Annotated in this window: 104 protein-coding genes and 1 tRNA gene (2 of these 105 running past the window's edge); 59 read left to right on the top strand and 46 right to left on the bottom strand. The window is 65.8% G+C overall.

The features are described from left to right. Positions 1-41: the end of an SDR family NAD(P)-dependent oxidoreductase gene (locus tag O9281_RS11880; protein ID WP_298186068.1), read on the top strand. 754 nt of this gene lie to the left of the window's left edge; only the last 41 of its 795 coding nucleotides appear in the window; its start codon lies off the left edge, out of view; its stop codon occupies positions 39-41. Positions 42-55: 14 nt separating this feature from the next. Continuing rightward, the gene (locus O9281_RS11875; RefSeq protein WP_298186066.1) at positions 56-826 is read left to right on the top strand and encodes an enoyl-CoA hydratase; all 771 of its coding nucleotides are present in this window, start codon (positions 56-58) and stop codon (positions 824-826) included. Between the two features lie 115 nt (positions 827-941). Here O9281_RS11875 and O9281_RS11870 read toward each other — a convergent pair whose 3' ends face one another. From O9281_RS11870 to O9281_RS11860, 3 genes are all read right to left on the bottom strand, one after another. Continuing rightward, positions 942-1451, bottom strand: coding sequence for a transmembrane anchor protein (locus O9281_RS11870; RefSeq protein WP_298186063.1), 510 nt, complete (start codon positions 1449-1451; stop codon positions 942-944). 120 nt (positions 1452-1571) lie between these two features. Then, positions 1572-2213, bottom strand: a complete 642-nt coding sequence (locus O9281_RS11865) for a HupE/UreJ family protein (RefSeq protein ID WP_298186121.1) — start codon at positions 2211-2213, stop codon at positions 1572-1574. Between the two features lie 179 nt (positions 2214-2392). Continuing rightward, entirely contained in the window at positions 2393-4132 is a 1740-nt protein-coding gene (locus O9281_RS11860; protein WP_298186060.1) for a bifunctional metallophosphatase/5'-nucleotidase, read from the bottom strand. A gap of 157 nt (positions 4133-4289) precedes the next feature. Between O9281_RS11860 and O9281_RS11855 the strand changes: the two genes are divergently transcribed. Continuing rightward, positions 4290-4925 (top strand): TetR/AcrR family transcriptional regulator, encoded by a 636-nt coding sequence (locus O9281_RS11855; RefSeq protein WP_298186057.1) that lies wholly within the window; start codon positions 4290-4292, stop codon positions 4923-4925. A 3-nt stretch (positions 4926-4928) separates the two neighbouring features. Here the strand turns inward: O9281_RS11855 and O9281_RS11850 are convergent, their stop codons facing one another. Beyond that, positions 4929-6338, bottom strand: coding sequence for a tetratricopeptide repeat protein (locus tag O9281_RS11850; RefSeq protein WP_298186055.1), 1410 nt, complete (start codon positions 6336-6338; stop codon positions 4929-4931). 182 nt (positions 6339-6520) lie between these two features. Here O9281_RS11850 and O9281_RS11845 point away from each other — a divergent pair, with 182 nt between their 5' ends. Then, positions 6521-6889, top strand: a complete 369-nt coding sequence (locus O9281_RS11845; protein ID WP_298186053.1) for a hypothetical protein — start codon at positions 6521-6523, stop codon at positions 6887-6889. A gap of 3 nt (positions 6890-6892) precedes the next feature. Here the strand turns inward: O9281_RS11845 and gyrB are convergent, their stop codons facing one another. Then, positions 6893-9430: a DNA topoisomerase (ATP-hydrolyzing) subunit B gene (gene gyrB, locus O9281_RS11840; RefSeq protein WP_298186050.1), complete on the bottom strand. Its 2538-nt coding sequence runs from the start codon at positions 9428-9430 to the stop codon at positions 6893-6895. Between the two features lie 118 nt (positions 9431-9548). On the opposite strand from gyrB, the gene O9281_RS11835 reads away from it, so the two are divergent. The 5 genes from O9281_RS11835 (at position 9549) to O9281_RS11815 (ending at position 16103) form a co-directional block, all read left to right on the top strand. Beyond that, positions 9549-10982, top strand: a complete 1434-nt coding sequence (locus O9281_RS11835) for a M20/M25/M40 family metallo-hydrolase (protein ID WP_298186048.1) — start codon at positions 9549-9551, stop codon at positions 10980-10982. A gap of 85 nt (positions 10983-11067) precedes the next feature. After that, positions 11068-12186 (top strand): hypothetical protein, encoded by a 1119-nt coding sequence (locus O9281_RS11830; RefSeq protein WP_298186046.1) that lies wholly within the window; start codon positions 11068-11070, stop codon positions 12184-12186. Next, positions 12183-12626: a MarR family transcriptional regulator gene (locus O9281_RS11825; RefSeq protein WP_298186043.1), complete on the top strand. Its 444-nt coding sequence runs from the start codon at positions 12183-12185 to the stop codon at positions 12624-12626. The genes O9281_RS11830 and O9281_RS11825 overlap by 4 nt, the downstream gene beginning before the upstream one ends. A 59-nt stretch (positions 12627-12685) precedes the next feature. After that, positions 12686-14134 carry a M20/M25/M40 family metallo-hydrolase gene (locus O9281_RS11820; RefSeq protein ID WP_298186041.1) on the top strand — a complete coding sequence of 483 codons (1449 nt, stop codon included), beginning with the start codon at positions 12686-12688 and terminating at the stop codon, positions 14132-14134. Between the two features lie 409 nt (positions 14135-14543). Beyond that, positions 14544-16103, top strand: coding sequence for a class I adenylate-forming enzyme family protein (locus O9281_RS11815; protein WP_298186039.1), 1560 nt, complete (start codon positions 14544-14546; stop codon positions 16101-16103). On the opposite strand, the gene O9281_RS11810 is transcribed toward O9281_RS11815, so the two are convergent. Both O9281_RS11810 and O9281_RS11805 read right to left on the bottom strand, forming a co-directional pair. Beyond that, on the bottom strand, positions 16100-17341 hold the full coding sequence (locus O9281_RS11810; RefSeq protein WP_298186036.1) for an MFS transporter: 1242 nt from the start codon (positions 17339-17341) through the stop codon (positions 16100-16102). The genes O9281_RS11815 and O9281_RS11810 overlap by 4 nt on opposite strands. A 59-nt stretch (positions 17342-17400) precedes the next feature. Further along, positions 17401-18186 (bottom strand): DUF2189 domain-containing protein, encoded by a 786-nt coding sequence (locus O9281_RS11805; RefSeq protein WP_298186033.1) that lies wholly within the window; start codon positions 18184-18186, stop codon positions 17401-17403. Positions 18187-18306: 120 nt separating this feature from the next. On the opposite strand from O9281_RS11805, the gene guaA reads away from it, so the two are divergent. The 3 genes from guaA (at position 18307) to O9281_RS11790 (ending at position 21040) form a co-directional block, all read left to right on the top strand. Further along, positions 18307-19866, top strand: a complete 1560-nt coding sequence (gene guaA, locus O9281_RS11800; protein ID WP_298186031.1) for a glutamine-hydrolyzing GMP synthase — start codon at positions 18307-18309, stop codon at positions 19864-19866. Between the two features lie 68 nt (positions 19867-19934). Further along, positions 19935-20315, top strand: a complete 381-nt coding sequence (locus tag O9281_RS11795) for a VOC family protein (RefSeq protein WP_298186028.1) — start codon at positions 19935-19937, stop codon at positions 20313-20315. A 20-nt stretch (positions 20316-20335) separates the two neighbouring features. After that, positions 20336-21040 carry a glutathione S-transferase family protein gene (locus tag O9281_RS11790; protein ID WP_298186027.1) on the top strand — a complete coding sequence of 235 codons (705 nt, stop codon included), beginning with the start codon at positions 20336-20338 and terminating at the stop codon, positions 21038-21040. On the opposite strand, the gene O9281_RS11785 is transcribed toward O9281_RS11790, so the two are convergent. Further along, complete coding sequence (locus tag O9281_RS11785) at positions 21031-21522, bottom strand: asparaginase domain-containing protein (RefSeq protein ID WP_298186025.1); 492 nt, start codon at positions 21520-21522, stop codon at positions 21031-21033. The genes O9281_RS11790 and O9281_RS11785 overlap by 10 nt on opposite strands. A 135-nt stretch (positions 21523-21657) precedes the next feature. Between O9281_RS11785 and O9281_RS11780 the strand changes: the two genes are divergently transcribed. Next, positions 21658-22143, top strand: coding sequence for a GFA family protein (locus O9281_RS11780; RefSeq protein ID WP_298186023.1), 486 nt, complete (start codon positions 21658-21660; stop codon positions 22141-22143). Here O9281_RS11780 and O9281_RS11775 read toward each other — a convergent pair. The 7 genes from O9281_RS11775 to O9281_RS11745 all read right to left on the bottom strand — a co-directional run bounded on the left by O9281_RS11775 (position 22140) and on the right by O9281_RS11745 (position 27361). Next, entirely contained in the window at positions 22140-22781 is a 642-nt protein-coding gene (locus O9281_RS11775; RefSeq protein WP_298186020.1) for a TetR/AcrR family transcriptional regulator, read from the bottom strand. The genes O9281_RS11780 and O9281_RS11775 overlap by 4 nt on opposite strands. Then, positions 22781-24022: a cytochrome P450 gene (locus tag O9281_RS11770; protein WP_298186018.1), complete on the bottom strand. Its 1242-nt coding sequence runs from the start codon at positions 24020-24022 to the stop codon at positions 22781-22783. The genes O9281_RS11775 and O9281_RS11770 overlap by 1 nt, the downstream gene beginning before the upstream one ends. A gap of 69 nt (positions 24023-24091) precedes the next feature. Next, entirely contained in the window at positions 24092-24646 is a 555-nt protein-coding gene (locus tag O9281_RS11765; RefSeq protein ID WP_298186016.1) for a DUF924 family protein, read from the bottom strand. 6 nt (positions 24647-24652) lie between these two features. Then, on the bottom strand, positions 24653-25069 hold the full coding sequence (locus O9281_RS11760; protein WP_298186014.1) for a hypothetical protein: 417 nt from the start codon (positions 25067-25069) through the stop codon (positions 24653-24655). Between the two features lie 75 nt (positions 25070-25144). Then, positions 25145-26578, bottom strand: a complete 1434-nt coding sequence (gene tldD, locus O9281_RS11755; RefSeq protein ID WP_298186011.1) for a metalloprotease TldD — start codon at positions 26576-26578, stop codon at positions 25145-25147. 49 nt (positions 26579-26627) lie between these two features. Further along, positions 26628-26825, bottom strand: a complete 198-nt coding sequence (locus O9281_RS11750) for a zinc-finger domain-containing protein (RefSeq protein ID WP_298186010.1) — start codon at positions 26823-26825, stop codon at positions 26628-26630. Positions 26826-26863: 38 nt separating this feature from the next. Further along, positions 26864-27361 carry a DUF4402 domain-containing protein gene (locus O9281_RS11745; protein WP_298186008.1) on the bottom strand — a complete coding sequence of 166 codons (498 nt, stop codon included), beginning with the start codon at positions 27359-27361 and terminating at the stop codon, positions 26864-26866. 199 nt (positions 27362-27560) lie between these two features. Here O9281_RS11745 and O9281_RS11740 point away from each other — a divergent pair, with 199 nt between their 5' ends. From O9281_RS11740 to O9281_RS11725, 4 genes are all read left to right on the top strand, one after another. Continuing rightward, the gene (locus O9281_RS11740; protein ID WP_298186006.1) at positions 27561-28505 is read left to right on the top strand and encodes an ABC transporter ATP-binding protein; all 945 of its coding nucleotides are present in this window, start codon (positions 27561-27563) and stop codon (positions 28503-28505) included. Between the two features lie 357 nt (positions 28506-28862). Next, on the top strand, positions 28863-30464 hold the full coding sequence (gene nadB / locus O9281_RS11735; RefSeq protein WP_298186003.1) for an L-aspartate oxidase: 1602 nt from the start codon (positions 28863-28865) through the stop codon (positions 30462-30464). 32 nt (positions 30465-30496) lie between these two features. After that, positions 30497-31438, top strand: a complete 942-nt coding sequence (locus O9281_RS11730) for a TraB/GumN family protein (protein ID WP_298186001.1) — start codon at positions 30497-30499, stop codon at positions 31436-31438. A gap of 107 nt (positions 31439-31545) precedes the next feature. After that, positions 31546-32427, top strand: a complete 882-nt coding sequence (locus O9281_RS11725) for an alpha/beta hydrolase (protein WP_298185998.1) — start codon at positions 31546-31548, stop codon at positions 32425-32427. Here the strand turns inward: O9281_RS11725 and O9281_RS11720 are convergent. Further along, positions 32424-32684 (bottom strand): GlsB/YeaQ/YmgE family stress response membrane protein, encoded by a 261-nt coding sequence (locus tag O9281_RS11720; protein WP_298185997.1) that lies wholly within the window; start codon positions 32682-32684, stop codon positions 32424-32426. The two genes, O9281_RS11725 and O9281_RS11720, sit on opposite strands and share 4 nt — an antisense overlap. Before the next feature lie 603 nt (positions 32685-33287). Here O9281_RS11720 and O9281_RS11715 point away from each other — a divergent pair. The 6 genes from O9281_RS11715 (at position 33288) to O9281_RS11690 (ending at position 37992) form a co-directional block, all read left to right on the top strand. Beyond that, complete coding sequence (locus O9281_RS11715) at positions 33288-35258, top strand: ribonucleoside-diphosphate reductase subunit alpha (RefSeq protein WP_298186119.1); 1971 nt, start codon at positions 33288-33290, stop codon at positions 35256-35258. Between the two features lie 14 nt (positions 35259-35272). Then, positions 35273-35476, top strand: coding sequence for a hypothetical protein (locus tag O9281_RS11710; protein ID WP_298185994.1), 204 nt, complete (start codon positions 35273-35275; stop codon positions 35474-35476). Between the two features lie 54 nt (positions 35477-35530). Beyond that, on the top strand, positions 35531-36583 hold the full coding sequence (locus O9281_RS11705; protein WP_298185992.1) for a ribonucleotide-diphosphate reductase subunit beta: 1053 nt from the start codon (positions 35531-35533) through the stop codon (positions 36581-36583). A 455-nt stretch (positions 36584-37038) separates the two neighbouring features. Continuing rightward, positions 37039-37326: a DUF1330 domain-containing protein gene (locus O9281_RS11700; RefSeq protein ID WP_298185989.1), complete on the top strand. Its 288-nt coding sequence runs from the start codon at positions 37039-37041 to the stop codon at positions 37324-37326. 8 nt (positions 37327-37334) lie between these two features. Continuing rightward, positions 37335-37679, top strand: a complete 345-nt coding sequence (locus O9281_RS11695; RefSeq protein WP_298185986.1) for a DUF952 domain-containing protein — start codon at positions 37335-37337, stop codon at positions 37677-37679. A 70-nt stretch (positions 37680-37749) separates the two neighbouring features. Further along, positions 37750-37992, top strand: a complete 243-nt coding sequence (locus O9281_RS11690; protein ID WP_298185984.1) for a hypothetical protein — start codon at positions 37750-37752, stop codon at positions 37990-37992. A gap of 9 nt (positions 37993-38001) precedes the next feature. Here O9281_RS11690 and O9281_RS11685 read toward each other — a convergent pair whose 3' ends face one another. Then, complete coding sequence (locus O9281_RS11685; RefSeq protein ID WP_298185982.1) at positions 38002-38391, bottom strand: hypothetical protein; 390 nt, start codon at positions 38389-38391, stop codon at positions 38002-38004. 95 nt (positions 38392-38486) lie between these two features. On the opposite strand from O9281_RS11685, the gene O9281_RS11680 reads away from it, so the two are divergent. Next, positions 38487-38702 carry a hypothetical protein gene (locus O9281_RS11680; protein ID WP_298185980.1) on the top strand — a complete coding sequence of 72 codons (216 nt, stop codon included), beginning with the start codon at positions 38487-38489 and terminating at the stop codon, positions 38700-38702. Positions 38703-38708: 6 nt separating this feature from the next. On the opposite strand, the gene O9281_RS11675 is transcribed toward O9281_RS11680, so the two are convergent. Genes O9281_RS11675 through wecB form a run of 3 tightly spaced genes read right to left on the bottom strand, consistent with a single transcriptional unit; the run spans position 38709 to position 41772 of the window. Next, on the bottom strand, positions 38709-39308 hold the full coding sequence (locus O9281_RS11675) for a hypothetical protein (RefSeq protein WP_298185978.1): 600 nt from the start codon (positions 39306-39308) through the stop codon (positions 38709-38711). 45 nt (positions 39309-39353) lie between these two features. After that, on the bottom strand, positions 39354-40655 hold the full coding sequence (gene wecC, locus O9281_RS11670) for a UDP-N-acetyl-D-mannosamine dehydrogenase (RefSeq protein ID WP_298185975.1): 1302 nt from the start codon (positions 40653-40655) through the stop codon (positions 39354-39356). Next, positions 40639-41772 (bottom strand): non-hydrolyzing UDP-N-acetylglucosamine 2-epimerase, encoded by a 1134-nt coding sequence (wecB, locus tag O9281_RS11665; protein WP_298185972.1) that lies wholly within the window; start codon positions 41770-41772, stop codon positions 40639-40641. Before wecB ends, wecC begins: the two co-directional genes overlap by 17 nt. A gap of 61 nt (positions 41773-41833) precedes the next feature. Between wecB and O9281_RS11660 the strand changes: the two genes are divergently transcribed. The 6 genes from O9281_RS11660 (at position 41834) to O9281_RS11635 (ending at position 47602) form a co-directional block, all read left to right on the top strand. Further along, positions 41834-42832 carry an NAD-dependent epimerase/dehydratase family protein gene (locus tag O9281_RS11660; protein WP_298185970.1) on the top strand — a complete coding sequence of 333 codons (999 nt, stop codon included), beginning with the start codon at positions 41834-41836 and terminating at the stop codon, positions 42830-42832. Positions 42833-42870: 38 nt separating this feature from the next. Next, entirely contained in the window at positions 42871-43425 is a 555-nt protein-coding gene (dcd, locus tag O9281_RS11655; protein ID WP_298185968.1) for a dCTP deaminase, read from the top strand. Between the two features lie 13 nt (positions 43426-43438). Continuing rightward, positions 43439-44611 (top strand): acyl-CoA dehydrogenase family protein, encoded by a 1173-nt coding sequence (locus tag O9281_RS11650; protein WP_298185965.1) that lies wholly within the window; start codon positions 43439-43441, stop codon positions 44609-44611. Positions 44612-44697: 86 nt separating this feature from the next. Beyond that, positions 44698-45075: a DoxX family protein gene (locus O9281_RS11645; RefSeq protein WP_298185963.1), complete on the top strand. Its 378-nt coding sequence runs from the start codon at positions 44698-44700 to the stop codon at positions 45073-45075. 110 nt (positions 45076-45185) lie between these two features. Beyond that, the gene (locus O9281_RS11640; protein ID WP_298185961.1) at positions 45186-46364 is read left to right on the top strand and encodes a saccharopine dehydrogenase NADP-binding domain-containing protein; all 1179 of its coding nucleotides are present in this window, start codon (positions 45186-45188) and stop codon (positions 46362-46364) included. Further along, the gene (locus O9281_RS11635) at positions 46361-47602 is read left to right on the top strand and encodes an MFS transporter (protein WP_298185959.1); all 1242 of its coding nucleotides are present in this window, start codon (positions 46361-46363) and stop codon (positions 47600-47602) included. Before O9281_RS11640 ends, O9281_RS11635 begins: the two co-directional genes overlap by 4 nt. On the opposite strand, the gene O9281_RS11630 is transcribed toward O9281_RS11635, so the two are convergent. Beyond that, the gene (locus O9281_RS11630; RefSeq protein WP_298185956.1) at positions 47567-48202 is read right to left on the bottom strand and encodes a TetR/AcrR family transcriptional regulator; all 636 of its coding nucleotides are present in this window, start codon (positions 48200-48202) and stop codon (positions 47567-47569) included. The two genes, O9281_RS11635 and O9281_RS11630, sit on opposite strands and share 36 nt — an antisense overlap. 99 nt (positions 48203-48301) lie before the next feature. Here O9281_RS11630 and O9281_RS11625 point away from each other — a divergent pair, with 99 nt between their 5' ends. From O9281_RS11625 to O9281_RS11605, 5 genes are read left to right on the top strand one after another with little or no spacing between them, the layout of a single operon-like run. Further along, positions 48302-49321, top strand: coding sequence for a VOC family protein (locus O9281_RS11625; protein WP_298185952.1), 1020 nt, complete (start codon positions 48302-48304; stop codon positions 49319-49321). Beyond that, a complete protein-coding gene (locus tag O9281_RS11620; RefSeq protein ID WP_298185950.1) occupies positions 49318-50157 on the top strand; it encodes a fumarylacetoacetate hydrolase family protein in 840 nt (279 codons plus the stop codon). The genes O9281_RS11625 and O9281_RS11620 overlap by 4 nt, the downstream gene beginning before the upstream one ends. Positions 50158-50160: 3 nt before the next feature. Then, positions 50161-50907, top strand: coding sequence for an NAD(P)-dependent oxidoreductase (locus tag O9281_RS11615; protein WP_298185947.1), 747 nt, complete (start codon positions 50161-50163; stop codon positions 50905-50907). Between the two features lie 2 nt (positions 50908-50909). Further along, the gene (locus O9281_RS11610) at positions 50910-52346 is read left to right on the top strand and encodes a bifunctional 3-(3-hydroxy-phenyl)propionate/3-hydroxycinnamic acid hydroxylase (RefSeq protein WP_298185944.1); all 1437 of its coding nucleotides are present in this window, start codon (positions 50910-50912) and stop codon (positions 52344-52346) included. After that, entirely contained in the window at positions 52343-53686 is a 1344-nt protein-coding gene (locus O9281_RS11605; RefSeq protein ID WP_298185943.1) for a sulfatase-like hydrolase/transferase, read from the top strand. Before O9281_RS11610 ends, O9281_RS11605 begins: the two co-directional genes overlap by 4 nt. A gap of 22 nt (positions 53687-53708) precedes the next feature. On the opposite strand, the gene O9281_RS11600 is transcribed toward O9281_RS11605, so the two are convergent. Next, a tRNA-Gly gene (locus tag O9281_RS11600) sits at positions 53709-53782 on the bottom strand. A gap of 100 nt (positions 53783-53882) precedes the next feature. Between O9281_RS11600 and O9281_RS11595 the strand changes: the two genes are divergently transcribed. Further along, positions 53883-54680: an enoyl-CoA hydratase/isomerase family protein gene (locus tag O9281_RS11595; RefSeq protein WP_298185940.1), complete on the top strand. Its 798-nt coding sequence runs from the start codon at positions 53883-53885 to the stop codon at positions 54678-54680. On the opposite strand, the gene O9281_RS11590 is transcribed toward O9281_RS11595, so the two are convergent. The 9 genes from O9281_RS11590 to lgt form a co-directional block, all read right to left on the bottom strand. Beyond that, complete coding sequence (locus O9281_RS11590; RefSeq protein WP_298185938.1) at positions 54677-55471, bottom strand: DUF1295 domain-containing protein; 795 nt, start codon at positions 55469-55471, stop codon at positions 54677-54679. The two genes, O9281_RS11595 and O9281_RS11590, sit on opposite strands and share 4 nt — an antisense overlap. Continuing rightward, positions 55468-56106, bottom strand: a complete 639-nt coding sequence (locus O9281_RS11585) for a 1-acyl-sn-glycerol-3-phosphate acyltransferase (protein ID WP_298185936.1) — start codon at positions 56104-56106, stop codon at positions 55468-55470. The genes O9281_RS11590 and O9281_RS11585 overlap by 4 nt, the downstream gene beginning before the upstream one ends. 101 nt (positions 56107-56207) lie before the next feature. Then, positions 56208-57809 carry a carboxyl transferase domain-containing protein gene (locus O9281_RS11580; RefSeq protein ID WP_298185934.1) on the bottom strand — a complete coding sequence of 534 codons (1602 nt, stop codon included), beginning with the start codon at positions 57807-57809 and terminating at the stop codon, positions 56208-56210. Then, positions 57806-58156 carry a hypothetical protein gene (locus O9281_RS11575; RefSeq protein ID WP_298185932.1) on the bottom strand — a complete coding sequence of 117 codons (351 nt, stop codon included), beginning with the start codon at positions 58154-58156 and terminating at the stop codon, positions 57806-57808. The genes O9281_RS11580 and O9281_RS11575 overlap by 4 nt, the downstream gene beginning before the upstream one ends. Continuing rightward, entirely contained in the window at positions 58153-59754 is a 1602-nt protein-coding gene (locus O9281_RS11570) for an AbgT family transporter (protein WP_298185929.1), read from the bottom strand. Before O9281_RS11570 ends, O9281_RS11575 begins: the two co-directional genes overlap by 4 nt. A 102-nt stretch (positions 59755-59856) precedes the next feature. Then, positions 59857-60339 (bottom strand): HIRAN domain-containing protein, encoded by a 483-nt coding sequence (locus O9281_RS14650; protein WP_363321462.1) that lies wholly within the window; start codon positions 60337-60339, stop codon positions 59857-59859. Next, complete coding sequence (locus O9281_RS11565; RefSeq protein WP_298185927.1) at positions 60336-61505, bottom strand: acyl-CoA dehydrogenase family protein; 1170 nt, start codon at positions 61503-61505, stop codon at positions 60336-60338. The genes O9281_RS14650 and O9281_RS11565 overlap by 4 nt, the downstream gene beginning before the upstream one ends. A 65-nt stretch (positions 61506-61570) precedes the next feature. Further along, positions 61571-62632: an SAM-dependent methyltransferase gene (locus O9281_RS11560; RefSeq protein WP_298185923.1), complete on the bottom strand. Its 1062-nt coding sequence runs from the start codon at positions 62630-62632 to the stop codon at positions 61571-61573. Positions 62633-62639: 7 nt separating this feature from the next. Continuing rightward, complete coding sequence (lgt, locus tag O9281_RS11555) at positions 62640-63503, bottom strand: prolipoprotein diacylglyceryl transferase (protein WP_298185920.1); 864 nt, start codon at positions 63501-63503, stop codon at positions 62640-62642. Between the two features lie 145 nt (positions 63504-63648). Here lgt and O9281_RS11550 point away from each other — a divergent pair, with 145 nt between their 5' ends. Further along, a complete protein-coding gene (locus tag O9281_RS11550; protein WP_298185918.1) occupies positions 63649-65361 on the top strand; it encodes a class I adenylate-forming enzyme family protein in 1713 nt (570 codons plus the stop codon). Further along, positions 65358-68102: a [protein-PII] uridylyltransferase gene (locus tag O9281_RS11545; protein ID WP_298185915.1), complete on the top strand. Its 2745-nt coding sequence runs from the start codon at positions 65358-65360 to the stop codon at positions 68100-68102. The genes O9281_RS11550 and O9281_RS11545 overlap by 4 nt, the downstream gene beginning before the upstream one ends. On the opposite strand, the gene gltX is transcribed toward O9281_RS11545, so the two are convergent. Further along, positions 68099-69427 carry a glutamate--tRNA ligase gene (gene gltX, locus O9281_RS11540; protein ID WP_298185913.1) on the bottom strand — a complete coding sequence of 443 codons (1329 nt, stop codon included), beginning with the start codon at positions 69425-69427 and terminating at the stop codon, positions 68099-68101. The genes O9281_RS11545 and gltX overlap by 4 nt on opposite strands. Positions 69428-69520: 93 nt before the next feature. Here gltX and O9281_RS11535 point away from each other — a divergent pair, with 93 nt between their 5' ends. The 3 genes from O9281_RS11535 (at position 69521) to O9281_RS11525 (ending at position 72682) form a co-directional block, all read left to right on the top strand. Then, positions 69521-70654 (top strand): serine hydrolase, encoded by a 1134-nt coding sequence (locus O9281_RS11535; RefSeq protein ID WP_298185910.1) that lies wholly within the window; start codon positions 69521-69523, stop codon positions 70652-70654. A 66-nt stretch (positions 70655-70720) separates the two neighbouring features. Continuing rightward, on the top strand, positions 70721-71887 hold the full coding sequence (locus O9281_RS11530) for a serine hydrolase (RefSeq protein ID WP_298185908.1): 1167 nt from the start codon (positions 70721-70723) through the stop codon (positions 71885-71887). 108 nt (positions 71888-71995) lie between these two features. Next, the gene (locus O9281_RS11525) at positions 71996-72682 is read left to right on the top strand and encodes a hypothetical protein (RefSeq protein ID WP_298185906.1); all 687 of its coding nucleotides are present in this window, start codon (positions 71996-71998) and stop codon (positions 72680-72682) included. An 86-nt stretch (positions 72683-72768) separates the two neighbouring features. On the opposite strand, the gene rpoC is transcribed toward O9281_RS11525, so the two are convergent. Both rpoC and rpoB read right to left on the bottom strand, forming a co-directional pair. After that, positions 72769-77058, bottom strand: coding sequence for a DNA-directed RNA polymerase subunit beta' (rpoC, locus tag O9281_RS11520; RefSeq protein WP_298185903.1), 4290 nt, complete (start codon positions 77056-77058; stop codon positions 72769-72771). Between the two features lie 74 nt (positions 77059-77132). Then, complete coding sequence (gene rpoB / locus O9281_RS11515) at positions 77133-81299, bottom strand: DNA-directed RNA polymerase subunit beta (RefSeq protein ID WP_298185901.1); 4167 nt, start codon at positions 81297-81299, stop codon at positions 77133-77135. A gap of 390 nt (positions 81300-81689) precedes the next feature. Between rpoB and O9281_RS11510 the strand changes: the two genes are divergently transcribed. The 3 genes from O9281_RS11510 to O9281_RS11500 are packed head-to-tail and all read left to right on the top strand — an operon-like array spanning position 81690 to position 82646. Then, positions 81690-81821, top strand: a complete 132-nt coding sequence (locus tag O9281_RS11510; RefSeq protein WP_298185900.1) for a hypothetical protein — start codon at positions 81690-81692, stop codon at positions 81819-81821. A gap of 37 nt (positions 81822-81858) precedes the next feature. Then, on the top strand, positions 81859-82407 hold the full coding sequence (locus O9281_RS11505) for a DUF2975 domain-containing protein (protein WP_298185897.1): 549 nt from the start codon (positions 81859-81861) through the stop codon (positions 82405-82407). Continuing rightward, positions 82407-82646, top strand: a complete 240-nt coding sequence (locus tag O9281_RS11500) for a helix-turn-helix transcriptional regulator (protein ID WP_298185895.1) — start codon at positions 82407-82409, stop codon at positions 82644-82646. The genes O9281_RS11505 and O9281_RS11500 overlap by 1 nt, the downstream gene beginning before the upstream one ends. Before the next feature lie 97 nt (positions 82647-82743). Here the strand turns inward: O9281_RS11500 and O9281_RS11495 are convergent, their stop codons facing one another. Continuing rightward, on the bottom strand, positions 82744-83391 hold the full coding sequence (locus O9281_RS11495; RefSeq protein ID WP_298185892.1) for a methyltransferase: 648 nt from the start codon (positions 83389-83391) through the stop codon (positions 82744-82746). A 92-nt stretch (positions 83392-83483) separates the two neighbouring features. After that, entirely contained in the window at positions 83484-84305 is an 822-nt protein-coding gene (locus tag O9281_RS11490) for a hypothetical protein (protein WP_298185890.1), read from the bottom strand. A gap of 389 nt (positions 84306-84694) precedes the next feature. Here O9281_RS11490 and rplJ point away from each other — a divergent pair, with 389 nt between their 5' ends. Both rplJ and rplL read left to right on the top strand, forming a co-directional pair. Beyond that, a complete protein-coding gene (gene rplJ / locus O9281_RS11485; protein ID WP_298185888.1) occupies positions 84695-85207 on the top strand; it encodes a 50S ribosomal protein L10 in 513 nt (170 codons plus the stop codon). A 78-nt stretch (positions 85208-85285) separates the two neighbouring features. Beyond that, positions 85286-85657, top strand: a complete 372-nt coding sequence (gene rplL / locus O9281_RS11480) for a 50S ribosomal protein L7/L12 (RefSeq protein WP_298185886.1) — start codon at positions 85286-85288, stop codon at positions 85655-85657. Between the two features lie 65 nt (positions 85658-85722). Here the strand turns inward: rplL and O9281_RS11475 are convergent, their stop codons facing one another. After that, the gene (locus tag O9281_RS11475) at positions 85723-86193 is read right to left on the bottom strand and encodes an ester cyclase (RefSeq protein ID WP_298185883.1); all 471 of its coding nucleotides are present in this window, start codon (positions 86191-86193) and stop codon (positions 85723-85725) included. Further along, a complete protein-coding gene (locus tag O9281_RS11470; protein ID WP_298185880.1) occupies positions 86190-86801 on the bottom strand; it encodes a DUF2239 family protein in 612 nt (203 codons plus the stop codon). Before O9281_RS11470 ends, O9281_RS11475 begins: the two co-directional genes overlap by 4 nt. Positions 86802-86904: 103 nt before the next feature. Here O9281_RS11470 and O9281_RS11465 point away from each other — a divergent pair, with 103 nt between their 5' ends. Further along, the gene (locus O9281_RS11465) at positions 86905-87240 is read left to right on the top strand and encodes a GIY-YIG nuclease family protein (protein WP_298185877.1); all 336 of its coding nucleotides are present in this window, start codon (positions 86905-86907) and stop codon (positions 87238-87240) included. A 26-nt stretch (positions 87241-87266) separates the two neighbouring features. On the opposite strand, the gene O9281_RS11460 is transcribed toward O9281_RS11465, so the two are convergent. Next, positions 87267-87725, bottom strand: coding sequence for a c-type cytochrome (locus O9281_RS11460; RefSeq protein WP_298185874.1), 459 nt, complete (start codon positions 87723-87725; stop codon positions 87267-87269). Between the two features lie 213 nt (positions 87726-87938). Here O9281_RS11460 and O9281_RS11455 point away from each other — a divergent pair, with 213 nt between their 5' ends. The 3 genes from O9281_RS11455 (at position 87939) to groL (ending at position 91443) form a co-directional block, all read left to right on the top strand. Further along, the gene (locus O9281_RS11455) at positions 87939-89318 is read left to right on the top strand and encodes an MATE family efflux transporter (protein ID WP_298185871.1); all 1380 of its coding nucleotides are present in this window, start codon (positions 87939-87941) and stop codon (positions 89316-89318) included. Positions 89319-89442: 124 nt separating this feature from the next. Beyond that, entirely contained in the window at positions 89443-89730 is a 288-nt protein-coding gene (gene groES, locus O9281_RS11450) for a co-chaperone GroES (RefSeq protein ID WP_298185869.1), read from the top strand. Positions 89731-89805: 75 nt separating this feature from the next. Beyond that, entirely contained in the window at positions 89806-91443 is a 1638-nt protein-coding gene (gene groL / locus O9281_RS11445; RefSeq protein WP_298185866.1) for a chaperonin GroEL, read from the top strand. 60 nt (positions 91444-91503) lie between these two features. Here groL and O9281_RS11440 read toward each other — a convergent pair whose 3' ends face one another. Continuing rightward, complete coding sequence (locus O9281_RS11440) at positions 91504-92376, bottom strand: LysR substrate-binding domain-containing protein (RefSeq protein ID WP_298185863.1); 873 nt, start codon at positions 92374-92376, stop codon at positions 91504-91506. 97 nt (positions 92377-92473) lie between these two features. Here O9281_RS11440 and O9281_RS11435 point away from each other — a divergent pair, with 97 nt between their 5' ends. Together O9281_RS11435 and bla are read left to right on the top strand one after the other, a co-directional pair. Next, a complete protein-coding gene (locus O9281_RS11435; RefSeq protein WP_298185861.1) occupies positions 92474-93967 on the top strand; it encodes an NADP-dependent isocitrate dehydrogenase in 1494 nt (497 codons plus the stop codon). 134 nt (positions 93968-94101) lie between these two features. Continuing rightward, positions 94102-95157 (top strand): class A beta-lactamase, encoded by a 1056-nt coding sequence (gene bla / locus O9281_RS11430; RefSeq protein ID WP_298185859.1) that lies wholly within the window; start codon positions 94102-94104, stop codon positions 95155-95157. Positions 95158-95271: 114 nt separating this feature from the next. On the opposite strand, the gene O9281_RS11425 is transcribed toward bla, so the two are convergent. From O9281_RS11425 to O9281_RS11410, 4 genes are all read right to left on the bottom strand, one after another. Further along, positions 95272-98022: a TonB-dependent siderophore receptor gene (locus O9281_RS11425; protein ID WP_298185856.1), complete on the bottom strand. Its 2751-nt coding sequence runs from the start codon at positions 98020-98022 to the stop codon at positions 95272-95274. Between the two features lie 146 nt (positions 98023-98168). Beyond that, on the bottom strand, positions 98169-99458 hold the full coding sequence (locus O9281_RS11420; RefSeq protein WP_298185853.1) for an acyl-CoA dehydrogenase family protein: 1290 nt from the start codon (positions 99456-99458) through the stop codon (positions 98169-98171). Further along, positions 99458-100810: a phosphotransferase gene (locus O9281_RS11415; protein ID WP_298185850.1), complete on the bottom strand. Its 1353-nt coding sequence runs from the start codon at positions 100808-100810 to the stop codon at positions 99458-99460. The genes O9281_RS11420 and O9281_RS11415 overlap by 1 nt, the downstream gene beginning before the upstream one ends. A 156-nt stretch (positions 100811-100966) precedes the next feature. Then, positions 100967-101209 carry a lipoprotein gene (locus O9281_RS11410; protein WP_298185848.1) on the bottom strand — a complete coding sequence of 81 codons (243 nt, stop codon included), beginning with the start codon at positions 101207-101209 and terminating at the stop codon, positions 100967-100969. A gap of 285 nt (positions 101210-101494) precedes the next feature. Between O9281_RS11410 and polA the strand changes: the two genes are divergently transcribed. Next, complete coding sequence (polA, locus tag O9281_RS11405) at positions 101495-104329, top strand: DNA polymerase I (protein WP_298185846.1); 2835 nt, start codon at positions 101495-101497, stop codon at positions 104327-104329. Continuing rightward, positions 104326-105372 (top strand): mechanosensitive ion channel domain-containing protein, encoded by a 1047-nt coding sequence (locus tag O9281_RS11400; RefSeq protein ID WP_298185844.1) that lies wholly within the window; start codon positions 104326-104328, stop codon positions 105370-105372. The genes polA and O9281_RS11400 overlap by 4 nt, the downstream gene beginning before the upstream one ends. A 27-nt stretch (positions 105373-105399) precedes the next feature. Here O9281_RS11400 and O9281_RS11395 read toward each other — a convergent pair whose 3' ends face one another. Together O9281_RS11395 and O9281_RS11390 are read right to left on the bottom strand one after the other, a co-directional pair. Next, positions 105400-107712 (bottom strand): CDC48 family AAA ATPase, encoded by a 2313-nt coding sequence (locus O9281_RS11395; protein ID WP_298185841.1) that lies wholly within the window; start codon positions 107710-107712, stop codon positions 105400-105402. A 394-nt stretch (positions 107713-108106) separates the two neighbouring features. After that, a complete protein-coding gene (locus O9281_RS11390) occupies positions 108107-108892 on the bottom strand; it encodes a universal stress protein (RefSeq protein ID WP_298185838.1) in 786 nt (261 codons plus the stop codon). 135 nt (positions 108893-109027) lie between these two features. Between O9281_RS11390 and O9281_RS11385 the strand changes: the two genes are divergently transcribed. The 5 genes from O9281_RS11385 to O9281_RS11365 all read left to right on the top strand — a co-directional run. Continuing rightward, entirely contained in the window at positions 109028-109684 is a 657-nt protein-coding gene (locus tag O9281_RS11385) for an HAD-IA family hydrolase (protein WP_298185833.1), read from the top strand. A gap of 125 nt (positions 109685-109809) precedes the next feature. Beyond that, positions 109810-110511 (top strand): CoA transferase subunit A, encoded by a 702-nt coding sequence (locus O9281_RS11380; RefSeq protein WP_298185831.1) that lies wholly within the window; start codon positions 109810-109812, stop codon positions 110509-110511. Further along, a complete protein-coding gene (locus O9281_RS11375; RefSeq protein ID WP_298185829.1) occupies positions 110511-111161 on the top strand; it encodes a CoA transferase subunit B in 651 nt (216 codons plus the stop codon). Before O9281_RS11380 ends, O9281_RS11375 begins: the two co-directional genes overlap by 1 nt. A 70-nt stretch (positions 111162-111231) precedes the next feature. Next, complete coding sequence (locus tag O9281_RS11370; protein WP_298185827.1) at positions 111232-112365, top strand: nitronate monooxygenase; 1134 nt, start codon at positions 111232-111234, stop codon at positions 112363-112365. Beyond that, a protein-coding gene (locus O9281_RS11365; protein WP_298185824.1) for a ferritin-like domain-containing protein crosses the window boundary here: on the top strand, positions 112366-112568 show its 5' portion. Its footprint extends 475 nt past the window's final position; only the first 203 of its 678 coding nucleotides appear in the window; the start codon lies at positions 112366-112368; its stop codon lies off the right edge, out of view.

Raw genomic sequence — 112568 nt, 5'->3', positions numbered from 1 at the left:
TTGACGACGGCCAGAGCTCGGCCGTGCGGCTGCGCAAGTAGGGGGAGCGCCCGCCATGTTGGTAACCGTGGAACGCGATGGGCCGATTGCGGTCGTCACCCTCAACCGGCCCGAGGCGATGAATGCCCTGTCGCGCGGCCTGCGCGCGGAGCTCGCCACGGTGATGCGCGCGCTCGACGGTGACGATGGCGTACGCGCCGTGGTGCTGACCGGGGCGGGCACCCGCGCCTTCACCGCCGGGCTCGACCTCAAGGAACTGGGCGTCGACGGGCTGGGTGCGGCCAATGCGACCGAGGCGGAGGCCAACCCGGTCAAAGCCATCGAACAGTGCCGCAAGCCGGTGATCGGCGCGATCAACGGCGTCGCTATCACCGGCGGGTTCGAAGTCGCGCTGGCCTGCGACATCCTGATCGCATCCGAGAATGCCCGCTTTGCCGATACCCATGCCCGCGTCGGGATCATGCCCGGCTGGGGCCTGTCGCAGAAGCTGTCGCGGATGATCGGGATCAGCCGCGCCAAGGAACTGTCGCTGACCGGCAATTTCCTCGACGCGCAGACCGCCTGCGCCTGGGGGCTGGTCAATCGCGTGGTTCCAGCCGACGAACTGCTGCCCGCCGCGCGCGCCCTCGCCACCGACATCGCCTCGATCGATCCCGACAAGGTGCAGACCTACAAGCGGCTGATCGATGATGGCTATGCCCTGCCCTTTGGCGAGGCGATGGCGCTCGAGCAGCGCGAATCAACCGCCGCCAATTCCCGCGTCAGCGGGGCCGAGGTCGAAGCCCGCCGCCGCGCGGTGATGGAACGCGGCCGCAGCCAGGCCTAGGTTCGAATTTCAAGTTCGAGCAAGCCCCGCAGGCTCACTGGCCGAGCACCTGTTGCGGTTTTCGCCCTTGCAGCCGCAGAGAATTCCTGTGGCCGCTGATCAACCTCATGGCGGGCTACGACACGCGCTTCAATCCGGAGTACTGGCCGCGCAGGCGCAAGGTGATCGTGGCGGGAACTTCGCTGCGATTGCGCCAGAACCAGCCATGATCCCCTTCGAATTCGGCAATCAGGTCTCCTTGATCGGAACTTTCGGCGCGGCCCTTGCGATAACTGCGGGCCTCGCCTGCAAGCCCATTGCCATGAAGGTCAGAGTTGAGATGTCCCTGATCGACAGTCCATTCATAGGACACCCTGGCTCCGCGCTTCAGTGACACTTTCACTTCGGCTCCCTGGCCGGGAGCCAGTGTGACAACGAAGCTGTCACTTGATGCCGGTGCTTCCGGGTCCAGCTTGGCGCCCGCAACCGGGGCCATGGCGGATGCACCATCGGCCAAGTTGCCAGGCACCGAGGCCGCATCAAGCTCTGCCTCTTGCTGCAACTGCTGCTTTATCAAACCCATTTCCTGCAACCCGAGCACCGCGCCAATGCCGGTCGGATCGACAGCATATTCGGCCGGGAGCACGACCGTCACCAGCAGGATGCCAGCCGCACCAGCCGCAATGGCAGTGGAACGGATGAGCTGTCCCACGGTCGGCAGGTCAGCGCGCGTTGGCAGATCGCTGTTGTACATCTGACTATCCTCTCAGGAAACAAGATAACCAACGAGTTGATAACCGAACAGCAGGAAGCCAGCGAACATCATCACGATGTTGGCGGTATAGGCATGCCGGATGAAGCCAGGTGTAAGCCGCCAGAAGCCCATCAGGATAAGAATGGCGGCCAGGGCAAGCACCTGTCCGATTTCAACACCGATGTTGAAAGCGATCAGGTTGGTCAGCAGGCCATCCGGCGATATCTCGTAATCCTGTATCTTCGATGCCAGGCCAAATCCGTGACATAATCCGAACAACAGCGTGGCGGCTTTTGTGTCTGGTTGAAATCCGAACCAGACCTGGAATGCGCCAATGTTATCCAAAGCCTTGTACACGATCGAAAGAGCAATGATCGCATCAATAACGTAGGCATTTATGCCGATATTCAGATAGACGCCCAATAGCATTGTCAAGGAATGGCCTGCCGCAAACAGGCTGACGTAAATGATCACTTCCTTGATCTTGTAGAGAAAGAATACGACGCCTAGCAAAAACAGGATATGATCATATCCGGTCACCATATGTTTGGCACCGAGATAGATGAAGGCGATTATATTGGGTCCGGTTATCTCCTGTATGTAACCCTTGTCACCCTCAGCCACGGCATGCGCAAGGGCTGAACCCGAAGACATGATGGAGGCCAGGATCAGGGCGACTGCGGCCAAACCGTACTTCATCGCAAGCGGTGACCGGATCATGCTGCCCCGAACAGAAGAATGAGAGGTGCAGGCTTATCGCCTCGCAGGACGTTCTTCTACCCGGATTGTGCAAAGGCCAGTCGGCAGCGAGTGAACCCGTCCGGTGCGGAACATCAGGGCTTCGGCGTCAGGTCGCTGGTCCGCTGTTCCTGCGGCACCGGCCGCGCGGGGATCGCCTGGAGCCAGGCTTCAAGCGCGGCGATGTCGGACATGCCGATCACCCGGTCGCGCCCCTTGAGCAGGACCGAATAGGTATCACCACCGCTGGCCAGGAAGTCGCTGGTCGTTACCCGATAGCTCGCCGCCGGGTCGATCGGCTGGCCATCGAGCGTGACCGACACGATCCGGCTGCCGACCGGGCGCGACAGGTCATAGGCATAGGCGAACCCGCGCGACGGGCTGAGCACCTGGTTGGGACCCTGGCCATCGAAGTTCTGTTCCAGCAGTTCGCGCAGCTGCGCGCCCGTCAGCGTCTGGGTTACCAGCGTGTTGTTGAAGGGCTGGACCCGGTAAAGTTCGCCAAAGGTAAGTTGCCCATCCGGCCCCGGCGCCAGCCGCCATGGCGAGCGGATGCCGAAGGGGTTCATGAAAGCGATCTGCGCGCCCGCCCCGGCAGTGGCCGCCAGTTGGGCGTCAGCGATCAGCAGGCCCAGCGTGCCGCCGGTATTGTCGGCATCGCCGCCCCGGCGCGCTTCGCCCCCGATCCGCCCGGCCGGGCGCGAGGCGAATTCCTTCGCCGCCTCGGCATACTTGGCGACATGGGCCGCCACGTCGGGCCGGGCCGCAAAGCGCGGAAACCGGTCGGTATTGGCCGAAAAGCGTCCCGGCGAGGGGGCATAGCCCTCGCTCTGCACGATCACGTTGCGCGCGCTGCGGCCCACGACGCGACTGGCGCGCGGGTCGATTTCCAGGCTGATGTCGGTCACCAGCGTGCCTTGCGAACCGGCGCTGGCCAGCAGGATCGGCCGGGCGGCATCGCGGCCCGGCCATTCGCAGACATAGGCCCAGTGAGTGTGGCCCGAGGCGACGACATCGACATCGACCGTCAGGCGCTGGAGGATGCCGGCCAGATCGCCGCTGGCCTGTTCGCAACCCTGCGGGTTGGGTATGCCCTGGGTCCGCACCCCTTCGTGGATCACCACCACGATGGCATCGGCCCCGGCAGCGCGCAGCCGGGGCACGGCGGCATTGATCGTCTCGGCCTCGTCGGCAAAGGTCAGGCCCTTGATGCCCTCGGGCGAGACGAGCTGGTTGGTCCCTTCCAGCGTCAGGCCGATCAGCCCTACGTCAACCTTGTCGCGCCCGGAGCCGAAGCTGCGGATGGCGGTGCCGGGGAACAGGGTCGAGCCATCCGGCTTCAGCGTATTGGCGGCCAGGAACCGGAAGTTCGCACCCTTGAACGGCTCTACCTGGCAGGGCTTGCGCGTGGTGTGCTGCTGGCAGCCACCGGCCTGCATCCGCAGCAGCTCGTCCTGGCCGCGATCGAATTCGTGATTGCCCGCCGCATTGAAATCGAGCCCGATGCGGTTCATCGCCTCAATCGTCGGCTCATCGAGGAACAGCGAGGAGACCAGCTGCGAAGCGCCAATCAGGTCGCCAGCGCTGACCACCAGGTGGTTGGGGTTCTGCGCCCGCAGGCTGTCGATTGCACTGGCGAGGTAAGCCGCGCCCCCGGCCGGCACCGGCATGGCGCCGCCCTGGCCATCGGGCACGAAGACCGACTGGCGCGGCATTTCCAGCGCGCCGTGGAAATCGTTGATCGCCAGGATGCTGACCTTGACTGGCGCAGTGGCCGATCCACCCTGCGGGGTGGCACAGGCCGCCAGCAGCGGAAGGACGGCCAGCGGGACCATGCGGAGAATCGACGATCTGGAGAATAGTGACATGGAGCCTTCCTAGCGCCTCGCCGGGTCGCGGCAAGCCGTGCGTATTATGCAATTAAGACAGTTTCTTGAAAGATTGTCGGATGCATTCTATATTACGGGCCTAATCCTTGGGGAGAAATGCGCGATGGCGCGGCCGCAGACGGACATCGAAGCCGGACGGGAACAACTGATCGACATCGTGATCGCGATGATCGAGGAGCGCGGCAATGTCGGCTTCACCGTCACCGAACTGGCGGCGCGCGCGGGCATGTCTCCGGCCAGCCTCTATCGCTATTTCGACAGCAAGGAAGCGGTGATCGAGGCCGTGGCCGAGCGCTGGTTCCGGCCCAAGGTGGAAATGATGGAGGAGATCGCCGCCAGCGATCTGCCCCCGCGCCGCAAGATGTACGAATTCTACGCCCGCCACTTCAGCCACGTGCGGGCCATGTGGGAACGCGATCCGGTGGCCTTCGCAACCTATTGCGAGCTGGGCGACGAGCACTTTGAACTGGTGCGCGGATTCATTGACCTGGGCGATCACTACCTGGGCGAGATCATTGCCGAAGCCATGGCCGAAGGGCACTTCGCCGGGCTCGACGTGGACGAGGCGATCAGCCTGATCAACCAGATGACCAGCGTCTACACCAACATCGGCGTGATGCAGTACCTGATGCCCAAGCTGTCGGAAGCCAAACTGGCACGGATCATCGATGCCGTGTTCGACGGGCTTTCGGCGGTCGATCGCGGGGCGGCGGCGGTCACCGGACTGCGCGCGGCTTGAGCTTCAGCGCCGGTCGGGCTTGCTGGCCAGCTGACCTGCTTCAACCTTGCGGCTCTCGTAAGCTTCCTGCACCGTCTTCACCAGGTTGTTGCCCGGATCGATTGCCGTGCCCAGTGCCAGCCAGCGGCGGGCCATGTCCTGCCCGGCGAGCGGATGCCCCTTGAGCAGGTTGAGCGTGGCGAGATAGGCTCCGGCACAGCTTGAGGCCGAGCGCAGGCGGCACCCTTCGCCGAACCAGGCAATCGCCGTTTCGGCATTGGTCTTGACCCGGTAACCCGACCAGTAAACCAGTCCCAGGTTATAGCAGCCATCGCCAAAGCCGCTCTTGCAGCTGCGCGCGTAGAACCGATTGGCCGCCAGGTTGCCGCCAGGCAGGCCGATCCGGTCATGCGCCATGTTGCCCAGCACCCGGCAAGCCGAACCATCCTTGCCATCACAGGCCTTGGTCAGGGCGGCGACCGCTTCGGCATAGCTATCGGTCGGCTTGTCAAACTCGCGGATCAGCTGGCCCAGCGAGGTGCATGAGGTCAGGTAATTGCGGTTGCAGCCCTGCCGCAGCAGGTTGCGGGCCAACGCCAACCGGTCTGGCACCTTGCTCTGTTCGGCATAGAACACCGCCAGGTTGTGGCATCCCGCCAGTGACCCGGCCCGACAGGCTAGCCGATAGTACCGCAGGGCCGCGTCGTAATCGCGCGCCACGCCGCGGCCGCGCTCGGCCATCAGGCCTATGTTGAAGCAGCTGTTGGGGCGATTGGCGGCATCGCAGGCCTGCCGGTAAAGCGCGGCGGCCCGGGCGAAATCCTGCGCCACCCCCTCGCCCTGGTAGAGCAGGTCGGCCTGTTCCTCGCAGCCCTCGGGCTCGCCCCGGCGACAGGCGGCCTCGAACAACGGCAGGGCCCGCGCCGGGTCCGGCGTGCCCCACCGGGGGTCGATCAGCAGCAACCCGGTGGCCACGCAGCCGCGTTCAAAGCGCAGGGCACAGGCGGTCTGATAGGCGCGGAGCGCGGCAGCGCGTAACTGGACCGCCGCACCGGGCTTGGTGGTCCGCGTTTCCAGGTCCAGCCCGGTGTTGAAGCAGCTGCGCGCCTCGTCAAACCGGCAGGCCTGTTCGAACAATCGGTTGGCCAGTTCCGGCGCGCCGCCGGCAAGCGCATCGTGGGCCTGCTGGTACAGCTCCTGCCCATGCGCGCGGTTGATCGGGGCGGGCACTGAAAGCGGGGGCGGCGGCGGGATATCGACCGGCAGCGGATCGCGGCGCGCCTCGCTGGTCGTGGCCACCGGTGTCGGCGCCTGGGCCAGGGCGGGCGGCGGCACCAGCGCCGTCCAGACGAGCATGAGCAGCACGGCCAGCATCAGCGAGCGCCAGCACGGCACGGTCCCCCTTTCGATCGTCGCAACCCGCTGGCCAGCCATGGCAATCTCCGTGTCTCGCCCCGCGACCGGCTCTATGGCCCTGGCCGTCCGGCCTCAATCGCGCCGGGGCACCGGTACGCCGCGCCGGTTTTCCGCGCGGCCCGGCGCGGGCTAGGCTGCGGATAGCGGGAGACCAGCGCGTGATGTCAGGCCGATGCCTTGCCCCCTTGCTACTGCTCGGATTGCCAGCCTGGTCAGCCAGCCCCGCCCTGGCCGGGGCGCCGGAGTTTACCGACCCGGTCTTCAAGGGCATGCCCTTTCCGTTCGATCGCGCCGCCATTCCGGCCGAATATCATGGCACCTGGGCACGCAGCCCGGCCAACTGTCGCCTGGCGAACAAGCGCCTGCGCATCACCGGCACCACGCTGAACGATCGGCGGATTGCGGAGGTAAACGGTTATAGCGATCACCCCGCGATCTTCGTGCGATTGCGCCATGCCCGCAATCGCGGACTGGGGATCGGGCTGGATATCTCGCTCGACGGACAGTGGCTGCGCCGCAGCGAAGGGTTCGGGAGCGAACCCGTGCTGTTGCAGCGCTGCCCGCGCTGACGATCAGACGTCGAGGTTGGCGACGTTGAGCGCGTTTTCCTGGATGAAGTCGCGGCGCGGCTCGACCACGTCACCCATCAGGCGGGTGAAGATCTCGTCGGTCACGTCGGCGTCCTCAACCTTGACCTGGAGCAGGCTGCGGTTGTCGGGATCGAGCGTGGTTTCCCACAGCTGCTCGGCGTTCATTTCGCCCAGCCCCTTGTAGCGCGCGATCGACAGGCCCTTGCGCCCGGTCGCCAGCACGGCGTCGAGCAGCTGGCTCGGCCTGGTAATCCCGCCATCGCCAGCAATTGCCCGCACCGGAGCGGCTTCGGCTTCGTCGCCTTCGGCCTCGGCTTCGGGTTCGACCTCGACCTCGACCGTGCTGGCGCGGACCAGCCGAGCAACGCCGGTGTAAACGTCAGCCTGTTCGGCGGCGAGCCGGGCCAGCTTGCGCGCTTCGGCACTGGTCAGGAAGGCAGCCTCGACCGGATAGGCATCGGTCACCCCGCGCCAGATCCGCTCGACCAGCACCGATCCATCGTCGCGCAGGCTCGCGCTCCACCGCGCCTCGCGGTCGCCCCGGCCGAGCCGGTCGGCCACACGAACGAGGGCGGCGCGCCGGCCGGCGGGATCGAGTTCCGGCTCCAGCGCGCCATCGAGCGCCAGCGCCTCGATCACGGCGGGATCATAGCGGCGCGGCACGAAGCCCATCAGACTGCGCAGCCGCAGGGCATGTTCGACCAGCGCCTCAAGCTCGGCACCTGCGCGTGCGCCGCCCGGCGTTTCGAGCACGCGGCCGGCAATGCCCGCCTCGACCAGGTAACGATCAAGCGCGGCCGCATCCTTGAGGTAAACCTCCGAGCGGCCCTTGTTGACCTTGTACAACGGCGGCTGAGCGATGAAGAGGTGCCCGTTGCGGATGATTTCCGGCATCTGCCGGTGGAAGAAGGTGAGCAGCAGCGTGCGGATATGCGCGCCGTCGACGTCGGCGTCGGTCATGATCACGATCTTGTGATAGCGCAGCTTGTCGAGATTGAACTCGTCGCGGATGCCGGTGCCCATGGCCTGGATCAGCGTGCCGACTTCCTTCGACGAGATGATCCGGTCAAACCGCGCGCGCTCGACGTTGAGGATCTTGCCTTTCAGCGGCAGGATCGCCTGGTAATGCCGGTCACGCCCCTGCTTGGCCGAACCACCGGCCGAGTCACCCTCGACCAGGAACAGTTCGCACTTGCTGGGATCGCGTTCCTGGCAATCGGCCAGCTTGCCGGGCAGGCTGGCGATGTCCATCGCCCCCTTGCGCCGGGTCAGTTCGCGGGCGCGGCGGGCGGCTTCGCGCGCGGCGGCGGCATCGATGATCTTCTGGACCACCGCCTTGGCATATGCCGGGTTTTCCTCGAGCCACTCGGTCATCTTGTCGCCCATCAGGCTTTCAAGCGGCTGGCGCACTTCGGAGGAGACCAGCTTGTCCTTGGTCTGGCTGGAGAACTTCGGGTCCGGCAGCTTGACCGAGACGATCGCGGTCAGCCCTTCGCGCATGTCATCGCCGGTCAGGCTGACCTTTTCCTTTTTCAGAAGGCCGGTCTTTTCGGCATAATTGTTGAGCGTGCGGGTCAGCGCCGCGCGGAACGCGGCCAGGTGCGTACCGCCATCGCGCTGGGGGATGTTGTTGGTAAAGCACAGGACGTTTTCGTAATACGAATCGTTCCATTCCAGCGCGACATCGATCCCGATCCCGTCGCGGTTGGCGGAAATGGCGATCGGATCGGGCAGCAGCGCCTGCTTGTTGCGATCCAGCCACTTCACGAAGGCCGCGATGCCGCCCTCGTAGAACAGGTCGTGCTCCTTCACCTCTTCCCCGCGCTTGTCGCGCAGCAGGATCCGCACGCCGGAATTGAGGAAGGCCAGTTCGCGATAGCGGTGTTCCAGCTTGTCGAAATCATAGACGGTGACGTTCTTAAAGGTCTCATCACTGGCGAGGAAGGTAACGCGGGTGCCCTTCTTGGGCTGGCCCTTGCGCGAACCTTCGGTGGCGATCGGGGCATCGCCCGTCACCTTGAGCGGCGCCACGGCATCGCCGTGGGCGAACTTCATCCAGTGTTCCTTGCCATCGCGCCAGACGGTCAGCTCCAGCCATTCGGACAGGGCATTGACCACCGAGACGCCCACGCCGTGGAGGCCGCCCGAAACCTTGTAGGCGTTGTCATCACTGGTGTTCTCGAACTTCCCGCCCGCGTGGAGCTGGGTCATGATGACCTCGGCCGCCGAAACGCCTTCTTCGGCGTGGATATCGGTCGGAATGCCGCGACCATTGTCTTCCACCGAGACCGAGCCATCGGGGTTGAGCTCGATCAGGACGAGGTCGCAATGCCCGGCCAGCGCCTCGTCAATCGCGTTGTCCGAAACCTCAAACACCATGTGGTGCAGGCCCGATCCGTCGTCGGTATCGCCGATGTACATGCCGGGCCGCTTGCGAACGGCGTCGAGCCCCTTGAGGACCTTGATCGAATCGGCGCCATAGGCGTTGGCGTTGGGGGTGTTTTCGGGTGCTTCGGACATGGTCGAGCATATAGGCACTCGATGCGCCCGGGGGAAGCGAACCGGTGCATATGCCCCCCTTCCTTCCACAGCCTATTCCCGGCAAACGGGCCATTCTGGATTTCGGGGAGGACAATCGATGCTGCGAGCCGCCATGACCCTCGCCGAGGCTGCCCTGGTTACCTTTTCCGCGCCCGCACTGGCGCAGCAGACCCAGTTGCGGCCCGACCAGCTGGCCTTCCGCGAGCTTTACCAGGAACTGGTCGAAACCAATACCACCCTGTCCGAGGGCGACTGCACACTAGCGGCGCAGCGGATGGCCGCCCGGCTCAAGGCGGCGGGGATGCAGGACAGCCAGCTGACCGTGTTCTTCCCGCCCGACAAGCCGCGCGAAGGCGGGCTGGTGGCAGTCTGGCCCGGCACCTCCAAGACGCTGAAACCGCTGCTGCTGCTGGCCCATATCGACGTGGTCGAGGCCAAGCGGTCGGACTGGACCCGCGATCCGTTCAAGCTGGTCGAGGAGGACGGCTATTTCTTCGCGCGCGGGGTGTCCGACAACAAGGCCCAGGCCGCGATCTGGACCGATATCCTGGTCCGCATGGCCAAGGCCGGTGAGCGACCCAAGCGGACGATCAAGGTGGCGCTGACCTGCGGCGAGGAGACCGTGGGCGCCTTCAACGGGGCCGAATGGCTGACCAAGGAACGCCGCGAACTCATCGATGCCGAATTCGCCTTCAACGAAGGTGGCGGCGGGCGCACCAGCGGCACGGCGCTGGCCAAGGGGGGCAAGCTGGTCAGCCAGTCGATCCAGATCGGTGAAAAGGCCTATCAGGACTTCATCCTGACCGCGACCAACCCCGGCGGGCATAGTTCCCAGCCGGTGCGGGAGAATGCGATCTACGCAATGTCCGATGCCCTGGCGCGGCTGCGCGACTATACCTTCCCGACCGAGTTCAGCGACGTGACCCGGCTGTTCCTCGCCCGCTCCGGCCCGATGTATGGCGGGGACCTCGGCGCGGCGATGGTCGCGCTGGCCAACAACCCCAATGATGCCGCCGCCGAAGCCGTGGTACGGCGCGACCGGATGCTCAATTCATTGCTGGGCACGACCTGCGTTGCCACGCTGATCGAAGGTGGCCATGCCCCCAATGCCCTGCCGCAGACGGTCAAGGCCAACGTCAATTGCCGGATGTATCCGGGCCGCACCGCCGAGGAGACGCGGGCGCAGATCGTGGCGGCGATCGCCAATCCGGCGATCAAGGTGGAGCGGCGCGACGAAGGTCGGCCGATCGCCAAGCAGCCGCCGCTCGATCCGCGCATCATGGGCCCGGCGGAACGGCTGGTGGCCAAACACTTCCCCGGCGTGCCGCTGCTCCCCGCCATGGCGACCGGCGCGACCGATGCGGTCCACACCGGCGCGGCCGGGATCCCGACCTATGGCGTCCCCGGCCTGTGGCGCGATACCGACAACAACAACACCCACGGCCTCAACGAGCGGCTCGAGGTGCTGGCGCTCTATCGCGGGCGCGATTTCCTGACCGACCTGGTCCGCGCGGTAGCGAACGAAAACTAGGCCGAAAACCAGGCCGAACCACCCCGCCTTGACTCTAATTCGATATCAAACTATCTAGTTCGATATCGAATTAGAGGAGGGAAGCATGGCATCGCGGCGGCAGGTGATTCTTGGGCTGGGCGGCGCGCTGGTGGCCGGGACAGCAGCGGGCACATGGCGGGTGATGCGCCAACCGGACAATGCGATCGCGCCCTGGCAGGCCCTGTCCCAGCCGGTGGCCGACCCCCGGCTTGATGCCTTGCGCCATGCGATCCTGGCCCCCAACCCGCACAACCGCCAGCCCTGGCTGATCCGGCTGGACGGCAGCGACAGCGCCGTGCTGACCTGCGACCTGGCCAAGCGCCTGCCCGAAACCGACCCCTTCGACCGCCAGATCACGATCGGGTTCGGCACCTTCATCGAACTGGCCGCGATTGCTGCCAGCCAGCGCGGGTACCGGCTGGAGGTGGAGCCCTTCCCCGAGGGTGAGCCGCAACCTCGGCTTGACCACCGCCCTGTCGCCCGGCTGCGCTGGGTGGCCGATCCCGCCCTGCCCCGCGATCCGCTGGCCGCCGCGATTGCCCTGCGCCGCACCAACCGGCAGGTCTACGCATCCTTGCCGCCGGGCCGGCTGGCGGCGCTGGCCGAACCCGGTGTCACCCTGAGCGACGATGCGGAATTGCTGGCCCGGCTCGCCCGGATTACCGTCGCGGCAATCACCGGGGAGATGGAAACCCCGGCGGCGCACATGGAAAGCGTCAACCTGATGCGGATCGGCGCGGCCGAAATCGATGCCATGCCCGATGGCATCGCCCTCTCCGGGCCAATGATCGAGGCGACCAGCCTTGTGGGCCTCACCACGCGCGCCGCGCTCGCCGATCCGGCCAGCACGGCGTACCGGCTGGGCCTGGAAGACCTGCAGCGCACCTATGGCTCGATCCCGGCGGCGCTGTGGATCACCACGCCGGATAACAGCCGCGCCAGCCAGATCGCTGCCGGACGCGCCTATGCCCGCGCCACCCTGCGCGCCGCGCGGGCCGGGGTGGCGGTCCATCCGCTCAGCCAGTCGTTGCAGGAATATCCCGCCATGGCCGCCCACTTTGCGCAGGTTCACAGCCTGCTTGCCCCGGACGGCGGACAGGTGCAGATGCTGGCCCGGGCCGGGCTGGCGGCGCCGGTCCGCCCCGCTGCCCGCTATCCGCTGGAGGCTCACCTGCTGACATGACCGAGGATCCCAAGGCCTTCCAGCTGTTTACCGAGATCGGGATCATCGACCAGCTGGCCGGCAACGCCTTTGAGCGCGCCTTGCCGGCGGGCATGACCCGGGCGCAGTTCACCGTGCTGCACCACCTGCATCGCCGCGCCGCGCCCAGCCAGTCACCGGCGGCGCTGGCCGATGCCATCCAGGTGAGCCGCGCCACCATGACCAGCACCCTCGGCCGACTGGCCGCGCGCGGGCTGGTGGCGATCGATCCCGACCCGGCCGACGGGCGCGGCAAGCAGGTGCGGCTGACGGCGGCGGGCGAGGCCATGCGGCGGGACTGCATCGCCGCCGTTGCCCCGCTGCTGCCATTGGTCGGGACGGCCTTGGCACCGACCGAGCTGGACCAGGCCCTCGCGCTGCTGCGCGCCTTGCGCACGGCGCTGGATGCCGCGCGCGATTAGCACTTAAAAAAGCCGGTCGATCATGCTCTAGTCCCTCTTCGATCGATGGGGGACGGACAATGCCAAAGTCGCGTGGCGTAATCCTTGCCAGGGGTATCCTGGCCATCCTTGCCGCCGGCCTTTCGGCGACGGCTGCCACGGCCCAGCCTGCACCGCTCGCCCCGGACAAGGCCGAGTTCCGGGCGCTTTACAAGGAGCTGGTGGAAACCGACACCTCGCTCACCACCGGCTCTTGCACCTTGGCGGCGGAACGGATGGCGATCCGGCTCAAGGCGGCGGGGTTCAGTGACGAGCAGTTATACCTGTTTGCCATTCCCGAAAACCGTTCGGAAGGCGGGTTGGTGGCGGTCTGGCCGGGCACGTCAAAGTCCCTCAAGCCGCTGCTGCTGATCGCCCACATCGACGTGGTGGCGGCCCGGCGCGAGGACTGGGTGCGCGATCCTTATACCCTGATCGAGGAGGACGGCTATTTCTATGGCCGGGGCACGGTCGATGCCAAGGCGCTGGCTTCGGTCTGGACCGACCTGCTGGTTCGCCATGCCAAGGCCGGCAAACGCCTGAAGCGCACGATCAAGCTGGCGCTGACCTGCGGCGAGGAAACCAATGGCGCCTTCAACGGGATCGAATGGCTGGCCGCCAACAAGCGTGATCTGATCGATGCCGAGTTCGCCCTCAACGAAGGCGGTGGCGGGCAGAGCAATGGCACCCCGATCGCCAAGGGCGGCAAGGTCGTCGGCCAGTCGATGCAGGTGGGGGAAAAGACCTTTGCCAATTACGAGCTGGAAACGCGCAACCCCGGCGGGCACAGCTCCGTCCCCCGGCCCGACAATGCGATCTATCAGTTGAACGCCGCGTTGCAGAAGCTGGCGGCGCACCGCTTCCCGGTCGAATTCACCGACACCACGCGCACCTATTTCCAGGTTGCGGGGGCCGGACGCAATGATGCGATCGGCCGGGCGATGGTGGCACTGGCGGCCAACCCGGCCGACAAGGAGGCCGAGGCGGTGGTCAACACCCTGCCCTTCCTCCATTCCAACCTGCGCACGACCTGCGTCGTGACCATGCTGGATGCCGGCCACGCGAAGAACGCGCTGCCTCAGCGGGCGCGGGCTAACGTCAATTGCCGGATCTTCCCCGGCCATTCGGTCGAGGCGATCCGGCAGGAACTGGCGCGGATCATCGCCGATCCGGGAGTGACTGTCACCGCGCTGGCACCGCTGCGCCCTTCCCCGCCCAATCCGCCGCTCGATCCCAAGGTCATGGACCCGGCGCGCAAACTGGTGGCCAAGTACTTCCCCGGTGTGCCGCTCGTACCGATGATGCAGAACGGCTATACCGATGCCACCTTCCTGGGCGCGGTCGGCATCCCGACTTATGGCGTGCCGGGCATGTGGCTCGATCCCGATGGCAACGGGGTTCACGGCCTCAACGAGCGGATCGAGGTGGCCTCGCTCTACACCGGCCGCGATTTCCTGACCGAACTGGTCGAGGCTTACGCGAACAAGTGATCCGGCCCTGAGGACCAGCTCTGACAAGCGAAAGGCCGCCGCGCCGTGATGGGCGCGGCGGCCTTCGGTGGGATTGTGCTGTCCCGCCGGTTCCAGCGCCCTTAGGCGATGGTGGCGGAGAGCATCAGACCGCTGAGACTGGCAGCGGCGATGATCGGCAGCACAACGCTGGTGAACTTGCGCATTGTGTGCTCCTTGGGTTTGTCACGAACGGTTCATTCCGTTCGCAGATGCAACATAAGCATTTTGGTAGAGATTACCAGTGCAAAGGCCGGAACAGCTGTTGCAAACTATGCAACAGGGTATTGCGCGGCACAATTCAGGCAGAGGAACACTCCGGGCTTGCATGGCGCGCCGCCACTTGCTTCCTTGGGGCAAAGCAAAAGAAACCAGAGAGGACCCTGCCCCAATGCCCGCCCAGTCAATTGCCGATCCCGCCACTCAGCTTGACCAGCCGTTCGGTTCGTTCCCCGGCCTGATCGCTGCGTGGGGCGACTATCGCGGTGATGCCCCGGCGCTTTACGACGGCACGGTGACCCTGTCGTGGCGCGAGGTGGCGGACCGGGTCGAGCGGATTGCCGCCCGGCTCCAGGCCGATGGGTTGCAGCGTGGCCAGGCCGTCTCGATCCTGGGAACCACCACGGTCAACTATGCCCTGATCTACCTCGCCGCGATCCGCGCCGGGGGCTGCGCCGCGCCGCTGACCACCAGCGCCAGCCCCGAGCAACTGGCCGGGATGGCCAAGGATTCGGGCGCGCTGCACCTGTTCATCGACCGGGCCAAGCTGACCGAACTGGGCGAGTTCAAGCTGCCGGTGGAGCGCCAGATTGTCCTCGACGAGGAGCTGGAAGCCTTCATGGCGCCAGCCGGGACCAAGGCCGCGCCGTTCGAGCCGGAAGATGCCGATCCGCTCAACATCATCTACTCCTCGGGCACCACCGGCATTCCCAAGGGGATCGTCCACAGCCACGGGATGCGCTGGCGGCAGATGACGTTCCGGGCTTCGCTCAATTACGGCAAGGACAGCCGCACGCTGACCTCGACCCCGCTCTATTCGAACACCACCATGGCGGTGTTCCTGCCCACGCTCTATTCGGGCGGCTATGTCTCGCTGATGGGCAAGTTCGATGTCGAGAAGTGGCTGGAACGGGCCCAGGCCGAGCGGATCACCCACACCATGCTGGTACCGGTGCAGTACCGCCGCCTGATGCAGTTCGAACGCTTCGACGATTATGACCTGTCGTCGATGAAGATGAAGTACTGCACCAGCGCGCCATTCCCGGCCGACCTGAAGGGCGAAGTGCTGCGGCGCATGCCGGGCGGGCTGATCGAGATCTATGGCATGACCGAAGGCGGCGTCGCCTGCATCTTCCCGGTCCACGAACACCCGGACAAGCTCCACACCGTGGGCAAGCCCGCGCCCGGCCACTTCCTGAAAGTGCTGGACGAGCACGGCAACGAAGTGCCGCCGGGCACGCCGGGCGAGCTGGTCGGCAAATCGCCCACCATGATGCTGGGTTACAAGAACCAGCCCGAAAAGACCCGCGAAGGTTACTGGATCGATCCCGAGGACGGCTCGGTCTGGCAGCGGATGGGCGATGTCGGCCGGGTCGATGCCGATGGCTTCGTCGAACTGGTCGGGCGGACCAAGGACGTGATCATCTCGGGCGGGTTCAACATCTTCCCGATCGATCTGGAAGCCGAACTGGCCAAGGATGACCGCGTCGTTGAAGCCGCAGTGGTCGGCGTCCAGTCCGAAAAGTGGGGCGAAACCCCGGTTGGCTTCGTCGTGCTGAAGCCGGGCGTGGGCGAGGAGGCGCTGGAGGACATCCGCAATGTCGCCAACAGCCGCCTCGGCAAGACCCAGCGGGTGGCCGAGCTTTACGCGATCGGCGAAATGCCGCGCAGCCACATCGGCAAGCTGCTCAAGACGGACCTGCGCGAACTGGTGCCGGTCAAGCCGCGCTAGGCGGACTGGCTGGCCATGCGGGCCTGGCCCTGGAGAAACAGGGCCAGCGCCACCAATGCGAGCGCCCCGGCGACCAGCAGCGGCATGGTGGGCAATTGCACCACCGCGCCCGGCCCGCTGAACCGGGCCAGCACGCCGGAATAGAGCGGCGGGCCGATGATCATGGCAATGGCCCCCACGCTCTGCACGGCGCCTTGCAATTCGCCCTGGCTGGCATGATCGACCGCCCGGCTGTTGATCGCGCTGATCGAGGGCTGGATGAAGCCCTGGAGCGAGCCGACCACGATGGTCAGGTAAATCCACGCCAGCGACACGCCCATGCCGTACATCACCGCCGAGACAACGAAAGACAGCACGCCGATGATCACGGCCAGCCGCTCACCCAGTCGCGGCGCAATGAAGCGCAGGCCCAGGCCCTGGACCAGCGCGCTGCACAGCCCTACCACGGCCAGGGTCAGGCCCACTTCGGCCTGGTCCAGCCCCCAGGCGGCAATCGCCACGAAGGCCCAGACCGCCGGATAGACCACATGGGCCAGCTGCCACATACCCAGCGCCGCGACGAACCAGGACACGGCCCCGCTTTGCAGCCGCAGGGCCGCCAGAGCGCCAAGGGCATTGGCGCGGGCCCATTCGAATGGGCGACGATGCTCTGTCGGCAGGCTTTCACGCAGGATGACCCAGCCGACCGCAACGTTGACGAGCGCCAGCCCGCCCGCAGCCACAAAGGGCAGGCGCAGGTCGATACTGCCCAGCAGGCCGCCCATGGCCGGGCCGACGATGAAACCAAAGCCGAAGGCCATGCCCATCAGCCCGAAAGCGGGGCCACGCTTTTCCGGCGGGCTGACATCGGCGACATAGGCATAGGCCGCGCTCCAGCTGGCCCCGGTGATGCCGGAAATCACGCGGGCCAGCACCAGCCACCACAGCGTTGGTGCCAGCGCCATGATCGCATAGTTGATGCTGTAACCCAGCAGCGAACCCAGCAGCACCGGGCGACGGCCAAACCGGTCGGACAGGCTGCCCAGGATCGGCGCGAAGACGAACTGCATCACGGCATAGCAGGCCCCCAGCCATCCGGCCCAGACCGCAGCCGCCTCCACCCGCATCTGGCCCAGTTCCATGATCAGGTGGGGCAGCACAGGCATGACCAGGCCGAAGCCCAGCATGTCGATCAGCAAGATGACGAACACGACGCCCAGCGAGGCTTTGTCTGGCCCCGGCGGGGTGTGATTGGGCATGGCATGGAATTCCTGGCGACTGATCCGCCTGCCCTAGCCGTTTGGCGTACGCGCGCAACCTAGCCTTGTGGGGTCTCGCTCACCGTCCGGCGGTAAAGGTGCCAGGTGGCGTGGCCCAGCACGGGCAGCGCCACCAGCAGGCCGAGGAACACCGGGATCATCGCCGCGAACAGGATCACGGCGATCAGCCCGGCCCAGGCCAGCAGCATGGCGCGGTTGGCCTGGACCGCGCGCAGGCTGGTGATGATCGCGGTCAGGAAATCGACATCCTTGTCGACCAGCATCGGCAGGCTCATCACCGTGACGGCATAGAACACGAAGGCGACCAAGGCCCCCACCGCACTGCCGACCGCTAGCATGGCAAGGCCCGTCGGCGTCTTGAGCATCGCCAGCGATTCCCCGCCCGCGCCGAGTTGCGCGGCGAAGATCGCGAAGATGCCGTGGGCCAGGATGATCCAGAAAGTGAAGCCCACGAAGATGAAGCCGCCCATCAGCAGCAGCTGGTCATCGCCGCGCCCGCGCAAGGCGCCCAGCACCCCGCCCCACGATTGCGGCAGGCCCGCCTCGCGGCGGCGGCTGACCTCGTAAAGGCCGACAGCGGTGAACGGCGCGATCAGCGGGAAGCCGGCGGCCAGCGGGATCAGCCAAGCGCTCGCCCCCTTGGTCACTAGCGCGTACCAGGCGCCCAGCCCGCCCGCGACATAGATCGCCGCGAAGAACAGGCCGTAAAGCGGATGGGTCAGGAAATCCCGCGCGCCCGCCGCCAGGGCCGCGCCCAGATCGCCAATTCCGAGATCACGCGCCACGGGAAAGCGCGGATAGGGTACCTGCGGTGGTTCTGTCATCGGTTCCTCTCCCACCAAGCAGGATGCCAGCAATGCTGGCGCGAACATTGATGCGCATCAAGTGTTGGCAGGCGGCGGCGCGCGCTTGCCAGCGTGGCACGGCTTCCTTATCGGCCAGCCATGAGCATCCAGCCTTCAGATTCGATCCTGATCGTCGACTTCGGCTCGCAAGTGACCCAGCTGATCGCCCGCCGCGTGCGCGAAGCCGGGGTCTATTCCGAAATCGCCCCGTTCAGCCACGCCGCCGCCGCATTCCAGCGGATGCAGCCCAAGGGGATCATCCTGTCGGGCGGCCCGGCCTCGGTGCTCGACGAGAACGGCCCACGCATCCCGGACGAGATCCTCGCCAGCGGCCTGCCGATGCTGGGGATCTGCTATGGCCAGCAGGCGCTGATGCACCAGCTGGGCGGCGAGGTCCTCCAGGGGGACAGCGGCGAGTTCGGCCGCGCCTTCATCGAGATTTCCGACAGCTGCGTGTTGTTCGATGGCCTCTGGGCCGAAGGCGAAACCCACCAGGTCTGGATGAGCCACGGCGACAAGGTGACGGCGCTGGCCCCCGGTTTCCGTTCGGTCGCGGCCAGCCCCGGCGCGCCCTATGCCGTGATCGCCAATGACCAGGCGCGCATCTATGCGATGCAGTTCCACCCCGAAGTGGTTCATACGCCCGATGGCGCCAGGCTGCTCAAGAACTTCGTCCGCCACGTCTGCGGCCTCGCCGGTGACTGGACCATGGCCGAGTTCCGCAAGACCAAGATCGAGGAAATCCGCCAGCAGGTTGGCACGGGCAAGGTGATCTGCGGCCTCTCGGGCGGGGTCGATTCCGCCGTGGCCGCCGTGCTGATCCACGAGGCGATCGGCGACCAGCTGACCTGCGTCTTCGTCGACCACGGCCTGATGCGGCTGGGCGAGGCGGAACAGGTCGTCTCGCTGTTCAAGGGGCACTACAACATCCCGCTGGTGCACAAGGATGTCTCCGCGCTGTTCCTCAATGGCCTGGCCGGCGTCACCGATCCCGAGGCCAAGCGCAAGTTCATCGGCAAGACCTTCATCGACGTGTTCGAGGAAGAGGCCAAGCAGGTCGGCGGCGCCGATTTCCTGGCCCAGGGCACGCTTTACCCGGACGTGATCGAGTCTGTCTCCTTCACTGGCGGTCCTTCTGTGACCATCAAGAGCCACCACAATGTCGGCGGCCTGCCCGAGCGCATGAACATGAGCCTGGTCGAGCCGCTGCGCGAACTGTTCAAGGACGAAGTGCGCGAGCTGGGCCGCGAACTGGGCCTGCCCGAAGTGTTTGTCGGCCGCCATCCCTTCCCGGGGCCGGGCCTTGCGATCCGCATCCCCGGCGAAGTGACCCGCGAGCGCTGCGACGTGCTGCGCAAGGCCGACGCGATCTATCTCGAGGAAATCCGCAACGCCGGGCTTTACGATGCGATCTGGCAGGCCTTCGCGGTACTGCTGCCGGTCAAGACCGTGGGCGTGATGGGCGATGGCCGGACCTATGACAATGTCTGCGCGCTGCGCGCCGTGACCAGCACCGATGGCATGACGGCCGACATCTATCCTTTCGACGCCGCCTTCCTGTCCCGCGTCGCGACCCGGATCATAAACGAGGTCAAGGGCATCAACCGCGTGGTCTATGACTATACGTCAAAGCCGCCCGGCACGATCGAGTGGGAATGACCATAACGGCTTGACGATAGGGCATGTTCTATTATTGTTCTCCCGACTGCAAGGCGGGAGAAGCGGGCATGTCCATCGAGTACGTGATGATCGGCACCAATGATCTGGATCGGGCGCGCCGGTTCTACGATGCGGTCTTTCCGGCGATCGGTGGCGTGCTCGATGCCGACTATCCGGGCATGACCTTCGGCTACAAGTTCCGTAACGGAACGCGCGCCTGGATTGCCCGCCCGCATGACCAGCAGGAAGCACGCCCCGCCAACGGCTCGATGCCCGGTTTCGGCTGCGCCTCTCCGGCCGAGGTCGATGCCGCCCATGCCGCGGCACTGGCGCAGGGTGGCACTTGCGAAGGCGCACCGGGCCCGCGTCCGCTCTATGGGCCAAACGTCTATGCGGCCTATGCCCGCGATCTGGATGGCAACAAGATGAGCTTCATCTACGACGCCTGACCAATCGAAAGGGGGGCAGCATGAGCGAGCTGACAGCCTATCACCTGCCGGGGCGCTGGGGGCTGGCTTCGGTCAGCCCGTTCTGCCTCAAGCTTGATGCCTTCTTGCGGATGGCGGGCATCCCGCACCGCTCGGTCACCGCCGCCACGCCCTTTGCCGGCCCCAAGAAGAAGGCGCCCTGGATCGAGCATGACGGGCGCACGATCGGCGATTCGGCCTTCATCATCGCCTATCTAATCGAGCGGTTCGGCGTGGATCCCGATGCCGCACTGACCCCGGCCCAGCGCGGCCAGGCGGTGGCGATCCAGCGGCTGGTGGAGGAAAACCTCTACTGGGCGATGGTCTACGACCGCTGGGTGCGGGACGAGAACTGGCCGATCCTGAAAGGCTCGGTGCTGGGCGAAATTGCCGCACCGGTCCGTGGCCTGATTGCGCCCTTGGCCCGGCGCGGGGTGAAGAAACAGCTCGCCGGGCACGGCATGGGGCTGCATTCCGATGCCGATATCCAGGCGATTGCCCGGCGGGATCTCTCCGCGCTGTCCGCCATGCTCGGCGATCAGGACTGGTTCTTCGGTAGCGAACCAACGCTGGCCGACGCGACCGTGTTCAGCCTTCTCGCCAATATCCGCTACCCCGCATTCACCAGCCCGATGCAGGCGATGATCGAGGAATATGCAAACCTCGCCCGCCATACCGACCGGTTCCGGGCGCGGTTCTATCCCTGAACCGCCACGAACTTCCCCGCCGCGCGATCCTTCTTCACCTTGAGCGCGTCGAACACCTGCCCGCTCATCGCAATGTAGACCCCCGGCGGCGCGACCTGCACCGTGGCGATGGCCATGCCGAGGTTGAAGTTCGCGTCGGTCTCCGCAAAGCGCGCCGGGCTGAGCGCGCCGGTCAGGCAAATGGTCTTGCCGCGGACTGCGGCGGCCAGCACTTTCGCCGTCTCGGTCATCGTATCGGTGCCGTGAGTCACGACGATCTGGGTTTCCGGCGCCTCGCGCGCGGTGCTGGCGATCAGCGCGCGGTCCGCCTCGGTCAGTTCCAGGCTGTCCTTGCGCATCAGTTCGACCACCCGCAGCGGCAAGGCCACGCGGGCTTCGCGCAGCAGGTCCGGGATGCCGCTATCGACGATCTGGTATTCGCTCAGCGCGTCGAAATAGGCCTTGTCGATCGTACCGCCGGTAGTGAGGACGAGGATGCTCATCCCTGCCCCTTAGCCCAGCAGGCCGGTCAGGGCAAAGCAGCCAGGCCAGGCCGCATCGCAACATACGAATACCCCGTTTGCCATCGCACCAGCTCGCGTTAGGCCTGTGCCACGAGGACCAGGAAGGAAAGTCTGATGCAGCGGATCGAACGGACCATCACCGGCGGATGCCAGTGCGGCGCGGTACGGTATCGGGCCAGCGCAGTGCTGGACAATGCCCACCTGTGCCATTGCCGGATGTGCCAGAAGGCGGTCGGCGGGCTGTTCGCCGCGCTGGTTTCCGCCCCGCGCGATGCCCTGGTCTGGACGCGGGGGCAGGCGGCCCGCTGGCGGTCATCCGCCCAGGTTGACCGGGGGTTTTGCGCCGCCTGCGGCACCCCGCTGCTTTATGAGAACCTGGCGGGCGATCACATCTCGGTGACGCTGGGTTCGCTGGACGATCCGGTCCTGTTCCGGCCAATCAGCCACGATGGCACCGAAGGCCGGATGCCCTGGTTCTTTGACCTGGCCGCTGTTCCGGATCATGGCGAGACCGAACAGCCGAGCCAAGCCGACTGGGCCGCAGCGATCAAGGCCAGCAATCGCCAGCATCCCGATCACGATACGGCGGTCTGGCCCTAGGCCGCCAGCGGTTCTTCCGCCTCGATCCGCTCGATCTCGGCCTTGAGTTGTCGGGCGGCGGCGGGATCGAGTGCATGTTCGAACAGGGTCAAGTGCCGCAGCAGGATGCGGCGTACCGCGCCGGTGCCGCTGGCGGTGGGCGTGCCCATCTCGCGCTCATGCTCCAGGCCAAAGCGCAGCAGGATCGTGGCGTTGATCGCCAGATCCGCCAGCCGTTCGCGCGGCCAGTCGAGCAGCCCGGCCTCGACCAGTGCGGCCAGGTGGGCCTCGATCTGGGCAAAGCTGCGCCGGGTCCAGCCGCTGGCTCCGGCCGCAATCACTTCGGCATGGTCGCCATAGGCGGACTGATCGCGATAGAGGAAGCGGAAGTCGCGGAATTCGGTCATCATCGCCCGCAGCAGCCGGGCATAGTCGCCCAGCGGATCGCCCTGGGGAACCAGTGCCAGCCGCGCCTCGATCGCGGTGGCGAAGCGTTCGCCGATCGCATCGAGCAAGGCCCGCTTGGTCTTGAAGTGATACCACAGGTTGCCTTCGGCAATGCCCAGCCGTTCGGCCAGCAGGGCGGTGGTCACCGCGCCATAGCCGACCTCGTTGAACAGGCTTTGCGCGGTGACCAGGATGCGATCGCGGGTTTTCATCAGTAGCGCGATAGCTCGACCGTGAGCGATTTGTAACCGTGCACGAAGCAGGCCGGCACGCGGGTCGGCTCGCCAATCACGTTCGCCCGCAGCCGCCGCTTGGCCATCTCTTCCAGCAGGGTGAGCAGTTGCAGTTCGGCTACGCGGGCACCAACGCAGCGATGGATGCCATAGCCGAACGACAGGTGCCGCCGGGCATTCTCGCGGTCGACGCGGATGTGCTCGCCATCGGTGAACACGCTTTCGTCGCGGTTGGCGGAAATGTACCACATCACCACCGCATCGCCGGCCTTGATCTTGTGTCCCTCAAGCTCGGTATCTTCGGTGGCCGTGCGGCGCATGTGCGACAGCGGGGTCTGCCAGCGGATCAGTTCCTGCACCGCATTGGGGATCAGCCCCGGATCGGCTTCCAGCTTGGCCCGCTCTTCGGGATACTTGTTGAGGCCATAGGCATAGGCCGACATCGAATTGCGGGTCGTGTCATTGCCGCCGACGATCAGCAGGATCAGGTTGCCGATGAATTCCTCCGGCGCCATTTCCTTCATCGCGTCGGACCGCAACATGACCGAGATCAGGTCCTTGCCGCCGGGATTGGCCATGCGGTCCTGCCACAGCGCGGCAAAGGCCATGCCCATTTCCTGCATCTTGGCGAGGCGCAGCTCAATCGTGGCCGGGTTCTTGATCAGCTCGACATCGCCGCCGAAGTCCGACCATTCGGTCAGATGGTGGCGCTGCTCCCAGGGATAGCCGAACAGCTTGGCCAGCATGCCCGTGGTCAGCTCGATCGAGACGCGCTGCACCCAGTCGAAGGGCTGGCCGACCGGCAGGCTGTCCAGCACCTCGCCGGTCCGCGCGGCGCATTCGGCCTTCATCGCCGCCACTTCGGACGGGCCGAAGCTGGGGGCCACGGTACGACGCTGGGCCGTATGCTGCGGCGGGTCCATCGCGATGAACATCGGCTCACGCATGTTGTATTCTTCGGCCAGCTTTGGATTGCCTGAGATTGCGATCCCGCCGCGCTCCCAGCTTGACGAAAAGATCTTCGGCAGGGCCTCGACATAGACGATCGGCTTGTAGGTGCTGATCGACCAGTAGGGACCGAAGCCCGAATCGCTGACGTAATGGATTGGCGCCTCGGCCCGGTGGCGGCGGAACACCTCTTCAAAGGTATCCTCGGCATAGAGTTCCGGGCGCGAGACGTCGAACGGATCGGCGGCGCGATCGATTGCAGCAGTAGCCATGGCTTTCCCCTCTCCCCGTTTTTAGGGTATGAACCCTAAATGCCCGAGTGCGAGGATCGAGTCAAGCCGCTACCAGGCGTGTCCCGCCGCCACGGCCCTCTCCTCGGCCGGGGTGGAGCGACGGCCGAGCACGGCGTTGCGGTGCGGGAAGCGGCCGAACCGCGCGATCATCCGGTAATGGCTGGCTGCAAAGCCGCGCCGCCCGGCATCGCCATTGGCGGCAAAGCGGCGCAGCGACAGGCGCTGGTCGGCAATCGCCTCGCTGTGCATTAGCGGCAGCAGCAGGAACTGGCGCTGGGCGCGGCTCAGCCGCCAGTCCCAGCCGCGGGCCAGGGCACCGCGCGCGATGGCCGCAGCCAGCCGGTCGGTCGCGAAGGCACGCGGACTGTCACGGAAGCTGTTGCGGGGCACCTGGTCGAACAGCAGGATCGCGGCGCGGGCGGTGAGGGGATCGCACAGGAATTCACACGCCGGTCGCCGGGCCAAACCGGTCAGCAGGTGGGCGAAGCGGCGGCGCAACAGCGCATCGACGGCATCGTCGCGCATGAACCACTGCGGCGGGCGAAGCCGGTGGAACCAGACGTGAAGCAGGTCCGCCGCCCAGCGGCGCGGGACCAGCGCCACGATGCCTTACTTGTCCGCTGGCTTGACCTTGCGATAGGGGACGAAATCACCCAGGTTGATGAACCCGGTGATGAAATAGCTGGTGCGATCGACGGTGTGGACCATGTCGAGCCGGCACAGCTGGCTGCCCGAGGGGCGGGTCACCAGGATATCGTCCGAATCGAGATCCTTCGGGTTCTGCGGACGGTTGACATAAAGCGTCGATCCCGAGCGATAGACCAGCGCGACGCCATCGAGGATCTCCAGATCGCGGCTGTCGGCCAGCGAGATGCAGCTGGTCGGCTTGCCCGCCTCGCGCCCTTCAAGCAGCTTTTCGAGCCGCTGTTCCGGGGTCAGCCGGGGCTTTGCTTCCAGCGCAGCACCACCGGCGACCAGCGCTGTGGCGGCAAGGGCAATGGCAAGCTTGGGGGCGTGGGCACGCATGGGAATCTCCGTTCTGAACGCGGGCGCAAGCTTAGCACAAAATCCTGAACCGCGCCTGACAGACCTGACCGCAGCCTAGGCCGTGCCGCCCACGGTCAGCCCATCGATCAGCAAGGTGGGCTGGCCTACCCCGGCGGGGACCGACTGGCCGCCCTTGCCGCAGACGCCCACGCCTTCGTCGAGCGCCAGGTCGTTGCCGATGCCGCTGACCCTGGTGAGCACGGTCGGCCCGTCGCCGATCAGCGTGGCGCCCTTGATCGGCGCACCCAGCTTGCCGTTCTCGACCAGGTAGGCTTCGGTGCAGGAGAACACGAACTTGCCCGAGACGATATCGACCTGCCCGCCGCCAAAGCTCTTGGCGAAGATGCCCTTCTTGACCCGGCTCAGCAGTTCGGCCGGATCGTCGTTCCCGCCGCGCATGAAGGTGTTGGTCATCCGCGGCATCGGCGCATGGGCATAGCTCTCGCGCCGCCCGTTGCCGGTGGGGGCCACGCCCATCAGCCGGGCATTGAGCCGGTCCTGCATGTAGCCCTTCAGGATCCCGTCCTCGATCAGCACGGTCTCGCTGGTCGGGGTACCCTCGTCATCGATCGAGAGCGAGCCACGCCGGCCCTGGCCGTTCACGCCCAGCATGGTGCCATCGTCGACCACGGTCACGCCGGGGGCAGCCACCCGCTGGCCGATCCGGCCGGAAAAGGCACTGGTGCCCTTGCGGTTGAAATCGCCCTCAAGGCCATGCCCGACCGCCTCGTGCAGCAGCACGCCAGGCCAGCCGGGGCCGAGCAGCACGGTCATCTCGCCCGCCGGGGCCGCCACGCTTTCAAGGTTGGTGAGGGCCTGGGCCAGCGCGCTGTCGATCGCGCGGCTCCAGGTTTCGGGGGCGACGAGATCGTCATAGAGCCGCCGCCCACCGATCCCGAAGCTGCCGGTTTCGCGCCGCCCGTTGCTTTCGGCGACGATCCCGACATTGAGCCGCACCAGCGGGCGCACGTCAGTGGCGACAAAGCCATCGGGGCGGACGATTTCCACCACCGACCAGCTGGCCGCCAGGCTGGCGGACACCTGTACCACGCGCGGATCGCGGGCGCGGGCGGCGGCATCGATCGTTTCGAGCAGCTTCACCTTCTCGGCAAAGGGGATCAGGTCAAGCGGCGAGGCATCGGTATAGAGCCGGACATTGCTGGCGCGCGGCGGAGCGGCGATCGGCCCGGCGGCCGGATCGAGCAGTTCCAGCGTCTGCGCGGCGCGGCGGATGGCCGCCTCGCTGATCTCGTTGGCATGGGCAAAGCCGGTCATCTCGCCCGAAACGCCGCGCAGGCCGAAGCCGGCATCGCGCGAATAGTCCGCCGTCTTGAGCCGGCCATCGTCGAACCCGAACATCTCGCTGGCGGTAAATTGCAGGTAAAGCTCGCCATCGTCGCAGCGGCTGAGCGCCTGGCGGGTGAGCTCCGCGGCGCGGGCGGGATCGAGCTGGCGGTACAGGAGCGAGCGGGGGTCGGCAGTGGTCATGCCGCAGATATAGGCGCTCTGATCCCAAGCGCCATAGGCTGAAACGCGATCAGGCCGCCTGCTGGTCGGCCGGGCCACCCTTCAGCACGAAGCGCTTGTCGCAATAGCCGCAATCGACATAGCCCTTCTCGTCGATTTCCAGCCAGACGCGCGGATGGCCCAGCGCCGCGCCGCCCGGAATATCCGAGGCGCCGTCGCAGGAAACGCGGGTGGTGGTGACGAAGGCGGTTTCGGGCTGCTGGCTCATGCGCCGCCCCCTAGCAGGGCAGCGCGGCGATTTCCAGACTACTGATACTGCACCGTGACAACGAAGGTGCCGTCGTAGGTTCCCCCCGCCTGGTTCGCGCCGACATTGAGGGTGCCGCCGACGCGGAAGTCGAAGATGCCGTTGTTCGGCTGGATTTCCCAGCGGCGGCTGTTGCCATTGCCAATGGGGACCAGGTCCGGCGTGGGATCCAGCGCAAGGTTGTTCACCGTCATCGTTCCGCCCCCGCCGACGCGGGTCAGGGTGATCGTGGTGGGCAGGGTGATCCGTACACGCATCCGCCGCACCCCCATGCCGGAAAACTCTGCCGGTCGGCAGGTTCCCACGCGCACAATGGTGCCGGTGGTGGTGCAGGCATTGGTATCGGGATTGAGCACCACCGTGCCGCCCGCCGGAGTGGGGGCGATCCGGCCGAAGTTCATGGTCTGATTCGCTACCAGCGACAGCGGCGCGACGATGATCGCCTGAGCCGTGGCAGTGGTCGTGGCCGTGTCGGCGCGGGCCGGAGTGGCTGCCATCAAGGCGCAAGCCAGCGCCGCGCAACATGCGCGCACTGTCCGGCTCACCGGCTTGTTGGCAAGGTCCCCCCAAGTCATCGCAATGGCCCTAGCGTGCAGCCCATGAAGCCATGCATAGCGAGGATGGTTAACGGACCGGTAAACAACCGCGGCCCGGCGGGGCTTTACCTTGGGCCAATCCTGCCGCAAGAGCGCGGACATGAGCCAGCCCGCCGCCATCCGTATCCGCGATCTCGTCAAGCGTTATGCCCCCGCTGGTCCCAGGGAAAACGGGGGTGAGGGTAAACTGGCCCTCAAGGGCGTGTCCTTCGACGTGCCCCAGGGCGAGATCTTCGGCCTGCTCGGCCCCAATGGCGCGGGCAAGTCGACCCTTATCAACATCCTGGCCGGGCTGGTGATGAAGACCAGCGGGACGGCGGAAATCTGGGGTTTCGATATCGATTCCGACCCCCGCAACGCCAAGCGGGCGATCGGCATCGTGCCGCAGGAAATCGTCTTCGACCCCTTCTTCACGCCCGTGGAGGTGCTGGATATCCAGGCCGGGCTCTATGGCGTGCCCAAGGCCGCGCGGCGCAGCCTGGAACTGCTGGGGCAAGTGCACCTGAGCGACAAGGCCAATGCCTATGCCCGCACCCTGTCGGGGGGCATGAAGCGCCGCCTGCTGATCGCGAAGGCGCTGGTCCACCAGCCGCCGGTAATCGTGCTGGATGAACCGACCGCCGGGGTCGATGTGGAGCTGCGCCGCCAGCTGTGGGAACTGGTCAGCGAACTCAACGCGCAAGGCGTCACCGTGGTGCTGACCACCCACTACCTCGAAGAGGCCGAGCAGCTCTGCCAGCGCATCGCCATCATCAACCACGGCGAACTGATCGCCAACAAGCCGACCCGCGAGCTGGTGGAAATGGCGCGGGAAAAGGTGGTGGTGGTGACCGTCGACAAGACGATCGAAACCTGCCCCAGCCACGCAGCCTTCCTGAAATGCGAGCAGGCCGGCGAGCTCACGCTGGAGATCACGTACGACAAGGACAAGACCAACGCAGGCGAAGTGCTTTCGCTGGTCCAGTCGATGGGCTTTGCGATCGTCGATGTCTCCACCCGCGAGGCCGACCTCGAGGACGTGTTCGTCAGTCTGACAAGTTCGTAGGCTCGGTGCCGATACGGCGCCACAGGCGGCGGCGCTGGCGGATGATATCGGTTCCGCAGTGGCGGCAAGTGCCGACATAGCCGCGTCCGTCCCAGGCGACCGTACCATGCTTCGGGCGGTGACGATTGAACAGGCACAGGGGTATCGACAGGGCCATCGAACAGCTCACGAAGTAGAAACGCGCAAGGACTGCGCACCACAGGCCAATCGGCAGCGCCCTATCCGATTCGCCTAATCACGCATACATACGTATAAATAATGACAGGACAATGAAAGTCCTGACGCCGGGCCTTAATCCCGTAGCGGCCAGCGGGCTTTGCCCTTGTCGGTGCCGCACCGCGCGGGCAAAGGGAGGCGATGTCGCATAGCCCCGCCCAGCCGCTGTCGCCTCACGACGTGATCATCGTCGGCTCCGGCGCGGCCGGGCTGACCGCGGCGCTGGCCCTGGCCGATCGGCTGAAAGTGCTGGTCCTGGCCAAGGGCAGCCTGACCGGCGGCTCCACTGCCTGGGCCCAGGGCGGGATCGCCGCCGTGCTCGACGCAGGCGATACCTTCGAGGACCATATCCGCGACACCATGGTCGCGGGCGCGGGCCTCAACCGGATCGAAACGGTCGAATTCGTGGTCGAACGCGCACCCCATGCGATCGACCGGCTGATCGACCTGGGCGTGCCGTTCAACACCGATGGGCCCAACCTGCACCTCACGCGCGAAGGCGGGCACAGCCACCGCCGCATCGTCCACGTGGCCGATGCCACCGGCTGGGCGGTGCAGTCCGCGCTGGTCAAGGCGGCGGAGGATCATCCCAACATCACCCTGTTGTCCGGCCGCGCGGCGATCGACCTGATCACCGGCCGGCACGAGGAACGCTATTCCGGCTCGGGCCGGGTCTGGGGCGTCTATGCCCTGAATGAGGCGACCGGCCAGGTTGAGGCCCATACCGCCCGCGCCACGATCCTCGCCACCGGTGGGGCGGGCCGCGTCTACCAGTTCAGCACCGCCCCGCGCGGCGCGACCGGCGATGGCATTGCCATGGCCTGGCGCGCGGGCTGCCGCGTCGGCAACATGGAAATGATGCAGTTCCACCCGACCTGCCTCTACAACCTCTCGATCAAGAACTTCCTGATCACCGAGGCGGTGCGCGGCGAAGGGGGCCGCCTGCTCAATCCCAGGACCGGCCACCGCTACATGCCCGACTATGACGCGCGCGCCGAACTGGCCCCGCGCGATATCGTGGCGCGGGCCAACGACAGCGAGATCAAGCGCGACGGGCTGGACTATGTCCACCTCGACATCAGCCATCAGCCGCCCGAATTCGTGCGCGAGCATTTCCCCAACATTCACGAGAAGCTACTGGGGCTGGGCATCGACATGACGAAGGAACCGATCCCGGTCGTGCCCGCACAGCACTATACCTGCGGCGGGATCGTGATCGACCTCAACGGCCGGACCGACCTGCCGGGGCTCTATGCCGCGGGCGAATGCACCGAAAGCGGCCTGCACGGCGCCAATCGCCTGGCCTCCAATTCCCTGCTCGAATGCTTCGTCTTCGGCGAGGCGGCGGCGGCCGATATCCTGGCCCGCTGGGATGAATTCGCCGCACCCCCGCCGGTCCGCGCCTGGGACGAAAGCCGGGTGACCGACAGCGACGAGGAAGTGGTGATCCAGCAGAACTGGACCGAGATCCGCCGCTTCATGTGGAACTATGTCGGCATCGTGCGCACCACTAAACGGCTTGAGCGTGCAGCTCATCGGATCGCGCTGTTGATGGAGGAAGTGGACGATTACTACGGCCACTTCCGCGTCTCCACCGATCTGATTGAGTTGAGGAACCTGCTGCAATGCGCACAATTGATCGTCCGCTCGGCCCTTGCCCGCAAGGAAAGCCGCGGGCTGCACTTCATCCTCGACTACCCCGAACTGCTGCCCGAGGCCCGCGATACGGTGCTGATGCCATAAGGTCTGCGCGCGCCATACTGGCAGCCTGCGCCTTGGCCTGTACTGCTCCGGCCTGGGCCAGTGGCGATGCGGCAACGAACGAGATCGTGGTTACCGCGCAGCGATCCGGCGCGCCGATGTGGACCATCGAGACAGCGCGCGGAACAATCGTGCTGGTCGGCGAGATCCAGGCCGTGCCCAAGGCGACGCCATGGTTTCCCGACCAGCTTGAAGAAGCCACGGCCGCATCCGATCGCGTGATCCTGGGAGTCAAGGCCAAGTTTTCGCCTGGCGACCTGTTCCGCATCATCTTTGCCGGCGGCAAGATCACCAGGCTGCCCAAGGACACCCTGGCCAGGGACTATCTCGACGAAACCCGCCAGCGCCGCCTTGGCGCGCTCGAGCAAAAGTACGAGAAGGACTATTCCCGCTCCAGCTTCCTGATGACTTCGTTCGACTTGCTGGCGCGCCGGCTCGGCTTCACCCGCGATACCGGCAAGGATGCCTCCGATGTCGTGGAGAAGGCCGCACGCAAGGCGAAAGTCCCGACCGAGCCGGTCGGGACCATGCGCGGCGAGGACATGCTCGACAGCCTGGCCGAAGCAGCACCCACCACGCACCTGACCTGTCTCGATGCGGCGATGACCGCGACCGAAATCGGCCCGGAGCTGATTGCCCGGCGCGGCGCGGACTGGCGCGCCTATGACGTGCCGGCAGTCATGGCCAACCCGCTGGAGCAGGCGCTGGGGCAGTGCTGGCCCTGGGCCGACCAGTCGGTCGGCGGCGAACTGCGCGGCCAGTGGATCACGGCGATCAATCGCGCCGCGCAGCTGGATGGGGTTACCCTGGCGGTTGCTCCGCTGCGGGTCCTGGCTGAGCCAGACGGAGTTCTGGACCGGCTCGAGACCCAGGGTCTGGTCATCAGCGGCCCCGAATGGCGCTTGGCAGGATCGCCTTCGCTACCCACGGCACCGGACAAGCCAGCTATCCAGTAAGGTTCGGCACTGCTGGCTTGATCTGGCGGAACAATTCAGCTTGGTTTGCGATGAAGCCCCGGGTTCCCGCATTGCCGGGCATGATGGGGGTTGGGGAGAAGAAACAGATGCCGCAGATCGCCGCCAACGGAATCAACCTTGAATACGAAGCCTATGGCGATCCCGCCCATCCGCCGCTGCTGCTGGTCATGGGGCTGGGCGCCCAGCTGACGCTCTGGCCGATCGAGCTGGTCGAGGCGCTGGTGGCACGCGGCTATCATGTGATCCGCTATGACAACCGCGATATCGGGCTGTCGACCAAGTTCACCGACGATGGTGTGCCCAATATCCGCAAGGTGGCGCTGATGCGGCTGTTCGGCCTGCGCCCGAAGCTGCCCTACCGGCTGACCGACATGGCCGCCGATGCCGTGGGTCTGCTCGATGCGCTGGAGATCGAGCGCGCCCATGTGGTCGGCGCCTCGATGGGCGGGATGATCGCGCAACTTGTGGCGGCAACCTGGCCGGAGCGGATCCTGTCGCTGACTTCGATCATGTCGACCACCGGCAACCGCCGCGTGCCGCCCGCCCGGCCCGAGGCCTTCAAGGCGCTGACCACCCCGCCGCCCGCCAATGCCACGCTGGACGAGATTGTCCCCCATGTGACCCGCATTGCCCGCGCGATCGGCAGCCCGGCTTATCCCGCGCCCGAAGACCGGCTGGTCGAACGGATCACCCGCGATTTCCACCGCAGCTTCCACCCCACCGGCTCGACCCGCCAGCTCGCTGCGATCATCGACGATGGCTGCCGACGCGAGCGGCTGAAGCGGGTCAAGGCACCGGCCCTGGTGATCCACGGCGTCGACGATCCGCTGGTCCGGGTCGAAGGCGGGCGCGACACCGCCGCGCACATCCCCGGCGCTCGCCTGCACGAGATTCCCGGCATGGGCCACGACCTGCCGCTCGAGCTGGTCGACGAAGTGGCCGACGCAATCGCCGGAGTGGCGCGCTAAAACCCCCAGCCCAGCTGACGGCCGATGTAGATCAGCAGCATCGCCCCCAGCAGCGAGGAAAAGCAGCCAGCGCGGTTGAACCCGTCGCGCAGGGGGCGGCCGCTGGTCAGGTTGGCGATCAGGCCCACCACCAGCGCCCCGCCCACGCCCAGCAGCACGGTCATCCCGAACCCGAGGTCAACCGCGCCGGGATAGAAGTACCGGGCGAGCACGCCGACGAACAGGCCCGAGGCGATGATTCCGATCAGGTTGACCATGTTGGTTGCGCTCCTTCTAAGGGGAAGTGCAAACTAGCCCTTGCAGTCGACCGCGCAAGATCGTTGCCGGGTGCGATTCTATCCTTAGTCAAGGCGCCGGACCCCCTCTCCCCGGACAAAAATTTTTTCACAGATTCACTTTGACTCTTGCGCCGCGCACCAGTGCCCAGTTTCCCGCGCGTCGCTGCAATGCGAAAGGTGCCGGATCGGCCGAAACCACCCCTGAACAAGATGAACGCCAGATTTACCCTCTTGCGCCGGATTCGCGATTGGGCACTATTGATAGTGGTCCGGCACTTGGGGGGACCTCTAGACCTAGATTCATTCCCTGGCCCGCGGATAGCGCGGACGGGAGCGGATTCGGTCCGGTAGCAACCCCCTGAAGGGCAGGTCTGGGGAACGATTGGGGATAAGTTTTTCGCCGTTTGTTCGCCCGGTTTGGTAGGATGGTGGCTTGGCTGCCGATTCGAACGAATGTGGAACATCACAGACCGGCGGAAACGCGCGGAACTGACAACAGGAAGACGGGGGCAGCAAGTGGAATTCAGGTCCGGGGACGAGCCGACAATGGGCGAATTGGATGCAATGATGGCGGCAGGCGGGATGGCGGCAGATGCCCCGGTCAAGACGAAGAAGAAGGAGGCGGGCAGCAGCCCGGCGGTGAGCATGACGGACAAGGCGGATCTCGGTTCGGAAGCACTGGTGGCCCAGGCGGCGGCGGATGCCCTGGCCAAGGCCGTGGCGGCACCGAAGCTCGATGATTCCAAGTCGGTCCAGCCGCGCCGCTTCCAGATCGAGGTCGATCACGCCCGCGATGCCCTGCTGACCGATTTCGGCAAGGAAACGCTGGACGACCGCTACCTGCTGCCCGGTGAGCGGTATCAGGACCTGTTCGCCCGCGTGGCCGATGCCTATGCCGATGACGAGGCGCACGCCCAGCGGCTTTATGACTATGTCTCGAAGCTGTGGTTCATGCCGGCAACCCCAGTCCTTTCGAACGGCGGCACCGGGCGCGGCCTGCCGATCTCGTGCTACCTGAACTCGGTGTCGGACAGCCTCGAAGGCATCGTCGGCACCTGGAACGAGAACGTCTGGCTGGCCTCGCGCGGCGGCGGGATCGGCACCTATTGGGGCCAGGTCCGCGGGATCGGCGAGCCGGTTGGCCTCAACGGCAAGACCAGCGGGATCATCCCCTTCGTCCGCGTGATGGACAGCCTGACCCTCGCGATCTCGCAGGGTTCGCTGCGGCGCGGTTCGGCCGCCTGCTATCTCGACGTCAGCCACCCGGAGATCGAGGAGTTCCTCGAAATCCGCAAGCCTTCGGGCGATTTCAACCGCAAGGCGCTCAACCTGCACCACGGCGTGCTGCTGACCGACGAGTTCATGGAAGCCGTGCGCGATGGCGCCGAGTTCCACCTGCGCAGCCCCAAGGACGGGTCGGTGCGCGGCACGGTCGATGCCCGCAGCCTGTTCCAGAAGCTGGTCGAAACCCGCCTCGCCACGGGTGAGCCCTACATCGTCTTCTCCGACACGGTGAACCGGATGATGCCCAAGCATCACCGCGACCTGGGGCTGAAGGTCTCGACCTCGAACCTCTGCTCGGAAATCACGCTCCCCACCGGGATCGACCACCTTGGCAACGATCGTACCGCGGTCTGCTGCCTGTCGTCGCTCAACCTCGAAACCTGGGACGAGTGGAACAAGGACGAGCGCTTCATCGAGGACGTGCTGCGCTTCCTCGACAACGTGCTGCAGGACTATATCGACCGCGCGCCGGACGAGATGGCCCGCGCCAAGTATTCCGCCGCGCGCGAGCGGTCGGTCGGCATGGGCGTGATGGGCTTCCACTCGTTCCTGCAGCAGAAGGGCATCGCCTTTGAAAGCGCGATGGCCAAGGCGCTGAACCTCAAGATGTTCAAGCACATCGCCGCCAAGGCCGATGAGGCCTCGCTGCTGCTGGCCCAGGAACGGGGCGCCTGCCCCGATGCCGCCGACATGGGCGTGATGCAGCGCTTCAGCTGCAAGATGGCCATCGCGCCGACCGCGTCGATCTCGATCATCTGCGGCGGCACCAGCGCCTGCATCGAGCCGATCCCGGCCAATATCTATACCCACAAGACCCTGTCGGGCTCCTTCGTGGTCAAGAACCCCTACCTGGAAAAGCTGCTGGCTTCGAAGAGCAAGGATTCGACCAACGTCTGGAACTCGATCCTGGAACGCGGCGGTTCGGTCCAGCACCTCGATTTCCTCTCGCCAGAGGAAAAGGCGGTCTACAAGACCAGCTTCGAGATCGACCAGCGCTGGCTGCTCGAATTCGCGGCCGATCGCACCCCCTATATCGACCAGGCGCAGAGCCTTAACCTCTATATCCCGGCCGATGTCGACAAGTGGGACCTGATGATGCTGCACTTCCAGGCCTGGGAGAAGGGCATCAAGTCGCTCTATTACCTGCGCTCCAAGTCGGTTCAGCGCGCCGGGTTCGCCGGCGGGGTAGAGGCGGACAACACCGCCGACGCCCCCGTCATGGAACTCGCCGCCGCCACCGATTACGAGGAATGCCTCGCGTGCCAGTGATGGCGGCATAGGGCATGGACGCCGGGCGGATCGCGCTGGCCTCGGTCGGCGGGGTTTCGGCCCTGCTGGGCCTGGCCGTGCTGACCCGGCCCGCGCCCGGCGATGCCGCCCGCTATGCGCGGCGGATCGCGGGGACCATGCTGCTCGCTTTTGGGCTGGCGGCGATTGTCCTCACCGTCCTCCTCACCCGCGCCCAATCGCTGGAGCTTGTGCCCTAGGCGCCGCCGCAACCGTTTCGTGTTATAACCTGATCGCTCATCCGGAGTCGTAAGATGCCCCTTCTTGAAGCCCGCAAGACCTACAAGCCCTTCGAATATCCCTGGGCCTACGAGTTCTGGAAGCGGCAGCAGCAGATCCACTGGATGCCCGAGGAAGTCCCCCTGGGCGAGGATTGCCGCGACTGGGCGCAGAAGATCAGCGAGAGCGAGCGCAACCTGCTCACCCAGATCTTCCGCTTCTTCACCCAGGCCGATGTCGAGGTGCAGGATTGCTACCACGAAAAGTACGCCCGGGTGTTCAAGCCGACCGAGATCAAGATGATGCTGGCCGCGTTCAGCAACATGGAAACGGTCCACATCGCGGCCTACAGCCACCTGCTTGACACCATCGGCATGCCCGAGGCGGAATACGGCATGTTCCTCGAATACGAGGAGATGAAGGCCAAGCACGATTACCTGCACACCTTCGGGGTCGATACGGACGAGGATATCGCCCGCACGCTGGCCATGTTCGGCGGCTTCACCGAAGGGCTGCAGCTGTTCGCCAGCTTCGCCATGCTGATGAACTTCCCCCGCTTCAACAAGATGAAGGGGATGGGCCAGATCGTGTCCTGGTCGGTGCGCGATGAATCGCTGCACTGCGAAGGGATCACCAAGCTGTTCCACGCCTTCACCAAGGAGCGCGGCTGCCTGACCAAGGCGGTGAAGGAAGACATCATCGATTGCTGCCAGAAGACCGTGCGGCTGGAAGATGCCTTTATCGACCTGGCCTTCGAACAGGGCCCGGTGCCGGGGATGAGCCCCAAGGAGATCAAGCGCTACATCCGCTACATCGCCGACTGGCGGCTGGGCCAGCTGGGCCTGCCGGCGATCTACATGGTCGAGGATCACCCCCTCCCCTGGCTCGCCCCGCTGCTTAACGGGGTGGAACACGCCAACTTCTTCGAAACCCGCGCGACCGAATACTCGAAGGGCGCCACCCGCGGGAACTGGCAGGACGTCTGGTCGAACTTCGACAGCCGCCGCAAGGCCAAGGGCGTGGGCGAAGCGGCCAACGAGGCCGAGGCGAGCGAGCCGGATATGTTTGGAACCCAAGCAGCTGAGTAACCGATTTATATAACTGCTATAGTAAAATAGCCCCCCGTGAAGCCAACAGGCTTCGCGGGGGTCGTTATGGTGCCGAAGTTTGAGCCAAACACCAAAAATCCCAAGGATAGCTGCGCAGCTGCGAGCGTGTCTTCGTGTGACCCAGAAGGCCAACCGCTCGTACCCGTAACCTCGCGGCCTTAGATTTCGCTGTCCTACAACCCCCGTTCCATGGCTGGCTGCGGGCATGGACCGCCTGCCTGCCCGCCTTCTGATTCCGCCGATTTGCCAGTGTTCCGGGCCGCTTTCGGGCCAGCCGGATTTTTTGTCCCTGAACAGTGGTCCAATTGGTCCACGGCGCGGTCCAAGGTCTGATCCACGGGCGGCATTTCCCTTGCCGCCCCTTGCCAAGCGCTGCCGATCCGCCATGGTCGTGCGCGCAGGCCAGAACCGGCCAGGGAAGAGGAACAGACTGCATGAGCGCCTACATCATCTTCATCAAGGAACGCGAACACGATGCCGCGGCCATGGCCACTTATGGCCAGAAGGCGGGCGGCACGCTGGCCGGGCATCCGGGCAAGCCGCTGGCCTTCTATGGCGCGACCGAGACGTTGGAAGGGGCCGAGGCGGCGGGCTGTGTGCTGATCGAGTTTCCCGACATGGAGGCGGCGCGCGCCTGGTACAATTCGCCCGCTTACCAGGATGCCCGCAAGCACCGCTTCCAGGGCGCGGACTATCGCGTGGTGCTCACGCAAGGCCTGTGAGCGTACCCGTGACTGCTGATGCGACGCCCGCCGAATTGTCGCCCGCCGAGCTGCCCGGCACCGCCTTCAAGGTGCTGACCGCCGGGCAGTGGGCGCAGTTTTCGGCCGAGGGCCAGTTTCACGGCGCGCCGGTGGACCTGGCCGATGGCTATATCCACATGTCCACCGCCGACCAGTTGCAGGGCACGATCGACAAGCACTTTGCCGGGCAGACCGGGCTGGTGGTGGCCGAGGTGGACCTGATCGCGCTGGGCGATGCCGTGCGGTGGGAGGTATCGCGTGGCGGGGCGCTGTTCCCGCACCACTACGCCGCGCTGCCGCTGTCGGCGGTGAAATCCGTGCGCGAAACTTGATCGGGATCAGCGACAGGGGCGGCGGGCGCGGCATGATGGCGGCTCCATCCGACCAAGAGGAGCCTGCCCGATGAAGCGTCCCGTCCTGACCGCCGCCCTGATCGCCCCCGCGCTGCTGGCGCTGGCCGGTTGCAACAACCAGCCGACCGAGCCGGAGGCCAGCCAGCCGACCCCGCAATCGACCGAATGGACCACCGAGAACCCGGCCACCCCGGCCGTCAAGGTGGACCTGCCTGAAACGCCGATGACCAACGTGCCGGTCGACAGCGCCACCGGCGCGGCGGCGGCACCGGCCAGCCCGGCGGCAAAATAGCGGCTGCTTTCAGCCCTGCTGCCTGCGCCAGGCGAGCGCCGGCAGCAGGCCGAACAGCACTTGCCCGGCCAGCCCCAGGGCACCGGGCGGGCGGGCCAGGATGGCCAGCCATGCGCCCGGCGTCTCGCCAAAGGCGGCCATGGCCAGTGCCAGCTCTGCAGCCAGCAGCAGGGCCAGGGCGATCAGTCCCAGCGCCAGCGCCGCCCGGGCATGGGGCAGCGCGGTGCGGGCGACGATGCGGCCGGCGAGCAGCCAGCTGGCCGCCAGCATCACCGGCAGTTCGGCAAGGACCGCGCCGGTCGGGCCGATCGCCGGGGCCAGCCACAGCGTGCGGACCGTGCCCAGCACGAAGCCGAGCGCGAAGATGGCAGCGAAGTAGACCAGCGCAGGGCGGAGCACGATCATCCGGGCAATCATAGCAGCTTGGCCTCGCCCTGTCGCGCGGCTAGGCTGCGATCCGACCGGCCAGGAAGCGCGCCGGAGAGGAGCTGGCGATGGAATATGCAATCTGGATTGCGCTGGCCGTGGTGTTCATCGCCGTCGCCCCGGCGATCTTCCGCAAGCGCGGCGGGGCTAAGCAGCCGGACCGGTCAGGCACGGGCAGCACTACCGGCAGCGGCGATGCCGGCAGCTCCGGACGCCATGACCGCGATGGCAATGACGCGGACAGCGGCGATAGCGGTGGCGGGGACGGCGGCGGCGGAGACTAGCCCCGCTCAGTGTCCCCAGGGGGCAGGCGGCGCGGGGATCGGGCGGGTCAGGTCGAACTCAACCCGGAACAGGCGCGCGTTGGGCGGCTGGCGGGTCAGCTGGTAGGCAAAGCGGGTTTGCTCCACCTCGACCCGCCAGACATTGGTCAGCGACACGGTCCGCCCCTCGGCCTTGAACAGGGCGATGGATTCGGCATCGACCGGAAAATCCTGGGCGGTGCCGCTGCCGGGCGTTTCAGTGTCCCCGCCGTACATGGTGAGTGCATCCCTGGTGCCATCGGAGTGCCGGTGGTCGTGCTTGAGACGGACCCCGGTGGTGGTCCTGGTCAGTACCCAGGTGCGGCTGCGATCCCAGGTGCCATCGGCGCGCTGGATGTGAAACGGCACCTTGATTTCGCCTGCCGAACAGCTCCGCACATGCATCGCGATGGCCATCCCGCGCATCTCGGCATCGGCAGCCTCGTCGCTCACCAGCCGCCCGGCATAGGCCTTGCCACAATGGCTTGAAAGCGCGCTCCAGAAGGCATCCTGCGGGGCAGGAGGCGGGGTGGTCTGGCAAGCGGCGAGGAGCGCGAGCGGGGCGACAAGCAGGGGGCGAAGCGTCATGCCCCCCACCGTGGCAGCAGGCCCGCCACCCGGCAAGGGCCGGGTTCAGCCAGCCTTGCGCAGCGGTTCGGCTGCGACGGCCACCGCCTGCGGCTGGTCCAGCCAGATCCCGCGGGTATCATAGACCAGGTGCCGCGCGCGTTCGGCCAGCGGAACGGCCTTGAACTGGTCATGATCGACCAGCACGATGAGCAGGTCCGTGGTTTCCAGCGCGGTGTCGAGATCGACCAGTTCGGCCTCGGTCCCGGCGAATTCGCGGGGCAGTTCGGCGGCATAGGGTTCAACCACCTTGATCCGCGCGCCGAACTTGCGGGCCAGGGTGACCGCCACAAGCCGCGCCGGGCTTTCGCGGAAGTCGTCGATATTGGCCTTGAAGGCGAGGCCAAGGCAGGCGACGCGAGCCTGCGGATTGGCGGAAATCAGCGCTTCGGCGCGGGCGATCACGTGGTGGATCTTGCCATCGTTGACCCCGCGCGCAGTGCGGATCAGCGGGGTATGCTCGGGCGCGCCGTGGACGATGAACCAGGGGTCCACCGCAATGCAGTGCCCGCCGACGCCCGGCCCAGGCTGAAGGATGTTGACGCGCGGATGGCGGTTGGCGAGGCGGATCACCTCCCACACGTCGAGCCCCATCTTGTCGGCCACGATGGAGAGCTCGTTGGCGAAGGCGATGTTGACGTCGCGATAGGCGTTTTCGACCAGCTTGGTCATCTCGGCGCTGCGGCTGTCGGTCACCACGCATTCCCCGCGCACGAACAGCTTGTAGAAGCTGAGCGCCTTGCGGGCGCAGCGCGGCGTGATCCCGCCGATCGAGCGATCGTTGTTGGTCAGCTCCTCAAGGATCCGGCCCGGCAGCACCCGCTCGGGGCAATAGGCGATCGAGAGGTCGGGAATGTCGCTGGTCAGGCCCGGGCACTTGAGGTCCGGCCGGCGGGCCGCGATCAGGTCGCGCAAGGCTTCGGTGGTGCCGACGGGCGAGGTCGATTCCAGGATCACCGTGTCGCCGGGCTTGAGCACCTTGGCGACGGCTTCCCCGGCGGCGAGGACATAGGAGATATCCGGCGCGTGGTTGGCGTCGAACGGTGTCGGCACGGCAATGATGAAGACATCGGCCGGAGCCACTTCGGTCGAGGCCTTGAGCAGGCCGCGGGCGACCACGCCCTGGACAAGGCCGTCGAGGTCAACTTCCTCGATGTGGATCTCGCCGCGGTTGATCGTGTCGACCACGCTTTGCGTCACATCGACGCCGTGGACCCGGCACCCGGCGCGCGCCACGATGGCGGCAGTAGGCAGGCCGATGTAACCCAGCCCGACTACGCAAACGTCAGGCCTATTGTCCGACTTCATCCCCGATCAACTCCACGATACGGCGCGCGGACTGCCCGTCCCCGAAGGGATTGTGGGCGCGCGCCATGGCCTCGTAGGCGGCCTTATCGTCGAGAAGGTTGAAGATTTCGGTAACGATACGGGTGACATCGGTGCCGACCAGTCGGGCGGTTCCGGCGGTCACACCCTCGGGGCGTTCGGTCGTCTCGCGCATTACCAGCACCGGCTTGCCGAGCGCGGGGGCCTCTTCCTGCACCCCGCCGCTGTCGGTCAGCATAATCTCGGCGAGCGAGAGCAGGCGGGCGAAGTGCGGATAGTCGAGCGGCTCGATCAGCGCGACATTGTCGAGGCCGCCCAGCGCGGCGTTCATCACGCTGCGGACATTGGGGTTGAGGTGGACGGGGAAGATCACCGCTACGTCGGGCCGTGCGGCGATCTGGCGGATCGCTTCGGCGATGTTCTCCATGCCATCGCCAAAGTTCTCGCGCCGGTGGCTGGTAACGCCGATGATCCGCTTGCCCGCAAACCGTGCCTCCAGCGCGGCCAGGCCCCCGGCTAGCGCGGGTTTGGCGGCAATCCGCGCCGTCACCCAATGCAGCGCGTCGATCACCGTGTTGCCGGTAATGTGGACGCGAGCGGGGTCGACATTCTCGGCCAGCAAGGCGGCCTGCGAAACCTCGGTCGGGGCGAAATGCAGGCTGGCGATCGTGCCGATGATCTTGCGGTTCACCTCCTCGGGCCAGGGGTGATAGATGTTGCCGCTGCGCAAGCCGGCCTCGACATGGTCGACCGGCAGCTTGCGGTAATAGGCGGCGAGCGCGCCGGCCATGGCGGTCGCCGTATCACCCTGCACGATCACGCGCGCCGGCTGGACCACGTCCATCACCCGGCCCAACTCGGTGAGCAGCGCCGCAGTCAGGCCGTCCAGCGTCTGGTCGGGCCGCATCAGGTCGAGATCGTGGTCGGGCACGATTCCGGCGATCTCCAGGACTTGATCGAGCATCTGCCGGTGTTGCGCGGAAACGCAGACTACGGGTGTAAAACGCGGATCGGCTTCCAGCGCGCGGACCACCGGGAACAGCTTGATGGCTTCGGGCCGGGTGCCGAAAATGACGAGGATTTTTGCCGGTTCAGTCATGCTTTGCCCCTACCATCGAGGGGTTAACCATGAAATAAGGCCGCCGAATTAAGGGGCTCTCATGCGTGTTCTTGTTACCGGCGTGGCCGGATTCATCGGTTTCCATCTGACCCGGGCGCTGCTGGCGCGCGGCGACGTGGTGATCGGGGTCGACAACCTCAATGACTATTACCAGGTCAGCCTCAAGCGGGACCGATTGGCTGCGCTTGCCGCCGTGGCCGGCAACCGCTTTGCCTTTCACGAGATCGACTTTGCCGGCAATGCCGCGCTGACCAAGGCGCTCGATGGCGTGCAGATCGACCGCGCGGTGCATCTGGGGGCCCAGGCCGGGGTGCGCTACTCGATCGAGAACCCCCATGCCTACATGCAATCGAACCTGGTCGGGCACCTCAACCTGTTGGAACTGGCCCGCCATCGCGAGCTGGAGCACCTGGTCTATGCCAGTTCCAGCTCGGTCTATGGCGGCAACACCAAGCTGCCCTTCGCGGTCGAGGACCGCACCGACCATCCGGTCTCGCTCTATGCCGCAACCAAGCGCGCGGACGAGCTGATCAGCGAGAGCTACGCCCACCTCTACCGCCTGCCGCAAACGGGCCTGCGCTTCTTCACCGTCTACGGCCCCTGGGGGCGTCCGGACATGATGATGTGGATCTTCACCCGGAAGATCCTGGCGGGCGAGCCGATCCCGGTTTTCAACAATGGCGAGATGCACCGCGACTTCACCTTCATCGACGATATCATCGCCGGGGTGGTCGCCTGCCTCGACAATCCGCCGCCCGATGATGGCCTGGAAAAGGCGGGCGGCAGTGTGAAGCCGCACCGGCTCTACAACATCGGCAACAGCCGCTCCGAACACCTGATGAAGGTCGTCGGCCTGCTCGAGGAGTGCTGCGGGCGCAAGGCCGAGATCGATTTCCAGCCGATGCAGCCGGGCGACGTGACCGCCACCTATGCCGATGTCACCGCAATCTCGCGCGACCTGGGCTATGCTCCCACGACCAGCATCGAGGTGGGTGTCCCCAGCTTTGTGCGTTGGTACCGGGAATACCACGGGCTGTAAGGGTTGAAGCCGCGCCGCGCATGGGCAATCACCCCTGCATGGCGATTCTTTCCGACAAGTGGATCCGCAACGAGGCGCGTCATGCCGGCATGATCGAGCCTTTCGTCGAGCATCAGAAGCGCGAGGGCTGCATCAGCTATGGCCTCTCGTCCTATGGCTATGATGCGCGGGTGGCGGACGAGTTCAAGATCTTCACCAATGTTCATTCGGCGGTGGTCGATCCCAAGAACTTTTCAGCCGACAGCTTTGTCGACGTGAAGACCGACTGCTGCATTATCCCGCCCAACAGCTTCGCCCTGGCGCGGACGGTCGAATACTTCCGCATCCCGCGCGACGTGCTGGTGATCTGCCTCGGCAAGAGCACTTATGCCCGATGCGGGATCATCGTGAACGTCACCCCGCTCGAACCGGAATGGGAAGGCCACGTGACGCTGGAGTTTTCCAACACCACGCCGCTCCCAGCCAAGATCTATGCCAACGAGGGCGCCTGCCAGTTCCTGTTCCTGAAGGGCGATCAGCCCTGCGAGACGAGCTACGCCGACCGTAGCGGCAAGTACATGGGCCAGCGTGGGGTAACCCTGCCAAAACTGTAAGTGGAGAGGCGCAATGGATACCCCCCTGTTCGACCAGTGGCGCGCCCGCTCCCCCCATTACGATGATAGCCATGAGGCGGTCTGTGATACCGTCCGCGCCTTTGTGGCGAAGGAAATCACGCCCCATGTCGATGCCTGGGAAGCTGCCGGCGAGTTGCCGCGCGACCTGCACCGCAAGGCGGCAGAAGCGGGGATCATCGGCCTGAATTACCCGGAAGAGTTCGGCGGCACCGGCAACGCCTTTGGCCTGTTCCACAGCCTGGTCCAGACCGAGGAACTAGCCCGGCCCGGCGCGGGCGGGATCTGCGCCTCGCTGATGACTCACGGCATCGGCCTGCCGCCGATCCTGGCCATAGGCAGCCCGGAACTGCAGCGCCGGATCGCCCCGGAGGTGCTCGCGGGCGAGAAGCTGATCTGCCTGGGCATCACCGAACCCGGCGGCGGTTCGGACGTGGCCAACCTGCGCACCAAAGCCGAGCGCAAGGGCGCAGCCTATATCGTCAATGGCGAGAAGACCTATATCACGACCGGGATGCGGGCCGACTATGTCACACTGGCCGTGCGCACCGGCGGTCCGGGCTTTGGCGGCATTTCGCTCTTGCTGGTCGAGCTTGACCGGCCGGGCGTCAGCCGCACGCCGCTGGCCAAGATGGGCTGGCACGCCAGCGATACCGCCACGATCCATTTCGACGATGTCGAAGTGCCGGTCGACAACCTGATCGGGCCGGAGAACGGCGGCTTTGCCGGGATCATGCGCAATTTCAACGGCGAGCGGCTGGGCATGAGCCAGCAGGCCAATGCCTTTGCCCGGATCTGCTACGAGGACGCGCTTGACTGGGCACGGCAACGCGAAACCTTTGGCAAGCCGCTGATCACCAACCAGGTGATCCGCCATAAGCTGGCCGACATGGTGCGGCGGATAACCGCTACCCAGGCCTGGATCGATCACTGCGCCTGGACAGTCGAAAACGGCTGCGCCTTCCCCGGCGACTTCGCCCTGCTCAAGGTCCAGGCGACCCAGACGATGGAATTCTGCGCGCGCGAGGCTTGCCAGATCATCGGTGGGGCCAGCTTCATGCGCGGTAGCCGGGTGGAGCGGATCTACCGCGAGGTGCGGGTGATGGCGATTGGCGGGGGCAGCGAGGAAATCATGTTCGACCTTGCCAGCCGCCAGTACCGGTTCTGAAAAGACTTGCCTTTTCAGCGCGTGGCGCGTTCACTCCCGCCACGGGGCCGCGCCCCTCGCGGACCCCGCAATTGGGGGAGAGCATCATGACCGCATATGCTGCGCCGCTTGGGCGCCTGCTTCTTGCACTGATCTTCATTCTGGGCGGAGCCAGCAAGTTCGGCAATCTGGCCGGGACTGGCGCCTACATGGAAACGGTTGGCCTGCCGGCGATCCTGGCCGGTCCGGCGGCAGCCTTTGAATTGCTGGCCGGCATCGCGATCCTCGTCGGCTGGCAGACCCGGCTGGTCGCACTGTTGCTGGCGGGCTTCTGCGTGGTCACCGCCGCGCTGTTTCATGCCAATTTCGCCGACCAGGTGCAGATGATCATGTTCATGAAGAACCTGGGTCTCGCGGGCGGGTTCCTGACGCTTTACGTCCATGGCGCAGGCGGAATGAGCCTCGATTCCCGCAAGGCGGGGTAACTGCTGCCAGCCTGCCGTAGCGTCAGGCAGAATAGGTTCGACATTGCCACCGAACTGTGCAGTTTTCGGTCGACCGAACTGCACAGATTCGGGGCAATGGAGAGCATCACATGACTGCCAAGGCAGACCGTCCGTTTGACATCGTGGTCTATGGCGCGACCGGCTATACTGGTCGCCTCGTCGCGGAATATCTGGCCCATCATTACCAGGGGAAGGGCCCCAAATGGGCCATGGCCGGGCGCAGCGCGGACAAGCTGGCCGAAGTGCGCGACCTGATTGGCGCGCCGGCTGACACGCCCCTCGTGGTCGCCAATTCGGACGACCCCGCCTCAATGCAGGCCCTGGCCGAAAGCACCCGCGTGGTGGTGACCACGGTCGGCCCTTACCAACTCTATGGCGAACCGCTGCTCAAGGCCTGTGTCGCGGCCGGAACCGACTATGCCGACCTCTGCGGCGAGCCTGGCTGGATGCGCGAGATGATCGACGAGTACCACGAGGCGGCCAAGGCCAGTGGCGCGCGGATCGCCTTCTCCTCGGGCTTTGACTCGATCCCGTTCGACCTTGGCGTGTTCATGCTGCAGCAGGAAGCCAAGGCGCGCTTCGGCAGCGCCGCTCCGCGGGTGAAGGGTCGCGTCCGGGGGATGCAGGGCACTTTCTCTGGCGGGACGGCGGCGAGCCTGACCGAAACGATGAAATCCGTAGCCAAGAAGCCCAGCCTGATCCCGATCCTGCAAAGCCCCTTCGGCCTGACGCCGGGCTTCGAGGGGCCGAGCCAGCCGATGGGCCTGATGCCGGAATATGACGAGAGCGTGGGCAAGTGGGCCGCGCCGTTCATCATGGCGACGATCAACACCAAGAACGTCCACCGCACCAATTTCCTGCTGGGCCACCCCTATGGCGCGGACTTCAAGTATGACGAGATGATGCTGACCAGCCCCGGCGAACTGGGCGAGAAGGCGGCTCATGCTGTGGCCGAAATGCTCAAGAACCCGTTCGGCGCCAAGCCACCCAAGCCGGGCGAAGGCCCGAGCAAGGAAGAGCGCGAGAACGGCTTCTACGACGTGCTGTTCATCGGCCAGTGGCCCGATGGCAAGGAGCTGCGCTATGGCGTGAAGGGCCGCTACGATCCGGGTTATGGCTCGACCAGCCGGATGCTGGCCGAGACCGGGATTGCCCTGCTCGATTGCCAGGCTGGCGGCGGGGTCGCCACGCCGGGGGCGCTGCTGGGCGCGGCGCTGGTCAAGCGCCTGCAGGATCACGCCGAGATCACCTTCGCGGTCGAGGAATGAGCGAGCCCCTTGTAGCTCCCCGCGAGGAGAGCGAATGGACTGTCGGCTGGCGGATCGTGCTGGGCTGCGCGCTCGGCGCGGGTGCCGGCATCGTCCTCCTGTTCTTCACCTTCAACATGTTCGTGCTGCCGATGGCGCGCGAACTGGGGGTGACCCGGGGCGAGATCAGCTCGATCCAGGCCCTGATCGTCACGGGCGCGCTGGGCGCCGTGGTGATCGGGCGCGCGGTTGACCGGTTCGGGTTCAAGCCGGTCTACCTGACCTGCGCTCTGATCGTGATCGTGGGCCAGATCGTGTCGGTGTCCTTTGGTACGACGCTGACCCACATGGCGATAAGCGTCGCCATTTTGGGCTTCTTCGGGGTTGGGACGACCGGTGTGGTGACCACGCGCCCGGTCAATGCCCATTTCCGCCGTTATCGCGGCCGGGCACTGGGCCTCGTCGCCACAGGCGTTTCGGTCTTTGCGGTGATTGCGCCGCTGATCCTGGCACCGATCGTCGAACAGTACGGCTGGCGCGGCGGCTTCCTGGCGCTGGCCGGGTTCACCGCGCTGGTCGGCATTCCGGCGGTAATGTTCATCGTGCCGACGAGCGCCAGCCGCGCCCATACCGCTGTTGCGATGGGTGGCGGCAGCGGGGACTGGTCGTTCCTCAAGACCCGCGATTTCATCCTGATGGCCGCCAGCCTGATCGCCATGGGCGCGGCCACTGCCGGGTTCGTTGGCCAGCTTTCACCGATCGTGCAGGAGGAAGGCTTCTCCGCCGCTACCGGGGCGCTGGCCGTCTCGGTCTTTGCCGCCGGGCAATTCGTCGGGCGCCTGCTGGGCGGCTGGCTGCTGGACACCTTCCGGCCGCAGATCGTCGCACTGGTCTTCACGGTCATTCCGGGCAGCGGCTTCCTGCTGCTGTTGCTGACCGACCAGCTGCTGTGGGCCGCCATCCTCGCCGCGGCGATGATCGGGCTGCAACAGGGGATCGAGGTTGATCTGTTCGCCTATTTCGTCGCCCGGCGGTTCCCGATTGCGCAGTATGGCACGGTCTATGGCGCGCTGCATGGCTTTGGCTGGATCGGCAATGCGATCGGGATTGTCGGGGTGGGGTGGCTGCACGATGCGATCGGCAGCTATGGCCTGGCTCAGGGTCTGGCGATGGCCGCGCTCACACTTGGTGCGATCTTGGTATGGGCAGTGCGCCTGCCGCCGCTAGCGCCCGAGCTGGAGGATGCTCGCGTTTTCTGACGCATAGGTTGCCGCGTCTGGCGGTGGCAGGCCGAGCCCGGTCAGCGCCAGGACCAGCATTTCCTTCAGCCGCACGGCCCCTTCGGTCCGGTCGATCCGGCGCTCGACGGCATTGGCCATCAGCACCTGGCACAGGCCCAGCCAGAACCGTACGCCGCTGGCCCGCGCCTCGGCCCGCAGCCGCCCGGTGGCGACTGCCGCGTTCATGTCGGTGGCGACGCCCTGGTTAAGCGGCTGGTCGCGCAGGGTAGAGTTACCGGCATTGCGGATCATGATCGCGGTCTTGCGCGGTTCATCGAGCGCGAAAGCCAGGCCCGTGCGCATTCCCCCCGCCAGTCGGGCAAAAGGATCGCCCACCCCCGCATTGGCGGCACCGATCCGCTCTTCCAGTTCAGCCCGGATCTCCGCCCCGATGGCCCGGCCAAAGGCGGGCTTATCGGCAAAGTGGTTGAAGAAGCTGCCCTTGGCCACCCCGGCGCGGGCCACGATCTCGTCAATCGCGAGGGCATCGATCGGCCGTTCCGCCAGCAGTTCCAGCCCGGCATCGACGAGGGCGCGATAGGTGCGCTGGGCGCGCGGGCTGAGGGTCTGCACCGTCATGCCCCGTCAGTACTTGACCGGATAGTCATTTGTCAATAACCTGACCAAATAGTCAATTCGTGATTCGGGCCAGCAGAGCCCGCCACGGGAGAGGATGCCATGAGCACGATCCGCATCGAGGACATTGCCCACGTGCGCTATGCCACACCTGATCTTTCTGCGATGCGCGCCTTTTTGGAAGACTTCGGAATGGACTGCTTCGAGGAGGGCGGGCGGCTCTATGGCCGGGGCAGTGATGGTCGCCCCTTCGTCCACGTGACCGAACCGGGCGAAGCGCGGTTCCTGGCCGTGGGTCTGCGCGCCGAGAGCCTCGCCGATCTCGAAACACTGGCCACCAGCGAAGGCGTTACGATGGATGACCTGGGCGAACCCGGCGGCGGCAAGGTCGTGCGGCTGACCGATCCCGATGGCTACCTGGTGGAAGTGGTGGCCGGACAGACCAAGCGCGACCCCGCCCCACTACCCACAGACCAGCCGTTCAATTCCGCCACCGCCAAGCCCCGCCTGCGCCGCACCGTGCGGCTCGATCCGGCTCCGGCTCACGTCAAGCGGATCGGCCATGCCGTGCTCAAGGTGCGCGACTTCCGCACCTCGGAAAAGTGGTACAAGGACCGCTTCGGCTTCATCACCTCGGACGAGGTCGAGGCAGCCAAGGACGTGCCGCTGGGCGCCTTCATGCGCTGTGACCGGGGGGACAAGCCGGCCGATCACCACACCCTGTTCCTGGCGCAGCTGCCGGGTGAACTCGGCATTCTGCATGCCGCCTTCGAAGTGGCCAACCTCGATGACCTGATGCTGGGCCACCAGCACCTGAAAGCGGCAAAGCGCCAGCCCGCCTGGGGCGTTGGCCGCCACATCATGGGCAGCCAGATTTTCGATTACTGGAAGGATCCATTCGGCAACGAGCTGGAGCACTGGACCGACGGCGACCTGTTCACCGCCGCCGACCCGCCGCAGAAGCAGCCGATGAGCGCGCTGCTCGCCGTCCAGTGGGGTGCTCCCCATCCGATGTTCGCAGGCAAGCTGCCCCCGCCGCCCAGCCTGATTTCGTTCGTTACCGCCCTACAACTGCGCCTGAAGCGCCTGTTTCGCCGCAATCCCGAAGGAACCACCGCATGAAGCTCTGCACCTATACCGCCAACGGCCAGACCCGCACCGGGATCGTGGTGGGCGACAGCGTGATCGATACGGGCGTGCCAGGCACCATGATCGACCTGATCCGCGACTGGGACCGGCTGAAGCCCGAGCTGGAGGCCAGGGCAGCGGCTGGCGGCGGCGTGCCGCTGGTCTCGGTCAAGCTGGAATCCCCCGTCCAGCGCCCCGGCAAGATCTTCGCGATCGGCCTCAACTATGCCGATCACATCGCGGAATCGAACATGGGCACGCCGGACAAGCAGGTGTGGTTCACCAAGGCCCAGACCAGCGTCAACGGACCCTATGACCCGATCCTGATCGCGCGCGGCGCCTTCACCAACGATTACGAGGTCGAACTGGTTGCCGTGATCGGCAAGGGCGGCAAGCACATCGGCGCGGGCGAGGCCCCGGCGGCGATCTTTGGCTATTGCGTGGGCAACGATGTCACCGAACGGTTGGCCCAGCACGCCACGCCGCAATGGAGCTTTGGCAAGAGCTTCGACACCCACGCGCCGATGGGCCCGTGGATCGTGACCGCCGATGAACTGGGCGATCCGCACGGGCTTGGCATCCGCTGCTACGTCAATGGCGAGAAGCGGCAGGATTCGAACACCGAACACCTGGTGTTCAACGTCTGGCAGCAGGTCGAGCATCTCTCGCTCGGCATGACACTCGAACCGGGCGACTGCCTGTTCACCGGCACGCCGGGCGGGATCGGCGCGGCGATGGACCCAAGGCAGTTCCTGAAAGCGGGCGACGTGGTCCGCTGCGAGATCGACCGGCTGGGCCATATCGAAGGCACCATGGTGGCGGAAGGCTGAGCCATGCGCGTGCTGATCATCGGGGCCACGGGCAACAGCGGCCTCGCGCTGACCAGAATGTCCCTGGCGCGCGGTCTCGATGTCACGGCCTATGTCCGCAATGCCGAGAAGCTGCGAACCCTGCTCGGAAGCGAAGGCAACTCCCCCCGCCTGACGATCCGCACCGGCACGCTTGGCGATACCGCGGCCCTGGTCGAAGCCATGGCCGGACAGGACGCCGTGATCAACGCAGCCGGCAATGCCACCATCGATCCGGACTTCGTGCCAATGGTTCATGCGGTGATTGGCGCGGCCGAACGCGCGCTTGGCCCCCGCGGGCGGCTTTGGCTGTTCGGCGGAGCGGCCGCGCTTGACGTACCCGGTCACCCGGTCAGGGCGGCCGACTTGCCAGTCATCCCCAAGGTCTACAAGCAGCACGTCCACACCCTGGCGCGCGTTGCGGAAACCGCGCTCGACTGGTCGATGCTCTGCCCGGGGCCGATGGTGCCATCGCCATCCGGTCAGCCCACGCCGGGGCTCAGGATCAGCGCCAACATCTGGCCGGTCGAAGGCCCGGCACCGGGCGGGCTGTTCCGCACGATCCGGATCCTGAAAGCCTTCAAGCAGCGGATGCCCGAGATGATCGTTACCTATGAGGACGCCGCGCGCGTCATTCTCGACGATCTGCAACCTGCCGGACCCTATTCCCGCAAGCGCGTGGGGCTGGCCCTGCCGGTCGGCCAGACCGGCACAAAACCGCAAGGCTACTGATCATGTCAAAGCCGATCGACCAGACCTGTGATGTCCTGATTGTCGGGGGTGGCCCGACCGGTGTGACCCTGGCCGTGCTACTCGCCCGCCGGGGCGTGAAGGTGATCGTTGCCGAGAAGGAGGCGGACATCTATCCGCTGCCGCGCGCCGCGCATATCGATCACGAGGGCATGCGGATCTTGCAGGAAGCCGGTGTGGCCGAGGCGGTGATGAAGACCGCGCGCCGCGCCAACCGCTATGACTTCATGAATGCGAAGGGCGAGGTGCTGCTGCGGTTCGAGGGCGCGGGGCAGATCGGACCCGGCGGCTGGCCTGCCGCCAACATGATCCACCAGCCCAGCGTCGAGGCCGAACTGCGCAAGGCCCTGGCTGCCCAGCCCACAGCGGAACTGCACAACCGCTGGGAGCTGACCGGTTTCAGAGACGACGGATCAGGCGTCACCGCAGCCATCGCCACCCCGGACGGCGAACGCACGATCCGCGCCCGCTACCTCGTCGGCGCCGACGGTGCCCGCAGTCCGGTGCGCGAGGCCGCTGGCATAGCCTTCGAGGACCTCAACTTCGAGGAGCCCTGGCTGGTGGTCGACGTGCTGGTAGACGACTATTCGAAACTGCCGACCGAGAACCTGCAGATCTGCGATCCGGCCCGCCCCACCACCTGCGTGCTGATGGGCGAGGGGCGGCATCGCTGGGAGTTCATGATCAAGCCCGGCGAAACCGCCGAGCTGGTGAGCGACGACGCCTTCATCGAGAAGCTGCTGGAACCCTGGAACGTCAAGGGCGCAGTGCGGCTGGAACGCAAGGCGGTCTACACCTTCCGCGCCCGGATTGCCAAGCACTGGCGCCAGGGCCGCGTCCTGCTGGCTGGCGACGCGGCCCACCAGACCCCGCCCTTTGCCGGGCAGGGCATGTGTTCCGGCCTGCGCGATGCGGCGAACCTGGCCTGGAAGCTGGCCGCCGTGGTCCGGGATGGTGCGGACGACGCCTTGCTCGACAGCTACCAACCCGAACGCGCACCCAACCTGCGCGCCACGATCGACATGGCGATCATGATGGGCAAGACGGTCTGCATCACCAACCGCTGGTCGGCCTGGCTGCGCGACCTGAAGTTCAAGCTGGCCCGCAAGCTGGGCAAGCTGCCCGATGGCCCGCCGGCCTATCCGCCGATCTCGGCCGGCCGGATCATGGCCGGTACGCCAGGCGCGGGCAGCTATTTCCCGCAAGCGATCGCCGCCGATGGCACCAGGCTGGATGAGGTGCTGGGCCTCAGCCATGCGCTGATCACCCGCGCCGACCTCGCAACACCGCGCCTCTCCCCCTTCGCCCGGCAGATCGGTCACTGGCTCGACAAGCACCAGGCCGAAGCCGTGCTCGTCCGCCCGGACCGGTTTGTCTTCGGCTCGGGCCAGGCCGCTGATCTCCTGGAGGCCTGGGGATGACCATGCAGCCGAACATCGTGTTCATCATGGCGGATGACCTCGGCTATGCCGACGTCAGCTGTTATGGTCGCCGCGACTACCAGACCCCGGCGATCGACCGGATCGCTGCAGAAGGCGCACGCTTTTTGCAGGCCTATTCAAACTCGGCGGTCTGCTCGGCCACCCGCACCGCCTTGATGACCGGCCGATACCAGAACCGCCTGCCGATCGGCCTCGAGGAGCCGCTGGTCGCGCGCGACGTGGGCCTGCCACCCGAACATCCCACCTTGCCCTCGCTATTGCGCGCCGCTGGCTACACCACCGCCCTGATCGGCAAGTGGCACCTTGGACGCTTACCCAATTACGGCCCGCTCAAGAGCGGCTATGACCAGTTCTGGGGGATGCGCGGCGGAGCGGTCGACTATTTCACGCACGCCAATGCCATGGGCCCGGACCTGTGGGATGATGACACGCGGACCTCGGCCGAAGGATACCTGACCGACCTGCTTGGCGACCGGGCGGTCGATTACGTTTCAGAGAAGGCTGGCGGCGATCGGCCGTTCTTCCTGAGCCTGCACTTCAACGCGCCCCACTGGCCCTGGGAAGGGCCCAATGACCGCGCCGAATCCCAGCGACTGGCGGCCAAGAAGGACCCTTTCGCGATCTTCCACTTCGACGGCGGTACAGCGAAGACCTATGGCGAGATGGTCGTGCGGATGGATTACCAGATCGGCCGCGTGCTCAATGCGATCGACCAGGCGGGGATCGCCGACAACACCATCGTGATCTTCACCAGCGACAATGGCGGAGAGCGGTTTTCCGACAACTGGCCCTTCACCGGCATGAAGACCGAACTGCTGGAAGGGGGCCTGCGCGTGCCGCTGGTGGCCCGTTGGCCTGCGCGGATCGCGCCGGGGCTGGTTAGCGACCAGGTGACGATTACCATGGATTGGGCGGCAACGCTGCTGGGCGCTGGCGGCGGCGCGCCCGATCCGGCCCATCCGCTTGACGGGATCGACCTGGCCCCCGCGCTGGCCAGAGCGGCACCGGTAGAGCGGACGCTGTGCTGGCGCTTTAAGCACCTTGACCAAAAGGCATGCCGCCACGGGCGCTACAAGTACCTCGAGATCGCTGGCAACAGCTTCCTGTTCGATGTGGAAGCCGACCCGCTCGAACGCGCCAACCTCAAGGCCGTCAAACCAGAACTCTTCGCGGACCTGAAGGCACATTTCGCGGCCTGGGAAGCCCAGATGCTGCCGCTCGACGCGGACAGCTTCACGCACGGCTATTCGGGGGTCGAACTGGCCGACCACTTTGGCGTCCCGCATCACTTGCCGGCGGGCATGCCGCTACGGACGTAAAACCTGTTCCCGGGATTGGAAGTGGAGCGGGTGAAGGGAATCGAACCCTCGTCGTAAGCTTGGGAAGCTTCTGCTCTACCATTGAGCTACACCCGCCCGGGTGCGTCCGGCCCGGTCTTTGCCGGTGAACGAGGCGGCCCCTTGCCACAGGGGCACCGGATAGGTCAATGGGCGGGAAACAGATGGGAGCAGGCTGATGGGCGAACAACCGGTGGTGATCGAGGCGCGCGGAGCGATTGAGGTGGTCAGCCTCAACCGGCCCGATCGGCTCAACGCGATGAACGAGCCGCTGATCCAGGCGCTGCTCGATTACTTCACCGGCCTTGCTGCAAGACCCGAAGTGCGCGTGGTGATCCTGCGGGCGGAGGGCCGGGCATTCTGCGCCGGTCTCGACCTGACCGGCTGGCCGTTCGATCCCGAGGCTGGGCGCATTCACCAATCGTGGCGCACGCAGCGGATGATCGCGGCGGTGATGCAGGCGATGCGCAAGTGCCCGCAACCGGTGATCGCCTGCGCCCAGGGGCCGGCCTGCGGCGGGGGCTTCTCGCTCCTGCTGGCCAGCGACGTGCGCTATGGCGCGCCCGACCTTCGAATGAATGCGGCTTACATCAAGATCGGGCTGGGCGGCTGCGACATGGGCGCGAGCTATTTCCTGCCGCGGCTGGTCGGCTCATCGGTGGCGAGCGAGTACCTGCTGACCGGCCGGTTCATGACCGCCGAAAAGGCACAGGCCTGCGGGCTGATGAGCGAGATCGTGCCGCAGGAGGACCTGCTGCCCAAGGCGCTGGCCCTGGCCGAGGAAATGCTGCTGACCAGCCCGATGGGCCTGCGGCTGACCAAGGACGCGCTGAACCTCAACATCGATGCGGCCAGCATGGAACACGCCTTCGCGATCGAGGATCGCCAGCAGATCCTGCTGGGGCACACCGCCGATGCCAACGAGGCGCGGCTGGCTTTCCTCGAGAAGCGCGCGCCCAGCTATGGTGATCGTTAGCCCTTCTTCGGCGGCCAGGGGATGAAGCCGGACGTGCGCTCGATATACTCCGCATAGCCCGGACGGTTCTTCTTCAGCCCATATTCGAGCAGCGGCTTGCCCGACCATTTGGTGAGCGTGAAGGTCAGGAACAGCGGCCCTGGCAAGCTGGCCAGCGCAATCCACGGCCCGGCATCGGCCGCAGCCAGCCAGATTCCCCACCAGACGCAGGTATCTCCGAAATAGTTGGGGTGGCGCGTATAGCGCCACAGACCGGTGTCGAGCACCTTGCCCTTGTTGGCGGGATTGGCGCGGAAGGCGGTGAGCTGGGCATCGCCCACAACTTCGAAGACCATGCCGAGCAGCCACAGCGCCGCGCCGGCCAGGGCCAGCGGGCCAAGCGGCGCGGGATCGGCGCTGGCAAGCACGCCCAGCTGGGCTGGCAGGCAGGTGAGGTAGAGCAGGAAGGCCTGCGGGCCGAACACCTTGGTCAGTGCGGCCTGAGCAAAGCGGCCCTGTTCCTTCGCCTTGCCCAGCATCCGGGCATAGCGCACATCCTCCCCGTGGCCGCGCCAGCGGGTATAGAGGTACCAGAACAAGCGCAGGCCCCACAGCGCCGCCATGCCGGCGATCAGCGTCGCACGGTCACCTGGCGCGCCGAGTTGCAGCCAGCTGGCGATGGCCAGCACCGCCATGCCGCCGCCCCAGATTGCATCGATGAAGGATACGTCGCTGATGCGCACGGCAATCAACCAGCCGAGCAGCAACAGCACCGCCGCCACCGCGGCATTGATCAACATGGCTTCGATCATGGCAGCTTCTCCTTCAGGCTTTCGGTAGCAGCGTCCTTCAATGCGGCAGCCGAAGCGGCCAGCCGTTCGAACCGCAGGCAATCGGGCATGACCGAGCGATAGAACGCGGCAATCTTGGCCAGGTCCGCCGCATAGTCCCCGGTTGGCATGATCGCCGGGCCGATCCCGCCCTTCATCGTGGCATGATTGACCCAGGCAGGCACGATCGGCACCCCGGCCTTCAGCGCGATGTGGTAGAACCCGCTGCGCCAGGTGCCATCGCTACCGCGCGTCCCTTCTGGTGCGACGACCAGAGCAAGGTCGTCCATCTTCTCGAAGTAGGCAGCAGTCTGTTCGACATACTTGCTGTTCCGCTTCGACCGATCGACCGGCAGGCCCCCCATGTCATACATGAACCACTTGAGCGGGCCCCGAAACAGGCTGAGCTTGCCGACGAAGCTGGGCTTCAACCCCAACTTGTTGATCGTGCCGACAAAGAAGATGAAATCCCAGTTGGTGGTATGCGGCGCTCCGGTAATCACGAACTTGCGCGCCGTGGGTGCGTCCCCGGCAATGGTCCAGCCCTTCCAGCGATAGAGCCACAACACCACCCACTGCACGAAGCGGGACAGCAGCGTGGGGCGGCGCTCGGTCATTCAGGGATCTCTCCGCAAATCATTATGGTCTTGGCGATCGGTCATAAGGGCAGGCTTGCCCTGCGTCGATACGCCTTTTGGCCGGGTGCGCGGGTGCCCGTCTACATCCGGAACACGCCGAAGGCCGGGCGATCTGGGATCGGGGCTTCGAGGCTGGCAGCGAGTGCGAGGCCCAGCACGTCGCGGGTCTGGACCGGATCGATCACCCCATCGTCCCACAGCCGGGCCGTGGCGTAATAGGGATTGCCCTCGTCCTCGTACTTGGCGCGGATCGGGTTCTTGAAGGCCTCGGCCTCTTCCGGGCTCCACTTCGCGGCATCGCGGTGGACCGTCGCCAGCACCGAGGCCGCCTGCTCCCCGCCCATCACCGAAATGCGGGCATTGGGCCAGGTGAACAGGAACCGCGGGGAATAGGCCCGGCCGCACATGCCGTAATTGCCCGCACCGAAAGAGCCACCGATCAGGACGGTGATCTTGGGTACAGTCGCCGTGGCGACCGCGGTGACCAGCTTGGCGCCGTGCTTGGCGATCCCTTCGGCCTCGTACTTGCCGCCGACCATGAAGCCCGAGATGTTTTGCAGGAACAGCAGCGGAATCTTGCGCTGACAGGCCAGCTCGATGAAGTGCGCGCCCTTCACGGCGCTTTCGGAAAACAGCACGCCGTTGTTGGCAAGGATCGCCACGGGCATGCCCCAGATGTGCGCGAAACCGCAGACCAGGGTGATGCCGTAATGCGCCTTGAACTCGTGAAATTCGCTGCCATCGACCAGCCGGGCGATGACTTCGTGGACGTCGTATGGCGCGCGGACATCCTCAGGAATCAGGCTGTAAAGCTCTTCCGCGTCATACTTCGGCGGACGCGGCTCCTTCAGCGGCAGGCCGTGATCGTGCCGGGGGCCGAGGTGCGAGACGATGTCGCGCACGATGGTCAGGGCGTGTTCGTCGTTTTCGGCGAGGTGATCGACTACGCCAGACTTGCGGGCGTGGAGATCGCCACCGCCCAGATCCTCGGCGCTGATCTCCTCGCCCGTGGCGGCCTTGACCAATGGCGGGCCGGCGAGGAAGATCGTGCCCTGTTCGCGCACGATGACCGTTTCGTCCGACATGGCAGGCACATAGGCACCACCCGCCGTGCACGAACCCATCACACAAGCGACCTGTGCGATGCCCTTGGCACTCATGTTAGCCTGGTTGAAGAAGATCCGGCCGAAATGATCGCGATCGGGAAAGACCTCGGCCTGGTGCGGCAGGTTGGCCCCGCCGGAATCGACCAGGTAGATACAGGGCAGGTGGTTCGCCTCGGCGATCTCCTGCGCGCGCAGGTGCTTCTTCACCGTCAGCGGATAATAGGTCCCGCCCTTCACCGTCGCATCGTTGGCCACGATCATGCACTGGCGGCCCGAAACGCGCCCGATCGCGGTGATGATGCCCGCGCCGGGAATGTCCTCGCCATAGACCCCGCCAGCGGCCAGTTGCCCGATCTCGAGCAAGGGCGAGCCCGGATCGAGCAGGCGTTCGACCCGTTCGCGCGGCAGCAGCTTGCCGCGCGCGGTGTGCCGCTCGCGCGCGCGTTCATCTCCACCCAGCGCCGCCTGGGCCACCCTGGCGCGCAGGTCTGCGGCCAGCGCGCGATTGTGCGCGGCGCGCGCCCGGGCCTGCGGATCGTCGGGGTTGAGGTTCGATGAAAGTGTTGGTGCGGTCATGCCCAGGCTCCTGCCAGACCGGCGATACCCGAGAGCGTCAGCGTCGGCCAGCCAACATGCTTGCCGCGGGTCGATACCAGCGAAACCAGACCGATCACCAACCACACTCCCGCCACCAGCGCCTTCAGCTGCCCATCGGTATCAGGCCAGATCATCACTGCGGCAGTGAGCAGCATGAAGGCACTGGTCAGGTGCCAGGCACCGCGCAGCACCTTGCGGGACTGGGCATTGGCGAACACGCCATGCCGCCCGGCCAGGGCGGGTCCGACCAGCCGTCGTTCGCCGGCGACCGAGTGAATGACTGCCGTAGCCACCATGGCCAGCGCGCTGATCAGGAACCAGTTCATTTCAAAACCTCCACCGGCGGCGTGTAGAACACCTGCGCGCCCGGCCCCAACGGCAGATCGAGCGCGACCCAGCCGACCGTCATCACCAGCCCGGCTACCATGAAGCTGAGCGCATAGGGCAGCATCAGCGCCAGCAGCGAACCCACGCCAAGCGATGTGTCATAGCGCCGCGCGAAGGCCAGGATCAGCGGGAAATAGCTCATCAGCGGGGTCATGATATTGGTATAGCTGTCGCCCATCCGATAGGCCGCCGTGGTCATTTCCGGGCTGATCCCCAGCAGCATGAACTTGGGCACGACGACCGGGGCCATCGCGCTCCACTTGGCGGCAGCCGAGCCGATAAACAGGTCGAGGAAGGACGAGACGAACTGCACCCCGGCCAGCAGAACCGGTGCCGGCACGGCCATCTGTTGCAGCGCCAGCGCGCCGTCGATCGCGAAGATCGGCCCCAGCCGCGACCAGTTGAACATGGCGACGAAGTGCGCGGCGAAGAACACGAAAACCAGGTAAGGCGCCAGCATCCGCACCCCTTCCTGCATCATCGCGATCACGTCCTTCGAACCGTGGAGGACGCCGGTGGCAAAGCCATAGGCCGTGCCGCTGGCCAGGAAGAGCAGGAAGAAGCCCGCGATCAGCCCCGAATAGAACGGCTGGAGCTGGGCTGGGCCGGTCCTGGTTTCGTCTATCAGCGGGGTATAGCCGGTCCACAGGCTGAGGGCGGCATAAAGCACGATCACCGCCAGCGCAGCCAGGCCTGCCCGGCGCAGCCCGCGCCGCTCGATTGCGGTCACTTCCGACTTGGCCAGTTCGGCGCGCAGTTCCTCATCGGGCGTGCTTCTCCACTGGCCCAGCCGCGGCTCGATCACGCGGTCGGTGATGTACCAGATGATCGGGGTGAAAACCGCCACGATCGCGACGATGAAATACCAGTTGCCCAGCGGGTTCATGGTCCAGGCCGGATCGATGATCCGCGCCGCCTCCTGGGTGAAGCCGAACAGCAGCACGTCCATCTGACCCGGCGTGATATTGCCGGCAAAGCCGCCCGAAACCCCGGCGAAAGCGGCGGCGAGGCCAACCAGCGGATGCCGCCCGACCGAAGCGTAGAGGATCGCCGCGAGCGGGATGAATACCACATAGGCCGCGTCCGAGGCATGGTGCGAAACCATCCCGATCACCGCCACGATCGGGGTCATCACCGCGCGCGGGGCATTGCGCAGCGAAGCACGGATCAACGCCGAGAGCAGCCCGGTCCGCTCGGCCACCGCCGCGCCGAGGATCAGCACCATGACCATGCCGAGCGGGGCAAAGCCGGTCAGCGTCTTGGGCATCTCGGTCAACAGGCGGGCCATGTTCTCTTCCGAGAACAGGCTGGTGGCGCGATAGGTCAGCACCCCGTCCTTGAGCTCACCCCACTGCGGCGCTTCCTTGCCTGTGTAATTGAGCGAAGCCGACCAGCCGAGCGCAGCGCCCAGCGCCGACAGCAGCATCAGGAAGGCAATCAGCCAGACGAAGATCATGGCCGGTTCCGGCAGCTTGTTGCCAACCCGTTCAACCCAGCCCAGGAAACCGCGCGTCGACGCGTCAGGGGAATCGACCATAGCTACTCCTTAATTCCCCATCACCCTGATCTATAACGGGCTGTATAGTCCGGTCCAGCCACTACAGACTTCTCGTCTCGCCGGCGAACCCACTAACCTCGGTTACCGCTTTATCGCACTCATTAAGCCAGTCAGAAATCGCCCGATTAGACCCTGAGAGTTTCTTGGCCCGGACGAGTTGCCAGACTGCGAGTAACCTAAACCACGGTAAAAGACTTGGGTCGGTTCCAGTGGCTTGGGGCTCAAGAATGGAAGGGCCTCGTCCACGACGCATAGAACACAACCGAAATTGGGAAAGTCCCGCATCCCACCTCTAAGCTCGTTGATCTGAGCCTTAAAAACCCGACCCAGCTCCATGTGACCTACGAGCGCCTCTGCATCCTCTCTAGCGATATAACCAATACACATGCCATTGACATGAGCTGCGATAGCATTTGGGTCGTAAGGGTTGTTCGGTTCGCGAACCAAATCGACAGACATGCCAGGAAGGCATGATTTCAGGATGGCCTGTCTGTGAGAGCCATCGCCATTGACCTGCCCCTCGCCAGACAAGTGGTACAATTTCTTTCTCGGCGGAGCCTTCATCCAGAGGCCCCGATCAGCTCGCGGCCGATCAGCATGCGGCGGATCTCGTTGGTGCCGGCGCCGATATCGAGCAGCTTGGCATCGCGCAGATAACGCTCCACCGGCCAGTCCTTGGTATAGCCCGCCCCGCCCAGCGCCTGGACTGCTTCGCCCGCGACCTTGAAGGCGTTTTCGCTGGCCAGCAGGATCGCACCGGCCGCATCGAAGCGGGTGGTCTGCCCGGCGTCGCAGCTTTTCGCGACGGCATAGGTATAGGCGCGGGCCGATTGCAGCGCGACGTACATGTCCGCCACCTTGGCCTGCATCAGCTGGAAGGCGCCGATCGGCTTCCCGAACTGCTTCCTCTCGCGCAGGTAGGGGATGACCGTATCGAGGCAGGCCTGCATGATGCCCAGCTGCAGCCCGGCCAGGACCACGCGCTCGTAATCGAGGCCGCTCATCAGCACGCCGACGCCGCCATGAAGGGGCCCCATGATCCGCTCTTCGGGAATGAAGCAGTCGTTGAACACCAGCTCGGCCGTGGGGCTGCCCCGCATCCCCATCTTGTCGATCTTCTGGCCGATGCTGAAACCTTCATCGCCCTTTTCGATCAGGAAAGCGGTGATCCCGCGCGATCCGGCCTCGGGCGCGGTCTTGGCATAGACCACCAGGGTATCGGCATAGGTCGCGTTGGTGATCCAGAACTTGGTGCCGTTCAGCACATAGCCGCCCTGCACCGCATCGGCCTTCAGCTTCATCGAAACCACGTCCGACCCGGCCCCGGCTTCCGACATGGCGAGGCTGCCGACGTGCTCGCCCGAGATCAGCTTGCCCAGGTACTTCGTCTTCTGCTCGTCATTGCCCCAGCGGCGGATCTGGTTGACGCAGAGGTTGGAGTGCGCCCCATAGGACAGGCCGATCGAAGCCGAGGCGCGGGAGACTTCTTCCACCGCGATCACATGGTCGAGATAGCCCAGGCCCAGCCCGCCCCATTCCTCTTCGACTGTGATCCCGTGCAGGCCCAGCTCGCCCATCGCGGGCCACAATTCGGCGCGCGGGAACCAGTCCTCGGCATCGGCCTTCGCGGCCAGCGGCGCGATCTGTTCATCGGCAAAGCGGGCGGTGACCTCGCGGATCATCGCGGCGCTTTCGGGCAGGGCGAAATCGAAATCGGGGGTGGCGCGCATGGTTACTCCTTGAGACCAAGCGCATAGCAAGCCAGCACGCTATCGCAAACCGGTTACGCTTGAAATTAACCGGCGAACCCGGCCCCACCGGGCCAGTTCGGCGCGGCCAGGCCCATCACCTTGAACAGCAGACCCATCTGCCCTTCGCCGATCAGCCGGTCCTTGGCCTCGTGGATCGCGGCGGCATGTTCGGGCGCGGTCGCGGCCAGCGCCTCGGCCCGCGCCTCGATCCCCAGCTCGCGCAGCCAGCGGCCCTGCGGCACGGTGCCCAGCCAGCGCACCCCGCGCGACTGGGCAATCGGCGCGAGCGCGGCGAAATCGACATGGGCGGTCAGGTCCGCCTCGCCCGGCCCCACGAAGGGATCGACCTTGAGATGGGCGCGCACCGCCTGCAGGGTCGAGCCATCGCGCGGCGCATCGTGGCCATAATCGATGAACAGGGCCGCCCCGCCCTGCTCCTTCAGCCGCCCGGCCACTTCATAGACCGTGGCTGCCGCACCGGGGCACAGCTCGTAGATCGTACCATCGGGCGCAATGCGCCGCGCCTCGGGCACGGCCGGGTCCATCGGCTGCGGCCCGGCCACGCAGACGAAGCGGTCACCATCCGGCACGACCATCCGTTCGCGCCAGCCATCGGGCGTCTTGACCAGTTGCCGCACCGGCAGGGCATCGAGGAACTCGTTCGCGACGATCAGCACCGGGCCATAGGGTGGCACGGTCGACAGATCGTGGTGCCACTGAGCGCCCGGCACCGTGGCGAGCTGCACGTCCTTGAGCGCGGTGGAACTTTCGACGAAGTGGATCGAAGGGGTCAGACCATAGCGCCTGGCCACGCGCAGGGCATCGCTGGCCAGAGTGCCGCGCCCTGGCCCCAGCTCGACATAGTGGACCGGTTCCTCGCGCCCGGCGTTGATCCACATGTCGGCCAGCCACAGCCCGATCAGTTCGCCGAACATCTGGCTGATTTCGGGCGCGGTGACGAAATCGCCCGCACTGCCGAGCGGATCGCGGCTGGAATAGTACCGGGCGTTCGCCTCGCCCATGTAATGCATCAGGCTGATCGGCCCGGTATTGGCGACCAGCCGACGAAAGATCGCGGCGAGCGGCTCGCCCCCGGCCGGCTCCATCCCCGGCCTACGCCTGTTTGGCCGCGCCCAGCGGCGGGCGGACCAGCGCCCGGACCAGGAAGACCACGCCCACCACCAGCAACGGCAGGCTCAGCCACTGGCCCATCGACAGGCCGGTACGGACGGCAAATTCGCTGAGCTGGGCATCGGGTTCGCGGAAGTATTCGGCCACGAAGCGCGCCAGGCCCAGGCCGGTCGCAAAGGTGGCGCCCAGCAGGCCCGGCCGCCAGCGCGCCTTGGTGCGCCAGAACAGCCAGAGCATCACCAGCATCATCAGCAGGCCTTCAAGGCCCGCCTGGTAAAGCTGGCTGGGATGGCGGGCATAGGGTCCGGCCCCGGGGAAGATCATGGCCCAGGCGATCGGGCTTTCCGCCACGCGGCCCCACAGCTCGCCATTGATGAAGTTCGCCAGCCGCCCGAACAGCATGCCGAAGGGCACGACCACGGCGACATAATCGATCACCCGCAAGAAGCTGAGCCCACCGCGCCAGGCGACCCAGCCCATCGCCACCACCGTGCCGACCAGCCCGCCGTGGAAGCTCATCCCGCCGTTCCACAGCTTGAGCAGTTCCAGCGGGTTCGACCACAGTTCGGGGCTGTAGAACGTGGCATAGCCCAGCCGCCCGCCCAGGATGATCCCCAGCGTGCAGTAGAAGAACAGGTCATCGAGGTGGCGCTGCGCCATCGGTGCGCCGGGGGCCTTGATCATCTTGCCGAGGTGCCAATAGCCCAGCAGAATTCCACCCAGGTAAGCCAGGCTGTACCAGCGCAACTGGAACGATCCGATCTCGAACAGATAGGGCTTGAGGCCCAGGTCGATCCAGTGAATCGGCTCAGGATTGGCCGCTACGGCAAGCGCTAGTGACAGCACGCAAGTATCTCCCTAAATGGGCGCTGCCAGAGGAGATTCCGACGCGACCATACGCGCGGCCTTCTGGCACAGACGAAGCCGGGAAACAAACCCGACAGGACGCCAGGACGGGGGGCGTCCCTCAACATGAGGATAAGGATGTCGCATGCCGAGTGAACTCGACAATGCCCTGAACAGCATCATCTCGATGCTGACTGCCCCTGGTGCCCCGCTCGAAACGGTGGAGATCGAACGCTTCGGTCGCCACCTGCCGATGCTCAAGAACGCGCCGCCTACGCTGGTGCACTATTTCGATCATTACTGCGCCCAACATGGCGCGGCGGAATTCATCGTCGATGGCGATATCCGGCTGACCTTTGCCGAGATCCATGCCGCCGCCCGCACCGTGGCGGGCGGGCTGGTGGCCGGCCATGGCGTGCAGAAGGGTGACCGGATCGGGATCGCCGCGCGCAATTCGGCCAACTGGATCGTCGCCTATATGGCAATCCTGATGGCCGGCGGCTGCGCAACCCTGCTCAACGGCTGGTGGGCCGGCGAGGAACTGGCCGGCGGGATCGAGCTGGCCGGATGCTCCATCATCCTGGTCGATCACCAGCGTGGCGAACGCCTGCAGGGCTTCACCTATCCCGGCAAGCTCGTGACTTTCCGCCACGATTGCCCCTGGCAGGAAGGATTGTCCGAGCTGCTAGCCCATGGCGGCGGCGCGGATACCCCGCTGCCGGAACTGACCGGCGATGACCTGGCGACGATCCTCTACACCTCGGGCTCGACCGGCCAGTCCAAGGGTGCCTGGTCGGATCACCGCGCCGTGGTCCAGGCCACGATGAACTATGCCGCGCAGACGCTGATGGTCTTCACCTATATGGGTTCGAAGGGCGAGGCGCCCAGCAGCCAGCCGTGCAGCCTGGTCAACGTGCCGCTGTTCCACGTTACCGGCATGGTCCCGCTGTTCCTCCAGTCCTTCGCGATCTGCCGCAAGCTGGTGCTGATGCCCAAGTGGAACGCCGAAGAGGCGATGCGGCTGATCGAAAAGGAAAAGGTCTCCTACTTCGTCGGCGTCCCGCTGATGAGTTTCGAGATCGCGACCCATCCCAACCGCGACAAGTACGACCTGTCGAGCTGCACCGCCTTTGCCGCGGGCGGCGCGCCGCGTCCGGTCGATCACGTCACGCGGATTCGCGAAAACCTGCCCAATGCCTTCCCGCTGCTGGGCTATGGCCTGACCGAGACCAACGGCGTGGGCTGCGGCAACTTCAACGAGAACTACCTGGCCAAGCCCGGTTCGACCGGCACGGCCTCAAAGCCGCTGGTCGAGATCGGCATCCTCAACGACGCCGGCGAATGTCTGCCCGCGGGTGAGATCGGCGAAGTGGCGATCCGCTCGATCGCCAACTTCCTCGGCTACTGGAACAACACCGAGGCGACCAAGGCCGCGATCATGCCGGACGGGTTCTTCCGCACCGGCGACCTCGGCTACCTTGACGAGGACGGCTACCTGTTCATCGTCGACCGCAAGAAGGACATCATCATCCGCGGCGGCGAGAACATCAGCTGCATCGAGGTGGAGCAGGCGATCTATGCCCACCCCAAGGTGTCCGAATGCAGCGTCTTCGGCATGCCGGACGAACGCTATGGCGAACTGCCGACCGGCGTATTCCTGGCCAAGGACGGCGAAAGCCTGACCGAGGAAGAACTGCGCGAGTTCCTGAAAGCCAATATCGCCGCCTACAAGGTGCCGGTGCGGCTGTGGCAGGAAACCGAAACCCTGCCGCGCCTTGGCACCGAAAAGGTTGACAAGCGCACCCTGAAGGCCCGTTACCTCTCGGTGTGGGAAAGCGAGCAGAAGAGCACGGCTTGAGCCAGCGCAGCATCCCGGACCAGCGCGCGATCGTCGATCGGCGCGCGCTGGCCGGGGCGATTGCCGATCTGGTGGCCGACAAGGGCGCGGCAGCGGCACGGCCGGCCGTGGTGGAGCTATTGCGCGGCGCGCTGGCGGCCGGGCGGGCCGAGATCGCGCGCCGCCTGTCTGAAAAGCCCAGCGCCGGGCGTGACAGCGCCGCCGCCCAGGCCTTCCTGGTCGATCAGCTGGTACGCGTGGTCCACGATCACGTGGTGGCCGACGTCTATCCATCGGGCAACCGCTCGTCGGGCGAACGGCTGACGATCATGGCGGTCGGCGGCTATGGCCGGGGCGAGATGGCGCCCCATTCGGACGTCGACATCGCCTTCCTCACCCCGATCAAGCAGACGCCCTGGTGCGAGCAGGTGATCGAGGCGATGCTCTATTTCCTGTGGGACCTGTCGCTGAAGGTTGGCCATTCCAGCCGCTCGCTCGACGAGATGGTGCGGATGGCGCGCGGTGACCTGACGATCCGCACCGCCCAGCTCGAAGGGCGCTATGTCTGGGGCGACCAGGCCCTGTTCGACGAGGCCCAGGCCCGGTTCCGCGCCGAAGTGGTCGCCGGGACCGAGCGCGATTTCATCACCGAGAAGCTGGCCGAGCGCAACGAGCGGCACAAGCGACTGGGCGACAGCCGCTATGTCGTCGAACCCAATGTGAAGGAAGGCAAGGGCGGCCTGCGCGACCTCCACACGCTCTACTGGATCGGCAAATACCTGCACAAGGTGCGCGATTCATCGGAGCTGGTCACGGTGGGGCTGCTGACCCCGGCCGAGTACCGCAAGTTCCGCCGCGCCGAGGACTTCTTCTGGGCGGTGCGCTGCCACCTCCACACCATCACCCGCCGCGCCGAGGACCGGCTGACCTTCGACCTGCAGCGCGAGGTGGCCGCGCGGATGCAGTTTGCCGATCGCCCGGGCAAGAGCGCGGTCGAACGCTTCATGCAGTTCTTCTTTCTCCAGGCGAAGACCGTCGGCCACCTGACCGGGCTGTTCCTGGCCCAGCTGGAAGAGCAATCGGGCCGCAGGCAGCCGCGCGGACTGCTGGCGGGCTTTCGCGCGCGGCGGCGGATGGTGGGCGGCTATCCGGTGTTCGGCGGCCGGATCAACGTGCCGGCGAACGACTGGTTCGCGGGCGATCCGGCCCGGCTGCTGGAAATCTTCGCCCTGGCTGACAGCAACGGGTTCGAACTGCACCCGGAAGCGATGCGGCTGGCGGTGCGCGATGCCCGCCTGGTCGATAGCCTGCGCACCGAGCCGCGCGCCAACGCGCTGTTCCTTGATCTGCTGACCAGCCGCAAGGACCCCGAAACGGCGTTGCGCTGGCTCAACGAGGCGGGCGTCTTCGGCCGGTTCGTGCCCGATTTCGGGCGGGTCAACGCGCAGATGCAGTTCGACATGTACCACCACTATACGGTGGACGAGCACACGATCCGCGCCATCGGCCTGCTTGCGCGGATCGAGCGCGGCGAGATGAAGCAGGACCATCCGCTCGCCACCGCGCTGGTCCACAAGATCGTCAACCGCCGCGCGCTTTATGCCTCGGTGCTGCTGCACGACATTGCCAAGGGGCGGCGCGGCGATCATTCGGTGCTGGGGGCGGACGTGGCGCTGAAGCTGTGCCCGCGCTTCGGGCTGGATGAGAAGGAGACCGAGCTGGTTTCCTGGCTGGTGCGCAACCACCTGATCATGAGCGCAACCGCCTTCAAGCGCGACTTGGCCGACTGGAAGACGATCACCGATTTCGTCGGCCAGGTGCAATCGATCGAGCGGCTGCGGCTGCTGGCGCTGCTGACCATCGTCGATATCCGCGCGGTCGGCCCCGGCGTGTGGAACAGCTGGAAGCGGCAGCTGATCCACGAGCTTTACGAAGCCGCCGAGGAGCGGCTGCGGCTGGGCCATGTCCAGCACGGCCGGGCCGAGCGGATCGCCGCCAAGCAGCGGGTCGTCGGCGAACGGCTGGGCCAGCGGGCAGGTCTGGTCGAGACGGTCGGCAAACAGCTGGGCGATGCCTACTGGATCGCCGAGCCGGACGACATCATCGCGATGAACCTGATCCAGCTCGACAAAGCCGCCGGCAAGGCATTGGACGTTCACACCGAATACTATGCCGCGCGCGGGGCCACTCTGGTCACGGTGATCGCGGCTGACCATCCGGGGCTGTTCTATCGCATTGCCGGGGGCATCCACCTGGCCGGCGGCAACATCATCGACGCGCGGATCCACACCGCGAAGAATGGCATGGCGGTGGACAATTTCCTGGTCCAGGACCCGCTGGGTCGGCCGTTTTCCGAAGAAAGCCAGCTGGCCCGGATCCGGACCATGATCGGCGATGCGCTGGGCGGCAAGATCAAGCTGGTGACCCAGCTGGCCGCCCGCCCGCTGGCCCGTCCGCGCGCCGATGCCTTCGACGTTGCCCCGCGCGTGGAGTTCGACAACCAGGCCAGCAACCGCTTCACCGTGATCGAGGTCAATGCCCGCGACCGCCCGGCCCTGCTCAACCGCCTGGCCCGCGCGCTGTTCGAGGCCAAGCTGATCGTCCATTCGGCCCATATCGCCACTTATGGCGAACGCGCGGCCGATACCTTCTACGTCACCGACTTGTTGGGCGAGAAGGTGGACGGCGTCCAGCGGCTGAGGTCGGTCGAGAAGCGCCTGCTTGAAGCGGCGGACGACGAGACAGTAGAGGTAGCGGCCTAGGCCGCCGCCGCGCGCAGGCGCTCCAGCGCCGCGTTATGGCCGATCAGCGGCAGTAGCGCGGCCATTTCCGGGCCGTGGTCATGCCCGGTCAGTGCCTGGCGCAATGGCAGGAACAGCGGCTTGCCCTTGCGCCCGGTCTGCTCCTTGAGCGCGGCGGTCAGCGCCGCCCAGTCCGCCCCGACCTGTTCGAGCATGGTGGCGGCTGTGCCAAGGTAAGCGCGGTCTTCATCCGACTGCGCCGGGGCCTCGACCGGACCGGTCACCACCCGCCACCAGTCGGCCGCTTCGGCGACGGTCGACAGGTTCGGGCGGATCGCGTCCCAGGCCGCTTCATCCATGCCCGGCGGCAAGCGCCCCGCCACCACCGCGAAGGGCAGGCGGTGGATCACTGCGGCGTTGACGCGGGCGAGGTCCGCCTCGTCGAATCGGGCCGGGGCACGGCCGAAGTGGGAGAGGTTGAAGCTCGCCGCCAGGGCATCGGCATCAAGCGCGGGGTCGACCGGATCGGAAGTGCCCAGACGCGCCAGCAGGGCAATCACCGCCTGCGGCTCGATCCCCGCTTCGCGCAGTTCGGCCATGCCCAGCGAGCCAAGCCGCTTCGACAGCTTGCCCTCGGTCCCGACCAGCAGCGCCTCGTGGGCAAACTTGGGCGGTTCGGCCCCCAGCGCGACGAACATCTGCACCTGGGTCGCGGTGTTCGACACGTGATCTTCGCCACGCAGCACGTGGCTGATCCCCATGCCGACATCGTCGATTGCCGAAGGGAGCATGTAGAGCCAAGAACCATCGGCCCGGCGCACCACTGGGTCCGACATCTGGCGCGGATCGAAGTGCTGGGGCCCACGAATACCGTCGGTCCATTCGATCGGCGCGTCGTGATCGAGCAGGAAGCGCCAGTGTGGCCGTTCCCCCGCCTCGGCCCTGGCAGCGTGATCGGCTTCGGTCAGTTTCAGCGCCACCCGGTCATAGATCGGCGGCAGGCCGCGCCCGAGCAGGACCTTGCGCTTGAGGTCCAGCTCCTGCGCGGTCTCGTAGCAGCGATAGACCCGGCCTGCCGCGACCAGCTTCTGGAACTCGCGCTCGTAAAGATCGAACCGGGCGGACTGCCGCTCCTCGCCATCGGGCACCAGCCCCAGCCAGTTCAGATCGGCGCGGATCGCCTCGACATAGTCCTCGCGGCTGCGTTCGGCATCGGTATCGTCGATCCGCAGCAGGAAGCGCCCGCCCGCCTGTTTCGCCAGCAGCCAGTTGTGCAGCGCCGTGCGGACATTGCCGACATGCAGGTGGCCGGTGGGCGAAGGCGCGAAACGGGTCGTTACGGTCATGGCCGCGTCACTACGCGCGTCACCCCGCGCCTGCAATGCCGCTTGCCGCAATCGCGCTTCCCCTTGCGCCTGTGCAGCGCTAGCGTTCGACCCATGACCAGTCAGACGCCTTTCGCCGCCGCCTTTGCCCAAGCCCAGTTGCCCGGTGCCGTGGGCATCATTGTTGATCGCGATGGCATTCGCCATGCCGAGGCCCTTGGCCACGCCGACGTGGCGAGCGGTACGCCGATGGAGGTCGATACCCTGTGCCAGATCGCCAGCATGACCAAGGCCCTGGTGTCGGCCGGGGCGATGCAGCTGGTCGAACAGGGCCGGCTCGACCTTGATGCCGATATCGGCGCGCTGCTGCCCGAGTTGGCCATTCCGCAAGTGTTGACCGGCTTTGATGCGGCGGGACAGCCGCAGCTGCGCCCCGCGGCCCGAGCGATCACCCTGCGCCACCTGCTGACGCATACGGCGGGCCTCGGCTATTTCTTCATCCACCCCGAAGTGCTGCAGTATTTCGGCGCGGTTGGGATGCCGATGCCGGGCACCCGCGCCTCGGTCACCATGCCGCTGATGTTCGATCCCGGTGACCGCTGGGAATATTCGGTGGCGACCGACTGGGTTGGCCTCGCGATCGAGGCGGCGTCGGGTGAACGGCTGAACGATTACCTCACCGCCAACCTGTTTGCGCCGCTGGGCATGAACCAGACCGCCTTCCGTCCCGCCCTGCCGACGGAAGCGGCGCGGGTGCATGTGCGGGCGGGGGAAGGTGCACTCACCCCGGTGGAGATCTACCTGGGTGGAGGCGAATTCGATGGCGGTGGCGGCGGGATCACCTCGACCGCGCCAGACTATGCCCGCTTCGTGCGGATGGTGCTGAACCAGGGCGAGCTGGAAGGGCAGCGCGTGCTGCGCGCCGAGACCGTCGCCGAAATGGGCCGCAACCAGGTTGCCCCCTTGCGCGCGGGTTACATGGGCAGCGCCATGCCGCAGCTGGCCCAGCCCTTTGACACCTTCCCCGATCAGCACACCGGCTGGGGCCTGGGCTTCCTGATCAATCCGGGGCGTGGGCCCAACGGGCGTTCCCCCGGCAGCCTCGCCTGGGCCGGGATCTTCAATTCCTATTACTGGATCGATCCGGCAGCGGGTCTGGGCGGTGTTTTCGTCAGCCAGTTGCAGCCATTCGGCGATCCCGGCGCACTGGCCGCCTTCGGCGCGCTTGAAGCCATGGCCTATGCCTGAGGATTCTGAGGTGATGCCGCTTGGCAGAGCCGTACTCTGCTGGTTAGAAGCCTTGCCGAAGGGCTCATGCTGATCGATCGCGACCATCCCGTAAGCTTCAACGCCAGCCTCGCGCGGCGGCAGGGCTCGGGGCGTGGGCGGCGCTGGCTGATCGGCGGCCTGGCCGGACTGTCGCTGCTGGGGCTGGCTGGCTATGCCTTCGGCAATGTCGGCACGGGTGGCGGACCGCAGCTGGTGCTCGACCTGACCAAGCTGGTCGATCGCCGCCCACCGCCGTTCAAGGCCGATTGCCGGGGCGCGCCCGCTGCGCTGGAGCAGGAATTGGCCCGGATCGCTGCCAGCTTCGATGGCAAGGTGGGGATCGGGGTGACCCAGGCCGGTTGCGACTGGCTGGTCGGCGCACGCCTCAACGAATGGTTCCCCCAGCAAAGCGTCTCCAAGCTGTGGGTCTCGATGGCCGTGCTCGATGCGGTTGACCAGGGGCGGATGCGACTCGACCAGTCGCTGGTTATCCGGCCCGAGCACCTGACCCTGTTCAACCAGCCGCTGCAATGGGAAGTGCTGGAGAAGGGCGCGATCGAGCGGCCGGTACAGATGCTGATGCAGAACGCCATGTCGCTGTCCGACAATACGGCCAACGACCGGCTGCTGTGGACCATCGGTGGCCCGGACCATGTCCGCGGCTGGCTGCGAGAGCGCGAGATTGGCGGCATCCGCTTCGGCCCGGGTGAACGGCTGTTGCAAAGCCAGGTCGCGGGGATGACCTGGTCGCCGGAACTGGCGGTCGGGCGCAATTTCGAGCAGGCCCGTGCTCGCCTGCCGCGCGAATTGCGCGAAGCGGCGCTGGCACGCTATGTTGACGATCCGCTGGACGGCGCCACTCCGGCAGGGCTGGCCAAGGGCCTGGCGCGGCTGGCCAAGGGCGAACTACTCTCGCCAGAATCGACCCGGCTGCTGCTGGACATCATGGGCAAGTCGCGCAGCGGGCCGATGCGCCTGAAGGCAGGCATTCCGCCTGGCTGGAAGGTCTATCACAAGACCGGCACCGGCCAGGAACTGGGCTCGCTTGCCACCGGCTACAACGATGTTGCCGTGATCGAAGCGCCGGATGGCGCCTATTACGGCGTTGCCGTGATGATCGGCGCAACCCGTCAGCCGATCCGCGCCCGGATGGAAATGATGCAATCGGTCTCGCGCGCCGTGGCCCGGTACCACGCCGCCCGGCAGAGCTGATTTCCGGGCCGGTCGGGCCAAGCTTGCAGCGCCGGTGCACCGGTACGGCCAGACCCCTCCCCCTTTCGTATTGCTGCCTTATGACAGTAACACGAAAGGGGAATAAAGATGGGATTTGCCAAGGGAATGCTGGTGGGCGGCGCGCTGGTCGCCGCAACGGTGCTGCTGACGGGGGCGGGTCAGCCCACCCGCTTCAAGACAATTGATGTCGAACGGATCAACGTGCGGGAAAGCGATGGAACGTTGCGCTTCGTGCTGGCCAGCCGCGATGCCTTTCCCGGCTCGTTCGACCGGGGCAAGGAAATCCCCCGGCCCGACCGCAAGCACGCGGCGGGGATGCTGTTCCTCAATGACGAGGGGACCGAGAACGGCGGCCTGATCTGGGCGGGCAAGAAGAACGCGGCTGGCGAAGTGAACGCCGGGGCCAGCCTGACCTTCGACCGCTATGGCAACGACCAGACCGTGCAATTGCTGCAGACCGACAATGGCACCCACGATGGGTCGGCGCTGATCTTCTCAGACCGACCAGCCACGCCCTTCGATCATGCGGCGATTGCCAGGGCCCAGGCGCTTACCGATCCGGCCGCGCGGGAAGAGGCGATGAAGGCAGCGGGAATAGGCGGAGCGCCGCGGCTGTTCGTGGGTCGCTCGCGTGATCGCAATGCCGTGGTCATGCTGCAGGACCAGGCCGGGCGCCCCCGCCTGATCATGTCGGTCGAACCCGATGGCGGATCGGCGATCCTGTTCCTCAATGACAAGGGCGAGATCGTCCGCCGCATCAGCCCTGACGGCTGATCCAGCACTGTCGCAAGGTCAAAAAGAAGAACCCCGCCGGATCGCTCCGGCGGGGTCTTTCTTTAGCCCTTCGACGGGGGCGGGATTTACTCCTCGCCGTCCGCCGCTTCGGGGTTCAGGTATTCACCGGCATCGGCGTCGAGGCCGTGGGTTTCACCCTCGACCATGGCCAGCGGATCGTCGCCGATCGCGGCTTCCGGCCCCTGGGCCAGTTCCGCAGCGTGCTCTTCCGCCGCCGTCGCCGGAGCGATCAGGCTTTCCTGCAGCTTGCGATAGGACGCGCGCAGCGCGGCATCGCGGCTGGAAGCGGCCACCCGCAGGCGGTTCATGCCCGCGCCGGTCCCGGCGGGGATGAGACGGCCAACGATGACGTTTTCCTTCAGGCCGATCAGCGAGTCCTTCTTCCCTTCGACCGCCGCCTGCGTCAGCACGCGGGTGGTTTCCTGGAACGAGGCCGCCGAGATGAACGAGCGGGTCTGCAGCGAGGCCTTGGTGATCCCCAGCAGCACCGGCTTGCCTTCGGCAGGCTTCTGGCCCGGGGCCAGCTTGCTGTTGGTTTCGTCCATTTCCTCGCGGTCGACCTGTTCGCCGGCCAGCAGGGTGGTGTCGCCACCGTCGGTGATCTCGACCTTCTGCAGCATCTGGCGAACGATCACCTCGATGTGCTTGTCGTTGATCTTCACGCCCTGCAAGCGATAGACTTCCTGGATTTCCGCCACGAGGTATTCGGCCAGCGCCTCAACCCCCAGCACTTCCAGGATATCGTGCGGATCGGGCGAACCGCTGATCAGGTTGTCGCCCTTCTTGACCCAGTCGCCTTCCTGGACGTCGATCACCTTCGACTTCGGGATCAGGTATTCCACCGGATCGCCTTCCTCGGGGATGATCGCGATCTTGCGCTTGGCCTTGTAGTCGCGGACGAATTCGATCCGACCCGAAACCTTGGCGATGATCGCATTGTCCTTCGGCTTGCGGGCTTCGAACAGTTCGGCCACGCGCGGCAGACCACCGGTGATGTCGCGGGTCTTGGCGGCTTCGCGGCTGGCGCGGGCCAGCACGTCACCGGCTTCGACCGTCTGACCATCCTCGACCGACAGGGTGGTGCCCGGCGCCATCATGTAGCGCGCGGCTTCACCGCTGGCATCGTCTAGCAGGGTCAGGCGCGGACGCAGGTCTTCCTTCTTCGAGCGGCTGGCCGAACGGTTCTCGGTCACGACGCGGCTCGACATGCCGGTCGCTTCGTCGGTCTGTTCGGTCAGGGTCTTGCCGTCGACGAGGTCCTGATACTTCACCACACCCGACTTTTCGGTGATGATCGGCGTGGTGAAGGGATCCCACTCGGCCAGGCGATCGCCTTCGTTGATGATCGCACCGTCCTCGTGCAGCAGGTGGGTACCGTAAGGCACCTTGTGCATGGCACGCTCACGGCCTTCGCTGTCCATGACCACCACTTCGCCGTTGCGGGCGAGCGACAGGCGCCGGCCGCGCTTGTCAGTGATGGTCGGGATGTCGCGATAGACCACGGTACCGTCGCAGATCGCCTCGAGGTGCGACTGCTCGTTGACCTGCGCCGCACCACCGATGTGGAAGGTACGCATTGTCAGCTGGGTGCCGGGTTCACCGATCGACTGGGCGGCGATAACGCCAACCGCTTCGCCGATGTTCACCGGAGTCCCGCGGGCCAGGTCGCGGCCATAGCAGGTCGCGCAGACGCCCTGTTCGGCTTCGCAGATCAGCGGCGAGCGGATCTTGACGGCCTGGATACCCGTCGCCTCGACCTTGGCGGTCGCCGCTTCGTCGAGCAGGGTGCCCTTGGCCACGATCACGGTGCCGTCCTTGTCGGCCACGTCTTCGGCCAGGGTACGGCCCAGGATGCGCTCGCCCAGCGAGGCAATGGTCGAACCGCCCTGCACGATCGCGCGCATTTCCAGCGCCCGTTCGGTGCCGCAGTCCTCGATCACGACGACGCAGTCCTGCGACACGTCGACCAGACGGCGGGTCAGGTAACCCGAGTTCGCCGTCTTGAGCGCGGTGTCGGCCAGACCCTTGCGGGCGCCGTGGGTCGAGTTGAAGTATTCAAGAACGGTCAGACCTTCCTTGAAGTTCGAGATGATCGGCGTTTCGATGATCTCGCCCGAAGGCTTGGCCATCAGCCCGCGCATCCCGGCCAGCTGCTTCATCTGGGTTGGCGAACCACGCGCACCGGAGTGGCTCATCATGTAGATCGAGTTGACCGGCTTCTGACGACCCGTTTCCGGATCGATCGGGCTGGCCTTGATCTCGTCCATCATGGCGTTGGCCACCTGGTCGCCGCAGCGGCTCCAGGCGTCGATCACCTTGTTGTACTTTTCCTGCTGGGTGATCAGGCCGTCCTGGTACTGCTGCTCATAGTCAGCCACCAGCGCCTTGGTTTCTTCCACCAGGGCCACCTTGCTGTCGGGGATGATCATGTCATCCTTGCCGAAGCTGATGCCGGCCTTGAAGGCGTGACGGAAACCGAGGGCCATGATCGCGTCGGCAAACAGGACGGTGTCCTTCTGGCCGGTGTGACGATAGACCTGGTCGATAACGTCGCCGATTTCCTTCTTGGTCAGCAGGCGGTTGACCACGTCGAAGGGCACGGTGTGGCTCTTGGGCAGGCATTCGCCAATCAGCATGCGGCCTGGAGTGGTCTCGAACCGCTTCATGTACTGGTTGCCCTGCTCGTCGGTCTGCGGCACCCGGGCCGTGATCTTCGAGTGGAGCGTCACCGCCCCGGCATTCAGCGCCTGGTGCACTTCGGCCATGTCGGACAGGATCATGCCCTCGCCCGGCTCGCCTTCGCGGTCCATCGACAGGTAGTACAGACCCAGCACCATGTCCTGCGAAGGCACGATGATCGGCTTGCCGTTGGCGGGGCTGAGGATGTTGTTGGTCGACATCATCAGCACGCGCGCTTCGAGCTGGGCTTCCAGCGAAAGCGGCACGTGGACCGCCATCTGGTCACCGTCGAAGTCGGCGTTGAAGGCCGAGCAGACCAGCGGGTGCAGCTGGATCGCCTTGCCCTCGATCAGCACGGGTTCGAAGGCCTGGATGCCCAGACGGTGCAGCGTCGGCGCGCGGTTGAGCAGCACCGGGTGTTCGCGGATCACCTCGTCAAGGATGTCCCAGACTTCCTTGCGCTCCTTCTCGACCCACTTCTTGGCCTGCTTCAGGGTCATCGACAGACCCTTGGCATCGAGGCGGGCATAGATGAACGGCTTGAACAGCTCGAGCGCCATCTTCTTGGGCAGGCCGCACTGGTGCAGCTTCAGTTCGGGACCGGTCACGATCACCGAACGGCCCGAATAGTCGACGCGCTTGCCGAGCAGGTTCTGGCGGAAGCGGCCCTGCTTGCCCTTGAGCATGTCGGACAGCGACTTGAGCGGACGCTTGTTGGCGCCGGTGATCACGCGGCCGCGGCGGCCGTTGTCGAACAGCGCGTCAACCGCTTCCTGCAGCATGCGCTTTTCGTTGCGGACGATGATGTCCGGCGCGCGCAGCTCGATCAGGCGCTTGAGACGGTTGTTGCGGTTGATGACCCGACGGTAGAGGTCGTTGAGGTCCGAGGTGGCGAAGCGGCCACCGTCGAGCGGCACCAGCGGGCGCAGTTCTGGCGGAATGACCGGCACGACATCGAGGATCATCCATTCCGGGCGATTGCCCGAATCGATGAAAGATTCCACGACCTTGAGGCGCTTGATGATCTTCTTGGGCTTGAGTTCCGACTTGGTGGTCTCAAGCTCCTGCAGCAGGTCGGCGCGCTCCTGCTCGAGGTCGAGGCTCATCAGCATGTGCTTGACGGCTTCGGCCCCGATCCCGGCCGAGAAGGCATCTTCGCCGTACTCGTCCTGGTAATCGTAGAGCTCGTCCTCGCTCAGCAGCTGGTACTTTTCAAGCGGGGTCAGGCCCGGCTCGATCACCACGTAGCTTTCGAAGTAGAGGATGCGCTCAAGCTGCTTGAGCTGCATGTCGAGCAGCAGGCCGATGCGCGAGGGCAGCGACTTCAGGAACCAGATGTGCGCAACCGGCGCGGCCAGTTCGATGTGGCCCATGCGCTCGCGGCGGACCTTGGTCACGGTCACTTCGACGCCGCACTTTTCGCAGACGACGCCCTTGTACTTCATGCGCTTGTACTTGCCGCACAGGCACTCGTAGTCCTTCACCGGGCCGAAGATGCGGGCGCAGAACAGGCCGTCGCGCTCCGGCTTGAAGGTGCGGTAGTTAATCGTTTCCGGCTTCTTGATTTCGCCGAAGGACCACGAGCGGATGCGCTCCGGCGAAGCGAGGCCGATCTGGATCTGGTCGAAGGTTTCGGGCTTCGCCATCTGGTTGGTGAACTTGGTCAGGTCGTTCATTTTTCAGTCCCTTTGAAGGGTGAATCTCTTGGGCGGGGCAGGGTGGGCGAGGCTTGGCGCCCCGCCCGGTCCCGTTACTCCGCGGCCTCCGCGAAATCGTCGTCGCTGTCGTCAGTGAGCGAGGACAGTTCCACGTTGAGACCCAGCGAGCGCATTTCCTTGACGAGCACGTTGAAGCTTTCGGGAATGCCGGCCTCGAAGGTGTCGTCGCCCTTGACGATCGCTTCGTAGACCTTGGTGCGGCCGACCACGTCGTCCGACTTCACCGTCAGCATTTCCTGCAGCGTGTAGGCCGCGCCGTAAGCCTGCAGTGCCCAGACCTCCATTTCCCCGAAGCGCTGGCCACCGAACTGGGCCTTGCCGCCCAGCGGCTGCTGGGTGACGAGGCTGTAGGGGCCGATCGAACGGGCGTGGATCTTGTCGTCGACCAGGTGGTGCAGCTTGAGCACGTATTTGTAGCCCACGGTCACCTTACGGTCGAAGGCTTCGCCGGTACGGCCATCGTACAGCGTCACCTGGCCGCTCTCGTCGAGCCCGGCCTTGCGCAGCATGGCCGTGACATCGGCTTCCACCGCGCCGTCGAACACCGGCGAGCCCATCGGCACACCGCCGCGGACGTGCTCGGCCAGTTCAACGATCTGGTCAGCCGAGCGAGCCTCGATCTCGGCGGAGTAGTTGTCGCCATAGATGTCGAGCAGCACTTCCTTGACCGCTTCCGGCGCCTGGCCGGCCACGGGGTTCGGATTGGCTTCGCGCCAGGCATCGAGCGCAGCACCGATCTTCTTGCCCAGGCCGCGCGCGGCCCAGCCCAGGTGGGTTTCGAAGATCTGGCCGACGTTCATGCGGCTCGGCACGCCCAGCGGATTCAGCACGAAGTCCACCGGGGTCCCGTCTTCGAGGAAGGGCATGTCTTCCGACGGCAGGATGCGGCTGATGATGCCCTTGTTGCCGTGACGGCCGGCCATCTTGTCACCGGGCTGCAGCTTGCGCTTCACCGCGACGAAGACCTTGACCATCTTGAGCACGCCCGGGGCGAGTTCATCACCGCGCTCGAGCTTTTCCTTGCGGTCCTCGAACTTCTCCTGGATCGCCTTGACGGTCGCGTCGTACTGGACCTTGACCGCTTCGAGCTGGCCCTGGACCTTGTCGTCGGCGACGGCGAACTTCCACCATTCGTAACGCTCGACCTCGGCCAGGTTGTCCTCGGTGATCGTTTCGCCCTTCTTGAAGCCCTTGGGTGCAGCTGCGGCGACCTGGCCGATCAGCATGTCCTTGAGGCGGTTGAAGGTCGCACGGTTGAGGATCGCGCGCTCGTCCTCGCGGTCCTTGGCGAGGCGTTCGATTTCCTCGTTCTGGATCGCGCGGGTACGGTCGTCGATCTCGATCCCGTGGCGGTTGAAGACGCGCACGTCGACGATGGTGCCCGAAACGCCCGGCGGCAGGCGGAGCGAGGTGTCGCGCACGTCGCTGGCCTTTTCGCCGAAGATCGCGCGCAGCAGCTTTTCTTCCGGCGTCATCGGCGATTCACCCTTCGGGGTGATCTTGCCGACCAGGATATCGCCCGGGTGCACTTCGGCGCCGATGTAGACGATGCCCGCCTCGTCGAGGTTGCGCAGGGCTTCCTCGCCGACGTTCGGGATGTCGCGGGTGATGTCTTCCGGCCCGAGCTTGGTGTCGCGGGCCATGACCTCGAACTCCTCGATGTGGATCGAGGTGAAGACGTCGTCCTTCACGATGCGTTCGCTGATCAGGATCGAGTCTTCGTAGTTGTACCCGTTCCAGGGCATGAACGCGACGAGCACGTTGCGGCCCAGCGCCAGTTCACCCAGCTCGGTCGAGGGACCATCGGCCAGGATGTCGCCGGCGTTGACCACATCGCCCACCTTCACCAGCGGACGCTGGTTGATGCAGGTCGACTGGTTCGAACGTTCGAACTTCTGCAGGCGGTAGATGTCGACGCCCGACTGGCCGGGTTCGATATCGCCCGAGGCGCGGATCACGATACGGGTGGCGTCAACCTGGTCGACGATCCCGCCGCGCAGGGCGGCAATCGCCGCGCCCGAGTCGCGGGCCACGGTTTCTTCCATCCCGGTGCCGACGAACGGCGCTTCGGCGCGCACCAGCGGCACGGCCTGGCGCTGCATGTTCGAGCCCATCAGCGCGCGGTTGGCGTCGTCGTTTTCCAGGAACGGAATGAGCGAGGCGGCCACCGAGACGAGCTGCTTGGGGCTGACGTCCATCAGCGTGATGTGCTCGCGCGGAGCCATCACGAATTCGCCCGCTTCACGCGCCGAAACCAGCTCTTCCACGAAGGTGCCGTCAGCGTTCAGCTCGGCCGAGGCCTGGGCCACGGTGTGCTTGGCCTCTTCCATCGCCGAGAGGTAAACCACCTCGCCGGTGACCTTGCCGTCGACGATCTTGCGGTACGGGGTTTCGATGAAGCCGTACTTGTTGACGCGGGCGAAGGTCGACAGCGAGTTGATCAGACCGATGTTCGGGCCTTCCGGCGTTTCGATCGGGCAGATACGGCCATAGTGCGTCGGGTGAACGTCGCGCACTTCAAAGCCGGCACGCTCGCGGGTCAGACCACCCGGGCCAAGCGCCGAAACGCGGCGCTTGTGGGTGACTTCCGAGAGCGGGTTGGTCTGGTCCATGAACTGCGAGAGCTGCGAGGAACCGAAGAACTCGCGCACCGCGGCCACGGCGGGCTTGGCGTTGATCAGGTCGTTCGGCATCACGGTCGACACGTCGACCGAGCTCATCCGCTCCTTCACCGCGCGTTCCATGCGCAGCAGGCCGACGCGATACTGGTTTTCCAGCAGTTCGCCGACCGAACGGACGCGGCGGTTGCCGAGGTTGTCGATGTCGTCGACCTCGCCCTTGCCGTCCTTCAGGTTCACCAGTTCCTTGACCACGGCGAGGATATCGTCGGTGCGCAGGGTGGTGACGGTGTCTTCGCACTCCAGCGCCAGGCGCATGTTGAGCTTGACGCGGCCCACGGCCGAAAGGTCATAGCGATCGCCATCGAAGAACAGGCCTTCGAACAGCGCTTCGGCCGTTTCGCGCGTCGGCGGTTCGCCAGGGCGCATGACGCGATAGATATCGGCCAGTGCGTGGTCGCGATCCGGGGCCTTGTCAGCCTTCAGCGTGTTGCGGATCCACGGGCCGGTGTTGATGTGGTCGATGTCGAGCAACTCAAGCTGGTCGATCCCGGCCTTGTCGATCGCCTCGAGGTTTTCCGGCGAGACTTCATCGCCCGCCTCGATCCAGATGCGACCGGTGCTTTCGTCGATCAGGTCGCGGGCCGAATAGCGGCCGAACACTTCCTCGGTCGGGATCAGCAGTTCGGCCAGGCCATCCTTTTCGGCCTTGTTGGCGGCGCGCGGGCTGATCTTGGTGCCGGCGGGGAAGATCACTTCGCCGCTCTTGGCATCGACGATGTCGAAGGCCGGCTTCGCGCCGCGCCAGGCTTCGGCCACATAGGGCAGGCGCCAGCCGCCCTCACCGCGCCGCCAGGTGACGGTCTGGTAGAAGTAGCTGAGGATTTCCTCGTCGCCCAGGCCCAGCGCGTGGAGCAGCGCGGTAACCGGCAGCTTGCGCTTGCGGTCGATACGGACGTTGACGATGTCCTTGGCGTCGAACTCGAAGTCCAGCCACGAGCCGCGATAGGGGATCACGCGGGCGGCGAACAGGAACTTGCCGCTGGAGTGGGTCTTGCCGCGGTCATGATCGAACAGCACGCCCGGCGAACGGTGCATCTGCGACACGATCACGCGCTCGGTGCCGTTGATTATGAAGGTGCCGTTCTCGGTCATGAGCGGCATGTCGCCCATGTAGACGTCCTGCTCCTTGATATCGAGGACCGAACGGGTTTCGGTTTCGGCATCGACCTCGAACACGATCAGGCGCAGCGTGACCTTCATCGGCGCGGCATAGGTGATCCCGCGCTGACGGCACTCGGTGGTGTCGTACTTGGGATCTTCCAGTTCGTAATGGACGAAGTCCAGTTCGCTGGTCCCGGCAAAGTCGCGGATCGGGAAAACCGAGCGCAGGGTCTTTTCGAGGCCCGAGACATAGCCGGTCGCCGGATCGGAGCGCAGGAACTGCTCGTACGATTCGCGCTGAACCTCGATCAGGTTCGGCATCTGCACCACTTCGTGGATGTCGCCGAAGATCTTGCGGATCCGCTTCTTGGCCGAAGCGCCGTTCGACGCAGCGGGGGTCAGGGCCTTTTTCGCCATGGGAGGGTCTTGCCTCTTCAAATGTGCCGGAAAACCGGCGGAAAACTGTGCCACGCGCGGGCGGTGGCTTTCCTCGGCAACGCAAAAAGGCCGCACGGCAAACGCCCCCATTTCGGGAACGGCCCGCAGCGTTTGCGTCGACTTGGAAACCCGGTGCTTCCTTCCCGTGGAGGATCCCCGCGCATGGACCCGCCTTGCTCGAAGCGCCGAGCGAGCGCGCCCCTTAGGCCAAGGCCGCCAAGGTGTCAAACCGCACAGCGGGCGGAGGCCGCGGAATTGCGCCGTTTCGCGGTTCGCTCAAGCCACTTATCGTTTTACGATATTATCGTTTGACAATAAGTCCGACTCGGTTTATTGATTGTCGATATCGAGCATATCGGAGAACAATCAATGACCCGCAAGTCTAACCCCCTCGCCATGGCTCTCGCCGCCGTCTTCACGATTGCCGCGATCTGGCCGCTGACCCTGCCCGCCTCGGCGCAGGAAGCGACCCAGGTGGTCGTCATCGCGCCGCTGGCCTGAGCCGCTGACACAACCCGCTGACAGGGGAACCCCCGCCATGACCCTCTTCGACAAATTCAAATCCGGCGACCCGCTGCTGCTGGCCGCCAAGCTGATCGTCGGCTTCGGCATCGGCATCATGATCTTCGCCATGGTGATGATCGGTATCGGCATGGGCGCGCTTGTTACCGTTGAGCGGGCTGAGCTGATCGCCCAGTTCGCCAAGGTCGGCGCGCCGAAGAACCTCGTCTGGCTGGTGGCTGTGGCACTCGCCCTGGGCTTCGGCCTGCTGTTCCTGGGCGTGCGCTTCCTGCTCGAACTGTTCGGGATCATGGACACGGTCGGCACCGGCGATCCCTTCGCGCCGGAGAACGGCACACGCCTGAGCCGTATGGGCTGGCTGGCGATCGGCGGGCAAGGCGTCGCGCTGGCGCTCAAGGGCGTGGTCAAGGTGCTGGAGCCCTATGCCATCAAGGCCGGCAAGCCGATCGACCTCGAGTTCGATCTCGACATGACGGGTGTGCTGCTGGTGCTGATCCTGTTCATCCTGGCCCGGGTGTTCCGCCACGGCGCCGCGATGCGGGCCGATCTGGAAGGGACCGTGTGATGGCACCTGCTGCAAATGAGCCGACCGCCGGAGACCGTATCGTGATCAAGCTTGACGAACTGCTGCACCAGCGCCGCATGACGCTGACCGAACTGGCCGAGCGGGTCGACATCACCCTTGCCAACCTCTCGATCCTGAAGACCGGCAAGGCCAAGGCGATCCGCTTTTCAACGCTGGAATCGATCTGCGCGGTGCTCGATTGCCAGCCGGGTGACCTGATCGGCTACCAGCCGGACTGATCCAGGTTGAATTGGCCCGAACCGGACCAGCAAGAAGGGCGGCACCATCCCCCGATGTACCGCCCTTCCCTTTGCCCCCGCTGTGGGTCTCTATAACTCAGAAAATGCCGGGCACCAGTCGCCAGCGCGTTTTTTGCATGTAGTCGCGATAGGCCGGATCCTGGCTCAGCAGGCGCTCCTCGGCGAGCAGCCGCAGGATCTGCGCCCACCACCCCAGCGCATAGATCACCAGGTTCACCAGGCTCGGCATCAGCAGGAAGATGCCGATATGGACAAACAGGTAACCGGCATACATCGGGTGGCGGACAAACCGGTACATCCCGTCCTGCTTGATCCCGCGGTTGGCCGGCGCGATCCCGAACGAACGGCGCAGGAACAGCTTGGCCGCGATCTGCACCACGTTGCCAAACAGCACCAGGCCCACCGCCAGCGGGATCAGCGCATCCCACGTAGTGGGCGCGGGCACGATCAGCAGCGGCGCATAGGTAGCCGTGGCCGCCAGCAGCCAGTCGCCCAGCCGCATCGAAATCTTTTCGGTCGGGCGGCGCAGCAGGACGAAGATCACCACGCTGGTTTCCGCCAGCATCACCAGCGGCGCGAAGGGATTGCTCGCTTCATAGACCCGGTGTGCCAGCAGCGCCCAGAGCAGGACGATGGTGACCTGTTCGGCCCGATCAAGCCGGCGCGGGGTCAGCCAGGCGGGCGGACCCTTGCTGGCGGTAGTCTGGTCGAGCGAGGCATGCATCGGCTGATCAATCCTGGGCAGCGTCCCGATAAGGACATTCACCTAGTCTGATCGCAGGGTATGGTTAAGAATGGCTTAGCGCCGGGCCAGCCCTAGGTCGCAGCCGTGACGCGGGGCTGCGGCGGCGCGGCGCCCGTGCGCCAGCCGAGCCAGGTCACCAGTGCCCCCGCCGCGATCCCGGCGCTGATCGTCAGTGGCAGCGGGATCTGCGCATAGGTGCCAAACCAGGGGCCAAGCTGCGGGATAAATGGGGCATACCACATGACCACGCCCTGCACCGCCGTGAAGGCGGCCGCCAGCAGCCAGGGCAGCCCATGCTTGCGATGCATGGCATAGAGCGCCAGGGCAAAGGCGGTGGCGATCAGATCCGAGATCAGGATCGTATCCTGCACTTCCTGCGGCCCGGTGCTGCCGATCACGTTCAGCCAGGGCAGGTATTCCGGCAGCACCCGCGAAAACGGCGATTCAAACAGGATGATCGGGCTCGCCAGCATGAAGCCGGCGTGCAGGCGAACATTGCGGCGGTGCTTCAGCGCCAGATAAAACAGCGTCAAGTAAGCCGCGATCGCGATGAAAGTGCCGATCCCGAACGACGGGTTATTGTGCAGCGCGAAGGGGCTCTTGGCGGCGATATAGCCCTGGGCCGAGACGTCGACGATCATCATGAAGCCCGCGATCAGCAGCGGGAACAGCACGAAGCTGGCCAGTCCCAGCTGACGATGCAGGTCATTCCGGCGACGCTGGATGGCCACTTGCTGGACGATCAGCAGGATCAGCCAGATCGACGAGGTGATCGCATGAACGTGGAACGCGATGGGCACCTTGCCGATCGGGGCCCAATAGCTGGCCCAGAAGCCCAGCAGCACGGTCAGCAAGACGAAACCCACGAAATATGGCGCGTGACGATAAGGCATCGGACAGTCTCCCCGCTGTCGATGCGACCCGGCTCGAAGCCTAACACATTGCCTGCCGCCGGTCCAATTCGGCCGAATTGCTTGACTCGCGCGTCAATCCCGCTAATGGCCCGCCCCGACCGCCGCCTTCGGGCTGTGCGTCATCCGTCCGAGACAGCTGCTGCCGGTTTCCGGCTTAATCCGCAGCCTAGACGGGGACAGAGATATTCCGGCAGCCGCAAGGCTGCGCGGCCGTGCCGTTTCACGAACCGGCACACCTCCTTCCCCATCACGGACTCGCCCGTGCCGGCTCGCCGGCATGGACAACGTAGCCGATCGTCCGGGTCTTCCGGGCGGTCAATTGTGACGCCGCACGGTATTTCCGTGCGGTAACACGTGAAGGAGTAAGCATGGATCGTTCGCAGAAAGCCGACGCGGTCGCAGCGCTGAACGCAACCTTCAACGAGGTTGGCGTGGTGGTAGTCACCCGCAACCGTGGCATGACCGTGGCCCAGACCACGGCCCTGCGCGTGAAGATGCGGGAAAGCGGTGCATCGTTCAAGGTTTCCAAGAACAGTCTTGCCAAGCTTGCCATCGCAGACACGAACTATGCCGGGATTGGTGACCTGCTCACCGGTCCGGTGGCGCTGGGGACTTCGGTCGATCCGGTTGCCGCGGCAAAGATCATCGTCGAATTCGCCAAGACCAACGACAAGTTGGAAATCGTTGGCGGCGCGATGGGTTCGCAGGTCCTCGACGAAGCCGGTATCCGCGCACTTGCCGCGATGCCGTCGCTCGACGAACTGCGCGCCAAGCTGATCGGCCTGGTCCAGGCACCGGCGACCAAGATCGCCCAGGTTGTCACGGCCCCGGCAGGCAAGCTGGCCCGCGTCTTTGGTGCCTACGCCAAGGAAGCCGCATAAGACTGATCAAACGTTTTGCCGGACCAGACACTTCAAGCCGAAGGGTCCGGTAGCCATCAAATTGTGGAGTGAAACATCATGGCCGATATCGCCAAGCTCGTTGAAGAACTTTCGAAGCTGACCGTCCTGGAAGCCGCTGACCTCGCCAAGGCTCTGGAAGAAGCCTGGGGCGTCTCGGCTGCTGCCGCCGTTGCCGTGGCTGCTGCCCCGGCCGCCGCTGCTGAAGCGGTTGAAGAAAAGACCGAATTCGACGTCATCCTGACCGGCGACGGCGGCAACAAGATCGCCGTCATCAAGGAAGTCCGCGCGATCACCTCGCTCGGCCTGACCGAAGCCAAGGCGCTGGTGGAAGCCGCTCCGAAGGCGATCAAGGAAGGCGTGTCGAAGGCCGAAGCCGAAGACATCAAGGCCAAGATCACCGCTGCTGGCGGCACCGTCGAAGTCAAGTAAGCTTCGACTCCGGTCTTGCCGGATCAAGATCAAGGGCGGCTCCCCACGGAGCCGCCCTTTTTCGTTCAGGCGCCGGTCCCGCCCCGGGCAGCACTGGATTGCGCCACCAGATTCTGCTGCAGCTGCTGATAGATGCCCAGCCGGTCCGTGATCTGCCAGTGCCCGGTCAGGCGCAGGTCCCGGTCAAAGCCATAGACCGTCGCGCCCGACATGCGGACAGTCCGCCCGGTCGCGGGAAACCCGGGCAGATCGCCACAATGCGTGGCGCTCCACAGCCTGGTCATCACCACGCTGTCGCCTTCGGCGATCAAGGCCTGGATATCGAAGCGCTGGTCGGGAAATGCGGCCCGCGATTTTTCCACGCGATCCTTGAAACCCACCCGGTCCAGGGCTTGCCCGTCCCACGGATCACCCGGATCGTGGTGGATGGTGTAGGTGTCGGCCAGATGGTCATCAACAGCATCAAGATCGCCGTTGTCCCAGACCCGGCTGATAAAGTCCGTCAGCTGGCCTTTTCGCGAAATCAACGGCATCATTCCTGCTCCTGTGTTGGTGCATCCTGCGCAAGGTGCAGGGCATATGCTGCAAGGTCTGGCGGCCAGGCCGCGATCCGGTCGGCAAACCCGCCAATATCACCGGCAAACAGAGCCCTGATCGCCTCTTCGTAACCCGGCAAATCTCCCGCGAGCGCCGCGAGGAAACGATAAACCCGCTCCTGCGCAGCCTTCGAGCGGGACTGCCCGCCATCGTTCCGACGCGCCTCGTCGACCAGCCGGCGAAGCGCTTGCGAAGCGCCGCCCGGCTGCGCCGCCAGCCATTCCCAATGGCGCGGCAGCAGTGTCACCTCGCGCGCGGTCACCCCCAGCCGGGGCCGGCCGCGTGGCCGCCCATGCGGCCGCCCGGCCAGGTCTTTGTCCGCATCGCGCCCAACAGGGGCCAGCCGGGCCAGCACTTCGGCGTCGGTGCCACGCAGATCCAGATCGATCACCCGTCCGGTCGCATCATCGAACACCAGCACCGGATCCTCGCTGGCGCAGGCCTTGATGGTCAGTGCCACCTCGCCCAGCAGACCGCTGGCGATGCGGCGATGTCCGGCAAAGGCGGTGCAGGGCGTCGTTGGCGGGGCTGAAGTCGGCGTGCTCATGGTCGATATATTTACCCGGGTGAATTATTTCCTGTCAATATACCCGGATAATATTATTAGGCCCGGCACGACGAATCATCGGGCGGCAGGAGCGCCAGCGACCATGAAACATGACAAGCGAAAGGCCGCGGTGGCTGCCTACAAGGAGCGCAAGGTCGAAAGCGGCATCTATGCAATCCGCTGCCCCGCCGCGGGCCGTGCCTGGGTCGGGATCGCGCCCGATCTGGCCACGATCAGGAACCGGCACTGGTTCACGCTCCGCAATGGCAGCCACCCTGCCGCAGCCTTGCAGGCAGCCTGGGCCGCGCATGGCGAAGCCGGCCTCTTGTTCGAAATCCTCGAGCGGATCGACGACGAGATTGGCGGCTTCACCCGCGAATGCCTGTTGAAGGAGTTACTGGCGGAATGGGCGGCAAGGCTTGTTGCCGACCGCCTGTAACCCCGCCAGCCAACCGCCAGCCCGGCTTACTTCAGCGTCTTCATGTAGGCGATCAGCTCGGCCCGCTTGGCCGGATCCTTCAGCCCGGCATAGGACATCTTGGTGCCCGGGACCATTTTCATTGGCGCTTCCAGCCACTTGTCGAGCGTCGCATCGTCCCAGGTCAGGCCCGAAGCCTTCAGCTTTTCGGAAAAGGCAAAGCCCGGGATTTCGCCAGCCTTGGTGCCATAGACCCCGTGCAGGCTCGGCCCGATCCCGTGCTTGCCGGGCTCGACCGCATGGCAAGCAGCGCACTGGGCATAGGCGGCCGGCTTTGCTCCGGCAGCCGCAGCCACAGTCGCCGTCGGGCTGGCCGCATCTCCTGCCGGAGCCGAGGTTGCGGCTGAATCTCCCGTCGAGGCCTGCTCGGGCGGGGCGCCCCCGCAAGCGGCAAGAGCCAGCGCCAGGGCTGCGGTTAGGGCCTGCCTGCTATGCTTGAACATCATCGTTCCCTCCTTGGCCTGGCCATCGGGCCGGGCAGCGCTAGTCGCATCTTGCGGCCGCACCTTATCTCCGAGCGGGTCGCAGGTGTAGTGCAGAGGTCGCATTATCCCATGCAGGAGTTGCAAGCCTGCGCAGCGACCCGGTTGTCTGCAGCATGTCGCTTGCCGATAAATCCCTTGGCCGAAACAGCTTGCGCGCCTATCCGGGCCGACCGCATGGCACACGATCCCGCCCTCAACCCATGGCGCACCGAACTGGGCGCAACGCTGCGGCTGGCCTTGCCGCTGGCGGCGACAAACCTGTTGCAGATGCTGATCCATGCGGTGGACGTGATCTTCATCGCCCGCCTTGGCGACCAGCCGCTGGCCGCATCAAGCCTGGGGCTTGCCATTTTCGGCCTGACCATGTGGGGGATGACCGGCTTGACTGGCGCCTGTGCTCCGCTGATCGCCGCCGAACTCGGTCGCCGTCGCCACTCGGTGCGCGAAGTACGCCGCACGGTAAGGATGGGCCTGTGGGTCTCGGTCGGCTTCGGGCTGGTCGGCATGGGCATCGGCTTTGCGGGCGAGGCGATCCTACTCGCCACCGGGCAGGACCGGCAGATTGCCGCGCTGTCGGGCGATTTCCTGACGATCCTGTCGTGGGCGATGATCCCGATGATCATGGCCAGCGTGTTCCGCATCTTCGTCGCCGCGCTGGGCAAGCCGGCCTATGCCACGGCGATCACCCTGCTGGCGCTGGGCACCAACGTCTTCGGCAACTGGGTGCTGGTCTTCGGCAACCTCGGCGCTCCGGCCTTGGGCCTGGAAGGCTCGGCCCTGTCGAGCGTGATCACTTCGCTGGCCATGCTGGCGGCCTATGTCGTGGTGATCGGGCGCGACCGGCAGTTGCGGCGCTATCGCATCTTCGGGCGCTGGTGGCGCCCGGAATGGCAGCGGTTGAAGCAGATCATGGTGATCGGCACCCCGATCGCGCTGACCGTGCTGGCCGAAGGCGGGCTGTTCAGCGGCGCGGCGCTGCTGATGGGCCGGATCGGAGAGACCGAGCTGGCCGCGCATACGCTGGCGCTGAACCTGGCGGCGCTGGCCTTTCAGATTCCCTTCGGCATCGCCCAGGCGGCGACGATCCGGGTGGGCTATCATTATGGTGCCGGTGATCGCGCCGCGGCAGGCCGCGCCGGATGGAGCGCGATGGGCCTGTCCATGATCATCATGGGCAGCACGGCCAGCGTGATGGTGCTGGCGCCGCACTTCATCCTGGGGCTCTATGTCGATCCCGCTGCGGCCCAGAATACGGCGATGGTGGCCTTCGCGGCGCAATACCTGATGATCGCCGCCGCGTTCCAGCTGTTCGACGGGGCCCAGGCCGTGGCTGCCGGGGCACTGCGTGGGTTGCAGGACACCCGCACGCCGATGGTCATTGCCGTGTTCGGGTACTGGGCGATCGGCTTCGTCACCGCGATCTGGCTGGGCTTCTATACCCCGCTCGAAGGGATCGGCGTGTGGCTGGGGCTGGCGGTGGGCCTGGTCGTGGTGGCAGCACTGCTGACCTGGCGCTGGCACTGGCGCGAACGGCTGGGCCTGCTGCCGGCCTGACAAGCAATTTTTCGCGCAGACTCCGCTTGACGCCCCATGGGCGCGCACCCATATGCGCCCCGCTGGCACTCTCCAGGGGGGAGTGCCAATCGACATCGTATCAACGCAAAAGGGAGTAAACCCCATGGCATTCCGTCCGCTGCACGATCGCGTGCTCGTGCGCCGCGTAGAGGCTGAAGAAAAGACCGCCGGCGGCATCATCATCCCTGACAGCGCCAAGGAAAAGCCGGCCGAGGGCGAAGTTGTTGCCGTTGGCGCCGGGACCAAGGCCGAAGACGGCAAGGTCACCCCGCTCGACGTCAAGGCGGGTGACCGCGTGCTGTTCGGCAAGTGGTCGGGCACCGAGGTCAAGCTCGATGGCGAAGACCTGCTGATCATGAAGGAATCGGACATCCTCGGCATCATCGGCTGAGGCATGTTTTTCCGCTCTGGACAGTGGTCCAAGCGGTCCAAGTGTAGATAAACCATTGATCGAAGGAACAGCATAATGGCTGCCAAGGACGTAAAATTCGGCCGCGACGCGCGTGAGCGCATTCTCGCCGGCGTCGACATTCTCGCCAACGCGGTGAAGGTCACCCTGGGCCCCAAGGGCCGCAACGTGGTGATCGACAAGAGCTTCGGCGCTCCCCGCATCACCAAGGACGGTGTTTCGGTCGCCAAGGAAATCGAACTGAAGGACAAGTTCGAGAACATGGGCGCCCAGATGCTGCGCGAAGTCGCCAGCAAGGCCAACGACGCTGCCGGTGACGGCACCACCACCGCCACCGTGCTGGCCCAGGCAATCGTGCGCGAAGGCATGACCTCGGTCGCCGCCGGCATGAACCCGATGGACCTGAAACGCGGCATCGACCTCGCCGTGACCAAGGTCGTCGAAGACCTCAAGGCCCGTTCGACCCCGGTGGCCGGCTCGGCCGAAATCGCCCAGGTCGGCATCATTTCGGCCAATGGCGACAAGGAAGTCGGCGAGAAGATCGCCGAAGCCATGGAAAAGGTCGGCAAGGAAGGCGTGATCACCGTGGAAGAGGCCAAGGGCCTCGAATTCGAACTCGATGTCGTCGAAGGCATGCAGTTCGACCGCGGCTACCTCTCGCCTTACTTCATCACCAACCCCGAAAAGATGACCGTGGAACTGGATAACCCCTATATCCTGATCCACGAGAAGAAGCTGTCGAACCTGCAGTCGATGCTGCCGGTGCTCGAAGCCGTCGTCCAGTCGGGCCGTCCGCTGCTGATCATCGCCGAAGACATCGAAGGCGAAGCGCTGGCCACCCTGGTGGTCAACAAGCTGCGCGGTGGCCTCAAGGTTGCCGCCGTCAAGGCGCCGGGCTTCGGCGATCGCCGCAAGGCCATGCTGCAGGATATCGCGATCCTCACCGCCGGTGAGATGATCAGCGAAGACCTGGGCATCAAGCTGGAATCGGTCACGCTCGGCATGCTGGGGCAGGCCAAGAAGGTCTCGATTGACAAGGACAACACCACGATCGTCGATGGCGCCGGTTCGGCTGACGACATCAAGGCCCGGGTCGAACAGATCCGCGCCCAGATCGACACCACTTCGTCGGACTATGACCGCGAGAAGCTGCAGGAACGCCTGGCCAAGCTGGCTGGCGGGGTTGCCGTGATCAAGGTTGGCGGTGCCACCGAAGTCGAAGTGAAGGAGCGCAAGGACCGCGTCGACGACGCCCTCCACGCCACCCGCGCCGCGGTGGAAGAAGGCATCGTTCCGGGCGGCGGCACGGCGCTGCTCTATGCCACCAAGGCCCTCGAAGGCCTGAAGGGCGCCAACGACGACCAGACCAAGGGCATCGACATCGTGCGCCGCGCGATCATGGCCCCGCTGCGCCAGATCGCCGAAAACGCCGGTCACGATGGCGCGGTCGTTTCGGGCAACCTGCTGCGCGAAGGCGATCAGAACCAGGGCTTCAACGCCGCGACCGACACCTATGAGAACCTCAAGGCGGCCGGCGTGATCGACCCGACCAAGGTCGTGCGCACCGCCCTGCAGGACGCCGCCTCGGTGGCCGGTCTGCTGATCACCACCGAAGCCGCGATCTCGGAACGCCCGGATGACAAGCCGGCCATGCCGGCGATGCCGGGCGGCGGCATGGGCGGGATGGACTTCTAAGTCCAACCACCTGCCAAGGCACAAGGGGGCCGGAGGGAGCAATCCTTCCGGCCCTTCTGCTTATGGCGTCCGCGCTCCGCCATGCTCAAGTTCATGCAGGATCGTATCGCGCAGCCGGGCCGCGGGCGGGCTGAGCACCGGGGTTTCGATCAGGGCCACTTCAAGGTCCGCGAGGGTCGGCAGGCCATGATCGTCAAGCACGGCCAGGTCCGCGGGCACCATGTCGCGTGGCAGCACGGCGATGCCCAGGCCGGCACGCAGGGCCGCGTGGTTGCCCGCCAGCGAGGCGCAACTGTAGGCGACGCGCCAGGTCTGGCCAGCCGCATCGAGCGCCTGAACCGCGCGCTGGCGGAGCACACAGGGCCGGGGCGAGCAGACCAGCGGCAGCGGCATGCCAACGGGCGGCAGAACAAAGGGCGAGGCGGCGGCCCAGACCAGCGGCTCGCGCCAGACTCGCCGCCCGGTGGCCGGACCGGTCGGCTCGCGCTTGATCAGGACGAGGTCCAGCTCGCCAGCGCCGAATCGGTCAAGCAGCGGCAGGGTGAGCTCGCAGGTTACTTCCAGCGACACGCCGGGATGGGCGCGAGAAAAGCCGGCCAGCAGGCGCGGCAGGCGGGCCGTGGCAAAGTCTTCGGGCACGCCCAGCCGCACGAGGCCGTTCAACTGCGGTTCGCGCGCGCGGGCCACCAGCTCGTCGTTCAGCGCCAGCAGCCGCCGGGCCTGGTCGAGTACCAGTTCGCCCTCCACGGTCAGGGCCACCGCGCGTGGGGTACGATCGAGCAGTCGCACGCCAAGCTGCGCCTCCAGCCGCTTGAGCTGCAGCGAGATCGCCGACTGGCTGCGGAGCAGGCGCTGCCCAGCGGCGGTAAAGCTGGCGGTTTCGGCTACGGCCACGAAGGCGCGCAGGCAGTCGGGATCGAGGTTGGGCTGCATGATTACGTTTTGTAATAGATGAGCTGCGTTTAATCAATTTGCGGAATTGAACCGTCACCGCCACTTGCGCCCCAGGCAAACCCCAGGAGCAAGACCCATGGCCACCATCGCCCCCACCCCGCAGACCGGCACCGCCAATCCGGTCCAGCCACCCGTTGCCACGATCGCTATCGCCCATGGCGACGGGATCGGCCCCGAGATCATGGACGCCACCCTGCGCGTGCTCGATGCGGCCGGTGCACGGCTGCACTGCCTACCGCTCGAACTGGGCGAGGCGGTCTATCTGGCTGGCAACAGCGCGGGGATCACGGCCGAGGGTTGGGATACGATCACCCGGGCCGACGCAATCCTGAAGGCCCCGATCACCACCCCGCTGGGCAGCGGCTACAAGAGCCTCAACGTCACCCTGCGCAAGACGCTGGGCCTGTTCGCCAATGTCCGGCCCAGCCGCGCCTATACCCCCTTCGTGCCGACGCTGGACGTGGTCATCGTGCGCGAGAACGAGGAAGACCTCTACGCCGGGATCGAGCATCGCCAGACCGAAGAGGTCTATCAGTGCCTCAAGCTGGTCAGTCGCCCCGGCTGCGAGCGGATCGTGCGCCACGCCTTCGAGTTCGCGCGGGCCAACGGCCGCCGCAAGGTCACCTGCCTGACCAAGAGCAACATCATGAAGCTGACCGACGGCCTGTTCCAGCAGGTCTTCGCCGAGATCGGCCGCGACTATCCCGAGATCGAGCAGGATCACATGATCATCGATATCGGCGCCGCGCGGCTGGCGGCGCGGCCGCAAGACTTCGACGTGGTCGTCACTTCCAACCTCTATGGCGACATCGTTTCCGACATCGTCGCCGAAGTCGCGGGCTCGGTTGGGCTGGGCGCTTCGGCCAACATTGGCCTGCGTAGCGCCATGTTCGAGGCGATCCACGGTTCGGCACCAGACATCGCCGGCCGCGGGATCGCCAACCCTTCGGGGCTGCTGCTGGCTGCGGTGATGATGCTGGTCCATCTTGGCCAGAACGGCGTGGCCGAGCGGATCCACAACGCCTGGCTGCGGGCAATCGAGGATGGCATCCACCCGGCCGACATCCATCGCCCCGGCCAGTCGTTGGAACTGGCGGGTACGGAACGGTTTGCCGATGCGGTAATCGAGCGGCTAGGCCAGCTGCCGGTGCAGCTTGAGCCGGTGCGCTATGCGGCGGCGCCTGCCCAGCCGACCACTTCCGCCACGCCGCTTGTCCAGCCTACCAGCGTGAAGGCCACAAAGACCCTCGACGGGATCGACGTCTTCGTCTGCGCGCGGACCAGCCCCGACGAGCTGGCCGCACAGCTCCAGGCCGCAGTGGGCGCGCTGGTGCCGCTGGCGATGATCACCAATCGCGGGGTCAAGGTCTGGCCCGCCGGCCATGCCGAAACGCTGTGCACCGATCATTGGCGCTGCCGGTTCCAGCCTGCGGCCGGCAAGGCCTTCAACCCGGCAATGGCGGTCGAACTGCTTCGCCGCCTGGCCGCGGCGGGGATCGAATTCGTCAAGACCGAACAGCTCTACCGGTTCGATGGTGTTCCGGGCTATTCGCTCGGGCAAGGCCAGTAAACGGCTCCTCGAACCGGGCCGCAGGCAGCAAATTACGCAGTTTCCCGCAGGCAGGGGGCAACTCGTCGCGCGATGGATGGACGGCTGGGCTGCGTTAGCCATTCTATAACCATGTTTGGGTTATCGCTGATCCGGTGAAGAAACCGCGTTTCTCTCGCCTGCTGGCCACCTTGGCCATGGCCTCCGCGCTGGCACTGCCAGCCGGGGCGGCCCGCGCCGACAGTTTCGAGAGCGAGTTCGACAAGCTGTTCGGCACCGAGAAGCGTGCCCCGCGCCCGGCTCCGGCTCAAGCTCCGGTCCGCCCGTTTGTCGCCCCGGCCAGTCCCGGTTTCAGCAGCTTCAGCGGCAGTCTGGAAGAGGCTGTGGCTACCCTGGCCAACGGGGCACAGGGACGGATCGGCGTGGCGGCGATGGACCTGTCCACCGGCCGCAGCGTTTCGATGCTGGGCGACCAGCCGTTCCCGATGGCCAGCACCAGCAAGATCGCGATCGTGGCGACCTATCTGGACCTGGTCGACCAGGGCAAGTTCAAGCTGGATGATCGCTTTCCGCTGATGATCCCGCAACGCTCGGCCCGGTTCTCGAGCACGGCGGCCCCGGTCAGGCCCGGTGCCATGCTGACTGCGCAAGGGCTGATCGAGCTGGCAATCACCCGCAGTGACAACCCGGCCACCGATGCCCTGCTGGCGGCGGTTGGCGGCCCCGCTGCGGTCAACCGCTGGATCCAGCGCGCGGGCCTGTCAGGCATGCGGCTCGATCGCGATATCGCGACGCTGGTGCGTGACGATGGCGAATTCAACCCGGCCACGACGGTCGACCTGCGCGACAGCGCGACCCCGCTGGCCATGGTCCAGCTGCTGTCAGGGCTGTACCAGGGCCGCTGGCTGAGCCGGTCGAGCCGGGCAGTGCTGATCGGCGCAATGGAACGCTGCGTCACCGGCAGGCGCCGCCTGCCCGCCATGCTGCCGGAAAACACCCGCGTGGCGCACAAGACTGGCACGCTCAACAACACGTCGAGCGATGTGGGCATCATCCACACCCCCGACGGTCGCGCGATTGCCATTGCCGTCTATGTCACCGGCCAGGGCAGCCGCGCCAACCGCGACCTGCGGATCGCCTCGATCAGCCGCGCGGTCTATGACGGTTACCTGACCGAAAGCTCCAGCCTGCGCCGCACCGCGTCGCGCTGATTCCCTGACATCGCTGATCTGGCGCAGCTACTGCAATTGCCGCATCGCGCGCGCCATTGAAAAGGCGCGCAAGGTTGCCCCTGCGCGCCTTCCCCCTCTCCCCAGAAGGGTATCCTAGAACTCGATGCTGGCCCGCGCGTAGAGGTAACGGCCGTTGAAGCCGAAGGGCGAGAAGATCGAGAACGGAATGTACTGCTGGTTGGCCGGATAGACCCCGCCGATCGCCGCCGGACGCGCGCCAAACGGCGAGCGATCCGGATAGACATCGAACAGGTTGTCGGCACCGATCGCGAAGCTCAGGCGCTCCATCGGCTTGACCCGAAGTTCGAGGTCCGTGATCCACTTGGCCCGCAGGAAGATATCGTCCGGGCCATAGGCGGTCAGCGGATCGCCGGCGGTCGGATTGGCCGAACCCGGCGACACCACCTTGCCATAGCGGGTCGAGCGGGCGGTCAGACCGAAGATGCCAACATCGCCATCGAGGCTCAGCACCACCTTGTCACGCGGCTGGCCTTCGGTGAAGCGGATGCCTTCGACGCGGCCGAACAGGATCAGGCCGGGGATCGTGGCGAGCGGACCGAGGTCGTTCTTGCGGGCCAGGATCTTCTGCGTGTTGTAGTTGTAAGCGGCGGTCAGCGTCCACTTGCCCACGCCCTCGACCGGCAGGCGCCAGTTGAGCACGGCATCGACACCCTGGGTGCGGGTGTTGAGGCCGTTGATGAAGAACCGCGCGGCACCGACCGAGTTGAACCCGTTGGCATCGAGCACGGCCTTGACCGCGGCATTGACCGCGGCCGTCCCGCTACCGGCAGCACCGAGGTTCTCGGTCAGCACGATCCGGTCGTTGATGCGGATGTTGTAGTAGTCGACCGTCAGCGTCAGGCCCGAAACCGGGTTGGCGGTGAAGCCGGCCGAGAGGTTGAACGACTTCTCGGCCTTGAGGTCCTTCGAGCCCAGCGCGCGGGCCACCGGGCTGCCCACCGCCACCGTCGAGATATCGACCGGGACCCCGGCGATGAAGTTGGTCGAGGTGGTGGTAAAGAACTGCTGGTGCAGCGACGGGGCGCGGAAGCCGTTCGAGATCGAACCACGCAGCGCAAAGCCATCGACGAACTCGTACCGAGCGGCGAACTTGCCGGTCAGCGTGCTGCCGAAGTCGGAGAAGTGCTCATAACGCGCTGCGGCGGTGGCGGTAAAACCATCGGCCACTTCGGCATCAAGCTCGACATAGCCGGCCACGTTGCTGCGGCGGGCATGGGTTGCGCTGGTGGCCGGGATACCCGGGAAGCCCTGGGCACCAGCGGGCGCGGCCCGGCCCGGGAAACTGCAGATCCCGGTGCCAGCGTTGAACACGCCCTGCTGCGAAGCGCAGAACGCCGAGTTGGTGGCAAACGAAGCCCGGAACATCGGCCCGGTGGCCCACGACTGGGTTTCGCCCGGACGGATCTTGAATTCCTCGTTGCGGTACTCCGCACCGAAGGCGACGGTCAGCGGACCCGCAAAACCGACATCGAATTCGCGGCTCAGGTCAAGGTTGGCCAGGAGGTGGCGATAGGACAGGCCACCGGCATCGAAGGCGCGCTGGGTGGCCGGGCCGAAGCTGGTGTTGACCGAACCTTCGACGCGGTAGTCGAAGTTGTTCTTGCCCCAGGTCAGCGAGGCGTCGGCATTCCATTCACCCGAAGTGGTGCGCAGGCCCGTGGTCCAGGCGCGGTCGGTCAGATCCGACTGGATGAAGGGCAGGAAGCCGTCCGGGGTCAGACCGACGAAGTTGGCGTTGTTCGGCGTGTCGCTGGGCAGCAGGACCGCGAAGTTCCGATTCGCGGCGGCATTGGCCTGGCGATAGTTGGCGGCCGACAGCGAATCGCGCTGGTTGAAGCTGCCAAAGCTGTAAAGCTCCAGGCTGTCGCCGATCGGCATGGCCATGTTGGCGAACAGGATGAAATCGTCGGCCTTGGGATCGCCGAAGCGGAACTGCAGGCGGTTGAAGGTGATCTCGCGCGGATCCCAGGTGGTCGGGGTCGGACGGATGTAGTTCGGACGCAGATCGTGGCCCTGGCGGTTGGTAAAGCCGCGGCGGCGATATTCGGCGGTGAAGTTGATGTAACCGCCCTCAACCCCGAAGAAGGGCAGGCCGATATTGGTGGCAACCGAATAGCTCTCCCCGTCGCGGGCCTTGCGCTCACCATCGGTGGTGGCGAGGAAATAGCGGTTATCGGTCGGATCGAGCGAAGGCGCGCCGCCGGTCAGCGCCAGGCCGGTGACATTGGCGACGCCGCTGATCGTGGTGTCGTACTTGCCATAGCTGATCGAAGCCCGGCCGCCTTCGCTGGCATTCTTGAGGCGGATGTTGACCACCCCGGCAATCGCGTCGGAACCGTACTGCGAGGAAGCGCCATCACGCAGCACTTCGATCCGGTCGATCGCCAGCGCGGGGATCGAGTTCATGTCGACCGCCGCAGAACCGCGCCCGACCGTGCCATTGATGTTGAGCAGAGCCGAAACGTGACGGCGCTTGCCATTGACCAGCACCAGCGTTTGGTCCGGGCCAAGGCCGCGTAGCGTGGCCGGGCGCAGCGCGTCGGACCCGTCGGCAATGGCCGGCTGCGGGAAGTTGAAGCTGGGCACCAGCTTGTTGAGGATCTTGTTGGTTTCGACCTGGCCGCCTTCGGTCAGGGTATCGCCCGACAGGACGTCGACCGGAACCGGCGAGTCCTCAACCGTGCGGGCGGTCGATCGCGTACCGGTAACGATAATCACCTGCTCGTCGGCACCATCGGCCGCCGTGTCTTGCGCCAGGGCCGGCGCGGCGAGCGGGAGGGCGGAAAGCGAAGCCAGAAGGCTCAGACGGATTGTCGATCGCATGCAAATTCCCCGGTTGGGCCGGGCGCGTCCAACCAGCGCCACGGCAATATTGTCGCAGCTTTTAAGCCATCACCGCATGAATCCAACCATTGGCAACGTTCTATCGGCAATTTCGCTTATGGTTGTGGCTTGCCGGTCACGCTCCGCTACTTGGCGAACAGCGCCCGGCGCGGGCCGAGATAGCCGAACAGGTAGGCCCCCACCTTGCGCATCTGGATTTCCTCAGCGCCCTCGGTGATCCGATAGCGGCGGTGATGGCGATAGATGTGCTCGAACGGCTTGTGCCGCGAATAGCCAATCCCGCCATGCACTTGCATGGCCCGGTCGGCTGCCTCGCAGACCAGCCGGTTGGCCCAGTAATTGCACATCGAGACCTTGTCGGAGATGGTCTTCTCGACCATCTCGTGCGGCATGTTGTCCATGTCCCAGGCGGTCTTGTAGATCAGCAGGCGCAACATCTCGCACTGGGTGGCCAGCTCCACCAGCGGAAACTGGATGCCCTGGTTGCGCGCCAGTTCCTCGCCAAAGGGCTTGCGCTCGCGCGCATACTTCACCGCTTCCTCGACACAATAGGTCGCCGCGCCCAGGGAGCTGGCGGCCTGGCGGATGCGGTTCTGGTGGACGAAGCTCTGCGCCAGCGCGAGCCCCAGCCCTTCCTGGCCCAGGATCGCGCTGTCGGGCACCCAGACGTTGTTGACGCTCAGCCGCGGGTGATCGGTCGGCATGTTGAAGGTCCAGAGGTACTCCTCGATCTCCAGCCCCGGCGTGGGATTGGGGACGAGGAAGCAGGTGATGCCGCGCGCGTCGCCATCCTTGCCCTCGGTCCGCGCGAACATGGCGCAATGGGTGGCCACATGCATGCCGGTGATCCACATCTTGCGCCCGTCGATCCGCCAGCCCGACACCCCGTCGCGGGTTTCGCGCACCGCCCGGGTTTCCATGTGAGTTGCGTCGGAGCCATGGTCGGGCTCGGTCAGGCCGAAGGCCACGCGGCGCTTGCCCTCGAACCCGCCGAGGATGAATTCCTGTTTCTGCTCTTCGGTGCCCCACTGTTCGAACATGGCGACGAAGGGAAAGTTGCCGACGATCGAATGCTCGTTCTGCAGATCGTTGTGCAGCCCCAGCCCCTGGCGGGCGAAGTGATCGCGGATCACCGCCATCCACAGGTTCGAGCCATCCTTGCCGCCATACTTCTTGGGCGCGGAAAAGCGCCAGTGCCCGGCCTTGTCGGCCCGGCGCCGGGCCTCACCCAGCAGCGCTTCCCATTCGTGGCGCGGCAGGCCGCCGTTCTCGAAATCGGTCCGCGCCCATTCGCGGCGGTGATCGAAGAAGCGGATGTTGTCATCCTGCTGCTCGAGCGGCTTGATTTCGGCCGCGATGAAGGCGTCCAGCTCGGCAAGGTAAGCGACAAGGTCGGCGGGGAGCGCAAAATCCATCAGGTCTCTCCTTGATTCCATTGCGCCCGGGCCAGCGCCAGGGCGGGGTATTTCGGCATGTCGGCAGATAGCTTGTCGAGCGCCATGCGGCGCAACCGGGCGAGCAGGCCCGGGGTGGCAAGATCGGCCTGCCCGGCCAGCAGTTCGGCGGCCAGGGCGGCATCGTGGGCTTGCGGGCGTTGGTCGAATTCGCGGGCAACGATACCCAGGGCATTGCGCGCTACCGCCAGGTCAAACTTCGCGCGCCCGCTGACCAGCGGCTTGATCTCGGTATTGAGCCATTCGGACACGGCAGTCAGGATCTCCGCGCCGCTTGGCTCGCCTGGGCCGGGTTCGGCTACCGGTACGGGTGGCGGAAGAGGGCGGCTGCGTTCCGCCTGGGGCGCATCGCCTTCGAGCAGCAGCAAGAGGTCGAGCTCCTGCTCGGCGCAGCGGCGGGCCACGACCACGCGCTCGACCGAACGGTCATGCCCGGCGCGCCAGAAGCCGCCCATCTGCAGGCACCCAAGCGCCCACCAGAAGGTGCGGTAAACCAGCCAGAACCGGAACCGCGCGGGATCAAAGGCATCCCCACCGGCCGCTTCATAGGCGCTGGCGAGGTCCGCCACCGAGCCGAGGCCATAGGCCGGGCGATCGGGCCGGGAAAACCGCCAGACAGTCATGCAGCCATAGGCCAGGTCCTCGTGCGGGTCGCCCAGGTGCGCCAGCTCCCAGTCGAGCACCCCGGTCAGGTGACTGCCCTCGATCAGCAGATTGCCGAGACGGAAATCGCCATGAACCAGGCGCGGGGCGACCGGGGCAGGCAGGTTGGCCTCCAGCCAACGACAGGCCAGCGCCAGAATCGGGCGATCCCCGCCATAGGCCAGGAACCGAGCCTTGAGTTCGGCGAGGGCCGCTGCCGTATCCATCACCGGCACCGGGACACTGGCCGGGTCGGTCCGGTGCACCGCAGCCAGTTCACGCGCGATTTCAGGCAGCAGGGTGGCGGGATCGGCTTCGGCCAGGATCTGGGCGGGGTTGGGGGCGCCTGGCAGGGCGCGCATCACGAAGCCGCTGCCGATGCCATCGTCCGGCCCTAGTTCGACCAGCACCTCGGGCGCGGTCACCCCGGCGGCGCGGGCGGCGCGGATCAGCGCGGCTTCGGCGGCATGATCGAGCGGACGGCCGGCCATCATCTCCAGCGAAGGCGCACGGCGCAAGACGCAGGCATCGTTCCCGGCGACAAAGCGCCAGCTTTCCATGTTGGCCCCGCCCGACAGCCGTTCCAGCCCGGTCGCCGCGGGCAGACCGATCCGCGCCAGTGCGCGCGCCAGCCCCGCTGCCAGTTCCTCCTGCCCCGTTATCGTTGTCATGACCCGCAAGGTGCCGAGGGCCGGGGCGCATTGCAAGGGCAATTTAATCGATCGCTTAAACCAGCCAGCGATCGGGTGGGGCAACTATCCGGCGGGCAAAAGAAAAGGGCGCGAAGGTTACCCCTCGCGCCCCAATCTTGTGCCGTGCGGCGAAGATTACATCTTCTTGGCAGCGTCCGAAGCAGCAGCAGCAGCGTCGGTGGCAGCAGCCGAAGCGCCGGCAGCGGCGTCGGTGGCGGCAGCAGCAGCGTCGGTGGCGGCAGCAGCAGCTTCGGTGGCAGCTTCGGTGGCGGCGGCAGCAGCGTCGGTGGCGGCAGCAGCGGCTTCGTCAGCGGGCTTTTCCGACGAGCAAGCGGCGAGAGCGAGAGCGGCGCCGGCGGCGAGAATGATCTTGCGCATGAATGGTATTCCTTGAACAGCGAGTGGACCACGCGCGGTATCCGAGCAGAGGCGCGGACAGCCGAACGGAAAGCCTACTGTATCGGTAGACTTCGCGGGGACAATTAGTGCGCTTCGCAAAGCGATGCAAGAGGTTGTCGCACGGTTTCCCGAAGGCCGTGCAATTCCTGCGATTTCCGGCGCTAGCAGGCAATTGTGGCAGCGCCATGACCAGTCTGGCCCACCCCGGAAAACACGCCGATTCGCGCCCTTACGCACCGCGCGCCAGCCTGCTAGCGTGGCCTGATGGAGCCCAAGCAGCATCTCTACCTGGTCGATGGTTCGGCCTATATCTTCCGCGCTTATCACCGCCTGCCGCCGCTGACCAACCCGGCCGGCGTGCCAGTGGGGGCGGTTTATGGCTATACTACGATGCTGTGGCGGCTGGCCGAGGACCTGAACAAGGCCGATGGCCCGACCCACATGGCGGTGATCCTTGATGCCTCGGGCAAGTCGTTCCGCAACGACATCTATCCCGAATACAAGGCCAACCGCCCGCCCCCGCCCGAAGACCTGAAACCCCAGTTCCCGCTGGTGCGCGATGCCACCCGCGCCTTCAGCCTGCCCTGCATCGAGGAACAGGGGCTGGAAGCCGACGACCTGATCGCTTCTTATGCGCGCGCCGCCTGCGAGCGCGGCTGGGACGTGACGATCGTCTCGTCGGACAAGGACCTGATGCAGCTGGTCGGCCCCCATGCCGGGGGCGAGATCGACATGCTCGACACCATGAAGAACATCCGGATCGAAACCCCGGAAGTGGTCGAGAAGTTCGGCGTGCCGCCGACGCTCGTCGGCGATGTCCTGGCGCTGATGGGCGATTCGGTTGACAATGTTCCGGGCATCCGCGGGATCGGGCCGAAGACCGCGACCAAGCTGATTCAGGAACACGGCGGGCTGGAGGCGGCTCTCGCCGCCGCCCCCGAAATGAAGCCCGGCAAGCTGCGCGAAAGCCTGATCGAACAGGCCGAGATGGCCCGCCTGTCGCGCGTGCTGGTGGCGCTGAAGGAAGATTGCGCCCTGCCCGTGGCGCTCGATGACCTGAAGCTGGGCGCGATCCCGCCCGCCCCGCTCACCGCCTTTTTGCAGGAACACGGCTTTACCAGCCTGCTGAAGCGGCTGGACGGCGGGCGCGGCAGCCCGGAACGGGCGACCCAGCTCAATCCGGCCAAGGCCGTCACCGCCGCCGCGAGCGGGACCGAGCAGGGCAACCGCCAGAGCGCGCCGGAATGGCCGGCGATCGACCGCAGTGCCTACCCCTGCATCCAGACGCTCGACGCGCTCGACGCCTTCATCGCCCGCGCCTTTGCCGCACGGGTGGTGGCCTTCGATACCGAAACCAGCGCGCTCGATGCCATGCGGGCGGACCTGGTCGGGGTCAGCCTGGCGCTGGGGCCGGGCGATGCCTGCTATATTCCCCTGGGGCATGGCGGGACCGACATGTTCGCCGAAAAGCCGCAACAGGTGGACCGCGCGGCGGCGCTGGCCCGCCTCAAGCCATTGCTGGAAAGCGATGCCGTGCTGAAAGTGGGGCAGAACGCCAAGTACGATCTCAACGTGCTGGCGCGATATGGCATCGCGGTCGGCCCGCTCGACGACACGATGGTGATGAGCTTCGATCTCGACGCCGGGCGCAGCGAGGATGGGATCGGTGGGGGCCACGGGATGGACGAGCTGGCCACCCGCCACCTCGGCCACACCACCCTGGCCTTCAAGGACCTGTGCGGCACCGGCAAGAAGGCGATCTCCTTCGCCGAAGTGCCGCTGGACCGCGCCACCGAATATGCCGCCGAGGACGCCGAAGTGACCTGGCGGCTTCACGCCCTGCTGAAACCGCGCCTGTCCGCCGAAGCGGCGACCACGGTCTATGAGCGGGTCGACCGGCCGCTGGTGCCGGTGGTGGCGCAGATGGAGCGCCACGGGATCAAGGTCGATCGCGAGCGGCTGGCCGGGCTTTCGGCAACCTTTGCCGAAGCCATTGCCGCGCTGGAAACCGAGATCCACGAAATTGCCGGCCAGCCCTTCACCATCGGCAGCCCCAAGCAGCTTGGCGAGATCCTGTTCGACAAGCTGGGCTACAAGGGCGGGAAGAAGGGCAAGACCGGCCAGTATTCAACCGACCAGGGCGTGCTCGAACGCCTGTCGGGCGAAGGCGCCACCATTGCCGACAAGGTGCTGGAATGGCGCCAGCTGTCCAAGCTGCGCAGCACCTATACCGAGGCGCTGCAGGCCGCGATCAATCCCGATACCGGCCGGGTCCATACCAGCTACAGCCTGGTTGGCGCGCAGACCGGGCGGCTGTCCTCGACCGAGCCGAACCTGCAGAACATCCCGATCCGCACCGAGCTGGGCCGCCAGATCCGCGACGCCTTCGTCGCTGAGCCGGGTAACGTGCTGCTCGCGGCCGACTATAGCCAGATCGAGCTGCGCCTCGCCGCGCACATGGCCGACGTGCCGGAACTGAAGGACGCCTTTGCCAAGGGCGAGGACATCCACGCCCGCACCGCGCTGGAAATGTTCGGCGAGGTCAACCGGGATACCCGCGGTCGGGCCAAGACGATCAACTTCGCTATCCTCTATGGCATTTCCCGCTGGGGGCTGGCCGGGCGACTGGGCGTTTCATCGGACGAGGCCCAGGCAATGATCGACCGCTATTTCGAACGCTTCCCCGGCATCCGCGGCTATATCCACGCCACGCTCGAGAGCGTGCGCGAGAAGGGCTATTCCGAAACCCTGTTTGGCCGGAAATGCTGGTTCCCCCGGATCGGCTCAAGCAACCCCAACGAGCGCGCCGGTTCGGAGCGGGCGGCAATCAACGCCCCGATCCAGGGCACCAGCGCCGATATCATCAAACGCGCCATGGCCCGGATGATGCCCGCGCTGGCCGCTGCCGGGCTGGGTCATGTGAAGATGCTGCTCCAGGTCCACGACGAACTGGTGTTCGAACTGCCCGAAGCCGATGTTGCCGCCGCCAGCGAAGTGATCCGCGCGGTAATGGCCGGAGCAGCCGAACCGGCGGTGAAGCTGTCGGTCCCGCTGGGGGTCGAAATCGGCACCGGGCCAAGCTGGGGAGCCGCCCATTGAGAACCGCCACCATCCCTTCCGCCGGGCAGGTCTGGCAATGGACCGAGGCGATGAGCCTCGCCGCGATCCATGCCGCGATTTCCGTGGGAATTGCGCTGACCGTCCATTTCATCCTGTTCGCCGTGCTTGACCGGGCAGCCCGCCTGTCGGCCTCTACGGCGGACGAGGTGATATTCGGCCGCCTGCGCCAGCCGCTGCGGTTTGGGCTGATCGCCGTGGCCCTGGCACTCACAGCCGAAGCCAGTCCGCTGGTCGCCAAGGTTTGGGAACTGCTGGCCCGCTTCCTGGTGCCCGCGCTGCTGGGCTGGACCGGCTACGCTCTGGTCAAGGGCTTTGCCTCGGTGATGGACAGCCATGCCCAGGCAGGCGACGACGTCCACGCCGTGCGCAGCCGCCGCACCCGGATCGCAATCTTTTCGCGCACCCTGGGCTTCCTGATCGTGTTCTTTACCGTGGCGCTGATGCTGCTGGGCATTCCGGGCGTGCGCAATGTCGGCGTCACGCTGGTCGCCTCGGCCGGTTTTGCCACCCTGGCGGTCGGCGCTGCGGCCCAGCCGGCGCTCAAGTCGCTGATCGCAGGCCTGCAGATCGCCCTGACCGAGCCGATCCGGCTGGGCGATTTCGTGCTGATCGACGGGGAAAGCGGCCGGGTCGAGGATATCCGCCTGTCCTACGTGGTGATCCGCACTGCCGACGAGCGGCGAATCATCGTGCCCACAGCCAAGTTCCTGGACGGAACCTTCCAGAACTGGAGCCGGGTCGGCGGCGGGATCACCGGGTCGGTGGTGTTGCCAATCCGGCCCGGCGAGCCGATCGAACCGATCCGGGCGGCCTACCTCGCCGCACTGGAAGCGCACGAGGACTGGGACCGGCGGACCGGTTCGCTAGACGTGTCCGAAGTGCGGCCCGGCTCGGTCGACCTCAAACTGGTGATGAGCGCGCGCGGGCCGACCGAACTCAATCGGCTACGCCCGGCGATGCGCGAAGCCATGCTGGCGTGGCTGGCCGCCAACGAGCCCGCCGCCCTCGTTACCGAGAGTTGACCCGCGCCCGAGCAATTTGCCGTCGGCCTAACCGTGCTTCTTTTCGCGCGTTGAAGAGACCATGCCGGGAGCCAGGAAGCCGATCTGGCTGGATGAGACCTCGGCCGCGCGCTTCTTCAGCTCGCCCTTCATCTTGAGGTATTCGGCCTCCATCTCGGCGGAAACGGTAGCGCGGGATTCAGCCAGCGCCACTTTGAAATCGGCGCCCGTCACCTGCGCGGCTTCGGCCCCGGCCCGGCGGATCGCGGCAAGGCCGGCGCGGCGGACCACGTCCTCAAGATCGGCCCCGGTGAAGCGTTCCGCCTCGCGGGCGATCACGGCCAGGTCCACATCCTTGGCCAGCGGCATCTTCGCGGTGTGGATCTTCAGGATATGCTCGCGCCCCTTCGCATCGGGCGTGCCGACATAGACCAGTTCGTCCAGTCGGCCGGGGCGGAGCAAGGCCGGATCGACCAGTCCGGGCCGGTTGGTGGCGCCGATCAGCACGACCGAGGCCAGTTCCTCCATCCCGTCCATTTCGGCCAGCATGGTGTTGACCACGCGCGCCGTCACCTGCGGCTCGTTGCCGCTGGTGCCGCGCGCGGGGACCAGGCTGTCGATCTCGTCGATGAAGATCACGCAGGGCGCGACCTGCCGGGCGCGGGCGAACAGGCGCGACAATTGCTGTTCGCTTTCGCCGTACCACTTGCTGAGCAGGTCCGAGCTCTTCACCGAGATGAAATTGGCCTCGCTCTCCTTGGCGACGGCCTTGGCCAGCAGGGTCTTGCCGGTGCCGGGCGGGCCATAGAGCAGGAAGCCCTTGGCCGGGCGAATGCCCAGCCGGCGGAAGGCTTCGGGATGCTTCAGCGGCAGTTCGATCCCTTCCTTGAGCTTGGCCTGCGCCTCGTCGGCGCCGCCGATATCGGCCCAGCCGATATTGGGCACCTGCACCATGACCTCGCGCATGGCCGAAGGCTGGATGCGCTTCAGCGCCGCGAGGAAATCCTCTCGCGTGACGACCAGCGTTTCCAGCACCTGCGGCGGGATGGTCTGCGCTTCCAGATCGAGCTGCGGCATGATCCGCCGCACCGCCTCGATCGCCGCCTCGCGCGCCAGGGCAGCGATATCGGCACCGACGAAGCCATGCGTGGTGCGCGCCAGCTCGTCCAGATCGACCCCTTCGCCCAACGGCATGCCACGGGTGTGGATCCCCAGCACTTCGCGGCGGCCGCCCTCGTCGGGCACGCCGATCACGATCTCGCGGTCGAACCGGCCGGGACGGCGCAGCGCCTCGTCCAGCGCATCCGGTCGGTTGGTGGCGGCGATCACGACGATGTGCGAGCGGGCGTGGAGCCCGTCCATCAGCGTCAGCAGCTGGGCGACCAGCCGCTTTTCCGCCTCGCCCTGGACATCGGAGCGCTTCGGCGCAATCGAATCGATCTCGTCGATGAAGACGATCGAGGGGGCGTTCTTGGCCGCTTCCTCGAACACCTCGCGCAGGCGGCGCTCGCTTTCGCCATAGGCGCTGCCCATGATCTCGGGCCCGTTGATGGTGAAGAAGCTGGCTTCGCTTTCGTTGGCAACCGCCTGGGCCAGCCGGGTCTTGCCGGTACCCGGCGGGCCATGCAGCAGCACACCCTTGGGCGGATCGACGCCGAGCCGCGTGAACAGCTCGGGATAGCGCAGCGGCAGTTCGACCATTTCGCGCAGCTGGCGGATCGTGTCGCCCATCCCGCCAACGTCGTCATAGTTCACATCGCCACGCGAACCGCGGGCTTCCTCGAACTCCTCGCGCAGTTCGACCTCGGTATTCTCGTCGATGTGGACCAGCCCCTTGGGGACCGTCGACACCACGGTGAGGCGGATCTGGGTTAGCGCGAAGGCCGGGGCATTGAGCATCCGCGCCACTTCTGGGGGCATGTCGCGCACCGGGGTCTGGCCGGTGGTGGCGACCAGATCGCCCGCCATCAGCGGGCGACCAAAGAAATTGCGCTTCAGCGCCTGGCCCGGCCCCTGCAGCCGCATGTCCTTTTGCGCAGGAGCAAAGACCACGCGGCTGGCGGGTCGGCTTTCCGCCTTGCTGACCTGCACGTGATCGCCCGAGCCGACCCCGGCATTGGCGCGCTGCAGGCCATCGAGCCGGATCACTTCCAGCCCCTCGTCCTCGGCATAGGCCAGCACCGCGCGGGCAGCGGTGGCGCGCTTGCCTTGAATCGCGATCACATCGCCTTCGGTAATGCCCAGCGTGCCCATCGCGCTTTTCGGCAGGCGGGCGATGCCCTGCCCGCTTTCTTCCTGGCGCGCGGCGGCGACCTGCAGGCGCACGGCCTTGTCAGCTGCGTTGGTTTCGGTGTCAGCCATGGGTCCCATCCTGCCGCGCCCCGGAACGGAACGCCTGAGGCAAAGCTAGGAACTGGCCGGGCGATTGCAACGGGGCGGGCATCAGGTGTCGGAGCCGCGCCTTTCTCCGGCGCTGGACAAAAAAAGGCCCGGGCGTTGCCGACCGGGCCTTGGAAGTTTTGGGAGAGGATGCCTGAAAGGCAGGCTCTAAATGGTGCAGTGCCGCATTTTGTGCAAGTGCGAAAAGCTCAAAGTCAGTTGCGTAATTTGCAATCATTGTTCAACCGCGAGCAAGGTGTTTGAAATCAGGTCGGTCTTTACCGCGGATTTCCGGGGTTTGCCGGGCACAAGCCAGCCGCCACCAAGCATCGATGCTGCACCGCAGCACGGACTAAAGGCTAGGTAGTGACAGCGTTCAATTCGCCAGGAACAGCGGCGGGGCGGTCAGTTCATCAAGGAAGAACCGCGTCACCCCGCCAAACAGGAACTCACGCAGGCGGCTGTGGCCATAGGCTCCCATGACCAGCAGGTTCCCCTGCACCCGAGCAACTTCGGCCGCGAGGGTCTCCTCGACCGACTTGCCGCACGGCAGCTCGGTCAATTCCGCCTTGATATCGTGGCGGGCCAGGTAGCGGAGCGGATCGGTTGCCGGGAATTCGGCGCTGCCTTCGACCAGGACTGTCAGCACCCGGACGCTGCCCGCCGCCGCCAGCAACGGCACGGCGGCCTTGAGCGCACGCGCCGCCTGGCTGCTGCCGTCCCAAGCCACACAGGCGGTGCCGACCGGCAGCCGCAGCGGGGTATCGTCGGGCAGAGCCAGCACGGGGCAGGTCGCCACCAGGGCCAGATCGCCGGGATTGCCGGTGCTGCGCGAGACGACCACCAGGTCGGCGAGGTCCGCACTGCGCCCCAGCGCATCCATCAGCGGCATTTCCACCTTGGCGACATCGAACGGCACATCGTCGTTGCCGAGTCGCTCGGCCAGGGCCTTGGCCAGGGCATCGTCCTGCTTGATCGCCATTTCCAGCGCATCGCGCGCCAGCAGGGCGCCGCCATAGGGGTCGACCGTAACATATTGATCGATCGGAGTATCGACCAGCACGGTCAGGTGCCCGCCGTGCACCCGCGCCAGGTCCATCGCCGTATCCAGCCGGACCCCCATCTGCGGGTCGTGCCCGCCCTGTACGAGGATTGAACGCATCGCCTGCCTCCTTTCGACCAGAGCCTTCTAGACCCGCCAACCGACCGATTCCATGATCGCGATCAATTCGCGATGCTTGCACGGCCCGGCGGCTTGGGCCACTGACGGCGCGACAACCAGACAGGAATTTGCGCCATGGCGGGCAGTTACGAGGCCGTGATCTTTGACTTTGGCGGCGTGATCACCGCCTCCCCCTTCGAAGCCTTCAATCGGCTGGAGGAGGAACGCGGCCTGCCCCGCGATTTCGTGCGCCGGGTCAATGCCACCAATCCCGACAGCAATGCCTGGGCCCTGTTCGAGCGAGCCGAGATCGATGCCGCCACATTCGATCGCCTGTTCGCGGCCGAGGCGGCGGCGGTTGGCCACGAGCTGGACGGCGCCTCGGTGCTGGCGGTCCTGTCCGGATCGATCCGTCCGGCCATGGTCACCGCGCTCGATCGGCTGAAGGACGAAGGCTATCGCCTGGCCTGTATTACCAATAACGTACCGGCCGGGCACGGCGCCGGCATGGCCCGCAGCGGCGACAAGCGCGATGCCTATGAACAGGTCTTTGCCCGGTTCGAGCACGTGATCGAAAGCAGCAAGGCCGGAGTGCGCAAGCCCGATCCACGCATCTACCTGATGATGTGCGAGCACCTGGGGCTGGAACCGGGTTCCTGCGTCTACCTCGATGACCTGGGGATCAACTGCAAGCCCGCCGCCCAGCTGGGCATGGCCGCGATCAAGGTGACCAGCGGGGAACAGGCGCTGGCCGAGCTGGGCGAACTGCTAGGCATGACGCTGATTGACTGATCGGGATCGCCTGATGGGCGCCGCCTAACTGGTGCATTTCGCGCAAGTGCATCAGCGCGCGTTGCAATTGCCTTCACCGCCCGAATTCCCTAGCGGAAACCGGCTATCCCAGTCACGGAGCGGGAATGAAAAAGCTTTATCCAGATGCGGCAGCTGCGCTTGACGGTCTGCTGCGCGACGACCTGCACATCGCCTGCGGCGGCTTTGGCCTGTGCGGCATTCCCGAACGCCTGCTCGATGCGGTGCGCGACAGCGGGGTGACGGGCCTGACGTTCTATTCGAACAACGCGGGGATCGACAACGAGGGCATCGGCAAGCTGCTGCGCACGCGGCAGGTGAAGAAGATGGTCTCGAGCTACGTGGGCGAGAACAAGGAGTTCGAGCGCCAGTACCTCTCGGGCGAGCTGGAAGTGGAATTCTGCCCGCAAGGGACGCTGGCCGAGCGGATGCGCGCCGGCGGCGCGGGGATCCCCGGCTTCTATACCAGGACCGGGGTCGGCACGCTGGTGGCCGAGGGCAAGGAAAGCAAGGTCTTCGACGGGGAAGAGTATATCCTCGAACGCGGGATCTTTGCCGACCTGGCGCTGGTCAAGGCCTGGAAGGCCGACGCCACTGGTAATGTCGTGTTCCGCAAGACCGCGCGCAATTTCAACGTGCCCGCCGCGACCTGCGGCAAGGTCTGCGTGGTCGAGGTCGAGGAACTGGTCGAACCGGGCCAGCTCGATCCCGACGCGATCCACCTGCCGGGCGTCTATGTCCAGCGGCTGATCGTGGGCAGCCCCTATGACAAGAAGATCGAATTCCGAACCGTGAGGGAGGCCGCCTGATGACGCAGGAAACCAAGGGCTGGACCCGCGACCAGATGGCCGCCCGCGCCGCGCAGGAATTGCGCGATGGCTTTTATGTGAACCTGGGGATCGGTATTCCGACGTTGGTGGCCAACCACGTGCCCGCCGGGATCACCGTGACGCTGCAATCGGAGAACGGAATGCTGGGCATCGGCCCCTTCCCGACCGAGGCCGAGGTCGACGCCGACCTGATCAATGCTGGCAAGCAGACGATCAGCGAACTGCCCCATTCGGCCTATTTCGACAGTGCCCAGTCCTTCGCGATGATCCGCGGCGGCAAGATCGACCTGACCGTGCTTGGCGCGATGGAAGTGGCCGAAAACGGCGACATCGCCAACTGGATGGTGCCCGGCAAGATGATCAAGGGCATGGGCGGGGCGATGGACCTGGTCGCCGGGGTCAAGAAGATCATCGTGGTGATGGAGCACTGCGCCAAGGACGGCAGCCCCAAGTTCATCCCGGCCTGCACCCTGCCGCTGACGGGGCGCAACGTGGTCGACATGGTGATCACCGACCTCGCCGTGTTCCAGCGTCCCGATCACGCCAGCCCGTTCCGGCTGATCGAACTGGCCCCTGGCGTGACGGCCGAGGAAGTGGCGGCAAAGACCACGGCGCACTACACGGCTTAATCATCCGGTTAAACGGGCTTGCAGGCTGCCAGCCTGCGCGCAATGATCGCTCCCGCCAAGGGAGAGAATCATGAACAATGCCGTTTGCCGGATGGTCGGGTGCGAGTTTCCGCTGTTTGCCTTCAGCCATTGCCGCGATGTGGTGGTGGCGGTCAGCAAGGCGGGCGGGTTCGGGGTGCTGGGCGCGACCCGCTTCACCCCCGAACAGCTGGAAGAGGAACTGGCCTGGATCGACGCGCATATCGATGGCGCGCCCTATGGCGTGGACGTGCTGGTACCCGAAGTGGTCGATCCGCGCGTGGCCGAATTCCACGACAATGCCGAGCGCGCCGCCGCGATTTCCGAGCAGCACCGCCAGTTCACTGCCCGGCTGCTCAATGAATACGGTGTCGACGTCTCGCCCGAGGAAGTGGTCCGCTATGAAGGTCGCGCCGGGATCACGCCGGAAAACGGCTATGCCCAGATGGAAGTCGCCTTCCGCCACCCGATCCGGCTGATCGCCAATGCGCTTGGCATCGCCCCGCCGAAAATGATCGAGGAGGGCAAGAAGCGCGGCGTACCCGTGGCGGCACTGGTCGGTGCCAAGGAGCACGCGCTGCGCCAGGCCGCTGCGGGCGTCGATATCATCGTCGCGCAAGGGACCGAAGCTGGCGGCCATTGTGGCGAGGTTTCGACCCTGGTGCTGATCCCCGAAGTGGTCCGTGCGCTGAAAGGCGCTGGTTACGACATCCCGGTGCTGGCCGCCGGCGGGATCATGACCGGGGCGCAGATGGCCGGGATGATGGCCGCCGGCGCGCAGGGCGCCTGGACCGGCTCGGTCTGGCTGGCGACGACCGAGGCTGAGACCAGCGAGGCCTTCCGCGAGAAGATGATCGCCGCGCGCAGCCGCGATACCGTGCGCAGCCGCAGCCGCACCGGCAAGCCCGCCCGCCAGCTCAAGACTGCATGGCACGAGGCCTGGGACAACCCGCAAGGCCCCGGCCCGCTGCCGATGCCGCTGATGGGCATGGTCTCCGAACCAGCCTTCCAGCGGATCGAGAAGTCGGTGGTCAACGGCAACGAAGCCGCGCGCGACCTCGTCAGCTACTTCGTCGGCCAGGGCGTGGGCCTGGTCGACCAGGTGCGCAGCGCCAGGGGCGTGGTCCAGGATTTCCGCGAGGAGTTCATCGAGGCCGTGGGCGAGCTTAACGGCATGCTGGGCTGAGTGGGCCTCCGGACTGCCTTCCGGACCCGCTACCTCGACGTCCTCGCGTCGATCTATCTCTATAACGAACACCGCGGCTATACCTCGCTCGACCGCGTTCTGGAGGCTGTGCGCGAGCGCTGTCCCGGCGATCATGCCTTCCAGGCCGAGATTGCCAAGCACCGCGCCGACGAGCGCAAGCATTACCTGATGTTCCGGCGCTG

Source organism: Novosphingobium sp. (assembly GCF_027531025.1).
Classification (GTDB): Bacteria; Pseudomonadota; Alphaproteobacteria; order Sphingomonadales; family Sphingomonadaceae; genus Novosphingobium.
The sequence above is the reverse complement of the archived record's forward strand: the minus strand, read 5'-3'. Positions and strand labels throughout refer to the sequence as shown.

What these genes read in the sequence shown, in the direction of transcription:
- O9281_RS11390 (WP_298185838.1), bottom strand. Translation starts at nt 108,892, where the DNA reads ATGCGTTCAATCCTCGTACAGGGCGGGCACGACCCGCAGATGGGGGTC.
- O9281_RS11785 (WP_298186025.1), bottom strand. Translation starts at nt 21,522, where the DNA reads ATGAGCATCCTCGTCCTCACTACCGGCGGTACGATCGACAAGGCCTAT.
- O9281_RS11705 (WP_298185992.1), top strand. Translation starts at nt 35,531, where the DNA reads ATGCCCCTTCTTGAAGCCCGCAAGACCTACAAGCCCTTCGAATATCCC.
- O9281_RS11810 (WP_298186036.1), bottom strand. Translation starts at nt 17,341, where the DNA reads ATGCCCAATCACACCCCGCCGGGGCCAGACAAAGCCTCGCTGGGCGTC.
- rplL (WP_298185886.1), top strand. Translation starts at nt 85,286, where the DNA reads ATGGCCGATATCGCCAAGCTCGTTGAAGAACTTTCGAAGCTGACCGTC.
- O9281_RS11470 (WP_298185880.1), bottom strand. Translation starts at nt 86,801, where the DNA reads ATGAGCACGCCGACTTCAGCCCCGCCAACGACGCCCTGCACCGCCTTT.
- O9281_RS11640 (WP_298185961.1), top strand. Translation starts at nt 45,186, where the DNA reads ATGACTGCCAAGGCAGACCGTCCGTTTGACATCGTGGTCTATGGCGCG.
- O9281_RS11505 (WP_298185897.1), top strand. Translation starts at nt 81,859, where the DNA reads ATGACCCTCTTCGACAAATTCAAATCCGGCGACCCGCTGCTGCTGGCC.
- groL (WP_298185866.1), top strand. Translation starts at nt 89,806, where the DNA reads ATGGCTGCCAAGGACGTAAAATTCGGCCGCGACGCGCGTGAGCGCATT.
- O9281_RS11565 (WP_298185927.1), bottom strand. Translation starts at nt 61,505, where the DNA reads ATGCGCGCCACCCCCGATTTCGATTTCGCCCTGCCCGAAAGCGCCGCG.
- O9281_RS11715 (WP_298186119.1), top strand. Translation starts at nt 33,288, where the DNA reads ATGGCGGCAGATGCCCCGGTCAAGACGAAGAAGAAGGAGGCGGGCAGC.
- O9281_RS11380 (WP_298185831.1), top strand. Translation starts at nt 109,810, where the DNA reads ATGAAAAAGCTTTATCCAGATGCGGCAGCTGCGCTTGACGGTCTGCTG.
- O9281_RS11805 (WP_298186033.1), bottom strand. Translation starts at nt 18,186, where the DNA reads ATGACAGAACCACCGCAGGTACCCTATCCGCGCTTTCCCGTGGCGCGT.
- O9281_RS11420 (WP_298185853.1), bottom strand. Translation starts at nt 99,458, where the DNA reads ATGGATTTTGCGCTCCCCGCCGACCTTGTCGCTTACCTTGCCGAGCTG.
- O9281_RS11825 (WP_298186043.1), top strand. Translation starts at nt 12,183, where the DNA reads ATGACCGAGGATCCCAAGGCCTTCCAGCTGTTTACCGAGATCGGGATC.
- O9281_RS11595 (WP_298185940.1), top strand. Translation starts at nt 53,883, where the DNA reads ATGGGCGAACAACCGGTGGTGATCGAGGCGCGCGGAGCGATTGAGGTG.
- O9281_RS11875 (WP_298186066.1), top strand. Translation starts at nt 56, where the DNA reads ATGTTGGTAACCGTGGAACGCGATGGGCCGATTGCGGTCGTCACCCTC.
- groES (WP_298185869.1), top strand. Translation starts at nt 89,443, where the DNA reads ATGGCATTCCGTCCGCTGCACGATCGCGTGCTCGTGCGCCGCGTAGAG.
- O9281_RS11560 (WP_298185923.1), bottom strand. Translation starts at nt 62,632, where the DNA reads ATGGAGCCGGCCGGGGGCGAGCCGCTCGCCGCGATCTTTCGTCGGCTG.
- O9281_RS11780 (WP_298186023.1), top strand. Translation starts at nt 21,658, where the DNA reads ATGCAGCGGATCGAACGGACCATCACCGGCGGATGCCAGTGCGGCGCG.
- guaA (WP_298186031.1), top strand. Translation starts at nt 18,307, where the DNA reads ATGAGCATCCAGCCTTCAGATTCGATCCTGATCGTCGACTTCGGCTCG.
- O9281_RS11710 (WP_298185994.1), top strand. Translation starts at nt 35,273, where the DNA reads ATGGACGCCGGGCGGATCGCGCTGGCCTCGGTCGGCGGGGTTTCGGCC.
- O9281_RS11465 (WP_298185877.1), top strand. Translation starts at nt 86,905, where the DNA reads ATGAAACATGACAAGCGAAAGGCCGCGGTGGCTGCCTACAAGGAGCGC.
- O9281_RS11740 (WP_298186006.1), top strand. Translation starts at nt 27,561, where the DNA reads ATGAGCCAGCCCGCCGCCATCCGTATCCGCGATCTCGTCAAGCGTTAT.
- O9281_RS11790 (WP_298186027.1), top strand. Translation starts at nt 20,336, where the DNA reads ATGAGCGAGCTGACAGCCTATCACCTGCCGGGGCGCTGGGGGCTGGCT.
- O9281_RS11815 (WP_298186039.1), top strand. Translation starts at nt 14,544, where the DNA reads ATGCCCGCCCAGTCAATTGCCGATCCCGCCACTCAGCTTGACCAGCCG.
- O9281_RS11650 (WP_298185965.1), top strand. Translation starts at nt 43,439, where the DNA reads ATGGATACCCCCCTGTTCGACCAGTGGCGCGCCCGCTCCCCCCATTAC.
- gltX (WP_298185913.1), bottom strand. Translation starts at nt 69,427, where the DNA reads ATGACCGTAACGACCCGTTTCGCGCCTTCGCCCACCGGCCACCTGCAT.
- O9281_RS11700 (WP_298185989.1), top strand. Translation starts at nt 37,039, where the DNA reads ATGAGCGCCTACATCATCTTCATCAAGGAACGCGAACACGATGCCGCG.
- O9281_RS11725 (WP_298185998.1), top strand. Translation starts at nt 31,546, where the DNA reads ATGCCGCAGATCGCCGCCAACGGAATCAACCTTGAATACGAAGCCTAT.
- tldD (WP_298186011.1), bottom strand. Translation starts at nt 26,578, where the DNA reads ATGACCACTGCCGACCCCCGCTCGCTCCTGTACCGCCAGCTCGATCCC.
- O9281_RS11745 (WP_298186008.1), bottom strand. Translation starts at nt 27,361, where the DNA reads ATGGCAGCCACTCCGGCCCGCGCCGACACGGCCACGACCACTGCCACG.
- O9281_RS11415 (WP_298185850.1), bottom strand. Translation starts at nt 100,810, where the DNA reads ATGACAACGATAACGGGGCAGGAGGAACTGGCAGCGGGGCTGGCGCGC.
- O9281_RS11500 (WP_298185895.1), top strand. Translation starts at nt 82,407, where the DNA reads ATGGCACCTGCTGCAAATGAGCCGACCGCCGGAGACCGTATCGTGATC.
- O9281_RS11530 (WP_298185908.1), top strand. Translation starts at nt 70,721, where the DNA reads ATGCTGATCGATCGCGACCATCCCGTAAGCTTCAACGCCAGCCTCGCG.
- O9281_RS11525 (WP_298185906.1), top strand. Translation starts at nt 71,996, where the DNA reads ATGGGATTTGCCAAGGGAATGCTGGTGGGCGGCGCGCTGGTCGCCGCA.
- O9281_RS11820 (WP_298186041.1), top strand. Translation starts at nt 12,686, where the DNA reads ATGCCAAAGTCGCGTGGCGTAATCCTTGCCAGGGGTATCCTGGCCATC.
- O9281_RS11460 (WP_298185874.1), bottom strand. Translation starts at nt 87,725, where the DNA reads ATGATGTTCAAGCATAGCAGGCAGGCCCTAACCGCAGCCCTGGCGCTG.
- nadB (WP_298186003.1), top strand. Translation starts at nt 28,863, where the DNA reads ATGTCGCATAGCCCCGCCCAGCCGCTGTCGCCTCACGACGTGATCATC.
- O9281_RS11750 (WP_298186010.1), bottom strand. Translation starts at nt 26,825, where the DNA reads ATGAGCCAGCAGCCCGAAACCGCCTTCGTCACCACCACCCGCGTTTCC.
- dcd (WP_298185968.1), top strand. Translation starts at nt 42,871, where the DNA reads ATGGCGATTCTTTCCGACAAGTGGATCCGCAACGAGGCGCGTCATGCC.
- O9281_RS11585 (WP_298185936.1), bottom strand. Translation starts at nt 56,106, where the DNA reads ATGACCGAGCGCCGCCCCACGCTGCTGTCCCGCTTCGTGCAGTGGGTG.
- O9281_RS11475 (WP_298185883.1), bottom strand. Translation starts at nt 86,193, where the DNA reads ATGATGCCGTTGATTTCGCGAAAAGGCCAGCTGACGGACTTTATCAGC.
- O9281_RS11625 (WP_298185952.1), top strand. Translation starts at nt 48,302, where the DNA reads ATGAGCACGATCCGCATCGAGGACATTGCCCACGTGCGCTATGCCACA.
- O9281_RS11455 (WP_298185871.1), top strand. Translation starts at nt 87,939, where the DNA reads ATGGCACACGATCCCGCCCTCAACCCATGGCGCACCGAACTGGGCGCA.
- O9281_RS11760 (WP_298186014.1), bottom strand. Translation starts at nt 25,069, where the DNA reads ATGCGTGCCCACGCCCCCAAGCTTGCCATTGCCCTTGCCGCCACAGCG.
- O9281_RS11410 (WP_298185848.1), bottom strand. Translation starts at nt 101,209, where the DNA reads ATGCGCAAGATCATTCTCGCCGCCGGCGCCGCTCTCGCTCTCGCCGCT.
- O9281_RS11495 (WP_298185892.1), bottom strand. Translation starts at nt 83,391, where the DNA reads ATGCATGCCTCGCTCGACCAGACTACCGCCAGCAAGGGTCCGCCCGCC.
- O9281_RS11550 (WP_298185918.1), top strand. Translation starts at nt 63,649, where the DNA reads ATGCCGAGTGAACTCGACAATGCCCTGAACAGCATCATCTCGATGCTG.
- O9281_RS11830 (WP_298186046.1), top strand. Translation starts at nt 11,068, where the DNA reads ATGGCATCGCGGCGGCAGGTGATTCTTGGGCTGGGCGGCGCGCTGGTG.
- O9281_RS11610 (WP_298185944.1), top strand. Translation starts at nt 50,910, where the DNA reads ATGTCAAAGCCGATCGACCAGACCTGTGATGTCCTGATTGTCGGGGGT.
- O9281_RS11635 (WP_298185959.1), top strand. Translation starts at nt 46,361, where the DNA reads ATGAGCGAGCCCCTTGTAGCTCCCCGCGAGGAGAGCGAATGGACTGTC.
- rpoB (WP_298185901.1), bottom strand. Translation starts at nt 81,299, where the DNA reads ATGGCGAAAAAGGCCCTGACCCCCGCTGCGTCGAACGGCGCTTCGGCC.
- O9281_RS11680 (WP_298185980.1), top strand. Translation starts at nt 38,487, where the DNA reads ATGGAATATGCAATCTGGATTGCGCTGGCCGTGGTGTTCATCGCCGTC.
- O9281_RS11580 (WP_298185934.1), bottom strand. Translation starts at nt 57,809, where the DNA reads ATGACCGCACCAACACTTTCATCGAACCTCAACCCCGACGATCCGCAG.
- O9281_RS11440 (WP_298185863.1), bottom strand. Translation starts at nt 92,376, where the DNA reads ATGCAGCCCAACCTCGATCCCGACTGCCTGCGCGCCTTCGTGGCCGTA.
- O9281_RS11860 (WP_298186060.1), bottom strand. Translation starts at nt 4,132, where the DNA reads ATGGTCCCGCTGGCCGTCCTTCCGCTGCTGGCGGCCTGTGCCACCCCG.
- O9281_RS11850 (WP_298186055.1), bottom strand. Translation starts at nt 6,338, where the DNA reads ATGGCTGGCCAGCGGGTTGCGACGATCGAAAGGGGGACCGTGCCGTGC.
- O9281_RS11510 (WP_298185900.1), top strand. Translation starts at nt 81,690, where the DNA reads ATGACCCGCAAGTCTAACCCCCTCGCCATGGCTCTCGCCGCCGTCTTC.
- O9281_RS11605 (WP_298185943.1), top strand. Translation starts at nt 52,343, where the DNA reads ATGACCATGCAGCCGAACATCGTGTTCATCATGGCGGATGACCTCGGC.
- O9281_RS11645 (WP_298185963.1), top strand. Translation starts at nt 44,698, where the DNA reads ATGACCGCATATGCTGCGCCGCTTGGGCGCCTGCTTCTTGCACTGATC.
- O9281_RS11575 (WP_298185932.1), bottom strand. Translation starts at nt 58,156, where the DNA reads ATGAACTGGTTCCTGATCAGCGCGCTGGCCATGGTGGCTACGGCAGTC.
- O9281_RS14650 (WP_363321462.1), bottom strand. Translation starts at nt 60,339, where the DNA reads ATGAAGGCTCCGCCGAGAAAGAAATTGTACCACTTGTCTGGCGAGGGG.
- O9281_RS11675 (WP_298185978.1), bottom strand. Translation starts at nt 39,308, where the DNA reads ATGACGCTTCGCCCCCTGCTTGTCGCCCCGCTCGCGCTCCTCGCCGCT.
- rplJ (WP_298185888.1), top strand. Translation starts at nt 84,695, where the DNA reads ATGGATCGTTCGCAGAAAGCCGACGCGGTCGCAGCGCTGAACGCAACC.
- O9281_RS11490 (WP_298185890.1), bottom strand. Translation starts at nt 84,305, where the DNA reads ATGCCTTATCGTCACGCGCCATATTTCGTGGGTTTCGTCTTGCTGACC.
- O9281_RS11425 (WP_298185856.1), bottom strand. Translation starts at nt 98,022, where the DNA reads ATGCGATCGACAATCCGTCTGAGCCTTCTGGCTTCGCTTTCCGCCCTC.
- O9281_RS11435 (WP_298185861.1), top strand. Translation starts at nt 92,474, where the DNA reads ATGGCCACCATCGCCCCCACCCCGCAGACCGGCACCGCCAATCCGGTC.
- O9281_RS11385 (WP_298185833.1), top strand. Translation starts at nt 109,028, where the DNA reads ATGGCGGGCAGTTACGAGGCCGTGATCTTTGACTTTGGCGGCGTGATC.
- O9281_RS11855 (WP_298186057.1), top strand. Translation starts at nt 4,290, where the DNA reads ATGGCGCGGCCGCAGACGGACATCGAAGCCGGACGGGAACAACTGATC.
- O9281_RS11630 (WP_298185956.1), bottom strand. Translation starts at nt 48,202, where the DNA reads ATGACGGTGCAGACCCTCAGCCCGCGCGCCCAGCGCACCTATCGCGCC.
- O9281_RS11615 (WP_298185947.1), top strand. Translation starts at nt 50,161, where the DNA reads ATGCGCGTGCTGATCATCGGGGCCACGGGCAACAGCGGCCTCGCGCTG.
- wecC (WP_298185975.1), bottom strand. Translation starts at nt 40,655, where the DNA reads ATGAAGTCGGACAATAGGCCTGACGTTTGCGTAGTCGGGCTGGGTTAC.
- rpoC (WP_298185903.1), bottom strand. Translation starts at nt 77,058, where the DNA reads ATGAACGACCTGACCAAGTTCACCAACCAGATGGCGAAGCCCGAAACC.
- polA (WP_298185846.1), top strand. Translation starts at nt 101,495, where the DNA reads ATGGAGCCCAAGCAGCATCTCTACCTGGTCGATGGTTCGGCCTATATC.
- O9281_RS11620 (WP_298185950.1), top strand. Translation starts at nt 49,318, where the DNA reads ATGAAGCTCTGCACCTATACCGCCAACGGCCAGACCCGCACCGGGATC.
- wecB (WP_298185972.1), bottom strand. Translation starts at nt 41,772, where the DNA reads ATGACTGAACCGGCAAAAATCCTCGTCATTTTCGGCACCCGGCCCGAA.
- O9281_RS11370 (WP_298185827.1), top strand. Translation starts at nt 111,232, where the DNA reads ATGAACAATGCCGTTTGCCGGATGGTCGGGTGCGAGTTTCCGCTGTTT.
- O9281_RS11690 (WP_298185984.1), top strand. Translation starts at nt 37,750, where the DNA reads ATGAAGCGTCCCGTCCTGACCGCCGCCCTGATCGCCCCCGCGCTGCTG.
- O9281_RS11865 (WP_298186121.1), bottom strand. Translation starts at nt 2,213, where the DNA reads ATGTCTTCGGGTTCAGCCCTTGCGCATGCCGTGGCTGAGGGTGACAAG.
- gyrB (WP_298186050.1), bottom strand. Translation starts at nt 9,430, where the DNA reads ATGTCCGAAGCACCCGAAAACACCCCCAACGCCAACGCCTATGGCGCC.
- O9281_RS11375 (WP_298185829.1), top strand. Translation starts at nt 110,511, where the DNA reads ATGACGCAGGAAACCAAGGGCTGGACCCGCGACCAGATGGCCGCCCGC.
- O9281_RS11795 (WP_298186028.1), top strand. Translation starts at nt 19,935, where the DNA reads ATGTCCATCGAGTACGTGATGATCGGCACCAATGATCTGGATCGGGCG.
- O9281_RS11660 (WP_298185970.1), top strand. Translation starts at nt 41,834, where the DNA reads ATGCGTGTTCTTGTTACCGGCGTGGCCGGATTCATCGGTTTCCATCTG.
- O9281_RS11535 (WP_298185910.1), top strand. Translation starts at nt 69,521, where the DNA reads ATGACCAGTCAGACGCCTTTCGCCGCCGCCTTTGCCCAAGCCCAGTTG.
- O9281_RS11835 (WP_298186048.1), top strand. Translation starts at nt 9,549, where the DNA reads ATGCTGCGAGCCGCCATGACCCTCGCCGAGGCTGCCCTGGTTACCTTT.
- O9281_RS11770 (WP_298186018.1), bottom strand. Translation starts at nt 24,022, where the DNA reads ATGGCTACTGCTGCAATCGATCGCGCCGCCGATCCGTTCGACGTCTCG.
- O9281_RS11720 (WP_298185997.1), bottom strand. Translation starts at nt 32,684, where the DNA reads ATGGTCAACCTGATCGGAATCATCGCCTCGGGCCTGTTCGTCGGCGTG.
- O9281_RS11775 (WP_298186020.1), bottom strand. Translation starts at nt 22,781, where the DNA reads ATGAAAACCCGCGATCGCATCCTGGTCACCGCGCAAAGCCTGTTCAAC.
- O9281_RS11395 (WP_298185841.1), bottom strand. Translation starts at nt 107,712, where the DNA reads ATGGCTGACACCGAAACCAACGCAGCTGACAAGGCCGTGCGCCTGCAG.
- O9281_RS11590 (WP_298185938.1), bottom strand. Translation starts at nt 55,471, where the DNA reads ATGATCGAAGCCATGTTGATCAATGCCGCGGTGGCGGCGGTGCTGTTG.
- O9281_RS11570 (WP_298185929.1), bottom strand. Translation starts at nt 59,754, where the DNA reads ATGGTCGATTCCCCTGACGCGTCGACGCGCGGTTTCCTGGGCTGGGTT.